The organism is Gordonibacter faecis (assembly GCF_030077735.1).
Lineage (GTDB): Bacteria > Actinomycetota > Coriobacteriia > Coriobacteriales > Eggerthellaceae > Gordonibacter > Gordonibacter faecis.
In genome coordinates this window covers 1-115,343 of record NZ_JASJEU010000019.1, presented here as the reverse complement: position 1 = coordinate 115,343, position 115,343 = coordinate 1, and the positions used below count along the sequence as shown (strand labels likewise).

Here is a 115,343-nt window from a genome sequence, read left to right as displayed (position 1 = left end):
TACTCATCATGACCATGCAGCGAGAGTTCGAAGTAAAACTTGACGGCATACGTGCCGGCTTAGCAGATACAACCGATGACCTAGCCGACCTTGTTTTCACTGCTTTCATGCAGACAGAAGCGGGGGCATCGAGATGAACGAAGAGAACACCTTCCGAGGCAACTCCCTCCGCTTACAGGCGCCATGCATAGACACGCGCTCGTCTATTTCCATAACGCCGCAATGCTTCCTGCAAATCTCACATAAGCCAAGCCGCCACATCATTACTTCGTCGAATGCTTTGATGTATACTTGATGGCTGGAGATGTTGGGGCTCGCGCTTGTGTAATGCCTTTTCAGGCGCGGATCGTGGTCAGTTTCTCCATCGACGTTTGTGCAGATGGTCAGGGGGAATCGATGGATGACAGCAAGGCTGTTTCAAAGCGTCAGATTGGCGCCATGGAGCTGCTTGGCATGGGCGGGTTCGCGTGCTTTTTTGGCTGGATGTTCGTGTCGTTTTACTGGCTGTTCGCCGTTTTCATTCAGGACACTCCCATCGCCGAGCGCGACGGCATTCAGCTGTTCGTGTTTGCTGGCATCACCCTTGGCTATCTTATCTTGCACCTTGTGAGCAAAAACGCGCGGTTTGACCCGTTCAAGCTTCCGGTGCTCATCGGTAGTGCTGTGCTTGCCCTGCTTTTGCCTGGGACAGCGCTGCTGCTGAGTTTTGGTGCGCCGGTACCGCCTGCCCCGGTGCTCTGCATCATAAACCTGTGCGCTGGCTTCAGCGGCGCTTCGCTTACGGTGAGCTGGCTTGACGTGGGCAGCCGTATTCGCGTGCAGAACTACCCGCGTTTCACCAGCCTGTCTCTTGCGGGCGGAGGCGCGCTCTTTGCGCTTGCCGCAGTGGTTCCCGAGGCGCTGCAACCGGTGTTCTGCATCATTTATGCACTGCTCAGCGTGGGGCTTTTGCGCTTTGCTAGCGCACGCGGTGAGGGCAACCCCGACGCGCCACCGGTGGGAGCCTGCAAGAACACGTGGGAGTTCACGCGCGAGATTGAGCCGTCGCTGGTGGCGTTCGGCATCGTGTTCGGTCTCACGTTTGTGTATTTATTCAACTCGGGTTCCGAAGATGTGCTGGTGGGCCTTCTGTTCGTCATTCCCGGCGCGGGGGTTATTACGCTGCTTGCCGTGCTGAACAAGTCGGTGAGTATCACCGTTATCCAGCGCGTGCTATTGTGCATCACCGTGCTGGCATGCCTCTCCATGCCGTTTGCCACCGAGGGCATTCAACTGGCATGCTCGTGCTTGGTGGTGGCTTCATGGGCGGCATTTGTATCGGTGAACTACGCGTTCATCGTGAAGAAAAGCGTCGAGCGTTGGGACACGCCCGTGTTTCGCCAGGCCCCCGTGCGACTCGTATTCAGCGCGCTGGGCTTCCTTGTTGGTTGGGCGATCGCCACCGCTATGACGATGGTTTACGGCGCGCACTCCGACGCGTTCATGATCGTACGCCTGTGCATGGCGTTTGTGCTGGTAGCCGTTGTGATGCTGTTCTTCCCCTCCGCCGAGCACCATACCCCCGAGGGCGGCGCGGTGGAAGAGCGCACGCCGCAGTCAGCCGTGCCTTCAAACCTGAGCGAGAAGGAGTTGTTCGAGCGCCGCTGCACCGCCGTGGCCGACCTCTACCAGCTCTCCCCTCGAGAGACCGACATCCTGAAATTCCTGGCCAAAGGCCGCAACGCCGCCTACATCCAAAACAAACTCACCATCTCGCCCCACACGGTCAAAAGCCACATCTACAGCATCTACCGCAAACTAGACATCCACTCCCAACAAAAACTCATGGACTTCATCGAAGAATTCCCAGTGGAGGACGCGTAAGACAGAAGTGGTTCCCGTGGATGAAGACACCCAGACCGCCATCGAAGAAACTCTTTTCCTCAACGGGATCCCCGGCATGGGCGAGTCGCTGCAAGCGGAAGCAGCAGAAAAACTTGAGGATTGTCTAACTGAGGACCAGCTTGAGTGGTAAACCTTACTTACACCACAAGCGATTAAGTCCAGTCGTCGAAGGAGACTTCTTCTAGTTTCACGCCTTCGAGATCGTTTCCTCGTTCTAGTGAGAGGCAGAGGGTCATGTAGAGGGGGAGGTAATATACGGGCTTACCCTCGCGCACTTCGGTCGAAACGTTGTGTTCGGACAGGACGTAGGCACATTCGATGCCGTATTCTTCCGTTTCTAACAAGTTGTTGAGCGCAACGTGGTGTTTGTAATCCTTGCCCGACTTCACCTCAAGAGGGATAACCGTGCCCTCGCCCGTTTCAAGGAGGAAGTCCATCTCGCCTTTGCGGCTGTTGTGATAGTAGTACAAAGGAAAGCCGGCAGCTTTAATTTCCTGTGCGACCACGTTCTCATAAACCGCGCCGAAGTTGGCATCCCCCTCCCCTGACACCACCTCGATGGCAGCTACCTGCGGATACTGCGCAAGCAGCAAGCCACAATCGGAAGAATACAGCTTGAATTTCTCAGGCACCTTCGTACGCGCAAGAGGGTATTTTGGCTCACTCGCAATGACCGTCGGCAGCGCCACCCCCGCGCTAACAAGCCACGCGAAATCGTCATCCAAACGCTCGTAGGTGGCCCCCTGCTTCACCGACTTCATCATGAAGCGCTTGTTTTCCTTCGACAGCTGAGAAGGAATGTTGTCGAAAATCGTGCGAATCTGTAGCTTGCGACCAGTGGCATACTTGGTAATGTCGAAGCGATACTGCTCTGCTATGTCGGTTGCCACCTCGCGCGCGGCCCCCAGATCGCGATTGCCATCAAGGAAGCGCTGCACAGCCTCCGGCATGCCACCAACCGCGATGTACTGGCGGTACAGTTTCGTAAGCCGCTCATGCAACGTATGCTCAAGCGGCTTTTTGTCGCGGTAGCAGGTCTTCACTTTATCAATAATGCTAACGGGAACTCCTGTCGCCCAGCAAAATTCCTCGAAGTCGAGAGGATACATGCGCTCGGTTCGTGCGTACCCCACTGGAAACGACGTCACCCCTTCAAGCGCCGCCCCTAGAAGCGACCCAGACAAAATCAGATCGAAACGACCATCGTCGAGCAAGAACTTCGAGAGCGTCACAATGTTTGAAGCCGCCCGCTGCACCTCATCGAGAAACACCAGCGTTCCGGGCTCCAGCGCACGACCGGCAATGAGCGAAAGGCGCGAGACAAGTTCGTCAGCACTATCCGCGCCAGCAAGGAACGCCGCATCGTCTTCGTCCTCAAGAAAGTTAACTTCGAGAAAGTTGGGATAGTTGTCGCGCGCAAATTCACGAACGATAAAGGTTTTTCCTGTTTGGCGAGCGCCCAGAAGTATGAGCACTTTTTTCTTCGGAGCGCTCTTCCAAGCGAGAAGCTTGTCATACATTTTACGCTTGAGCATGCGTGCCGCACCTCTTCCCTGTTTCTAAAACAGAAGATTTTAGGGCTAGTATGTTTCTAAAACAGAAAGAATTCAAGCCAAAATGTTTCTAAAACAGAAAGTTGTTTTTGACCGCTTGTCTGTTTCCGGCACTAATCGACACACTACGCGCGCCAGCACGCTGCCCCTCTTTCACTCCCCCAATACTGCGGTCACATCTTTCCTGGTCAGCGTCTCATACTATTGTACTGATTCGTAATCTGCATACTCTTTACGCGATGGGGTCATACCATTTGCGTGTTTAACTCGCGTCAACCCGAGTGGGGGCGGGCCGATTGGGGCAGACACCCGACAGGCCTGCGAAAGCGAGAGGAGTTGCGATGGTTGAGAACGCAGTCGCGGAGAAGGACCGCGACGAAATTGGTACGTCCAAGGAGGAGAACCAGTTCAACTTCGGCGCCGGCAAGAAGCAGGAAGTTGACCCGCGCTGGAAGCATCCGAAGCCGTGGCAGTACGAAGAAGACGGCATGATTGTGACCCGCACGTCGGTGTGGTCGGCCCCGGGCTGCCACGAGGGCTGCGGCGTGCTGGTGTATTCCGACAAGGAAACCGGCAAGTTTATCAAGTGCGAAGGCGACCCGGACGATCCCTACAACCGCGGTGCGCTCTGCCCGCGCTGCTTGGCCTTCAAGCAGGTGGAGTTCCACCCCGACCGCATCCTGTACCCGATGAAGCGCGCTGGCGAGCGCGGCGAGGGCAAGTGGGAGCGCATCACGTGGGACGAGGCGCTGGAGACGTGCTATAAGGAATTCCGCCGCATTTCCATGACCTACGGCGGCGACTCAATCCACGCGCTGCGCGGCACCGCGCGTGACAACCAGTGGCAGGTCGGCCGCATGGTGAACACGTTCGGCAGCCCGAACGAGTACGGCTTCTTGTCCGGCACGGCGTGCTACCTGCCGCGCCTGTCGCTCATGATCATGACCTACGGCGGCATGCTCATCGCCGACTTCTCCCAGTTCTCGGCGCTGCGCTACGACGACCCCGAGTGGGTATGCCCCGAGTGCACCATCGTGTGGGGCTGCAACCCCACCATTTCCAACCCCGACTTCTTCATGGGTCACTGGGTGACCGATGCCATGAAGCTGGGCTGCAAGCTGATCTCCGTCGAGCCGCGCGTCACGTGGCTGGCCGCGCACGCCGACATTCACCTGCAGCTGCGCCCCGGCACCGACACGGGTCTTGCTCTCGGCATGATTAAGGTCATCATCGACGAGGACCTCTACGACCACGACTTCGTCGATCGCTGGACGTATGGCTTCGACCAGCTGGCCGAGCGCGCCCGCGAGCTGTCACTTGACCAGGTTGAGGAAATGACCTGGGTGCCCAAGGAGAAGATCGTCGCCGCCGCGCGCCTGTTCGCAAACTCGCATCCCGCGAACGTGGTGTGGGGCCTCGCCGTGGATATGCAGAGCCAGGGCACGCCGTGTGCTGCTGCCATCGCGGCACTGTGGACCATCACCGGCAACCTCGATGTGCCGGGCGGCATGTGCTACACCGCCTCCCCCATGGGCGTTGACCAGCCCTCCGCCGGCGCGTGGGGCATCTACGACCTCATCGACGAGGAAATGCAGAAGAAGCGCGTGGGCTGGAAAGAATTCCCGATGTATCGCTACGGACTCACGCAAGCCATGCCCGACATGTGCCTTGAGTACATGGAAGCCGGCAAGGTGAAGGGCGTGTGGATTCAGACGTCCAACGGCATTGCCTGCATGAGTTGCGAAGTTGACCGCTGGTACAAGGCCATGAAGAAGCCCGAGTTCATTGCTGCCGTCGACATCTTCATGACTCCCACCATCCAGTCGTGCGCCGACATCGTGATGCCCGTGCAGACCTGGGCCGAGAAGCACTCCGTGCGCGCCCACTACTACTTCCTGTCCGCTATCTCGGGCGCCTGCGCCGCCGAGGGCGAAGCGAAGTCCGACTGCGAAATCAACCGTGAACTGGCTCAGTACTTCGACAACGACGACGAGTTCAACCGCGCCATCAACCGCCCCGAGGGCAAGCAGCACACGTGGCCCTGGGCAACCGAGGACGAGGTGTACGACGAAATTGTCAAGCCCTCCGGCTTCACGTTCCACGAGCTTATGGAGCACGGCCCGGTGTATCAGAAGTATGTGTACAAGAAGTACGAGAAGGGTCTTATGCGCCCCGACGGTCAGCCCGGCTTCAACACGCCCACCGGCCGTATTGAGTTCTACTCCACGCTGTTCGAGAAGTTCGGCTACGACCCGCTGCCCTACATCGAAGAGCCCGGCATCGGCCCGGTGACCACGCCGGATCTGTACGAGGAATACCCGCTCATCATGATTACGGGCGCCCGCACTACCTCGTTCTTCCACTCCGAGCACCGTCAGATTCCCTACCTGCGCCAGCTCACGCCCGACCCGTGGGTGCAGATTCACCCGCGCACGGCCGCCGCGCTCAACATCTCTGAGGGCGACTGGGTGTGGATTGAGAACCACCGCGGGCGTTGCCGCCAGCGTGCGCGCCTGACGTTTGAGGTGCACGAGAAGGAAATTGCCGCCCAGCACGGCTGGTGGTTCCCCGAGCAGGACGGCGCTGAGCCGAACCTGTACGGCTTCCGCCAGTCCAACATCAACCAGCTTCTGGCCAACAAGCCCGGCACCACCGGCTTCGGCGCCGACTTGAAGTGCACGCTGTGCAAGGTCTACCGCTGCAAGGAGGAGGAACTGTAATGGCCCGCAACGGAATACTTGTTGATTATCAATACTGCACGGGATGCTACTCGTGCGAAGTGGCCTGCCAGGCCGAGCACGAACTGCCGCTTGAGCAGTGGGGCGTGCGCGTGATGCAAAACGGCCCGTGGCCGGTGAAGGATGCCGAGGGTGTTGAGACGGACAACTACGTTTACGACTTCATCCCCGCCTTCACGAAGATTTGCGACCTCTGCGCGGATCGCCAGGAAAAGGGTAAACTTCCCTCCTGCGTGTTCCACTGCCAGGCCAAATGCATGAAGTTCGGCCCGGTAGATGAACTGGTGGCCGACCTGGACGCCAAGCCGCAACAGTACCTGTGGGTGCCGCCCTGCGCGTAAAAGGGCTTTGAGAGGAAGGGGCGGCTCGGCTGCCCCTTCCTCAGTTTCATCCGGAATGAGGAGTTTCCCATGGACTATGCCGAATTGAAAACCAGTATTGAGGGGGCGCCGCTGGCTTCGCGGGCGACGTTGGAACGCTTGTTGTTGTATGTGTCGTCAGAGTCAAACGTGTTACCTGAGTACGAGCCGTACTTGGACGGGGCCACGTCCTATCAGGACTTTTTCAACGCGCTGTACGCCGACGAGACGCAGAAGAACACGTCGGTGTGGGCCGCGTGGGCGGTACTTAAGCGCAAGAGTTGGATCTACCGCTTCGAGCCCGACCTCATAATTGAGAACCTGCGCTTAAAGGGTGACGGGCTGCCCATCCAGTTTGGCACGGGCCTCATGCTGGCCCCCACAGGCAGCCGCGATAACATCGCGAACTTCTACGTTTTCCAGCGTGGCGCGTTCAACGTGGAAGCCGCTGAGTTCGTGACCTCCATCGGCGGCACGTTCACCTGCGCCGGCTACGATTTCGCCGGCATCTACGGCGTGTACAAGTACCGCGGCAGCGTGATCTTAGAGCAGTGGGAAGCCGATTGCGCACCCGTGCCGTCGGACGCGCAATAGCCATCTTTATTATGCGCGTTTCACCAGGTAACAGTGGTGGATTTTGGGGTTACGTTCGAAGTCGTGGGGGATGGTTTGTGCGGTGATGTCCTCAAGGGACACGCCGTATTTCGCAAGCGCGTCGACGTCGGGCTTGAAGGTGCGCAGGTTGCAGGAGAACACGGCCTCGCCGCCCTCGGTGAGCAGGCGGGACACGCCTATCAGCAGCTCCACGTGGTCGCGCTGTACATCCCACGTGCGGCTGCCCATGGCTTTGGAGTTGGAGAACGTGGGCGGGTCGACAAAAATTAGGTCGAAGCGGCGCGGCGAGCGACGGCATTCGGTGATCCAGGAGAGCACGTCGGCGCGCTCAAACGCGTGCGCCGGGCCTTCGAAGCCGTTTGCGGCCATGTTGCGGCGCGCCCAGTCGAGGTAGGTCTGCGACAGGTCGACCGTACACGTTTCGAGCGCTCCCCCACCGGCGGCGTGCACCGTGGCTGCGCCGGTATAGGCAAACAGGTTGAGGAAGCGCTTGCCGGCCGCCTTCTGTCCTACGAGCGCGCGCGTGAGGCGATGGTCGAGGAAGAGCCCCGTGTCCAAGTACCCCGACAGATCCACCTCCAACAGGAAGCCGTCCTCCTGCACCTGTGTGACGTAGCTGCGCCGTCCGGCATCGCGGTACTGCGCGCCGCCCTTGTCACGCCGGCGCGTTTTGGCAAACACGTGGTCAGGGCGAACCCCCAGCGCAACGGGCGCGAGTGCCAGCACGTCATCGAAGCGGCGGCGCGCCTTCGCGGGGTCGACGGACGACGGCGGCGCATATTCGGCAATGTGCAGGTAGAGGTTGCCCTCAGCATCACCCGCACCGGTGTAGAGGTCGATGGCAACCGCGTATTCGGGCAGGTCGGCGTCGTACACGCGATAGCACCCCACCCCTTCGCGGCGTGCCCACTTGCGGTGCTCTTTGGCCACCTTGAACAGGCGCGCGGCGAATTGGTCTGAGCCCTGTTCGAGCACCTCCACGCGATGTTCCGCACCACCCGCTGGGTCAGGAACCACCACGACGGCCGCCTGAGCGGGCTGCTTGTCGAACACAAGCGCCTCAACGGCCACGCGATCACGGCCCAGTTCCGTGCGAAGAGCGGGCGCAATGCCAAAGCGATCTTCCACCGCCTGGCCACCCGCCACGGCAAACGCCGAACCAACCGGCGCCGCTTGAGCAGCGGCAACAAAGGCCGCAGCATGAGCTTGCGCGCTGGCTTCCGAAGCCTGTTCGCGCGCACCCAGCACGCTGGCTACCAGACAGAGCGCTGCGGTGTCGGTGCCCGTGACGTTGGCGGCATTGGCGGCGGCCACCGTGCGCTCAACGAGCGCAGAAGCCTCCTGCGCACCTCCGTGCTCGATGCTGACCACCTGACGCAAGCCCATGCGCTTGGCGCGCCCGCGCGCCCGCGCAATAGCTGGCGACGAGGTAGAAAGGCCCGCAATGCGCACGCGTGTAAGGTCGGGTGCCACCGACGAGCTGGCTGCAACCCCTTCGCCCAGCTGCGCCGCTAAACCGCGCTCGAAACGCTCGTCCGCCTCGTCGAGCACGTCCACCCACACGTCCTCATCAAATCCCGCCCAGCCGAAGAAACCCCACGCATCGCGCGCAAGGCCTGGTGCAAGGTCACATGCCACCGCCGCGGCTTCCACCACCACGGCACCGTCGCCGCATGCCGGGTCAACAAGCGCCGCATCGCCGCGCACCTCGCCGCGCCAGCCAGCCACCGCCAGCAGCCCTGCGGCCAGCGCACACTCAAGCGGCGCCTCAGCACCATCATCGGGGGTTAAATAGGTGCGCCGGTAGAGCGACGCACCCACCAAGTCGAGCGACACGGTGGCGCGCCCCTCGCGCACCCGCACATCCACGAGCGCATCCGGCGACGCCGCGTCCACGTCAGGCCGCTGCCCGCGCACCTCACACAGCCTATCGCACACCGCATCCTTCACCTTGAGCGCTGTGAAGCGTGTGTTGCGCAGTTCCGCGTTCATACCATGCGCCTGCACCGCCATACTCGCACCGGGCGCAATAACTTCTTCCCACGGCAGCGCCCGCACGCCGTCATACAGCGCATCGGCACTCGCCGCATCCACACGCCCCACCACCAGCGAAATGCGCGACGCCAACCGCGACCACAAACACGCCGCCAGCGCCCGCCGCGCGTCGCAGAAAAACGCCACGCCCCCGCCAAGCGGACGCACACGGCGCACGCCAAGCCGCTTGAGTTCCTCAGCCAACTCCCCCTCCAACCCCGCAAGGCAACTCGCAAACAATTCAAGGTTATAGGCATCCATGGCGCACATTTCCAATCATCAAGGGAAGTAAGTTTGATTCACTGAGCAAGGATAAAACAGGAGAAGGGTAAGAGGGCGCCAGGTTGGCACAACTCAGTAAAAATCACAGGTGGAATAGGCTACTGCCAATCAGCGGAGTGAGTTTGCCGCAGGTGGAACTTAGCGACGCGCGGGTTAGCATAGTAAGTATCGCTGGTTAAACCAAAGACACGCTGGTTGGCGCAAGTAAGTCAAACTCACAGGTAGAACAAGTTTCTCCCCGGTTGGCGCTAGTCAGTCAGCGAGAAACCCCCTCGTACCGATAATCGCCCCGTTTCGCGGCTGAGCGTACTGAGGTACGCGAAGGTAAGCGAAAAAGGGGCGAGGATCGGTGCGAGGGGGTTTCGCAGCGTCGAGAATTTTCGGCGGCTGGTAAGCCGCCGAAACCTGCTAGTCCTCCAAATAATCCTTCAACTTCGAAGAGCGCGAGGGGTGGCGCAGCTTCGCCAGCGTCTTGCTCTCAATCTGGCGAATGCGTTCACGCGTGACACCAAACTCGCGTCCCACTTCCTCAAGCGTGCGAGGATGCCCGTCTTCCAAACCGAAGCGCAGGCTAATTACCTTGCGCTCGCGCTCGGCAAGGCCATCGAGCACCTTCGACAGCTGCTCTTGCAGCATGCTGAAGCTGGCGGCATCGGGCGGCACCACGGCGGCGTCGTCCTCGATGAAGTCTCCCAGCTGGGAGTCTTCCTCTTCACCGATGGGCGTTTCCAAGCTCACCGGCTCCTGCGAGATCTTCTGAATCTCGCGCACGCGCTCGGCGGGCAGGCCCATCTCCTTGCCAATTTCCTCGGGCGTAGGTTCGCGGCCGAGTTCTTGCAGCAACTGGCGCTGAATGCGCACCAACTTGTTGATGGTTTCCACCATATGCACGGGAATACGGATGGTGCGAGCCTGGTCAGCGATGGCGCGCGTGATGGCCTGGCGAATCCACCAGGTAGCATACGTGGAGAATTTGAAGCCCTTCGTGTAGTCAAACTTCTCTACCGCACGGATGAGACCGAGGTTTCCCTCCTGGATGAGGTCCAAAAACAGCATGCCGCGGCCCACGTAGCGCTTGGCGATGGACACCACGAGACGCAGGTTCGCTTCAATGAGCTGCTGCTTGGCGTCGAGGCCCACCTGTTCAATGCGGCCGAGGCGGCGCTTCTCGCGGCGCTCAAGCTCAATGCCTTCGTCTTCGGCACGCTCAAGTTCCTCGGTGGCGGCGACACCGGCCTCAATTTTCATGGCCAGGTCAATTTCCTCAGCGGCGGTCAGCAGCGGAACCTTGCCGATCTCCTTCAAATACATACGCACCGGGTCGCCCGTGAGCATGGTCACGCCCGCATCGGCGCTGCGCTTGCGTGCAACGCGCGCCTTGCTCTTGCCAACGCGCGGCAGTTGCACCTCAACGGTTGCTTTCAGCTCCTCTTCAGGAATGCCTTCAAGCAGGTCCTCGTCTTCATCGAGGCTCGTTTCAAGCTTGTCTTCGTCGAGGGTATCGGCGGCACTCACGTCGGGTTCGACGTCGAGCGTTTCATCGTCGTCCAGTATCTCTTCGGTATCGATCGGGGCTTTCGCAACGTTCTTGGCGTCTTTTTCAGAGGCTTTGCTTTTAGAGGCTTGGGCCACGTGATCTTCCTTTCCAACAAGATGCGCTCGGACATGCTGCAGCACACGCACCGGGCGCAAAGATACAGCGGAGCAGTATATCACAAACTACCCTTTTTAGGAAAGGGGCGCGCGGAGAACATTACCGCATCAAACGAAGCCGTTCTTCCACCAAATCGATAAGTTCTTGCTGAGCGTGAACTCCCACCTTTTGGTAAATGTGGTACACGTGCGTCTTTACGGTGTGATAAGAAATACTGAGATCTTTGCCAATGCGCTCGGTGCTGTAACCGCGCACCAAGAGCGCCATAACCTCACACTCGCGGGGCGAGAGCCCATAGCGCAGCGCAATGGCATCGTAAACCTGCTCAACGGTTTCCTCTGATACCTGGGAAACTCCCGTCGGCGCATCGCTGAACTTCCATACATAACGTGTAAGCATGCCAACAATCGCCACCACCAGCGCAACGCACACAGCAGGCAGTACTCCTTTAAGCGCGTCGTCAGAAAGCAACATCGCATACCCGATGGTCCAGCCAATAACCAAGCCTGCAAGCTGCGGATAACGACCCGTTGCCCACGATTTTGCACGGGGCAGCCGATTTGCTGCAATAATGCTGCGCAAGCGCACAACATTAAGCACGTCATACGTAGTGAAACACATCACCAGCAAGCTGCAACACAACACGAGCCCGAAGGGATTGCTGAACGGCAAGAGCAGCAAAAAGAACGCTGCAATAGGAAACAAGAAGGTCAGCAGTACGCGCACCGACATACGATTCTTCAAAAACACGCTGTACAAAATGAGGAAGATGCCCGGAATACAAAGGGAGAGCCAAATGAACTCCAAACTTCCCGTCATCGTGCTGAGCGAAATACCCAAGCAGTAAGCCAAGCCAAAGACCACGCTTAACAAAAACAACTCTCCGCGAAAACTGAGAAGTGCACTCACGGCCGCTGCAGCGGGCGCTTGCGGTGACTTTACCCCACCAGCAGACACCTCTCGCTTACCACCTGTCCCGTTTCCAGCACTCACGCCATCATCATTGCCAGACGCCGCGCCAGATCCCGGTGTGCTGAGTGGCGCAAACGCAGTGCAGCACACGACAAAAATTGTGAGCACCAACCGTATACCATCTTGCAAGCCAAGCAACAGCAAATAGAAGAATCCTGAGAGCAGGAGCGCCAGCGAGTTAATCGCACAAAACCGGTCCTGGCCCGCCCCCTGCAAGCCGTCAAACAAACGAAGGAACGCCGCAGCGGTACCCGCTCCCATAAGCAGCCATACCAGGAGAATTACGGGCACCGCTACCACAATCCCCGCCCGCGCAAGCGCCGATACCACCACAATTGATGCAGCCGCACCAAGGGCAAAGAGCGGAAGAAAGGGGGTACGTTCGAAGAATGTCGCCGTGCGCAATCGCGCGACAACAATCATAAACAGGGCTGCCCCTAGAAAGCCAAATCCCTTTTGAAGGATATCGAAGCGCACGATATCTTCGAAAGGGACTACGAACACATCAAGCGAATAGGCTATGTAGAGCCAAATCCAATAACACGACACCGCAAGAACCGGCAACACAGAAAACTCGTGTACAAGTGAATCGGACGACACAGCTTGGCCGCCCGCCAACCGGTGCAGCAATCGAAGCATCCGCTCCTTTGCAGAAAGCTTCTCCACCTGCACCACCCCCTCTTCCGAGCTAGAATCCCCCCAAGCGGGCGCACCGCACAACAGGCGATGCGCCCGAAGAATATGATGTCTCAAATCATCATTTTGCCTGATCGCATGGATAGTTTATCATCTCTGCCGGAGTAATCCCGGGCGGTGGAACACACTCAATTCCTGCCCGCGCAAGCGCTTGGCGACCCGCAGCCTCAAGCTGTGCACAAACAGTCGCGCCCGACACCACATCCGCACTTTCCCCTTCCACGGATCCAGCGATCTCAGTAACGTCACTCGGAGCAGTGGGGGCGGCGGCATTCATTTCACTGCCGCCCTCCCACACTGCTTTATATCGATGTTCTTGCTCCATTAGGCGAGCGCAACCAGTGCCTGCTTGGACTTGCTGCCAATCTTGTGCGCCAAATCGGTGAGTTCACCGTACTCCAAGCATTTCGCCTGGCAATGGTGTACACAGGCCGGAAGCTTACCCACAGCCGTGCGAGCGGCACAAAGGTCGCACTGATCGCTAAACGCCGGCTGATACCCTACTTGCCAGCGGTCATTCGCTGGTCCGTAGCTCCACGGACCTATCTCACACACGACCACGCCGCACTGTCCCACAGGAAACGCATGCTCAACCGCGCATGCCATTTCACAGGAATGGCATCCCGTGCACCACTCGTAGTCGACGAGCAATCCATATTCCGCCATGCTACTCACCATCCTTCACCGGATAAACTTTGCACAGGTTTGTCTTATAGTTACCGCCAAAGCCGCTCTTGCCGTTGCCCCAAGGAATCAAGTTGTTAATGCAGAGTTCCTTGATATCGTAGAGATTCTCGGGGTCACCCTCAGGGTTCCACCAGCCATGGTCTGCCGCCACGATGCGGGGATCAAAGATGGGTGTCTTCTTCACGCGGCGCTTTGCGCGTCCCAGCATGTTTTCCACCCACACCCAGTCACCGTCAGACACACCGAGCTGGGCGCACGTGTCGGGATGAATTTCAATGAGCGGGTCGGGATACATGGCCAGAAGGCGTTCTGCCTGGCGGTGTTCCGAATGGAAGAACGGCCAGCGGCGCGCACCCGTGCAAAGCACGAGTGGGTACTCATCCAAAAGCTCCGGGGTTGCAATCGGGCCAGGTGATGGTTCGTCAAACACAGGCAGCGGATCGAGCCCGGCGTTGCTATAGTACGTCGACCACAGCTCAATACGACCCGTTGCCGTGTAGAAGCCAGGACTTCCGTCAGGACGCAGCAAGCCTTTCTCGTGTCGGCGGTACTCGAAGGGCAAGTACACCGGTGCCACTTCGCGCAACTCGGGGAACGTGATACCAGACGTCTTTATCATCTCGGTAAACATGTCCTGCACGTTATCCCACGGCCACGCCTCGGGTGCGAGCAGTTTACCCAACGCCAGGTTGATTTCCATATCGGACTTGCATTCACCGATCTGGCACACCTTATTGATGGCCTCAGCGCGCTGCGCGCCGTCACCCAGACGCACGCCATCGCGCTCAGGGAACATGGAAGCAGGCAGCACCACGTCATAGAACGCCATAATTGTCGGCGTCATGAACAGATCAGCACCCGCCACGAAGTCGAGGTTGCGGAAGCATTCAGCAACATCCGTGGAGTTCGCCGACATGCACGCGAGGAAGTTCGACGTTTGCACCCAAGCTGCCTTAATGGGATAGGGCTTGCCCGTCTTCATCGCCTCAATTGTGGTGTTGGGATGCGCCGCCTGGAAGCCCAGACGGAACAGAGAGTACTTATCCAGACCCAAGCGTTTCTCGTTCTGCTCATCGCCCAGAAGTTCAAAGCCCCAACCGCCGCCGTAGTTAAGAATCTCAGGCGGCACGATAATACCGCCAGGTATTTCCACGTTTCCGGTAACTTGGAAGAGCGCCATGATAGCCTGACCAGCCGGCAACGCCTCCTTCGTCATGTCAACCGCCACACCCCACTGGAGCGTGGCCGGCTTGCTTGCGGCAAGGATTCGCGCCGCAGTGCGAATACGATCGGCCGGTACCCACGTTGTGGTTTCAGCATATTCGGGCGTGAATGACTGCACATGTTCGCGCAATTCTTCGAATCCGTAGCACCAGCGATCAACAAAATCATGATCATACAGATCTTCGTTGATAATGACGTTCATCATTGAGAGCGCCAGGGCCGCATCAGTACCCGGCCTCACGGGCAGATGTACCTCAGCCTTAGCAGAGAGCCACGTAACCTTCGGGTCGATCATGACAATTTTCATGCCACGTCTCATAAGATCAACCACCCAGTGACCAAAGAAACCATCCGAGTTCGCAATGAGCGGATAATTTCCCCAGATAAACATGGTCTCGGGAAGCTGCCACTCAGGGTTGTCGTAGCGGTCAGGGAACTGCTGGGCGCAGTCGGCAACCCAGAACGCGCCAGTCGTGGCAATGCAGCCAGCCACACGCGGCAGATAGCACGCATTGCCCGAGAAGATGTTCACGAAGTTCGGACTTCCAAACGACCAGCACAAGCGCGTGATATACGGTGCGATATCACGCCCCGTGCCACACGAGAAAATAACCGACTCAGGACCATAGGTCTTCTTCACCTTGTTGAGTTCATCGGCAATAAGATGAAGTGCCTCATCCCAGCTGACGCGCTCCCACTTATCGTGACCGCGATCCTCCTTCGCACGCTTCATGGGATAGGTCAAACGCTTGGGGTTGTTTACCATTTCGGGCAGGTCAAGGCAACGTACGCACAAGCGCCCCTCATTGAACGGATTTTCCGGATCGCCTTCCACCTTAACCAGCTTACCGTCGTCATCGGTGTAGAGCAGCACGCCACAACCCAAGTGGCACCCCGGACCCGACCAAGCACTCCCCCGCGTCACCGTCAGATCACCCTCGCGATAGGTGTAGGGCTTTTCGTGCTTCACGAACTTATAGTCTCGCTCTTCCATTCCATCCTCCTCTCGTCGTGTTGCTTACTTATCGGACGCAGCTGCGCCAGCCTCTGTTTGTGGAGCATCAGTGGCGGCCTCAGCCGGGTCTTCTTTCATGAACTTGAACAGCGCCAGACACGCAACCACACCAATTACGCCGATGCCAACGAGCACCATGATGGCTGCACCCCATCCCGACGTCTCAATGAGCGTACCAATGGAAGCGTTACCAAAACCGCCGATAGAACGGCCGAGAGCGATTACGCCGAACGTGGTGCCAATGTACATGGGGGCCACAGCAGCTACCGGGCCGATAGGCCAGACCACAGCCGGCACAAGTTGGAGCACGATACCCGTAATCAGCATTACAGCCACCGTCATGCTTGGCGGAACGTTGAACGCCAGAATGGCAATGAGCGCCGTGAGAATCATCGAAACCACCAAAAGCCACAAGCGACTCTTCAGCTTGACAACTTTGTTGAGCACTGGACTCATGATGACTACACCCAAAATCATGCCAACAGTGATCAGGCTTGAGTAGAGGTTCGAGTCCTCAATACTGAAGCCGAGTTCTTGCATGCAATACGTCGGCGCAAACGTTGACACGGCATACATAATGAACGCGAACATGGCGAAAATCACAGCCAGCAACCACGTTGCGGGTGACTTCATGCCCTCAATGATTGAAACCTTCGGCGCATCTTCAGGCGCATAACCCTCGGGTGCTTTGACAAAGATGAAGAACAGCACGGCCGCAACCACGAGCAGCGCGGTCGAAAGCCACCACACATTCGTCCACGTACCCGGATCATCAGCGGCAATGAAGAAGTTTGCACCCGTGAAGATGGCAAGCATTCCGATGGGCACCCAACCTGACCAGATAGCCATGGGCATGCCGCTCTTCTCAGGCGAGAACCACATGGAGATAAGCGCCGGCACCGCCACACCAATAAGCGCGAAGCTTAACCCCTCAATGAAGCGGCTCACCAGCAGAAGCTCAATCGTCGGCATGAAGGCACCCATCAGGCTGCCCACAACAGCTGACACAATAGCGAACAAACCCACTTTTTTTGGACCGAACTTGTCGGTGAGGCTGCCTGATGGCAGCGCCAGGATAAGACCGGTAATGGTAGGTACCGTCATAAGCCAGCCACCGAGCGCGGGGCCAATACCCAAATCCTCCATGAGCAGGCCCATGGTGGGTGGCACCTTAAACATGTTGATGGCAATCATCACGGCAGCCAGTATGCCCACCAGCGTGACGACCCATCCGGTCGTTGACGATCTCTTCGCTCCCATAGATTTCCTCCTTGCTTCGATGCGTACTAAGCCGCGGCTGCAAGGAACTATAGGAACGCCACCCAACCCCGTCATCGGGGAAAAGCGCGTATTAGAACACTACGGTCATCGGAAAAAACGTAGTAGGAAGCTTTGACCTGGCTAAAGCCTAAACTACGAGCCTTCTTCGCACGAGCGCACTGTGAGCCATCCATCCACCTATTCAGGCTTCGGAGGTAAGAGTGACTGGAGGGTTTCGTAGAGTTGGCGGGCTTCGAAGGGTTTAGGGACGAAGCCGTTCATGCCGGCGGCTACGGCCTCGTCGCGATCCTCCTGGAACGTGTTAGCAGTCAGCGCCACAATGGGCACCTCGCGCGCATCCGGGCGGTTGAGTACGCGAATCTCGCGGGACGCGCCCAGCCCATCGAGTTCGGGCATCATCACGTCCATCAGTATAAGGTTGTAGTACCCGGGCTCCGAGGCAACGAACAAGTTAACCGCCTCGCGCCCGTCGCAGGCACGTTCCACCTCGACACCCTTCAAATCCAGAAGCGCGGTTGCTATTTCAGCGTTCAAATCGTTGTCCTCGGCCAACAGCACGCGTACGCCGGCGAGCGGCTGCGCTTCCGCCTCACCCGTTTCCACACCCGCACACTCCGCCAGGCAACTGCCCTGGTCTTCTGGCTCGTCGACCAAGGGAAGGTTCAAACGGAAGCTGAACTTCGAACCCTTGCCGAAGACGCTTTCCACCTCAAGCGTGCCACCCATGAGGCGCACAAGGTTGCTGCAAATAGCCAGACCAAGGCCCGTTCCTTGCGCGTTGCGATGGTTTTCAGCCGCCTGCTCAAACGACTTAAAGATGCGCTCCACGTCCTCCGGACGAATGCCGGTGCCATCATCTTCCACAACAAACCGCAAACAGACGGCGTCCTCGGTGCGCGACTCTTCCTCAATGAAAAGGCGCACGGAGCCGCCCGCTTCCGTGAACTTGAAGGCGTTCGACAGTAGGTTCGCCAGCACTTGCTGGAGGCGCACGTCGTCTACAACCACGGTATCGTCAACGGGGCACGACACCTCAAAGCGCAGGTGCTTCTCACTCGCGAGGAAGCTGAACATACTTTCAAGCTGGTCGGCAAGCGACGTGAGGCGCGTGGGAGTGGCGTTGATACTCATCTTTTCGTTTTCGATTTTCGCCATGTCGAGAATATCGTTGACCAACGACAACAGGTATTTCGCCGAGGCGTTGATCTTCTCGAGGTCTGCTTTGACAGACGGAGTCGCCTCTCCAGAGAGCGATGCCACGTTCGACAATCCTATGATGGCGTTCATGGGTGTGCGAATTTCGTGGGACATGCGCGAGAGGAAGTCCGATTTCGCGCGCGAGGTTTCTTCAGCTTTCGTCAATTTGAGTTCCATCATACGCGCGCGCATCTTAGAGGTGGCCACCACGACCGCAACCGCACCCGCCAACAGCGCGAACACCAAAAGCACCCCCACGCCAAAGAGCGGATTTTCGGCCACAAACGACTTGAGAGAGGTGGGGCGACTGACAAGGGGCACGGAGTTGCGCGACGCGAGCGCGGCGCGCTCCTCTTCGGTAAAGCTGTTCACAGCTTTGCTCAGCACCGAATAGAGTTGTGAATTCACCGGCTCGGGAAGGGCTGCCGAAAACGACGTCAGCTGGCGGTTCGCCGTTGCAGGGGCAACGTTTGGAAACGAGCGGTCGGCGAACAGGGCTTCAGCAAAGGCCGACGGCATGCACGTGAAGTCGACACTCCCCTCATTCACCGCTTCCAAACAGGCGACGAAGGTGGGATAGCGCTTGCTTTCAACTTCCTGAGTACCTTCGGTAGCCCCGGCAGGTTCAAGATTCTCGCGACCCGCAACCTGCGCAACCACCACATGACCATCGTCACTCGATGCTCTCTTGCTGCGAAAGACCACGTCATCAAAGGACGCATAGGCTGCCGTAAGCGCAAAGCCTTTCGTGGCAGCGGCGCGCTCATCCTCCATGAAGCTGCCCACAAGATCGGCTTCACCCCGTTTCACCAGTTCAAACGTATCTTCATAGGTGGCAGCATGCACGAAACGAAAGGTGAGCCCCGTCCGTTGAGAAACAAGGTCGAACACGTCCTTCGTCAGCCCACGATAGTCTCCCTCACGCTCGTAATACAGCGGATACTGCCCAACCACTACCGCTACGCGCACTTCGTCTACCTCATTCACGTACGCGCGGTCAGCATCGGAAAAGGCAATGGGACTATCGTATGCGTTGGGAAAATGACGCGCGTAGAGCCGCTCGGCAAAACTAGGGTCGGCCGCGTAAATCTGAGTCATGGCATCATCGAGTGGCGCCAGCAGACCGCTTTCCTTCGCCACACCAACGTAATGGGGCTCACCGGGAAACGAGGCAACCACCTTATACCCCTCAAGAACCTCCACATCGCTACCCAGCATAAGATCGACGGTGCCGTTTTTGAGACAGTCCTGGTAATCCTCTAGTTCCAGCTCAACTACGGTGCAGTCCAGCCCGTTAAAGTCCAAATAATTGTGCAGACGGCGAATTTTCTCGCGAGCGCTCTTGAACACGCCGATGGTTTTACCTTTGAGTGTGCTTACGTCGAAGTTCGCGATGGTTTTGTCATCTTCAGGGCAAATAAGCAGACAGAGATTTGAACCCGTGCTGTAGTGCGAGTAGTCAAAGGCGGTGCGATAACTTTCGCGGATAAACATACCACCCATCATATCCACTTCGCCTGTTGCAACCTGATCCACGAGGTCGTTTATGGAGCCGTCAACGAATTCATAAGTCCAGCCGGTATACTTGGCTATTTCCACAAGCCAGTCGTACAACACCCCTGATCGCTGCCCCGTCGCATCAACCATAGCAAAGCCCTCAGCCTGAGGAAACCCCACACGCACCACCCGCCGCTCCGCTGATGGGCTGCCTTGTTCCGATATATGCGCCTCCCCGGTGCTCTTTTCCGGTGCAGAAACTACCCCCTGAGATGCCGTTTCAGGAGATACCGACCCGTTACCTTCAGCCAACGCCGCGCACGGCATGGTAAGAGCCAGCGCGAAGGCCAGCACGACACCCCCAAGGCGCGCTGCCAACTTCTTCACGATTCTCCCCTTTCCCCAACCGCTCGGGCGAATATTTTCGTAAGCGGTCACGGTACCACGGGGTTTACCCGGAGGCAACGAACCGATACCATTTCGCTAACAGCGGCGAGAGAAAGTGCGGGCGACGGTATGAAACGCCCTTTTTGCGGATCGCCCGCTCACAACCGATGAGTGCTTCGACCGCGCCACCTTGAGAAGGCGCGACGGACGAAGACAAGGAGCGCGTTATGACTCATTTCTGTACCGGCAGTGCCCCGCAGGCCTCACACCCCGGCGCATCGCTCGCGTGCATAAGACGCGCTGGAGTTGTGGTAATCGCGTTGTCTTTGGCCTTCCTTTTGCTGTTTTTTACCGCACCGCTCGCCTGGGGTTACGTTGATGCCGACGATGTTGTGCGAGAGAAAACGGCGGTAGATCGTGGAATGCCTGCGGAGGGACTGCCCAACATCGACGCAGCGCACGCCGCCCTCATCGATGACGAAGGCACGCTGTGGTATGGCCGTGCGGCCGACGAGCCCGTGCAGATTGCCTCGCTTACAAAATTGATGACAGCGCTGGTGGCTGCCGAACACCTGGATGCCACCTCCACCATTGTGGTTACACCCGAGGCGGCTTCTGTGGGAGAGTCGAGCGCGGGGCTTTTGTCCGGAGATGTGATGACCTTCGATACGGCGCTAAAAGCGGTGCTGTGCGCCTCAGGCAACGATGCGGCGAGTGCCGTCGCTCAAGCCGCGGGGGCGGTTCTCCTTGCCGAACAGGGGCGCTCCGGCGATGCGATCACATGCGAGGCAGCGTTCGTCGACGCAATGAACGCCAAGGCGGCCGAACTTGGGTTAACCGCCACACTCTACACCAACCCCCACGGTTTGGACTTTGACCGCTTCGCGCAGGGGCAGTACAGCAGCGCCCGGGACACGGCGCGCGTGCTGCGCGCCGCTATGGGTAGTAACCTTGTGCGTACTAACGTGGCGTATTCACAAGTGGACATCGTGGTTGAGCGCGGGGGTGCCCAGGTGGTCTTGACGCTTCACAACACCGATACCTTGTTGCAATCTTACCCCGGCACGTGTGCGGCAAAAACCGGCTACACCTTGGCCGCAGGGCCGTGCGTTGCCACGGCCGTGAACAGGGGTGACGGACATGAATACTACGCCGTGGTGCTGGGATCGTCCTCGAAGCCGCAGCGCTTCATTGATTCACAAGCGCTCTACGACTGGGTGCTGGCAAACCGCGAGAGTCTTGAGGCAGGCGATACGGTTCCCGAGGAGGAAGCTCCGAAACCCGAGGAAGCAGCCGAACCCGAGAAGATTCGCTATCAGCTGATCACGGCGCCGCATAGCGTCACACAACAGAGCGGCGAGCTACAGACAACCCGTCCCCTGGTGGCAACGGTCGCCCATACCGACTGGGTGGATTGCACGTTTGCCGCCACCGTAGATGATACGAACGCGAGCATAGAGGTGCCGGTCGCTGGTGGCCGTCTTAATCAGGAAGTGGAGTTTTTCGAGGTGAGTGGCGAGGTGCATGCGGGCGACGTAGTTGGACATCTGTCGTTTCACCAGGAAGACACCACCGTGTGGGAGGCAGATCTTGTCGCCGCGGAAGACGTTGCACCACCCACCTGGTGGGAGTCGGCAGGCGTTGCGCTCGACCGCTTCTTCCGCGGACTGTTCGGCCAGCCAACTGTTGCGGAAAGTGAACTGCTCAACCTTGGCGCACAGCGCGTGTCGTAAGGGGCGACAACAAAAGCCCCCACCTGCCCCAGGTTTTCCGTAGGGCAAGGGCTCTGCCCTACGTCCAACCTAGAATGGCACTTAGAGCAAGTCGTCGGGATCCACGTCCACCGCTACGTTCACGTCGCGCTCGGGTTTGCGCGCGCGGAAAAAGGGTAGCAACACGCTTGAAAGATTGCCATTCAAGGGGCACTTCACCACGAAGTGCCAGCGATACGTACCTCGCAGCTTCGCCAACACGCAGGGAGACGCGGGCAGCACGTCCCACTCCTGGCCGCCAAAGTCACGCACCTGAGCGGCCACGCCTTCGCGCAGCGCCTCAGCCGAGTGGCGCACTGCTTCCTCCGATGCGCCCCACACCAGCACGTTTGCCATGCGCACATAGGGCGGATAGCGCAAAAGTTTGCGCTTAGGCAGTTCATCGCGCAAGAAGAGCGCACGATCATAAGCGGCCGCGGCGCGAATGGGAGCCGCATCTGCCTCGTAGGTTTGCACGAGCACACGCCCCGGCAGCTCCGCGCGCCCGGCGCGTCCTGCCACCTGCTCTACCAGCGCGAACGTACGCTCAGCGGCGCGGTAATCCGGCAGCTTCAACATGGTGTCGGCGTTGATGACACCCACCAGCGTCACGTCTTCGAAATCGAGCCCCTTCGCTATCATCTGCGTACCGAGAAGCACCGCCGCATCAGCCGCAGCAAACTCTTCAAGTAGCCGCTGGTGCGCGCCTTTGCCACTGGTGGTGTCGGCATCCATGCGCACGATGGGCACCTGCGGGCCTACGCTGGGCGTCTCATCCAAAAGCACGCGCAAGTCCGCCTCCACGCGCTGGGTGCCGGCGCCAAATTTTTTGAGGTAGGGGCTGCCGCATTCCGGACATACCGCAGGCGCTGAGATGCGATAACCGCAATGATGGCAAATGAGGAAGTTCCCACGCTCATGAAACGTGAGCGAGGTGGAGCACGACGGACATTCAGGCACAAACCCACACTCACGACACAAGAGGAACTTCGCAAACCCGCGCTGATTGAGCAACAGCACCGCCTTGCGTCCCGCCGAGAGTTCCTCGGCAAGGGCGCGCGACAGCGCTCCGGAGAACATCGAGCGTGACCCGCTGGAGAATTCTTTCGCCATGTCAATCACGCGTACCTCGGGCAAGGGTTTGCCGTTCGCGCGCTCGGGGAGCGCCACCTGATGCCAGGTGGGATCCTTCGCGCAGGCATGCAGCGATTCGATGGACGGCGTCGCCGAACCCAGCACCACAGCCGCCCCCGCACGACGCGCCATCCAGACGGCCACGTCGCGCGCATGGTAGCGCGGCGCACTGTCCTGCTTGTAGGAACCTTCGTGTTCCTCGTCGATGACAATGAGACCGAGGTTCGCAAGCGGAGTAAAGAGCGCACTGCGAGCCCCCACCACCACGCGCGCCTGGCCACTGCGAATGAAGTCCCACTGGTCGAAGCGTTCGCCCTGACTCATGCGCGAATGCATGACCGCCACCGTATCGCCAAAGCGACCGCGGAAGCGTCCCACCGTCTGTGGCGTGAGTGATATCTCGGGCACCAGCACGCATGCCGTGCGACCCGCCGCAAGCGTAGCCTCGATGGCCTGCAGGTATACCTCCGTCTTGCCGGAACCCGTCACGCCATCCACCAGCACAACCTCGCCTGCCGCGCGCTCACGCGCCGCATCAATAGCCGCAAGGGCCGCCGCCTGCCCCGCCGTAAGCGGCGGCTTAGCGCTGGGAGTAAAGGAAGCGGGCTGTTCACCTTGCGATTCATCCTGCTGCATGCCACGCATGCGGCGGCGGCGCTCTACGCGCACGACACCCTGTTTCTCCAGCGTCTTCAGAGGGCCCGACACCGCACCAAACTCAGCAGCGAGCTCGGCTACGCGCAGTTCGCCGGCACGCAGCGCCTCCACAATAGAGGCCTGCTTGACGGCGTTTTTGCGGGGCGTGAACTCCGCAAACGCCGGTCCTGGCATCACCCAGCGGTCGTCGACTTCACCGACAGCCGGCTCTTCAAGCCGCCAGAACCCCTCGCGCGAGCGCACCATGCGCGGCACGCCACCGGGCGGCGTAAACAGGCGCACGCACGACGAAAGCGGCGCAAGGTAGCGCTCCGAGAGCCACTGCGCACACGCCGCACCCTCTTCGTCAAAGTAGGGACGACTGACTGCACGCACGATGCCTTTCAACTTTGCGGGATCAAGCCCTTCCGGCCAATTCCCCTCAGCGCGCTCTTCCAGCGCCACAACAAACCCAACCGCGCGCCGTCCACCAAACGGCACGAGCACCGCGCACCCTACCTCAACAGGCTGGTCGCCGTCGCCGCCGTCTGCAGGCACCGCATAAGTATAGGGCGCATCAAGCGCTTGTGTAGGTATGTCTAGAATAACCGATGCAAGTTTCATACCCGTCAGTATATACCACCCACTCAAAGCGACTCAGTCGCCGGAAACCCCCTCGAAGATTTCTCCAACGTCCGCTCGTCACTTGCAACACGACGCTGAAGCTTGCGTACGTCTTCCTCGGGCGGCAATTCTTCAGGCTTGATACCTCGTTGACCCAACAGATCGCGCACGCCAAGGTTATTATCAACGTGCTCCTCGGTAATAGGTTGCTCACCCTGGAGGTCTTTTTCTTGCACATTATGGTTCGTCATCTCCGTGGCGAGTTGCTTGGCAGCAAGCGTGACGGCAGGAAGATGATCAGCGAGTGGCTTTGTCTCACGAACCCCAAGACGTTTCTTCATATCGGCAGTTGTATTGCCACCGAATAGCGCCGCATCACCCTTTGAGCGGATACGTGCGAACCCTCGCTCGTCCACGCCTCTCTCATAAATGTTGCGCGAAAGCTCCTTCTCGGCCTCCGACAACCGCTCACGAATATCAATGCGCGAGAGTGCCGCCATGCGTTCTTCAATAAGTTCTTGCTTCCGCGTTTGCAGGGCAAAGTAGCTTTGAGCGAAGGCAATCTCTTCTTTACGCGGATCACCATTCTGCGCAATAAGATAACAGGCATAGCGTGTGAGCTTGTAATCTTTAACTTTGCGCTGCGAACCACTCCCCAGTTCGACCATTTTACTGACGCCAGCAAAATGGTGTTCACCTGCGGTTTTGCTGCTTTCTGCGGATATCATTGCCTTTTTAACAGCAGCCTCGAAGTTTTGCCACTTCGTATATCCCAGAAACCCCATGATGTCGCGTGCGTACCAGTACTCAACGCCACTTTCCTCGTCGATGCGCGCAAGGTCATCGAGCGTCATTCTACGCTTCTCAATGTCAGTTTTCTCCATAGTGCGCCTCCTCTAACGTCCGCAAGCTACGCCAACGCGAAAGCGCCACAAAGCGCGAGCGGACTGCGTTCCGTTGCTGAGAGGATCTTGCGGACGTGGTACGGGCGGCGCGGAACTCCACCGCCATCTATGGGCATCGGCATGGGCAACTGAAGTCGCAGAAGACCGAAGCATCCGCACTGGCTCTTTTGAATGCTCGTATAATATCATATATTAACGTACATTTGTACCCAATTCAAAGCAAAATTCATACTAATTATTAGCTCGCCAATGATTGACGAATACCGATAAAAAATAGTGCCGCCAAACAAAAACCGGCCCACGTTTTTGTGGACCGGTTCGCTGGGTTGATCTCGCGCTCGTTTATGCCAGATCGCAGGCTTTGCGCAGGTCGTTGGCTTTGTTGGTGCGCTCCCAGGTGAATTCGGGGAGTTCGCGGCCGAAGTGGCCGTAGGCGGCGGTTTTGCGGTAGATGGGGCGACGCAAATTCAGCTCGTCGATGATGGCACCCGGACGCAGGTCGAACACCTCGCTCACCGCGCGCTCGATAATTTCTTCGTCTACTTTATTAGTACCGAAGGTGTCAATCATCACCGACACCGGACGCGCCATGCCAATAGCATAGGCCACTTGCACCTCGCAGCGCTCGGCGAGGCCTGCAGCCACCACGTTTTTCGCCACCCAACGCGCGGCGTAGGCACCGGAGCGGTCAACCTTCGTGCAGTCCTTGCCGGAAAATGCACCGCCGCCGTGGCGACCCATGCCGCCGTACGAGTCCACAATAATCTTGCGGCCGGTGAGGCCCGCATCGCCCATGGGCCCGCCCACCACGAAGCGGCCCGTGGGATTCACGTGAATCTCGGCGTTGTCGGCCAGTTGCACGCCCTCGGCGGCCAGCACCGGCTCCACTACCTGCTCAACAATGGCCACAAGCAACTCATCATGCGACACACTTTCGGCGTGCTGCGTGGACACCACCACTTTCTCCACGTTCACCGGGCGGCCGTCCACGTAGCGCACGGACACCTGCGTCTTGCCGTCGGGGCGCAGATACGGCAGCGTGCCGTCCTTGCGCACCGTTGCCAGGCGCTCGGCCAAACGATGCGCCAGGTAAATAGGCAGGGGCATAAGCGTGGGCGTTTCGTTGCAGGCGTAGCCAAACATCATGCCCTGGTCGCCCGCGCCAATGCGCTCGTAAGGGTCGTCACCAGCCAGGCCGTGCTGAGCCTCCCAGCTTTCGTCAACACCCTGCGCAATGTCCGGCGACTGCTCGTGGATGGCGTTCAGCACGCCACACGTGTCGCAGTCAAAGCCGTACTTGGCACGGTTGTAGCCAATGTCGGAAAGCACCTCGCGCACAATGGCAGGCACGTCCACGTAAGCCTGTGTGCGAATTTCGCCCGTCACCATAACCAATCCCGTGGTGGCCAGCGTCTCACACGCGCACCTCACCTGCGCGGGATCGGCCGGGCAGCCGTTGGGAGCCACGTAGTCGCGCGCGGCCAGTTCCGCCTCTTTCGCCAAAATGGCATCCAGGATGGCATCGGATATTTGGTCGCACACCTTGTCGGGGTGCCCCTCCGTCACAGACTCGGACGTGAACAGGTACGATGTATGCGTTTCAGCCATGGTTCCCCATTCTCTCTCAACCGCGAAACGCCCCGCGCACAAAGCCCGCGGGGCGCCCGCTTCTCTTTGCGTCAAGGGTAGCACATATCGGTTCGCGCAGGCCCCTACCGCCGGCAAATCACGACTATTCTACGTCAAGGCGCATCAAGCGCCCGCGGACGGCTGGCGGCGGGCGGCACCGGCCATCATGACAGCCGCATGGCAGTTGCGTGATGGTCGCGCGTAGGCGCAGGCCGCAGGTGCCAGCGCCGCGCGCCGCCGTGGTACACTACACGCCGAAAACTGTGCACCCCGACGGAAAAGAGCGCCTATGTCGCACAATGCCGACTACACCAGCGAATACTTCGACATCATGACGTCGCTTGAGGGCGATGTCCCCGGCCGCCGCGCGGCGTATACCTACCTGCAAAACTCCACAGCCATCGTGCACCACCAGGTGGTAGCCGCAAGCTTCGTGCCGCGCCTGTTCGACGCGCAAACCTACCAGGTGATGAAGGACACCGCCGAAACGGCCCACCGCATCCTCTGCAAGGTTATCCAGCACTACCTGGACGACCCGGAGTATCGACGCGCCTTCGATTTCGATCCGCGTCTGGAAGAACTCATCTGCCTGCCGCGCGGCTACGATTCGCTGTTGCCGTTCGCGCGCGTGGACACGTTCCTCAACGAGGACGACATGCGCGTGAAGTTCTGCGAATTCAACGCCGACGGCTCGTCAGGCATGAACGAGAACCGCGAGATCACAGCCTCGGTGGAGTTGTCGCCCACCTACCAAGAGTTCGCGCGGCGCCACCGCGTGGAAAGCTGTGAGCTGTTCGAGAGCTGGGTGAGCGCGTTTTTAAACATCTACGCCACCTACGAGCGGCGCGTGGAAAACCCCCGCGTGGCCATTGTTGACTATCTGGAAAACGGCGTGGTGGACGAGTTTCACATTTACGCGGAACTGTTCCGAAAGCGCGGCGTGGAATGCATCGTGGCCGACGTGCGCGACCTCACGTTTGACGGCGAGGTACTGCGTGACCCAGAAGGCGCGCGCGTGGACACCGTATGGCGGCGCTGCGTCACCAACGACGTGATTGACCACTGGAACGAATCGCAGTCGTTCCTCGACGCGGTGCGCGCGGGCGCTGTGGCTCTCATCGGAAGTTTCGCCGGACATATCGTGCATGACAAGCAGATTTTCAAGGTGCTGTTCGACGAGCGCACCACGGCCTTTTTGAACGCGGACGAAATCTCGTTCATTGAAGAGACCGTGCCCCTCACCGCCTTTTTGGACGACGAGCACGTGAACCTGCCTCAGATCCGCGAAAACCGCTGCGAATGGATTATCAAGCCCACCGACCACTACGGCGCCGACGAGGTGTACGCGGGCGCCGCGGTGTCGCAGGAGGAATGGGAAGAGCTGGTTGACCGCTTCGCGAACGGGCGCGCGGGCTACCCCTTTATCGTGCAGCGCTACATTGTGCCGTTCCAGACTGAGACGCTGCCGCCCGACACCGGCATCGACGAGTTGCCCGATGGCGCCGTGCCGTTTGAGCCCACGCTGTACAACAACCTGAACGGCCTGTACCTGTTCGATGGCACATTCACCGGCGTGTTCAGCCGCCTGGGACCCAAGCCCACCATCTCGAAGGACATGCAGGGCATGACGGCGGCCACCCTGTGGGTTGACCGCGACTAACGCAACTAACCAAGGCACATGGGGGACGAGAGCGGGAGAACATGAGGGAAATTGTCAACAAGGCGGCTGCCGTGGTAGCCGCCTTTACCCTGTCCATCACGTTTGTGGCCGCTGGGTTCGCCATGTGTGCGGCCCTGCCACAGACAACCGAGATGCTGGCGAACGCGTTTTCCGGGATGGACAACCCCGCGACGCCGTTTTCGCATGACGATCTTGTGCAGGCGGCCGTTGTCACGCGCGATTACACGGTTGGATCGAATGACCGCGAGGCTGTGTTCGCCCTGCTGCACGATATCAACGCGAGCGCGAACACGCGCTACGCCACCGCCGACGACGCCACCCTTGCCGCCGCGCCCGACGTGTACACGCTTGATGCGGAGGCGCTTTCCCATCTTGATGATGTGTACCGCGTGGTGGTAATTGCGCGGGCGGTGCTTATAGGTGTGGCGGTGCTTGCAGCGGTTGCGTGCGTTTTCGTGGCGCTGCGAACAGGCATGCGCAAGTTCGGCGGCGTGCTGATGGCTGCGGGCGCGGGCGTGCTTATAGTGTTTGCGCTGTTGGCCGCCTGGGTGCTTGTGGACTTCAACGGATTTTTCGCCGCGTTCCACTCGCTGTTCTTTGCCGATGGCACGTGGACGTTCTCGTATGAGTCACTGCTCATTACCATGTACCCTCCTGCATTTTGGATGGGCATGGGGGGCGTCTGGCTTGCGACGACCGCCGGGTTGTCTATACTGGCACTCGTGATTGGGATTATCCTGCGGCGCCGGTGCTCTGCCTGAGGGCATGCCATGCTCAAACAGTCCTGAGCTCGCTCGAACAGCCCACTGGGCTGTTCGGCTCGTGCGGAACTGCGCGTGGCATGCCCTCAGGCAGAGCACCACGTTGGATGAATCAAACGAATGCAAGCTTTGAACGAGAGGTCTTCTTAAGCCATGACTAGTGAGAAGAAAGTACGAGTGCGGTTTGCGCCTTCGCCGACGGGGCGGTTGCATGTGGGCGGGGCGCGCACGGCTATTTATAACTGGGCGTTTGCTCGCGCGACGGGCGGCGACTTCATTTTGCGTATCGAGGACACCGACCCCGAGCGTTCCACTGAGGAAAATGTGCAGGTCATCCTCAACGCCATGAAATGGCTTGGTCTCGATTGGGACGAAGGCCCCGAGGTGAGTGGCACGGCAGGCCCCTACTTCCAGACGCAGCGCACCGATACCTACGCCGCGGCGCTTGAACTCATGAAGGAGCGCGGCAGCGTGTATCCCTGCTTCTGCACGAAGGAGGAACTTGACGCCAAGCGCGCCGAGGCTGAGGCGACCGAGGGCGGCTACTCGGGCTACGACCGGACGTGCCGCGACCTTGACCCTGCGGAGGCAGCCGCGCGCATTGCCGCCGGTGAGCCGCACGTGTGGCGCCTGCGCGTGCCCGAGAATCACGGGCCCATCGAGTTCGACGACGCGGTATATGGCCACGTGAGCTTCCCCGCTGAGGTCATGGACGACATGATTGTGGTGCGCACCGACGGCTCCCCCACCTACAACTTCGCCGTGGTCTGCGACGACGCCAACATGGGCATCACGCACGTCATCCGCGGCGACGACCACCTGTCCAACACCCCGCGCCAGATTCTCATCTACGAAGCACTCGGCTACGACGTGCCCACGTTCGCACACCTGTCGATGATTCTCGGCGCGGACGGCAAGAAGCTTTCGAAGCGCCATGGCGCGGCCAGCGTGGAAGAATTCTGCGAGCGCGGCTATTTGCCCGACGCCATGGTGAACTTCCTCGCGCTTCTGGGCTGGTCGCTTGACGGCGAGACCACCATCATCGACCGCGAAACGCTGTGCGAGAATTTCAGCCTTGAGCGCGTGACCAAGAAAGATGCCGTGTTCGACGAGACAAAGCTCGATTGGATGAACGGCCAGTACATCAAAGAGATGGGGCCGAACGCGTGGGTGCGCTCGTCGCTTCTGTGGCTTGCGCAGGCTAACATCCTCGGCAGCGCCGTGGCGGCGGGCACACCGATTGCGCCCGAAGAGCGCGACGCGGCGTTCAACGGGGCCGCCATTGAGTCCGCACTCGCTGATGTGCAGGAGCGCGCCGTGTGGTACTGCGACTTGTATCCGCTGGTCTCCGAGCGGCTGACCCGCCTTGATGAGGTGGTGGACAAGCTGGCTTTCATGTTCTGGGGCGGCAACGTGGAGTTGGACGAGAAGAGCGTGAACAAGGTACTGAAGAAGGAAGGTGCCCGCGCCGACGAGGCGCTCGCCGCCTGCCGCGGCGTGCTGGCCGACGAGAGCATCGCCTGGGACGCGGAGAAGCTGGAGGAAGCGTGCCGCGCCGAGGGTGAGCGCTTGGAGTTGAAGCCGAAGCTGCTGTTCCAGCCGTTGCGCGTGGCCGTGTGTGGCAACATGGTGTCGCCGCCTTTGTTCGAAAGCATTGAGCTTTTGCCGCGCGAGGACATACTGGCGCGCATCGACTACGTGACACATGAGGTGTTTGGTGGCTGAGTCGATGGCCGACATACCCGAGAACAGCACGCCCGGTGCCGGCGAGGCCGCTAGCCCTGAGCGTCCGCAGCGGATCGTGGTGCTGCGGGATTTCTGCACGCGCACGAAAGGTGCCGATTGTGAGCGGTGTGCGCTCGCCTGCCCGAAGGATGCCATTTCGTTCAGCGAGGACGGCATGCCCCTTATCGATGCCGATGCCTGCACGCGCTGCGGCATCTGCCTGGGAATTTGCGACACGTTCTCGTCCACGCGCGTGACCATGGCCGACCTGCACGGCCGCATGCGCCGTATCGCACTGCGCGGCGAGGACGTGGTGGTCACGTGCAAAGAAAACGTGTTCCCCGGCCTGGAGCCCGCCGCTAACGTGGTGGTGCTGCCGTGTTTGGCCTGCCTCTCGCCCGAGTTTTGGACGCTACTGTTGGCCGAGAATATTCCGGTGAAGGTGGCCGCCGATCTTTCCTACTGCGCCGACTGCGAGCGTGCGGGCGAGATGGGCGAGATGCTGGCAGCCCATGCCATCGAAACAGCCGAGACATGGAGTGGGCGCTCGGTGGGTGCGCTGGATGTCATTCCCGAAAAGGAAAACCTGCTGAAAGACTTGGCCGACCCGGCGGGCGTTGACAGGCGCAGCGCGTTCACGAACCTGGTGGGAGATGTGAGCGATATTGCCAGCGGCAAGCGCCGCCTACGCAACTCCGAAGTGCTGCAGGAATTCTACGAGCGCCGCGAGCGCTCGCGAGCCCTCGCGCGTCTGAACTTGGGCAACGGCATAGAGTTTAACGATTTCGTGCCCGAGGGTCGCACGCGCAAGACCTTGCAGCCGAAGCGCCGCCTTCTTCTGGAGGCGCTTGAGCGCGATCCTTCCCTTGCAAGCCGCATACCCCTTGTCATTTCCGAGACCGATTACGAGCAGTGCACTAACGCCCTTGCCTGCACGCAGGTGTGTCCGACAGGTGCGCGCTTCCCCAACCCGGGCGACGGGTCGCTTGCCTTTGATGCGCGCTACTGCATCGGGTGCGGCCTGTGCGTGGACGTGTGCCCCGAAGGCGCGGTTGAACTGGTGGAAACAACCGCCGAAGCACTGCTTTACGAGGACGAACCCACGCAGGAGTAAGTCTGCACATGACAAGGGGCTGTAACAAAAGTACCCTTTACAGGTCCTCCGTAGGGCAAGGGTTCTACCCTTGCCGCCCAACATGGCAAACTTGCAGGTCAGACGTAGTTGACGGCAAGGGCAGAGCCCTTGCCCTACGACCAACCTGGCCGGTAAGGAATTGTTGCAGCCCCTTGGTCGACGCACCAATAGCGGAGGGGGCCGGTTGCTGGTTTATGGTAAGATGGCCTCGTCCGCACGAGGCAAAGGAGCCTTCCTATGACCGATTCCGAGCGACCGAACCCTATCGCCACCGGCGCAGAAGCACCGGACGGGTCGAGTGGACCCGCAACACCACCGCCTTCACCTTACGAGCGCCCGCCGCTGCCTGGCGAGGCCTCTGACCAGCCGGTTTCTCCCTATCAGACGCCAACCTATCCCCCGCAGCAGCCGCAGACCCCGCCTTACGGCCAGGCTGCCTACTCGCCGCAGCCTCAGCAGCCGTATGGCCAGGCTGCTCCGCCGCAGCCGCAGCAGCCTGCGCAGCCCTATCCGGGTCAGCCGCCGTATCAGGGTGTCGGGCAACCTTACTACGGCATGGGCCAGCAGCCGCCCGTGCCACCCTATCCGCCACAGCCGCCCTACCCCGCTCCCCAGCCGCCTCAGAAGAAGAAAGTGTGGCCCTGGCTGTTGGGCGGATGCCTCGTGCTGCTGTTGTTGGGTATGGGCGGATGCGTGAGCTGCACGGCGTGCGCTGTGATGACTGACGTGGCGCAGAATCGCTACAGCGACAGCTACCGCAACTATGACAACTATTGGAACCCCTACGACAGCTTCGACGAGAACCTCGATAACCTTGACAACTACACCGACTCTTACACCCTTCGCTCGGCCGACGATGTCAGAAATTTCTTGAACTCAAACCTTGACCTTAACCTGTCGCTTGGCAAGGAGAAAGATGGTGCCTTCACGCCCGGCGTGCACGAGGTGGGTGCGAGCAAAGACCTCACTCCCGGTTTGTATTTCGTGGAGGGCAACCAAACCACTCAGAGCAACTTCTACGTGTTCGAGAAGGACAAGGACACGAACACCTTTGAGATGGACGATGCTGTGGTGTATATCGGCAACTACTTTGTCGAACTGGAAGAAGGCGATGTCTTTGCGTTTGACGCGCCTTCTGATCTGCGCGTACGTCCTCTTTCCGGCGCTGAATTTCACCCTGAATCTCCGTACAAAAGTGGGCTTTATCGCGTGGGCACCGACCTGCCGGCCGGAACCTACACCCTGGGCGTGCAGGACGACGCTCAGCCCAATAGCGACTATGAGCGCGCGGCGTACGTAATGAAGGATTTGGATTTCTCCGATGACTCCATCACCGAAACGAAGTACGTCATCCGCGGCGGCACCCAAACCGTCACCGTGAAAGACGGCGACTGGCTAGAGTTGTTCGCCGTCACAGCCACCCCTGCTTCGTAAGGACATCTATGCTTCCTGAAAACCCTACCCTTGATGAGATACAAGCCGTGTTCGCCGACGATCGTTTTGCCACACAGGCCGCGGGATGCCGTGTTGTGTCCGGCGAGCGCGGGCGCGCTGTGGCTGAGATGGAGCTCGCCGACGTGCACCGCAACGCCATGGGCAATGTCATGGGCGGCGCCATCTTCACGCTGGCCGACTTCGCACTGGCCATCTGCTGCAACATCGGCGAGGAACCCACCGTGTCGGTGGACTCGTCCATCAGCTTTCTGCGCACGACGAAGGGGACGAAACTCACCGCCGAGGCCGTATGTGACAAACCAGGCCGCCACCTGGCTTTCTATACAGTTGTAGTGAAGGATGACCTGGGCAAAGATATCGCCCGCATGACCGCCACCTGCTATCGCTAGCGAGCGTAGACTTCTTGCACGTGAGGCACGAACTGCTGGCAGCGCCTAGCAACTTGTCTCGTCAACGAGGTCGATAATTTCTTGCTGCGAATGCGCGTCAAGCTTGGCGTAGATGTGCTTCACGTGCGTCTTCACCGTGTTTTGGGAGATGACCAATTCCTGCGCGATGAAGGGCGCACTGCGGCCACGCGCGAGCATCTTGAGGATTTCGGTTTCGCGCACGGTGAGGCCGCCGGTGTGCGCCAGCGCCTCGCACGCGCACTCGATGGAAGCAGCCGTGTCGGCCGCAAGTGACACCTGCGGGGACGGCACCTCGGGCGATTCAACTGACTGCTGCGTTTCAGACGCTCTGGCAGAACGTGCCAAGTGCGCGTGCGCACGTGCTTCCCCTATCGGCGCCGCGGCATTCGCGAACGACTCTTCAAAGCTGAAGCGCCGCAGGCCCACCAGCGCGTACGCTACCAGCACAAACGCCACTGCCACGGCTACCATGTCGGGCACAAGGGGGTTCACCGCCGCAAACGAACTCGCAACCAGCCCCAGCACGAGCCCCGCCAGCATGCCGCACGCAAGCGCCAAGCGACCACCTGCCACCGTTACCAGCGCATGCGTAGGATAGCGCGCACCGCGCACCGCCAGCACAATCCACACCAGCAGGGCGAAGCATTCGGAACCGGCCGTGAGCAGCGTGTTCGACATATACACAAGCGCCACGCGCTCGCCGCTCGTAGTCTGGGCAATGAAGGGCACCACTAAAAGCCCGGCGAGCACGAGCAGCAGCCCAAAGTGGAACACAGCATCCGTGCGGCTGCGTGCAAAGCGCGACACCACAATTACAATGAGCAGCGCAGCCGCCACCGCCCAGAAGCTCACGCCGGCGCTTTCGCGCGTGCCAAACACCACAAACGCGGTATAGCCACACACCGCGCCCAGCGCAAACAGCACGGCACACACTAGCGGCAGGCGCGGTCGCAGTGAGCCATCCGTTGAAGCAACGTCCTCGCACAAAAAGGAAGCGAGCGCCGCGCGGCCAGCTTTTTGCGCACCAATAAAGGCCACCGCGAAGGTGAACACATAGAACCCGAACAGCGGCAAACGACCGAAGGGGGCCACGGAAAGCGCAGGCACCACCACAGCTGCCACGGCATAGACCAGCGCAAACGCACCCAGTACCAAGGTGAAACCAAGCTTCGGCTCCACCTTCGACAAGGTCAAGCTCACCATGACCACAACCCACGCTGTGCCGCAGGTGGCAAGCAACCACCCGACGAGGGACGCCGGTGTCGACTGCGTCACATATCCCCCGGCGACAAGCAGGGCGCCTACCACGAACAACCCCGCGGCACCTCCGGCCGCCGCAGGCCCACCAAGCGCAGCAGGACGCTTCCGCGACACGATGAGCAGCACCCCATACGCCACGACAGCGGCCAGAGCCGGCGCAAACCCCGCGTAGGAGGGATACGCGCCCGCCGAGGGGCCCACGAACAAATTGAGCGCGAGCGCATTGGACACGATGGCGACAAGCGCTATACCGCAGCGCAGCGGGAACCCGCCTGGCCCCTTCGTTGCCACCCTGCCTCCTTCACTCGCCGAAGTCACCTCAACCGGGCCGCACGCAGCAGCCCCGTCTTCTCCGTTCGACATTATAGGCAAAGCGAGCCGTGTCGCACCGCACGCCGTTTAATCCCTCGGCTTCCCCATATGCGCTGCGCTTCTTGGTGGCGGGTGCGAAAACCCCGCAAACGCCTGACGGTTTTACGCGTAGCCGTAGGGTTTGCGCAGGTAGATGAAGAAAAACGTCGTGAGTATGAGCGCACAGGTCTCGGCTACGATGATGGCGCTCCATACGCCGTCGATACCCCATATGATGGGCAGCAGCATGACGGTGGATGTTTCGAACACAAGCGTGCGCATGAAGCTGATGAGGGCCGACACCTTGCCGTTGTTGAGCGCCGTGAAGAACGCCGAGCCGTAGATATTGAAGCCCACCACCAAAAACGACACCGCATAGATGCGGAACCCGTGCAACGTCATATCGGCAAGCGCCGGGTCGTAGCCCACAAACACGTTCACCAGGGGACCCGCCAGCAACTGCGAGGCCGCAAGCATGGCCGCACCCGTGCCGCCTACTAATATAAGACTCTTGCGGAAAAGCCCCTTGAGTTCGCTTTCGTTTTTCGCGCCGTAGTGGAAACTCACCACCGGACCCGTGCCCATGGCGAAGCCAAAGAACACAGCCGTGAAGATGAAGTTCACGTACATGATGACGCCATACGCCGCCACGCCGTCCGCGCCCGCAATGAGCATGAGCTGGTAGTTATACAGCATGCTTACCACCGACGCCGCCACCTCGGTCATAAGTTCCGACGAGCCGTTTACGCAGGTGGCACCAAGTGCGCGGAAGTCTACAAGGGGACGGGTGAAGCGCAGGCGCGTAGTCTTGCTGCGCGCGAAGAACACGGTCGAGGCAATGGCTGCAAGCGCCTGGCCCGCCGCCGTCGCCAGCGCCGCACCAGCAATGCCCCACCCGAGCAAGGCAATGAACACGTAGTCAAGCACGATGTTCGTCACGCCCGCCGCCACCGTAACCACAAGCCCCATCTGCGGCTTCTCCGCCGCAATAAAGAAGCTGAGGAACACGTTTTGCACGATGAACAGCGGCAGGGCCACCACAAGAATGCGCCCGTACATGAGGCCCTGCTCCATGAGCGAGCCCTGCGCGCCGAGCGCGGCAAGTATTGGTTCGAGTGCGGCCACACCCACCAGGGCCAACACGATGCCAGCAGTTACCGCTGCCAGTGCGATGAAGCTGAACAGGCGGTTCGCCCGCACCTCGTCGCCTTCGCCCATCGTTTTCGCCACGAGGGCCGCACCACCCGTGCCCAGCATGAAGCCGACTGAACCCAGCCCCATGGCCAGCGGAAACACCAGGTTTACGGCCGCGAGCGCTTCCTTGCCGGCGAAGTTTGACACAAAGAGGCCGTCCACCACGCTGTAGATGGAGGTGAAAATCATCATGGCGATGGACGGCAGCGCGAAGCGCACCAGCCGCCCGTAGGTGAAGTGATCTGAGAGTTTGATAGCCATTACGCCTCGCCTCCTTTCGTAGTGGGCAGGGCCTCAAGTTCACTGCGAAACGCGTCCAAGTAGCGCCTTGAGAGGCACAGGAGCGTATCGCACTCCTTGGGCGTCAACGCGCCAAATGCAGCTTCCTCCGCCTTGACCACGGGGTGAATGCAGCGCGCGACCAGGGCATGGCCCGCCTTGGTCAGATGAAGGTGGGTACCACGCCCGCCTTCCGTCCGTAGCTCAAGCGCACCCGAGCGCACGAGCTGATGCACCGACGAGTTCACCGTCTGCTTCGACAGACCCGACGCCACACACACCTCCTTCTGCGAGCACCCATCGCCCAAGTCATCCAAGGCATACAGGATGTCAAACGCACTATCCGACAAGCCCATCCTCACGGCTACGTTGTGATAGAGCTCGTTTGAGAGCCGATACAAGTTGTTATATTCGCGGTTAGCACGCGCATTCCGTGCGTCCATTGAGGTGTCCTCCGCCATACGTCAGTCCGATTTCGTACCCAGCGGAGTATAAGTCTGATTTCGGACTAAGCAACCCCCCTCACGAAACACCCACGAGCCCAAGCGAAGCTGTTGTTTTCCTTCACTCCTTTGGCAAAGAAAGATCTAGACCTCAAGGCGCGCGAAGAAGGTGTGGGCGTTTTGGGAGAAGATTTTGTTGGCTAGGGGTTGTCCGAAGTGGTGAGCGAGAAGGTTGTGCAGGGTGTCCACGTGGTCGCAGGGGTCAAGCCAGGTGGGGACGTCGCAGCCGTCGTAGTCGCTGCCGAGGGCGAGAACGTCTTCGCCAGCTACCTCTAGTATATGATCGACGTGGCGCAGCATGTCGTCGGGCGTTGAATCAGCGTGAACGTCGGAAAGGAAGTCGCGGCAGAAGTTGAGGCCCACGATGCCACCACGGTCGGCAAGTTCACGCAACTGCCAGTCGGCAAGGTTGCGCGGATGGCCGCACACGGCACGCGCGTTTGAGTGCGAGGCGACGAAGGGACGCGTGGCAACGGCACATACATCTTTAAAGCCCTCGTCGTTCAGGTGCGACACGTCTACCGCGATGCCGCGACGTTCCAATTCGCGCACGATCACGCGGCCGAATGCGGTCAGGCCCTCCGTCGTGTCGTGGCCGCTCCCCAGCGCATTCGGGCCGTTCCACGTGAGCGTAACCATGCGCACGCCAGCCTCAGCGAGCGCATCAAGGCGCGCCTCGGCTGCGTCGTCATCTTCCAGAAACGATGCGCCTTCCACCGTGAATATGCCGGCCGTCTTGCCCGCCACCCACGCAGCCTCAACGTCACTCATCGTACGCACACGTGCCAGCCGATCGCCGCAACGCTCCAGCTCACGTTCCCACACGCGCCGCACGCGCTCGAGCAGACTCCACGCCGCATCGCCTCGCACCACATCCGGAATAAACGCCGCGAAACACTGACACCAAGCAAACCCAGCGGTGCGCGCAAGCGAGATATGTGCATCGTTATCGCCAAGCGTCGCCATACGCGCAGCAGGAATCCCCGCATCATGCTCAGCAAACCCACCCGGCACCGACGCATCCCCATAAAACGCCAACCGATCAAGCGTATCGCAATGCAGGTCAAACACACGCAACTTGTTCTCCGACACGTACCCGCCAACCTCCGCAGGCGCAGCCACAACCCCTAGGCGCGCCGCCTCTTCAGCCGCAAGGTCCTCAAGCATCAACAATCCCATTATGCTCGCTCCCCTTCCGTTTCCACTACGGGAGTCACTTTCTGTCCCGGCTTTTCGGCGGTGACGAGGAAGATCATGGCTATCATCAGGATGAAGCCTATCCAGTCGGCGCCGGAGAATGCGGTGCCGAGCCAGAGGGCGGAAAAGGCCGTGGCGCTCACGGGCTCGATGGCGCCAAGCAGGCTTCCCTGTACCGACCCCACGATGGACACGCCATGCAGGTAGAGCGCAAACGCCGCAAACGTACCCACTATAGCAATGATTGCAAGCACGGCGACACCCGCCACATCAAGATGCGGCAGCGCTGCCGGCTGGCCCCACGCCGCTCCTGCGAGCAACACAACCATCGCCGCCACGCCACCAACAAACATCCCCACGCCCGTCACTGCAAAGCTCCCCCAGCGTGCGAACAGGCGCTTCGGATACATAATATAGAACGCCACCGAAAGGCCATTCGCAATACCCCACATAAGGCCCGCAAGCGGCATAGAAAGCGCGCTGGGATCGCCTTGCGTCGCGATAAGCCACGTAGCCGCCAGCGCCGCCACGAGCCCCACCGCTTCGCGCGCTCGCGGCAACTTCCGCGCAAACAGGCAGGTGAACAGCATAACGAAGGCGATGCCCGTGCTCTGCAACACCGTAGCCGTGCCCGCGTTCGTATAACCAATGACCACGGCATAGGTGATCTGGCACAAAAACAACCCCACCGCGCCAAACACCACCAACTGAACTACCGAACTTCGATCCTTCAGCATAGCCGCCAACTGCGCGCGGCTGCGTACAGCCAGCACCAGCAAAAACAACACGCCCGCACCCAACATGCGCACCGCCGTAATGAACGAGGGCGTAATGTCGTAATTCCCCAACAAAAACTGAGCGCACGCCCCCGAGAACCCCCAGAGCCCCGCCCCCACCAGCGCACAAGCGACACCCTTCGCATGGCGCCGACGCAGCAGCGCCGCACCTGCAGCAATACCGTCTCTCATGCCAGCTCCTTCAAAAATGCGAACACGGGGCCCAGCAAGTTGTCTCCCTCGTCCAGTTTGAAGTGCCGCAGCGGCAACTGCAGCTTCCGCTTGTCAGTCAGGTAGCGCCCACCCGAGCGGCGCAGAGACGTCATCTTGTCGCGAGGCACATCGATGGGTTCCACCACCAGCTTGCCCGCCGTGACCGACACGGTTTTGATGTGATGCTCGTTTGCGAACGCTTTGATGCGCGCCTTCTCCAGCAGGTTCTTCGCCGCCTGGGGCATGTCGGGGCGCTTCGCGGCCAGGTCAGAAGCCACGTCTTCCACGGCTTGCTCGGTAGCGGCGGAGGCAATCTTGCGGTACCACAGCACGCGCTCGTCGGCGTCGGGCACGTAATCCTCGGGCAGGTAGGTGTGCCCGGGCACGTTCACCGTTATGTCGGAGAGGGCAGGCGGCAGCGCCTCCATGGCCTTGAGGTCGCCTTCGCGCGTAGCGTTCACCGCCTGCGAGAGCATCTGCGCGAACAGGTCGAAACCCACAGCCGACATGTTGCCGGATTGCTCGGCGCCCATGAGGCTGCCCGCGCCGCGAATCTCCAAGTCGCGCATGGCAATGCGCATGCCGCTGCCGAGGTCGGTGTGTTCGTCGAGCGCGGTCAGGCGCGCCTCGGCTTCCTCGGTCAAACTCACGTGCTCGGGGAACATAAAGTAGGCGTACGCCTGCGTGGATGAGCGGCCCACGCGGCCCTTGAGCTGGTACATCTGCGCCAGGCCGAGGCGCTGCGAGTCTTCGATGATAAGCGTGTTGGTGTGCGGGTTGTCGATGCCGCTTTCGATGATGGTGGTGGCCACCAGCACGTCCAGCTCGCCGGCGCTGAAGTCCTCCATCACGCGCTCAAGTTCCTCGCGCGTCATCTGCCCGTGCGCCACGCCCACGCGCGCCTCACCCGCAGCCGCCGTCACGCGACGCACGGCTTCATCGATGGAACGCACGCGGTTGGACACGTAGTACACCTGGCCCTCGCGCGCCAATTCACGACGAATGGCCGCGCTCACGAGGTCCGGATCCCACTCGCCCACGTGCACTTCCACCGGACGGCGCTCGTCGGGCGGCGTGAGAATAAGGCTCATGTCGCGCACACCCGACAGCGACATCTGCATGGTGCGCGGGATGGGCGTGGCCGACAGCGTGAGCACGTCGATGGACTCGCGCAGGTTCTTCAACTGCTCCTTGTGACCCACGCCGAAACGCTGCTCCTCGTCGATAATGACGAGCCCCAGGTCATGCGGGTTCACGTCGCGCGAAAGCAATCGGTGCGTGCCCACGAGAATGTCCACGTCGCCTTCCTGAAAACCCTTGAGCGCGGCGGCCTGCTGCGCCGGCGTGCGGAAGCGCGAGAGCACCTCCACGCGCACGCCGAAGGGTTCGCAGCGCTCTTTGAAGTTCGTGTAGTGCTGCTGCGCGAGAATGGTGGTGGGGCACAGCACCATCACCTGTTTGGCGTCCTGCGTGGCCTTGAACGCCGCGCGCAGAGCCACCTCGGTCTTACCGAAACCCACGTCTCCGCAGACGAGACGGTCCATCGGCTTGGCGGACTGCATGTCGGCCTTCACGTCGGCGATGGCGGCCAGCTGGTCGGGTGTCTCCTGGTAAGGGAACGCCTCCTCCATCTCACGTTGAGCCGCGGTATCGGGCCCGAAGCGATACCCCTGCACCGTGGCGCGGCGCGTGTATACATCCACCAGGTCAAACGCAAGCTTCTTCGTGGCGGCGCGGGCCTTCTTCAAAGCGCGCGACCAGTCGGCCGTGTTGAGACGCGTGAGGCGCGGCGACGCCCCCTCCGGCCCCACGTAGCGCGTGACGCGGTCGAGCTGTTCCACCGGCACGTACAGCTTGTCGCCCTCGGCGTATTCCAGCAGCAGGTAGTCGCGCGCCGTGCCGTCCACGTCGCGCCGCACCAGCTCCTTGAAGTGCGCCACGCCGTGCGCCGCGTGCACCACGTAATCGCCCGGCTGGTAGGGAAACGTGATCTCGGTGATGTCCACATGCCGGCTCGGCCGCGCCGCAGAGGCGCCTTGCGTATCGGAAATGCTCACCATCGCCAGCTTCGCCTTCGGAATGATCATGCCAAGCGGCACGTCCACGTCCACAATATTCACCACACCGCGCCGCAACCGCCGCTTAGCCGCACCAGGGGTTTCCAAACACGCAGGTCCACCAACGTCAGCTAGGGTTTTCGTGGTGCCCGAGATCGTGGGGATGGCGGAGGCGCCGCGTACTTCGGTACGCAAGCCTTCGGCATCGCCGCGAGATTGGGTGCCACGGAAAGCCACAGCGTCGGCACTTCCGCCGTTCGTTAGAACGGCGGAATCTAAGAATTCTTGTATGGGAAGTCCCTGATCGACGAACGCCAACTTCATGTCCTGGCGGGCGCGGAAGTTCGGGGCGCTGAACACCACCGTGTAGTCGCCGTCCACGAGGCTGCGCAGGCGGCCGTACAGCTTGTCGGGATGCCCCGCCACCTCCACGCGCTTCACCGGCAGTTCGTCATCTACGTGGCCGCCCACGGTCATGATGGACACGTAGGTGGCGCGCTGGCCCTCGCCGAAACTCACCGCGCTCGGCTCGGCGTAGAGCCCCGCCAGCCCCACGCCCGTCCCCTTCGCGCGACCAGCCACATCTTCGTAGGCGTGCGCCATGTCGTCGAAGAGCGAGCGCGGCTCCACCAGCGCCGTCAGCGCACCGGGACGCACGTAGTCGCCGAGCGTGGCCGTCTTGTTGTACAAGTACGGCAGCAGCACGTCGGAGCCGCCGAAACGCAGGCCACCGTCGAGTTTCTCCAGCACGTCGCGCAGAGCCGCGTTCGTCTCGGCCGGCCGCTCAAGCTTTTCGCGGGCACGCGCAAGAGCACTTTTCGAAGCGGCGAATTCTATGACGGGGTACACCTCCGTGCGCGGCAGCGCCTGGATGGTCTGCCCCGTTGTGGGCACGATGCGGCGGATTTCGTCCAGTTCATCGCCGAAAAAGTCCAGCCGCACGGGATACACCAGGTTGCCGGGGAATACGTCGATCGTGCCGCCGCGCACGGCAAAGGTACCGGGCCCGTCCAGCTCGCCCGTATTCGCAAAGCCACGTTCCTCAAGCGCGCGCGCCACGTCGCTGAACTCAGCCACGCCCGCCGCCTGCGCACCCTCCATAGCGGCAAGTTCGCGCCCTGCTTCAAACACAAGCGGCAGGTGCACGTTGGACCCCGCCGGCGGCAGCATGCGCACAAGCGCCCGCGCGCTCGCCACCACCACAACCTCGCGCCCTGAAGCGAGCGCATGCACAGCCTCCATGCGCCGCGCGGCCTGCGCCGGGTCGCTCGCCTTGGGATTGAAGGGATAGTCGGTGCGCTCGGGAAAGCGCATGACGCACTCGTCCCCCAGATACGCCGCTACCTGCCGCGCGAACGCCACGGCTGCGTCTTCGCCCGCCACAACCACCAGCGTCGTTTGCGGCTTGTGCGCGAATCGCGCCGCCACCAGAAACGGTCGTGCCGAGGACGCCACCCCCAGTGCGCCATCTTCGCCTGCATCAAGCTTGCCCCAAAACGTTTCGAGCGCACCTGATTTTTCCAGCGTAAAGGTGAGCGAGTCGATAAGCATAGTGCGTCCTCTTTCGTATCAAAAGCAGCACAAAAAGCCGCATTTCGCGGCTTCCTGCAAGGTTACTTCTCCCCGTCCACGCAAGCGCGAACAAGTGCAGCCGATTCTACTACACGACGCCCACCCCACACGCCGCGAAACCCACCCAAGAGGAAGAAATCACAGACGCTACGGCAGGGGTACGCCAAGCTTACTCAAGCACTTCTCCGGCACGATAGCAGGCAGCAAGGTAATCGCGCGGCTGATAATAGAAATCGGAATTATAGTTCGACAGAGCATCATCCATCCACGAGAAGTAGACGGCCTGCAAGGCCTGAACCACGTCGTCGCTTTCGGCAACATCTTCAACCAAGCGCGCATACACCGCACCAATGGTCCAATAGTCGGGAACCGTATACCTGCACGCCTGTCTTTTCCATTATAGCCGTCAACTGCGATAACCACGAAAGACGTTATACTGATGTACCTGAGAGTATTGAACCTTTTGTCCAAGGAGGCTTCATGGCGCGGGAGACTGTGGGTACTAAGCGGGAGCGGGCGTTGGAAGTGGCTCGGCGCATGAACGAGCACTACCCGGCCGCCGAGTGCGCGCTCATCTACGGCGGCGACCCGTTTCGCCTGACCATTGCCGTGCTGCTGTCCGCGCAGACCACCGACAAGGGCGTGAACAAGGTGACGCCGGCCCTGTGGGAGCGCTACCCCACCGTGGCCGACCTCGCGGCGGCCGACGTGCGCGACGTGGAAGACATCATCCGCACCATCGGCTTCTATCACACGAAGGCTGCAAACGTTATCAAAGCCGCCCAGATGGTGGTGGCCGACTACGGCGGCGAGATCCCACGCGACATCGACGAGCTGCAGAAGCTGCCGGGTGTGGGTCGCAAGACCGCGAACGTCGTGCTGAACGAAGCGTTCGGCATCGTGGAGGGCATCGCGGTGGACACGCACGTGTTCCGCATCGCGCATCGGCTCAAGTTCGCCGGCCCCTCGGCCGACACGCCGGCCAAGACCGAGACGGCGCTGCTCAAACTGTACCCGCGCAAATACTGGGGCCCCATCAACCACCAGTGGGTGCTGTTCGGCCGCGAAACCTGCATAGCCCGCAACCCTAAATGCGCCACCTGCTTCCTCTGCGATATCTGCCCCAGCTGCTGCAAGGTGTAAAGAAATGCTCGCCCGCCTCTTGACTTGGAGTGAGCTTCAGAGTTCACACTGGGTTTGACAGCGGATAGTGAAAGAAAAGAGGTACCTCATGACCGCACCGAATACCACATCACAGAACATCAGTCGCGCCGTCTACGAGAGCACGCTCATGTTCCCCATTGGCGACCCCAACGACGCGTTTGCGCAGTTCTTTGACGGGCAGAGTTACCTGGCTCCCGTCAGCACAGAGCAAATTCCCTTTATGAATGTCACGTTTGAGCCAGGGTGTCGCAATCATTGGCACATCCATCATGCCACATCAGGCGGCGGGCAGATGCTTGTGTGCGTGGGCGGGCGTGGCTGGTATCAGGAGTGGGGAAAGCCCGTCCGCGCGCTCGAACCGGGCGATGTCGTGCATATCCCCGCCGAAGTGAAGCACTGGCACGGCGCCGCGAAGGACAGCTGGTTTTCCCACCTCGCCTTCGAAGTCCCCGGCGAAAACACCTCCAACGAATGGCTCGAACCCGTAGGCGCAGAAGACTACGAGAATCTCGAACATTAAGAGCATCGTTCGCGCGCCAGAGCGAAAACACAAGTCACCAAACACACAGGCGCGCCGGGGATGGGAAGGCGCGCCTGCGGGTTGTGCGACAGGACGGGTGGCCCCTGCCGCGAAATGTTGTGGTGAGCCTACGAAGCGCTTGCGAGTTTTATCACATAGGAAAGGTTGGCTACAGTAACCGGCGTGTTGGGACGATAGTTAAGCTGAGTCTCACTCGGAAGCGACAAGCTAAATGCAACAGCAAACTTGGTCGGTGTGGTGGTGCTTCCAGCAGCAATAGTCCAACCGTTGTTCGGAATGGTGGTACCTGTTGAGGTAAGCGGCACCGTAACAGGCAAGCCACTTGAGGCAGGCTTAAGCTGAATACCAACCCCTATAGCAACATTGTTGGCAAAGAGCGTTGCTGCATCTGCACCCTGCGTACTTGAGACAGCAGTCACCTTAATGTCGGCAGGTGTCGAAGATGAAAACTCAGGGGTAGCGCTTGTAGTGCTCGTACCCGAAGCGTCCACCTCTATATCTACCGAGGTCGGAATAGCGCAGTCAATCTGCAACGTCCAATGAGCATAAAGCGTCACACTCTCAACATCCTTGTCCCATTTATCAACAACGCATTCACTCACATTATTACACCAGAAGACCCCCACCTACCCTTGCTTTATGACGCGGACATATGCAGATAGCATTAACCTTACCTGTTAGGTTACCCTCGTAGGGATGCTCTCCAGAGCATCCGCTCCGCCGCAGGCGGAGAACCCAATCGGTGTCCCCGTTTTCGCGCTTCGCGCGAACGGATGCATCCCTAAAGGGACTAGGCGCGCGCGCCGTCGCTGATATTATCCCTACGAGGGTTGACGTATTCGCGCATTCTATCGCAGGCTGAGTACATTGCTTGACCTGCGTTCTCCGCCGCGGCGGGTAGCGCGTAAGCGCGTCACATTCTTCGCGCGCATGGCCTCATCATCTTTTGGCGCACAAGACAGCACGCAAGCACGTCGCTCTTTTTTCTTCACCTTCCACCGCTTGACTGTGACCCCACTCCAGGGTTGATAATGACCTCAGAAGTAAAGCCAGCACGAGATAAGGGGAACAGCATGCAGTACCGCGAGCTGGGGCGTACGGGCCTCAAAGTGAGTGAGATTGGGTTTGGCGCCGAGTGGATGGAGAAGAAGTCGCCCGAAGAGGTGCGCGCGGTGGTGGCGCGCTGCGAAGAAGCGGGCATCAACATCCTCGACTGTTGGATGGCGGGACCTGAGGTGCGCAGCAACCTCGGCGCGGCGCTTGCGGACACGCGCGATAAGTGGATTATCCAGGGTCACATTGGCTCTACCTGGCAAAACGGCCAGTACACGCGCACGCGCGACATGGATCAGGTGCGGCCCGCGTTCGAGGATTTGCTCGCGCGCCTGGGCACCGACCATGTGGAGCTGGGCATGATCCACTACGTGGATGACGTGGACGAATACGAAAGCATCATGGCCGGCCCCTTCATCGCCTATGTGCGTGAGCTGCGCGACGCGGGTACTATTGGGCACATCGGGCTTTCCACCCACTCGCCCGAGGTGGCGCGGTGCGCGGCGCTCTCCGGCGAGATTGAGGTCATCATGTTCAGCGTGAACCCCGCGTTTGACCTACTGCCGGCCACTACGAGCCTCGATGAGGCGTTCACGTTCAACTATGCCGATGAGTTGGGCGGCATGGACCCCGCCCGCGCCGAGTTGTATGCGCTCTGCGAGCGCGAGGGCGTGGGGCTTACCGTCATGAAGGGTTACGCAGGCGGGCGGCTGTTCAGCGCCGAGGCATCGCCCTTCGGCGTGGCGCTCACGCCGGTGCAGTGCATCCACTACGCGCTCACGCGCCCGGCCGTGGCCAGCATCATGGCAGGCTTCGACACGCCGTCCCACATCGACGATGCCGTGGCCTACGAAACCGCCGGCGACGCCGCGCGCGACTACGCAAGTGTGCTGGCCACCGCCCCCAAGCACGCCTACTTCGGCCAGTGCACGTATTGCGGCCACTGCGCACCGTGCACGGCCGGCATCGACATTGCCACCGTGAACAAGTTCTACGACCTGGCCACCATACAAGACGAAGTGCCCGCCTCGCTGCGCGCCCACTACGACGCGCTCGATGCCACCGCCGCCGACTGCACCGCCTGCGCTGCCTGCGAACCCCGCTGCCCCTTCGGCGTGCCCATAGCCGAGCGCATGACGCAGGCGGCGGCGCTGTTCGCCAACTGACCCTGCTCGTGTTGAAACTGCAAGGTTTGGGAAAATCCTACTCTTTTGGTGTTTAATGACCTCAAACAACAATGCAACGGTGCGGCAACGCACGTGCCGCGCCGTTGCAGCCAACCGAAAGGACGCAACCATGCAACCCGAACCGAACTTCACCGACGCCGCGCGCGAATTCCGCGGCAAACTGTTCCCCGGTTATGCTTCCCCCTTCATTGAAACCGATCCGGAGTTCATTGAGCGCTTCGACAACTTCGTGTTCGGCGAAGTGGCCAACGCCGACGACGCGGGCGGCAGCGACCTCGACGACCGCACGCGCCTTATGGCCATCCTTGCGGCCATCATCGGCTGCCAGGGCGAGTTGGCCTTCCAGGCCATGGTACCCGCCGCGCTTGAGGTGGGTGTCACACCTGTTGAGTTGAAGGAAATCATCTACCAGTCCATGGCGTATCTGGGCATGGGCCGCGCGCTGCCGTTTCTGCGCATCGCCAACGACGTACTCACGGCTCGCGGCGTGAAGCTGCCCCTTCCCGGCCAGGCAACCACCGAGGCCACCGCGCGTCGCGCCGCCGGCAACGACATTCAAGTGGAGCTGTTCGGCGAGCAGATGCGCGAAAGCTGGGAGCGCGCGCCCGAGGAAATAAGCCACATCGACCGCTGGCTCGCCGCGAACTGCTTCGGCGACTGGTACACGCGCACAGGCCTCGACCTCCAGCAACGCGAAATGATCACGCTCTGTTTCCTGGCCGCGCAAGGTGGCTGCGAACCGCAGCTCAAAGCGCACATAGGCGCAAACCTGCGCATTGGCAACGACCGCGTATTCCTCATCAAAATAGTCTCGCAGCTGGTACCCTACCTGGGCTATCCGCGCTGCCTGAACGCCCTGCGCTGCATTGAAGAAGCAGCCGACTGCTAGTCAATCCCATCGGGGCGTGGGCCCACGACGTTCGTCACGTCGATGACCACGCCCTGCATGAACTGCGTGCCTTCGTACTCAAGGTAGCTACTCTGATCGACCACCCAGCGGTAGCCATCCTTCGCTTTCAGGCGATACTTGATGGCTACCGTCCCATCGATGTTGCGCTTCCACGTTTCCACCTGAGCGGCCACAAGTTCCCTATCATCCGGGTGCACCATGTTGGAGAACTTGTCGTCGAACAGCTCCACCAGATCCTCGCGCGTATAGCCAAACATTCGCAGGAACCGCTCGCTCACGTAGAGGAATTCGAACCCGGGCGTGTCGGCGCAACGGTGATAGCCGCCCGGCATGTCCTCGTTCAGATACGCCAGTTCGCGATTCTTCTTGATGAGCAGGTCGTTGCGCTCGGAGAGCTGCTGGTGGGCCTCCATAACCTCGGAAATGTCGGTGCAGGCACTCACAATGGCGAGGCGCCCGTCCTCAGCTTCCACCACTTTGCCCTTGTCAAGCGTCCAAAACCACGTGCCGTCCTTGCGCGGCATGCGGTAGGTGGTGGTGTACTCAAGCCCCGCGTAATAGGTGGTGCCAATGTCCTGCACGACCGAGGCCATGTCGTCGGGGTGGATGGTGTTGCCCACCAGGCCGCCAATGCCTTCAACAAATTCCTCGTAGGAGTCGTAGCCCAACAACTCCACCATGGCCGCATTCGCGAAGTAGAGCGGAAAGCCCTCTTCGCAGTAGCCGCCAATCATGCCGCCCGGAGACATCTGCGCAAAGATGGCTGCCGCCGTGCGCCGGTTTTCCTCAGCCAAACTCATGAACGCGGCATCGCTCGACGACACACCCACTACTGCGGACAGCGCACGCTGCGAAGACTCCAGCTGGCGGGCGCGTCGCACCTGGTCGGTCACGTCAGAAAGCGACGCATAGAATAGCCGATGCCCGTCGCGCTCGCGCAGGAAGAACACGCGGAACGACTCCACCACCGTGCTGCCGTCCTGCCTGATGCGGCGGACTTCCGCCTCCGCCCCGTCCGGTGCGTTTTTCCAAGCGCGCTCAAACGCATCGAAGAAACTTGCGCGATCAGCCTCATACACCAGGTCAAGCACCGCCTCGCGGCGATCCGCCAGATCGAGCGGACTGATGCCCACGAAGCGGCAGTAGCGCTCATTCGCGCTTACCACCTGCACTTTTCCATCGTGCACTTCGTAGAAAGCAAGTGGGCCCAAAATGTCATCCACCATGGTATCACTCAGCACGCCTTCGGCGAGCATCTTGCGAATTTGCAGTTCGTGGATGGGCGCGGGCACGATATAGCGATAGTCGATATTCGCGGGGTCAGCCAGCAGGCGCTCGAAGTCCTCCGGCGGCATGGGGCGATAGAAGCCGAAGCCCTGTGCGTAGGAGCATCCCGCGCGCACGAGGAAATCGCGCTGCTCTTCGGTTTCCACACCTTCGGCCACAATGCGCAGGTCAACGAGGTGCGCCATGTTGATGACGGACTCAAGGATGCCCCGGGTCTTTTGCGAGGAACCCATTCCTTCGCCCAGCAGCTTCATGTCAAGCTTCAGCACGTCCACGTTAAGGTCCTTGAGCGTGTTGAGCGAAGAGTAACCGCTGCCGAAGTCGTCCATGAGCACGGTGAAGCCCGCAGCGCGTAGCCGATCCACCACGTCAGACACCTTACCCGCGTCCTCCACGTAGGCGCTCTCGGTAATTTCCACCGACAGCAGGGACGGCTCCACGTCGTAGGCACGCGCGAGGCGAGTAAGTTCGTCGGCCACGTCAATCGCGTAGATGTCGCGCCGCGACACGTTCACCGACACGGGCACGGGGCGCAAACCCTTATCCATCCACGCCCGTAGGGTTTCGCACGCCTTCTCCCATACCACCAGGTCAAGCGCCGTAATGAGGCCATTGCGCTCCAACATGGGAATGAAGTGCCCGGGCGGAATGAGGCCCCGCTCGGGGTGGTTCCAGCGTGCGAGCGATTCCACACCTACAATTGCGCCTGACGATATGGCGCACAACGGTTGCACGTGGAAGGTGAATTCATCGTGCGCGAGCGCGCGCTGCACCTCCAGCAGAAGTGCGTGATCCTCTTCCATTTCCTGCATCATGCCGGGCTCGAAGCGGCACGACCGTTCGGCGTAGTTGCCTTTGATGAAGGCAAGCGCCATGAGCGCACGATCATACATAGTGCTCACCGGCACCGTTGCGTCGTCGATGCCATACAGGCCGAACGCCGGCATGAACGCCATGCCCTTATTGAAGGAGCGAATCGCGTCGAACAGACGCTTTTGCACCTCGCTCAGAACGAGCGGGTCGTCGGGCAGAAGAAGGCAGAAGTCATCACTCAGAAGGTAGCCCGCAATTGCGTCAAAGTCACGCTCCACCTGGGCAAGTACGACTGCGACTGCTTTCAGCAAACCATCGCCTTCCGCCATGCCGTGCCATTCGTTGTACAGTTTGAAGTGCTCAATGTCTATGGCCATGAGACAGAACGGCTTGGCAGGGCTTAGCGCCAGCTGCTTTTCTACGGCAGCAAAGAACACCACGCGTGTGCGTAGGCCGGTGAGCTGGTCGAAAGGTTCTTCGTCGAAGTGCGCGGACGACATCTGCCGAAGCGCTTCCTTGTGGGAAGTTGCTGCCTTGCCAAACGGTACGTCCACGCCCGCCCCCTTCTGTCTGCGAAATCGCTCGTAGTTTCTGCGCATGCTCAAAAAGCTGAGCGGTTCCATTGTAAGCTTAGCCCCGGCTCAAACGGCACGTGCGGCGTGGCATTCAACGAATAGTACCAGTACCCGAAAGTTTGAGTCGCTTTGTCGACAATGCTGATACGCGCCCTTGCAACCTGGTATAATAGGGGTTGCTGATCTGCGACGTCTTTGCCGACGCGACGGACCGCGAACCGCATCCTTACCCGTCATCGGAGGTCGCCATGCTATCACCTGGAGATACCATTGTCTATCGTCACCACGTGTGCACCGTCACTGCCGTCCGAGAAAACTATTTCGAAGACCGCGACTATTTCGAACTGAACGCCCTTTTTGAGAACTCGCTCAAGCTGTTTGTGGCTGTTGACGAGGCGAAACCGCCCGCGCTCAGGCCCGTTATGAGCAAGCAGGAAGCGCTCGCGCTTATCGATTCTATCGCGGATGTCGAGGGCATTGATGAGGGAACGCTCACCGGCGCCAACACGCCCACGTTGGTCGAGCGCCGCATGCGGGAGGAATACGACAAACGCCTGAAGACGTTTCAGCCCGAAGATTTGGTGCCCATCATGAAGTCGGTCCGCGAGCGCACCGCGCGGCGCACGCATGCCGGTCGCCAGATCACGGCCACCGACAAGCGCTACTTCGATTTGGCCGAAGGGCTGCTGTTCGACGAACTGTCAGTGGCACTGGATATCCCGCGCGAAGAGGTGAAAGACTTCCTGGTAGAACGCGTCAAGAGGATCGAGACGGCCCAACACCGCTAGGCGCGGGCGGGGTTACGCAGGCGTGGCTGCGAGCGCTGGCGATAACGGGCGCAATGGAGGCGCGATCGGTGCCGTCGAAGCCGCCGCGCATGCCAGAGAGCATCTCGGCGGCGCGCGGGTCGGTGGCCGCATTCTTCTCCTGCATCTTGAAGAACAGCTTCATGGCCAGCTTGTTTGGCGTGCTCAGGCGCTCGTAGGCGAACCCGCCGCGCAGGTAGAAGCGCTCCACGTCGTCGAAGTCCGGCGAGGGAAGTTCGCGCGTGAGGGCTTCGTCTACCATGTCGGTCCATTCTGTCGGCGTGGCGCCCACAGCGAACACGACGAAGCGCGTGTTTGGGTGTGCCGCGCGCTGCCGCACGAGCCACTTCTTCCCCATAAGGCCTCCCGCATGAAACCAGCCACCGAGCACCACCACGTCGAAGCCTTCCGCGTCGAAGCGCGGCTCGTCGTTGAGCGAGACAGCTTCGCAGCCCAGTTCCTCGGCGATCCATTCCGCATACTTCTTGGTGAACCCCGTCTGTGACGAGTAAACCACTACCGTGTTCATGCTTGCTCCTTTTTCCTGATGCCGTGCCCGGGTGCTGTGTGCGCCTGAACGAATCGCTCGGCATGCGCGACGAGACGCGGTTCGGCTTCTTCCCAGGTCAGACCCGCATGCATAAGCATGAACGGGACGCTTTGGAATTCTAGCGCCAGTTGTGCCGCGTCGTCGCGCGCGAATTCGCCTGTGACCATGAGGTGCTCGAAGATGGTGCGCTGCAGCGCCATGGGCTGGTCAATGAAGAGAAGGCGGTAGACGCGCCCTGCCTCTTCGCTTTCAAACTGACTAATGACCAGCAGGCGGCGCAGGCGCACCATATACGAGTCTTCGAAGAAGTAGCGCAGCGAAGGCAGCACCAACTCGCGCAGGCGCTCGGGGGTCATGTTCTCGTAGGGCGTGGTGTCGTCAGTCACATTAAACAAGATGCGGCGCTCGCCAAAGACGTGGCGCGTCCGCTCAAACGCCTCGCTCACGATAGCGTCAAATATGGCCTTCTTGCTGGGAAAATGGTTGTAAAGCGAGGCATCCTTAATACCCACCGCTTCCGCAATGTCACGCACCGACACCGCATGAAACCCCCGCTCCGAAAACAGCGCAAACGCCTCCGAAACAATGCGCTCCCGCGTATCCTTCGCCTTCATGTGTTTCTCCTTAACTAGTAACTGCTAGCTACTATACTAGCATTCACTAGTTAAAGCAATCAAAAAGTTGCGCTCCAAAACATCAAGAAAATGTTTCACGTGAAACCGTGCAGGTGTTTCACGTGAAACATTCGTTCGGAGAAAAGAACAACATTGAATCACTCATTATTCGAGCGTTCATTTATTCGTGCGTTCATTCATTCTTGCGTTCATTTTTTGAGCGCTCTTTTATGTATTGCGAAATAACTTTTTCGTTTGCGAAAAATTTGGGAACGAAAAAATGAGCGCAAGAAAGTGTGGGCAAAAAATTGGGCGCGGAAAATAGGGAGGGGCAAAAAATTGGGGCGAAAAATTGATTGAGGTTGGTGGGGGTGCGTTGTTTTGCGCTCATTATTTGATGGCTTCTTCGAGCATTTCTTGGAGGACTTCTACGTGGCTGCGGCGTTGGCGGGTGGCGGTGCCCAGGAGGCAGACGCTTTGGTACTTCCCATAGCGATCGAAGAATTGCGGGATAGCCTCGCGTTCGCGCATGTCTTCGCGGTAGGCGGCGGCGAAATTGTCCCAGTCGATGTTGCCGTGCAGGTAGCGCTCAAGTTTGGTGGGAGCGGGAGCGAACAGCTTATCGTGCACGTAATCGGCATGCAAAAGCCGCGGCACGAAGTACGCGAGGTCGTTTTTCTTCGTGAAGCCCGCCAGCTGGTTCGTGTTCTTTAGACGCGTGTCCAGCAGAAGATCGACATCCCAAGACTCAAGGGCGCCGAAGAATTGGTCGGCGGAAGTTTCATACGCGCTGATGGTGGTTATTCGCATGGCGGAAGGCTCCTTCGTAGCGGGCGGCGGACTCGCCCGTACGCTCATCACGTGAAGCCTCAGGCGAGAACCGCAGGTCGCGGCTTTTCGCCTAGCTTATCTTTCGCGCACCCCTCGCAGAAGCCACACGCTTCTCCTGTGGCGAAATCGCAGACCTCCCGTCACAGAACCGCTACGGCCCCCCGATCGCATGCCTTTACGCCGACACCTCAACACGCGCAGTGAGCGGCGAACCAAGGCGCGCCAACTCGCCCGCCACCGTCTCCACCAGCAGCGGCAAGGCGTCCGCCACCTTCGGCGTGAGACCCACCGTCACCACCGCGGGCGACGGGTTCTCCACCTGCATGCCCAGACACAGGCCCTCGGCCTTATAGCCCAACAGCAGCGCGGCATCGAACAGATCGACCAGCTTCAAGTCGTGCAGCGATGCCGTGGCGCCGGAGTGGCGCGCCATCGCGTCGGGCTGGAAACGGAACACCGTGCCCGGCTCCGCATCCGTGCCATCCACGGCGTCCACGGTAAGTATCATGTCGAAGTCGTCGACGTACGGCAGCAAATCCATGCTGAGGCAGCCCACGTCGAACAACTCCACGTTCTCAGGCACCTCGTAGCGCGCGAGCAACTCCTCGTAGACCGCAGGACCTACGCCATCATCGAGCATGAGCTTGTTGCCCACGCAGAACACCGCAATGCGGCGCAGCGCGCTCTCCTGGCACTCTTCCGTTGCGGGGGTTTCTTCGCTCACGGGCACCTCTTCAACGCGTCCCGACGCTTCAGCCTTCTGCTCCCCCATGACTACGCCCCCACCGTCGGGCGAATGACCAGGTTGTAGTAGGTAGCACCCGCAATCATCGCAAGCCCTGCCACCACGCTCACCACCGTCCAGATGCGCTCACGACGCAGATAGGCCTCCTTGCCCACCCCGCGCGAGGCCGCACGATGGGCAGCAATAGGTTGTCCCACCAGCGAAAACGCCACCGTGCCCGCCGTCAGCGTGAGGAACACCACGGCCGCCACTATAAGCGCAAGTGGCGTGCGCTCCGTCCAGGCTGCGTAGAACGTGTTATCCGCGAACAGCCAGATGGGATAGAACAGAAGCGCCGCCCACATGCCGTGCGCCGGTCCCCAGATGGGCGGCAAAAACAGTGCGCCAATGTTCACGCGCGGGATACCTTTTAAGAATTCTTCTTCGCGAGCAATCTGCTCGTCGGTCAACTCTGCCACAACGTGCTCCTTCGTCCTCGTGATCGACGCCATTATACCGAAGCACGCCGCACGCAGCCGCCTACCCCGCCCGAACGGCATTCCGTGACGGTTCAGCGCCGGTGCGGCAACAGGGGCAACAGCCGTGTTATCATATGGTATCAAAACAATAGCATTACAGAATCGAGGCACTTCATGAACGTTCTTGCCATTGCCGGATCGCTGCGCGCAAACAGTTACAACCGCCAACTTGCCGAAGCCGCGGGAGACATGCTGCGCGCGAGCCATCCTGAGGTGAACTACCACGTGCTTGACTGGAGTGACGTTCCTTTCATGAATCAGGATGACGAATATCCCGCGCCTACCGCCGTTGCGCGCGTGCGTGCTGAAGTGAAGGCCGCCGACGGCCTGTGGCTGTTCAGCCCCGAGTACAACCACGCCATCCCCGGGCCATTGAAGAACCTCATCGACTGGCTATCGCGCCCGGTGAGCGAAACGGAGGGCCAGGTACTCGCTGGCAAACCCGTGGCACTCGCCGGCGCAAGCATCGGTATGAGCGGTGCCGCCCACGCCCAGGATCAACTGGTCACGGTACTCAGCTTCCTGGATGCCAACATCATGAACAAGCCGCGCCTGACCATCCCCCACATCGCCACCCAAGCCGAAGACGGCATGTTAAAGTTGGGGGCGTCCCAACCGTACCTGGAAGCTCAAGCTGAAGCGTTTGTTGCGTTCATCCAGCGAGCGCAAGCATAGAAGATGGTTGGGTTCTCCGCCTTCGGCGGAGCGGATGCTCTGGAGAGCATCCCTACGAAGGTTACCTAACAGGTAATGTTTACTTATGAGGGAATGCCCCCCGTCATGATGACGGGAAAAGCGAATGCCTTTTGGCGTACTAGCTAGCGCGTTAGCGCGTCACACTTTTGAGGAGCGCCCGCCCGCACGACAACAGGGCACTTAGAGGTTAAAACATACCCCACAGGTCCACCAAAGACAGCGAGAAGGGCCCCAGTGCTCCGGATCGCCGTGAAGGTTCGGCGTGGCGTACTTCGTACGCGAGCCGAGCCTGGAGCGGCGAGGCGGAGTGCTGGGGCCCTTCGCAGCGTCGAGCAGTTGCGCCGGCCGGTAGGCCGGCGCAACCAGATTAGTGCTTGAGTTCGTCTTCTCCAACGATGACGTGCTTCTTGGGGTCGTATACCAGGCCGCCGTGCTCTTTCCAGAAGAACATCAACAGCGTGGGCGAAATACCTTCAATGTTCGCCAAGTAAATGTGGATGAACATGAAGCAGATGAAGACGTACATCATGAAGTAGTGAATGATGCGCATCGACATGAGGCCACCCACCAGATCGGTGCCCGCCGCGAAGAACCCAAGGTTCATCGTGGGGTTCCACAGGCACAGGCCCGTGTAGAACATCAGGATGATCAGGATAGGAATAGCCAGGTAGCTGATCTTCTGCGGCACGCCCAGCTTGGCTCCCAGCGGGTGATCCTTCTTCAGGAACAGGTAGTACTTGATCCACGCACCCAGCTGGTGGCGGTTATCGGCCTGCGGCAGCCAGGTCTTGTAGTCCGTAACCTGGTAGCGCGTGCCGCCCGCCGGCGAGGACTTCACGAAGAAGGCCATGATAACGCGGACAATGCAGTTGATGAACAGCACGAAGCCGCAGAACACGTGCACGCCGCGGGCAATGCCCATAAACAGCGGCCAGAACGGGAAGTGGATGCTGAAACCCGTGATGATAAGTAGAATCATCGCCACGAGGTTGATCCAGTGCGTGATAACGAAGGGCAGCGGATGCGCTTCGCGGTAGTGTGCCAAGTGCGCCATGTTACTTCACCCCCCAAGGGCTCGTGACGGTCTCGAAGCTCTTGCCCGTCGCCGGCTCGGTGATGTGGACGGCGCACGCGGTGCAGGGGTCGAAGCTGTGGACCGTGCGCAGCGCGTTGATGGGCTTCTCGATGTCGCCCACCGGGTTGCCGATCAGGGCCTGCTCCATGGGGCCGTGCTCGCCGTTGGCGTTCAGCGGTGCCAGGTTCCAGGTGGTCGGGATGATAATCTGGTAGCCCGTGATCTTGCCGTCCTTGACTTCCTCGGAGTGGTAGAGCGCGCCACGCGGCGCCTCCCAGAAGCCGGTGCCGGAGCCCGTGATGGTCTGAGGCTCGCGGAAGTACTCGCTGTCGCCGCTCTTGATGGCTTCAACCAGTTCAGCCACCCAATCCTTCATGAGGCCAGCGATATAGAGCGTTTCAATCTGGCGAACGGCGGTACGGCCGAGCGTCGACTGCGCGACACCAATCTGGCCGGGAGCGCCGAGGGCCTCCAGCAGGCCATTGACCTGCTCCACGATGAACGGCACGTTGCGCTTGTACGCGGCCAGGACGCGGGACAGTCCACCGGCCTCGTAGGGCTTGCCGTCGTACGCGGGGCACTTGACCCACGTGTAGCGGTCGTTCACGTCGTAGGTGGTGTACTCCGGCTTGGTGACGAAGTACGGGGACTTGTACGTTTCCTCGCCCTCGTACCAGGAGTGACCCATGTACTCGGTGATGAGGTCTTCCTGCACGTCGGACAGGTTCAGCTTGTCGTCGATAACGCCCATGGGCAGGTAGCGATCCTTCAGCTCCATGCTCTCGTTTTCGAAGACGCCCCAGGCCACGTAGCGGCCGCAGCCCTTGCCCCAGTTCAGCGCGTCGATGTAGTACGGCGCGATAGCCAGGGTGTCGGGGATCATGGTAGCCTCAACCCAGTCGTAGATCTCGTCGATGAGACCCTTGAGGTCGTCGAGCTTCTGCTCGGTGGGTACAAATGCCGTGCCACCAGGGATAAGCGTCATCACGTGCGGCATCTTGCCACCCAGGATGGCGGAAATCTGCGAAGCCTTCGCCTGCATCTGGAGGGCCTCAAGATAGTGAGCCGTGCAGATGAGGTCGAGCTCGGGGGGCAGCTGGTAAGCCGTACCCTCTTCGGCGTCAAACCAGTTGCCCGAGAAGATGGACAGCTGGCCGTTGTCGGCGAAGTTCGCCAGACGCTCTTTCAGCGCCACAAAATCGCTGTTCGAAGACGTGCCAGCGGCTTGCGCCAAGTCATAGGCGTCGGCCGGGTCGGCCTTGAGCGCGTTCAGCGGGTTCACGTAATCGAGGGCAGCCAGGTTGTAGAACCACAGGATGTGGCTGTGCAGGAACTGCGCGCCCTCAAGCATGTTGCGGATGATACGCGCGTTGTTCGAAATCTTAATGCCGTAGGCCTTCTCAGCCGCGATAGCGGAAGAGTGCGCGTGGGAGACGGGGCACACACCGCAGATGCGCTGCACGATTTGCGCTGCGTCTTCGGGCGTGCGATTCTCCACGACCATTTCCATGCCGCGGAAGCAGCCGCCGGACACCCAGGCGTCGGACACCTTACCGTTGGTGACCTCCATCTCCACACGGAGATGGCCCTCGATGCGGGTGATCGGATCGATGATTGAACGGGTCATGTAGGCTTACCTCCCTTCTTCTTCGTCGTCGTTCTTCTCGTCGGTCGCGTTGTACTGACCGATGGACTTGTCGGGGTGCTTCGCGTCCCAGCTGCGCACCTTCTCGAAGTCGGCGCCGCCGTCCATACGGCCGGTCACCTTCATGCCGAAGCCGTGCACCACAAGAGCGGCAGCCAGAAGGCCCGTGATACCGAGCGCGATGGTGCCAGGCTGTACCATCCAGTCGCCGATGCGCAGGTCGCGATGGCGCTTGTAGAATGGCGTGTTGACCCCAACCCAGTTTTGACCAGGATCGTTCGGATTGGCCTCGCAGCAGCCGATGCAGGGAGCGCCGGACTGCACGCACCAGCTGCGGCGGTTGTTCCACATAACTACACCGCAGTTGGACTTCGTCTGAGGACCGCGGCACCCGAGCGGGTACAGGCAGTAGCCCAGAGCCTCTTCCTCGGAGCCGAACTGGTACACGAACTCGCCATTCTCGAAGTGACCGCGACGCTCGCAGTTGTCGTGAATGGTCTGGCTGAAGATGCCGACGGGCTTGCCCTCGCCATCCATTACCGGGAAGCGCTCCATCATGACGACGTCAACCAGCACCGACACGAGCCACTCGGGGTTCGCGGGGCAGCCGGGAATGTTCACCACGGGGGTTTTAATGCCGGCCTTCTTGAGGTAGGCCTGCACGCCAAGCGCGCCGGAAGAGTTCGGGTTCGCACCCATCCAACCACCGTTGACTGCGCAGGAGCCCAGCGCGACAACCGCGTTGGCGTTTTCGGCAGCCTCGATCAGATGCTCCGTGCCCGGCTTGTCGGCGACGCGCAGCGCCTGGCCGCCCCAGCCTTCCAGCACAGCACCCTCATAGATGAGGATGTAGTTGCCAGCCTCGATCGTCTGCTCCTTGGCTTCCTCCATCGACCAGCCTGCAGCGGCAGACAGCGTCTCGGAGTAGTTGAGCGAGATCATATCCAGCACGATCGATGCCGCATCCGGGGTCTCGACCTGCGCGAACGACTCAGTACATCCCGTGCACGACGCGCCCTCGATCCAAATGACCGGGTACAGCTTCCCCTTTGTAGCGCCGATCACGGACTTTTCGAGGGCCTGCGCTACCTGCGGCGCGGCGAGCTGGGATAACCCAGCGGCCGCGGCGACGGCGCCGCAGAGTTTCATAAAGCTGCGGCGCGATACGCCGCGCGCGGAAAGCATTTGCTGAAACTCTGAAACCGTGGCCTCTGTTTCCATGTGCACACCTCCTCAGGTGTTCTCGTCTGACACATTTACTGGCTGTATTTTCTCCGAGAACGCACATAATTGGTGCCTCGGCAGCGCGAGCGCAACGATTGGGCCGCAAATGGTCTAAAAATGTTACGGACATCCCCCGGCGTAACATTGTTTATGCAGGTTAGGTCATCGTTTATGCAGTTCCTTGCATACATTGGGCCATCCCCCGGAACCTTTGTGCGTTGCAATACCGTTCATCGAAAAACAGGAGAATTGTAGTATTTCCGCGCACGGCAGATGCGCTTCGGCGGACGGGCGCGCCGGGTTCGCTATCATAGATGGGAAACGCACCGACCCCAGCACAACGATGAACCGAAGGATTGCCATGACCACCACCACTCCCCTGTTCGCCTACCTCGGCCCGGCCGGCACCTACTCCGACGAGGCCACGCGCGCCTTCGCTGCGCGCCTGGGCATTGACGAGCCCGCACTGGTGGAGTGCTCGTCGTTTGACGAGGTGTTCGACAACGTCGACCGCGGCAAGTGCGAATTCGGCGTGGTGGCTACCGAAAACTCGCTGGAGGGGCCGGTTACGGCCACGCTTGACAACTTCGCGTTCAAGAGTTCGGCTTCTATTTTAGGCGAAGAGGTGCTTGACATTCACCACTGCCTGCTGCTGGCACCGGGCGCGAGCATCCACGACGTCACCACCGTGGCCTCGCACGCGCAGGGCCTCGCGCAGTGCCGCCGCTTTTTGGCCGAGAAGCTGCCGGGTCGCGCCACTATTACGACGTCGTCCACGGCCGAAAGCGCGCGCCTTGCGGTGAGCGACCCCCATGTTGCGGGCATCGCGAACGGGTTCGCCGCGAAGCTCTACGGCGCTGAGGTGTACGAGCGCGACATCGAGGATCACTTCGGTAACCAAACGTCGTTTGCCCTCATCGGACGCCAGGGCCACCCGCCGGTGCTCAGGGGTACGCGTATGAAAACCTCGCTGGCGCTGTTTCTACAGGCCGACAAGGCGGGCGCGCTGCTGATGATTCTGTCCGAGTTCGCCTACGCCGGCATCAACCTGACGAAGATCCAGTCCCGCCCCACCAAGCAGGCGCTCGGCGAGTACATGTTCTTCATCGACTTGGAGGGCAGCGTGAACGACCTGCCCGTGCAAACCGCCCTGAACTGCCTGCGCCTGAAGCTGCGCGAGGTGAAGGTGCTGGGGAGCTACCCGATAGCGTAGCGGGTGGCGCGCCGCGGGGCGCGTGCGGGCGCGGACGCGGGGCGTGTGCGTGCGGGCGCGTTACAGCACCAGGATGCCCAGGTGCTCAAGCAGAATTTTCGTACCAATAAGAATGAGGACGATGCCACCCACGATGGCGGCCGTCTTTTCGTAGCGCGCGCCGAAGCGGTGGCCCACCGCCACGCCCACGAGCGACAGTGCAAAAGTTGTCACCCCAATAAGCCCCGCCGACATCACGATATCCACGCGCAAAAACGCGAACGTGATGCCCACCGCCAGCGCATCAATGCTTGTCGCCACCGCCAGCAGAGCTAATTCGCGCAGGTCAAGCTTCCCGTCCGCGGGACATGCAAGCTCTTCCTCTTCGTCATGGAACGCATCCCACAGCATCTTGCCACCAATGAGCGCTAGCAGCACAAAGGCAATCCAGTGATCAACCGGCGTAATATAGCGTTCGAACTGCGTCCCCAGCGCCCAGCCAATCACCGGCATGAGCCCCTGAAAGCCGCCAAAGAAGAGCGCAATCACCACGGCCTGGCGCGCGTCCAGGCGTTTCATGCACAGCCCCTTACACACCGCCACCGCAAAGGCGTCCATAGAAAGCCCCACCGCAATCAGGAACAACTCAAACAGCCCCACGATGCTCCTCCCATCAGGCCTCTCATAAAAATACCGACGCGAACGTCGGCAGAAAAGAACGGTGCGACGCTGCATCGCACCGCAGGTCTTGTCGTTTCAGGACGCACCAGCCTTGAAGGCAGCAAGGCAGCATGTTGACACGTCCGCGCCCGCGGCGCTGACTACTCCCCCACGGAGTCCGCGTATTGTACCACAGCATACCCCCACCCACCCGCACTACCGTACGGTAACAGCGTGTTCTTCCCAAGCGCCCCATTCCCGAACGGAAATAGCTTTCCTTCGTCAGTTGAGTGAGTGCGCTTGTTTTCTGAGTCGCTTATGTGCTCTTCCCTTTTTTGAACCAGGTGATGATCCATTTCCAGTGAACTACTACGTGTATGAGGAGAAGTGCGAGGAGGGCTTTTGCGGCTATTGCGTGGAGGGGGTCCCAGAAGTAGTATCCGTCGGCGTACAGGCCGAACGTGGGCAGCACTGCACCGGAAATGAAAAGGCCCGACACGATTACCACCATAAAGGCAATCAGGATGAAGGCATCGAGCACCAAATTGCCGGTGCGCCCCCAGGAGGGCGACTTGAGCGCCGCCTTTACCGCGTCGAGCACCCAGTCGGCATGCACCAGCACATGCACGAAAAACACTACGAATATACCCAGGCCAAGCCACTCATGCAGCCCAATACCGGTCACGGCCGGATTTGCCACCACCAGATAGCCTATGAGCGCCACGGCGTCTATCGCGAGGTTTCGCTTATCCATGCAAGGCCCCCTAAAGCTTCCGCACCATAAGCACGAGCCCCACCACCAGCACCACCGGCGCGAGCACCCACAGGTTCAGGCTCGCATCGGACGCCTGATAATAGCGCGTCGTGAGCGAGTCCCACGCATGGCACTCCACGCTGGCGCACGAGGCCTCGGGGCACGTCATCTCATGCACGCCATCAGGCACGGGCACGTTATCAAACCCATGACACTGCCCACTTGCACACCCCACCGCCGGACAGGGCGAGGTGGCCTCTATAGGCTGCGGCAGCCCCACGCGCGCATCCGCCGCGGACCCTGCAGCAAACACGCAGGCTCCAACCAGCACAAACGCTGCCAGTGTGAGAATAATCTTCTTGACCATGAGTGTTCCTTATCGCGAAGCGGAAGCACGAGGGAGGGGTGACGCGCTCCCGCTTCAAACGAAGTGATTAGCGCGATGCCTCAACCGGCCCGAGTGGCAGATACTTCAGCCCCACCAGCAACAGAAGAGCGCCCAGCCCAATGACACCAAACGCCACGCCAAACTCGAGCGGCGTCGGGAAGTATACCATGCCCTGATACGCGCCCGTCATGCCGCTGGTCCACTCAGTGACGGTATGGGAAGTCATGGGACCCGGCAACGCCACATTCGGCATCTGGAAGCCGCCGACCAACAGCTGCACGCGCTTGCAGAAGATGCCGACGATAGCCAGAAGGCTTGCCACCACGAGCAGCGGGTTCGTGCGCAGTTTAGGCACGAAGCACACCACGGCAGCCAGTGCGCAGCCAATAACCTCAATCCAGAAGAACGGGGCAAGGGCACCGGTGGTCAGCATGGCTACGATGTCGGCCCCCGATCCTCCCGGAAAAGCGCTGGTAAGCAGGTCGCAGCCGAAGAAGTACAGGTCAACACACACGAACGCTCCCAGCATCTTCGCCATCTTGACGATGTGCTTCTGGTCGAGCTTGAGGTAGCCCACACGCCGAAGTGCAATCACCACCACTAGTACGAGCGCCGTGCCGCACACCAGTGCGCTCGATACAAACCAGGGCGCCAACAGTGCGGTGTGCCAGAATTCATGTGCCTGCTGAAGCCCGAATATCCAGGCCGTCACGCTGTGCACGAGCACCGCGCACACGAGAGCAACCACACTTACCACGCGCAGCGCCGTATTCGACACCTTGCCCGCCTCGGCACGCAGCGTGGCCCAGAGATAGACGATGGACAAAATCAGGTACACCGCCAACACAATGATGTCCCACATAAGCGGCGAGCCTAGGTTCGAGTACGCGAACAGCTCCCACAGGCGGAGAGGCTGGCCCAGGTCAACCACCACAAACCCAATGGCCAGTACCGTGCAGCAGATGGAAGTCCACACGGCCACCTTGCTGATGCCGCCGAAACCTTCCATACCGAAAGCGCGCGGCACACTGGAGATGATGAGGCCGCCAGCCGACAAACCCACCAGGAACATAAACATGGTGATGTAGAGCCCCCACGAATCCAGGTTGCGCATGTTCGTTTGCACGAGGCCGCCCGAAAGCTGCATCACCCACAACGCCAGCCCCGCAATCGTTACTACCGCCGCCACGATAATGCCAATGTTGAGCCCCTTGCCCCCGAATGTGGCAGCAGGAGCTTTGGCAGCTTTCGCCGCCTGAGTATTCTCAGTCATGATTGTCTCCTTTGAAGCCTATACGAGGTAATAAACCGAAGGATGCGTACCCTTCTCCGGAAGCAACTGCATCACTTCCCTCTCACGAACAAGCCGCGAAACCTCCGAGTTAGGGTCGTCCAAGTCACCGAAGTGACGAGCTTCACCAACGCAGGACCTCACACATTTCGGCTCTTCGTTCTTAGCAACCAGGTTCACGCAGAAAGTGCATTTTTCAACAGTATGTTTCTGATGCGGCGCAACACTTGGATCACCTACCTGGAAATCCATTGCATATTTTGGCTCTTCCCAGTTGAACGACCGTACACCGGTATAAGGACAGGCCGCCATACACATGCGACATCCGATACATTTGTCATAATCTTGGCGCACAATGCCATTATCAGCATCTTTGAATGTTGCCCCTACCGGACACACCTTCACGCAAGCAGGATTTTCACAGTGCTGACACGAAACCGGAATATGCTGCATGCTTACTTTAGGATACTCACCACTACCCGTGTCAATAAAGTCCCCTCCTTCAGTAAGCACGCGCGTCCACCAGATATCATCCGGGATATTGTTAGACAACTTGCACGACGTTGAACATGTTTGACAGCCCATGCAGCGCTGCAAATCAATAACCATTCCGTACCTCATATACGGCCCCCTATCCAACCTTCTCGATTTGACATAAACAATCGAAGAAGCAAGTGTTCGAAACAACATTCCCCGATGCGATGGAACTCAAATCAGAATAATGGCCTTCGATAAACGACCATTCTTGCCATCCGTGATCAATCAAAGCCATACCGGGACGCGTAGTGGGAGTTACAACGGCCTTAATCACCACATAACCACGATCGTTATAAGCCTTGATCAAGTCACCTGTTTCAATACCGCGCTCCCGTGCGTCTTCAACACTAATCTTCAAATACGGTTCTGGATCGAGTTCTTGTAGCATGGTCGAAGACCACCCAAACTGCGTGTGAGCCATAAACTTTGAGCGCTCTGACATGAATACGATAGGGTATTTGTCGTGAAGTTCATTTTGATACCAGCCTTCTCGCGGAGGTTCCCAATATGGCAAACTTTCACGCTTAACATCCCAAGGCTGGTCGCTCTGGAAGGCAGGAGCGGGCGCTTCGCGGAAGAATTGAGCTCGACCTGTTGTCGTTTTATATACACCCGTTGAGCCGCATACTGGCACCTCTTCGGGGTATGAGTAGATACGCTTCTCTTTTTTCAATCGATCCCAGGTAACACCCATCTTACGTGCTAAATCGTTGTCGAGCACCGCCTCAAGAAAGTCTTCACGTGTCATTTGGAACTTATCTTCAAGCCCCATTCCGCGCCCGAGCAATGTGGCAATCTCAAAATCTCCTTTTGCTTCAAACTGGGGTTCGACAACCTTCTCCATAAGCCTCAGATAAGGATTGCCTGCTGAGGCGATGGATTCCTCTTCCCACATAAACGTTACTGGAAGCACCACGTCGGCATACTTTGCCGACTCACTCATCCAGATGTCAGCAACCACAACAAGATCCATTGCCTCGAATACTTCTAGCCATGCTTTGCGGTCGGGCAAGTTACCAATAGGATTATGCGTCCAGAAATACATGCTCTTGATGACAGGTTTCTTGGAATCAGCAGGACGGTTAAACACGAGATCATACACTTCAGATACCAGCACATTTGATTTCGGTTTTGCGTCCTTTGGTGCGGTAATTGCCGTTGCGTTCGGCCCTATAGCTTGCGGAACTGAAGAGTCGCCCACCGTAGCTCCTGTACCAGGCTTTCCTAACTGACCGGCAACCATCATCAAGGCGTACATATTCATATATCCGGTATGTCCATTAACCCAATGATCAATTCCAAGAGCTGAAAACACCATGGAAGGGCCGTCAACATACTCCGATGCAAGCCATTCGATTGTATCCACAGGAACGTCAGTCAACTCAGCGATTTGATCGAATGACCATTCGCTTAAACGATCAAGCAACAAACTATAAGCTGTCGTAACCTCAATGCCGTCGATTACGAAGGAGCCTTCAAGTACTGGATCCACAATGTCAGTTGGTGTACCGGGCTTTCCTTGCGCGTCGCATACGAGAATCGCATCTTCTTTGCTTCCGACCTGAGACTGACCTAGGTCACTCTTACGTAAATAGTGGAAATCATCCTTTTTTACAAGGAAGGGTGCCACCGTATCAGACTTCAAAAAATCTTCGTCTTGCTTCCCATCGCGAATGATCGCCTTCATCATACCCATAGCAAGCAAGCCGTCACTCCCGGGCCGGATAGGCACATACGCGTCAGCTTTAGCAGCCGTGGTGGTAAAAAGAGGATCTATGACAATAAGCTTTGCACCATTTTCTCGTGCTTTTGAAATATGATGAAACGAAATAGTGGCAGCTTCGGACGGATTAGCTCCCCATACGATCACCTTTTTTGCATTCACTAGATCACGAGATTCCGATCCCCAATAGGTGTAGGGCATCTCAAGACCGAGGCAATTCGTCCCACAGAAGAAGCCTGCTTGGTCATAAGCAAGTGGCATGTTTGAAGCACCCATATATGCCACAAGGCGGTCAACATAGCCCGTCGTAATATTCGACGACGCTCCGGTTCCTTTACTGAATAAAATGCATGTATCGCCGTATTCACTTTGAAGCGATTTCCATATTGAACAAATATACTCTATTGCCTCATCCCAGCTGATCTGCTCCCACTCGCCCGCCCCGCGCGCAGTCCCTTCGACACGGCGAAGTGGATACTTCACACGTTCAGGAGAATACATGCGTTGCAAATTTGAGTACCCTCGCTGACAAACTCCTTGTAGGTTTTGATCCTTCATCTGGAACTTCTCAATATTGAAAGCTTTGCCATCCTTCGTCCATACGTCGAGCGGGCAGGCCATTCCATGACAGTTGCTGATACATGTTGTGGGATGCACTTCATAGTCTGATGAAGCTGATGAAATATCGCCCTCGACTTGCGACGCACACCCAAGGGTTGCGCCAGAAAAAGCCACCGCGCCGGTCAACACACCAGTTGCCTTAAGAAAGCTACGGCGCGTGAGTCCAGCGTGCGAACTGTTCGTCCCAGACATTTCTCCTCCTTCAAGAACCGCCAGAACACCCCTCATGATCACGACTGAAAGCAACTACTACGACATCTGCCATCGTTGTCGCAAACCCTCTGGGTATCCCCTTAATATGCTTATGCAGAATCGGCCGATTCTTTCTGATTGACATATTATCATATTGTACTAGTTCAATGCAATTAGTGAACGGGTACGCTCAGAGATACCTGTTCAGGGATACGGGATGCTCCCCGCTTTATAGCTGAAAAAGCGAAGGCGCCCGACAAGCGAGCGCCTTCGTATGATGAATGGCTTGTGCCCAGGGGTGGCCCTCAGCGGGAGCCGCACACACCACCCTGCCCCGCCGTTATTCCCCCTTAAAGAGTTTACTCACGTCGAACCCATCAGCCAGGCCGCTGGGGGCCAGCAGAATACCCTTGCCATCCTTGGCACCCTCGTAGGCCAGGTTCATCGCGCGCAGTTGCATGGCGCTGGGGTTCTTCTCGTACACCTCGGCAGCTTCCACGTACATCTCGGAGATATCCTTTTCCACCTCGGCCAGGATGACGCGCGCGTTGCGCTCGCGGGTGGCCTGGGCTTCCTTCGACAGGGCATCCTGCAACTCGCGCGGCACCATGATGTCGCGAATCTCTACGCTGAGCACCGTAATGCCCCACTGCTCGCACTTCGCGCCCATGACCTCCTGCAACTCGCGGTCGATCTGCTTGCGACGCAGCGACAAATCCGCCAAATTCAGCTGGCCGATAGCATCGCGCATGGCCGTCTGCGCCGACCATAGCACCGCCTTCGGATAGTTCTCCACCTCAAGGCACGCCTTCTGCGCATCCCATACCATCCAAAACAAAATGGCGTCCACGTCCACCGGAACCAAGTCCGCCGTGAGCGCCGCCTCAGCCGAAAACGACGAGGTCATGATGCGGTGATCAATATGAATAGCCGTGTACTCCGCAAACGGAATGAGGAAGTAGAGCCCCGGCCCCGCCACGCGGTGAAAGCGGCCGAAGCGCAGCACCGTCACGCGTTCCCACTGCGGAGCCACGCGAATGCATGCCGCGCACAGCACGCCCGCCGCCACGGCACACAGCACCGTAGCCACCGAAAGCCACGCGAATGTAGCCGCGAACACCACGCCAAATCCCACAACAAACATCACCACGGCGAACAGGTACACGCCCGCCCGCGTGGCCTCGTTGGGCTCAAGTTCGGTGGTAGCCACCGAGCGGTTCCTATCCTGCTCGGCCGAAGTTGCCCTCGCCTTTGACGATTCGCTTCTCAAGCTGAATTTCATGCTTGCCTACCCTTCCGCCGCTTTCAGCCGCTTCTCCACCAGGCCCACGATGTCTGCGCGCGGCACGCCGAGTTCCCGACACTGCTGGATGAACACATCCGCCAGCGAGTCGGCGGCGTTGTCGGCCGCATCTGCATGTTTACGGTAGCCGTCGTGGGCAAACGTTCCGCGTCCGCGCTTCGACACGATATAGCCGTCGCGTTCGATATCCTGATACACCTTGCTTACGGTGTTGTAGTTAATGCCCAGATCAACCGCCATTTCGCGCACGGTGGGCAGCTTGTCGCCCGTGGCGTAGTACCCCGACGTAATGAGGTAGATAAGACGGTTGCGCAGCTGCAGCCAAAGAGGGATGCCGCTGTCCTCGTCAATGGTGATCTGTATGGTTTTGCTTTCGGTTGTCACACTATCCCGCAATCACATCGCTTTGTTCATTTCTTGTGCTGTGCGCTCATCATATCGCAGCAAGCGCCAGCGGGGTATAGAGCGCCGCAGCCACAATGCAGTACCGCAGAAAAAGTCCACCGACCAGCACACCCACCGACGACACCAGCGCCGCAATCCGGCGCGGCATCAGGCACCCCACCCCGTGCGCGGCAAGCGGCAAGGCGATACCAACCAGACAAACCCCACCCCAAAACGCCAGCGCAAGCGAGCCTTCGAGCAGCAGCAAGCACGAAGCATGCGCCGTCTCGGTGAAGCCCAGCTGCACCACCATAAACACGGCCAACACCAGCGCTTCGAGGCAGCCAAACAGCACGCCCGCACGCCAGAGGCCCGAAGGCAGCGCACGCGAAGGTGGAGCCACAAGCGCATCCATCCCCACCACCGCCGCCAGACCGCATGACAACGACGAAGCCACGAACAGCACCACCAGCCACGGTGTGTGCCACAAGTCGATGGATACCATGTCGGAGAGCAAAAGTCCCGTATAGGACATGACGCCCGCCGCACAGAACCAGCCCGCAGCGATGCACGTCCACAGAAGTGGCCGAGGCACTTCGCGCAGTACCAGCCCCGCCACCGCCAAGGCACCGGAGAGTACCGCAAGCAGCGCGACCAACCACGCACCCACCGACAACACCGATTGGAACGGCTGCGCCACCACCGCCCACACGCGCTGCACATTGCCCACGTCCAGCAACAAAAACACCCCGGCAAGCACCACGAGACACGGAGCCGCGTAAAAGCCACCCTGCACAGCCAGCACAAGACGCTCGGAGGCCTCGGTTTTGCGCAGCGCATCCCCCATGCAGCAACTCGCCGCAATCAGGAAGGCACCGCTTCCCGCACCCGCCAAGAAGAGGTACGCCACTATGTACCAGCTGAACAGCACCGCGCTCCCCTCGCCGTCTCATTCGCCGACAAGGGTCAGTATAGCACTGTTATCATAGTCTAATAGTTCAAATGAGCGTGCGAGTAGGGCGCACCGCGCGTTTCAAAGAGATTTGCATGGAGCGTTAAGTTGCTGTGGCCCTACGCCACAAAGAGGTCGCCTTCTTGGCGGAAGAAGCCTTCGGCTACGAGGTCGGTAGTGATGCTTTCGAATACTTCTGCGTCCACTGGTGGACGTCCGCCGGCCTGCTCGAAGGCGTCAAGGCGTTGGGCCAGTTCAGCGGCGCTTATGCCTTCGGGGGATGCCAGCACAATGCGCACCAGTTCGGCACGCTTTTGACGGCGGGAGCCCTCGAAGGTGGACTGGCGCGTGTGGTGAGCGCTGCGGCGTGAAGGATTCGCCACGATAGACTTCAGGTGCGCGCCATAATCGAGCAGCGCATAGTACCACGCCCGCGCGTCATCGGCAGGGCACGTGTCGGCCACCAAGGGCGCAATCTCCTTGTCGCTCACGCCTTCGCGACCCGGGAACAACTCGTGCAGAAACACGGTGCGCACGTTCGTTTCCAGGTAGAGCGCAGGGCGGTTGTGGGCAAACGCCACCACGCCGGCCGCCGTCGCCGGGCCAATGCCGGGAAGCGCTACCAGTTCCTCAACGGTTTCCGGCAACAGGCCACCATGCTCGGCGGCACACACGTCCGCCGTCTTCTTCAACGCAAGCGCGCGACGGTTATACCCCAGCCCCTGCCACTGAGCCAGCACGTCAGACGTGTCGGCCGAGGCAAGCGCGTCCAGCGTAGGGAACAGTGCCATGAAGCGCTCCCAGTAGCCCTTCACCCGCGCCACCTGGGTCTGCTGCAACATGATTTCGCTTACGAGCACCGCGTACGGGTTATCAAGGTTGCGCCACGGAAGGTCGCGATATAACGCGCGCCCCTGCTCACGCACGAGCGCAACAAACGCCTCTTTGCTGGGAGCCTCGGGCGGCCACGTAGGCCGCGCGTCGTTCATCAAAGGCATGAACTCGAACACGACGCGGCGCTGGCCGCCCGCGCGCACGAGCACGCACTCGCGCGCAACCCGTCCGCAGCGGCCTCGCCCTCACCCGCCATGGGCGCCTTGCCAGATGCCATAGCCGACGCCACTGCCGGATGATCCGCACCCTGGTTAAACAAATCTTCCAGCGTGATGGACGCAAAGTACCCGTTCAACAGGCGGTCGGCCCCCTGCCACACCTTGTTGTAAGCGCATTCGGGTTGCTTCTCGCAATACTCGGGCTCCAGCGAGCACAACGAGACACTTACCGGCCCCTGAATAGCTTCCAGAACCTCAAGGATGGTCACCTTCACCGGGTCGCAATCGAGCACCAGCCCGCCATGAGCGCCGCGCACCGTCTTAATGAGCCCGGCTTTCACCAGGTCATGCTGGATACTACGCGCAAAAGCATACGGAATGCCCTCGTCTTCAGCGATGTCCGAAACAGACACGTAGGCATCGCCGCTTTTGTAGGCGGCCCTGAGAATGCGGCAGGCGTAATCGCAGCGTCGCGTAATATCCATGTGTTACTCCTCGGTTCCCTTCAGCAAATCGTCGAGATGCTCCAAATCGCGGCGGAAGTCACGCACCACGGCGTCCTCCAACTCGCGGTATTCCTTCGAGTCGAGCGGCTGGTAGGCCGCCAGTTTCTCGAACAGGTTGTCAGATGTCACCGGCAGATAGCGCCGGGCCACCAGGCTGGCCTTGTAGGCGTCCTCAATGGCCTCGCGCGCCGCCATGTAAATGTCGAAGCGCGGCATGCCGGACGAATAGCGCACCAGATCGGCGCGGTTCACGCTGCGCAGCGACGGATGCTCACGCGCAATTTCCATCCAAATGTCAATGCGCTCTTCCGGCGTGGGATAGTCGATATCCACGATGGACAGCGGCTCCAACAAGTCGTAGAAGAACGGGTCAATTTCACTGTCTTCCGCAGCCGTGGCCAGCACAAACACGTCGGGGCTTTCCACCGCCGAGCGGATGAGCCCGATGGCCTCACGCGCCCCGCGCGACAGGCTGGCGAAGACGAAGCCGTAATCGTCACCCATCTCAGCCATCGGCGATGCCCACATGTCCAAATCCTCAATCATCAGCACGCCCGGCCCCTCAAAGGAGTTGCGCGCGGCGTTGAGAAGCGGCTGGCTGTCGGCTTGCGCCATGACGCACAGCACGGGCATGCCCTGGAGGTTTTCCTCCATGCGCATGCGAATGGCAGGCAAGCCCAGCTCACCGAGTGTGGCCGCCATGAAGCGATTCGCGTCCTCGCGCGCGGGCGAGCGGAACAAGATAGCATCGGCCGCCGGCATGCGATCCAGCCCGTGACGCGCGTTCAGCAGCGACACGAGGCTTTGGAACTCCGGGTCATCCTGCATGCCCACGCCAAAGTCGCGCATGAGCGCCACCGTGTCGTTGTAGCCGACAATATCCGCATAGGAAATGCGCTCCATCGAGGAAACTACCGCGTGCGCGTCAGCGTCATCTCCCGCCGCCTCCTGCACGGCGCGCGCCAGTTCAGCGGCGCGTTCGGCCAAGGTATCGATGGGATTCTTCGGTTCCTGAGAGGCATCGGTTGCAGACGCATCGGTGGAAGACTCATCCGACGCGTCGTCCTTTTCCTGTTTCTTCGTTGCCAGAGCGGCGGCAGGCTTTGCGCCCGCGCGCGGCAGCGTCACATGCTCCACCTTCATGAGGCGCGGTGCCTCAATGCCCAAGAAGTCTTGGGAGATCATGTCCGTCATGTCCTCCAGGTCTTCGCGCGTAAGGCCGAACTCTTCCAACTTATCCAGCGCCAGGCGCTGCAACTGCTCGGCGCAAGCTGCTACCTCGTCGGCCGCCAGGAAGGGCTCCAACTTCTCAAATATGTACTCGGCCAGCGAGCGTTCCTTGAGCGTACACGCCAAAGCCCACGCCTGCCGCAACCCGTCAACTGCCTCGTCATCAGGAGCATAGGTGCCATGCGCACCCTTCTCAAACGCGGCCAGGTACAAATGCATCCCCAGCACCGCGTCCCCCGCAGCGCACGCCTGAGAGGCGCGGCGCAAGTACTCAGCAGATGAGTTGTTATCGTGCTCGTCATTCTGGCTTGGTGAGCTGTTCACATCAGCGTTCTCGAACATGAACCCACCTCCTTCTTTCCGTTGCTATTCACATGCCGCGTGTGCAAATGTATATGTTCAAGTCGCATTTTACCGGAGGAACCCAACAACACACACGCAAGCAAGAAAAATACCCAAAACGTCACACCCCCGAAACCCGAAGAGAAGAGCCCGCCAGTGGGCAAAAAACGTAATAGGTAGCGCGAAGCGCGTCACACTTATCCCCCCACAGCGAGACGGTTGCCTTCGCCAATTCAACAAAGGCGAGGGAGAGTATGGGCTGGTGTCCACCAAGCGAGTTCCGCAGCGCAGCGAGGACTGTCTGAGCGACTGGGCACCAGCCCATACTCTCCCGCCCCGCAGGTCAAACGGCGAAGGTCTACCAATTGAGTATCTCCCAGGAACATTCCCGCGCCGTCCGCGCCAACGGCCTATCGGGATTCACCGCAAACGCATGCTCCGCCGCCGCCAGCACCGCGCGATCGGAGTGGTGGTCGCCATACGCGCTGTCCAACACCCAGTTCCCCGCGCCGAAGTGCTCATCGCCAAAGCGGCGCACCGCCGCCAGCTTCTCTTCGCCCTCAACTGGTCGCCCCTCCACCTCACAGGTATAGGTACCCTCCGGCGTGGAACGCATACGCGTGGATATCTGATGCTTGAAGGGATGGTGCTCCATCGCGCGCAGGATGATGGGCTCGAACGTGGCGGAAATCACCACCACCGTGTGACCAGCCGCATCGTGCGCGCGCATGGCCTCGTCGGCCGACGGACGGAACAGAAGCGCAATGCGTTCGTCGTAGAAGTCAGCCAGGAAACGGTCAACCTCGTCAACCGACTTGCCCTCAAACGCCGTGAACACCAGCGAGCGCACCCAACTCTCGTTCTGCGGCAGCCGCAGCTTATAGGCCGCCGCCCACAACAGGATGCGGAAAATCACGCGTTTTTTCAGCATGCCGCGGCGCGCGAGGTGGCGCACCAGCAGCACGGGCGAGTTGCCATCGATGGACGTGCCGTCGAAGTCAAACACGGCGAGCCGCGCCCGGGTGTCGGACGCGGCTCGCGTAAGTTCGCTTGCATGCTCGGCTTCCGTCTGGGACATGCGCCACCTCATCCTGATCGGGCGGAAGGCGGCGCACCCCCTGTGCGCTAGTCTTCCACCTCGTCTATTGTCTCCGCGAACTGAGAATTATACAACTCCGCGTAGAAACCGCCAAGTTCAAGCAGTTGTTCATGCGTGCCCTGCTCCACGATGTCGCCGTCACGAATGACCAGAATCAAATCGGCATTTTTGATGGTGGACAGGCGGTGCGCAATCACAAACGACGTGCGGCCAGCCATGAGGTTGTCCATGGCCTTCTGGATGCGCTCTTCGGTGCGCGTATCCACCGAGCTGGTGGCCTCATCCAGAATAAGCATGCGGCGGTCGGCCAAAATGGCGCGCGCGATGGTGAGCAGCTGGCGCTGACCTTGGCTGATGTTGCTCGCATCCTCGTTGATCTCGCTGTCGTAGCCGCCCGGCAGCGTCTGGATGAAGTGGTGCACGTAGGCCGCCTTCGCCGCCGCTTCCACTTCCTCATCGGTGGCATCCAGCTTGCCGTAGCGAATGTTGTCGCGAATAGTGCCGTGGAACAGCCACGTATCCTGCAGCACCATGCCGAACAGGCTGCGCAAGTCGTCGCGCGCGAAGTCGCGCACGTCATGGCCGCCCACACGAATAGCACCCGACTGCACATCGTAGAAGCGCATGAGCAACTTCACCATGGTGGTTTTGCCGGCACCCGTGGGACCCACCAGCGCAACCGTCTGACCCTCGGTCACCTTCGCCGAGAAGTCCTTGATGACGGGGCGCTCGGGGTCGTAGCCGAAGTGCACGTGGTCGAACTCCACCTTGCACTCCACCTCAGATGTCTTCACAGTCGCGTGATCAGGCTCTTCCTCGGGCTCATCCAAGAACTCGAAGATGCGCTCAGCCGCGGCGGCCATCTGCTGCAGCACGTTCGACACCTGCGTGAGCTGCGTGATGGGCTGCGTGAAGTTCTTCACGTACTGGATGAACGCCTGGATGTCGCCCACGGTGATAACGCCCTGCACGGCCAGGAAGCTGCCGGTGATGGCCACGGCCACGTAGCCCAGGTTACCCACAAAGTTCATGATGGGCTGCATGAGACCGCTGACAAACTGGCTCTTCCACGCCGAGTTGTACAAGCGCGCGTTCGTCTCGTTGAAGTTGTCCACCGTACCGTCTTCGCGGTTGAACGCCTTCACGATGGCGTGGCCCGAGAACGTCTCTTCCACCAGGCCGTTTATCTCGCCGAGCGTGTTTTGCTGTGCGACGAAGAACTTCTGCGAGCGCTTCACCACCACCATAATCAGCACGATGGAGATGGGCAGAATAACCACCGTGACCAGGGTCATCAGCGGGTTGATGGACAGCATCATGATGAGCACACCAATGATGGTGGTCACCGACGTGATGAGCTGCGTGATACCCTGGTTCAGGCTTTGCCCGAGCGTGTCCACATCGTTGGTGATGCGCGAAAGCACGTCACCGGTGGAGTTGCGCTCGAAATAGCCCATGGGCATGCGGTCGATTTTCTCGGCGATGCTCTTGCGCAGCTGGTAGCTCGTGCGCTGCGATACCGACGACATGATCCAGCCCTGCACAAACGAGCAGGCCGCCGACAGGCCATACAGCCCAAGCGTGAACAGCAGGATCTGCGCGATGGCGTCGAAGTTGATGCCGCCCGTGCCGTCAATTTTCGCCACAATGCCGTTGAACAGCTCGGTCGTGGCTGTGGAGAGCACCTTCGGACCCACAATGTTGAAGATAGTCGAGCCGATGGCGAACACAAGCACCACGGCAATAGCCACCTTGAAGCGGCCCATGAAGGCGATCATCTTTTTCAGCGTGCCCTTGAAGTCTTTGGCCTTCTCACCAGGCATCATGCCGTGGCCGGGCCCGTGTCCGTGACCTCCCATAGGGCCGCGGCGCGGCGGGCGGCGGGTTGCAGCCGTAGCGGCTGGTTGATTCTGCGCGCTCATTTCGCCTCACCCCCGTTCAGTTCCTCTTCCGAGAGCTGGGACATCGCAATCTCCCGATATTCCTCGCAGGTGTGCAGCAGTTCCTCGTGCGTGCCCTGGCCCACAATGCGGCCGTCGTCCAGCACCACAATCTTGTCGGCGTGCAGAATGGTGGAAATGCGCTGCGCCACAATGACAACCGTCTTGCCGCCGAGGCGCGTGTGCAAATCCTGGCGCAGGGCCGCGTCGGTCTTGTAGTCGAGCGCCGAGAAACTGTCGTCGAACAGGTAGGCGCGCGCGTCGGTGGCAAGCGCGCGGGCAATGGCGAGGCGCTGGCGCTGGCCACCCGACACGTTCGTGCCGCCCTGCGACACGGGAGAGGCGAAGCCTTCCTCCTTCGAGGCAATAAAGTCGGCTGCCTGGGCAATTTCGGCCGCGGTGCGTACGCGCTCGTCCGGCATGTCTTCGTTTGAGTACGCGATGTTCGACTCAATGGTGCCGCTGAACAGGAAGGCCTTCTGCGGCACGTAACCCAGTTGCGCGCGCAGCGCCTCCTGGGACAGCTCGCGAATATCCACGCCGTCAAGCGTAATGGAGCCGCAGGTCACGTCATAGAAGCGCTCAATCAGCTTGATCACCGTGGATTTGCCGGAACCTGTCGAGCCAATGAGGGCCGTAGTCTGCCCCGGCTCACACGTGAAGTCGAGGTCTTCCAGCACGCACTCCTTCGAGTCGCCGTACTTGAAGCTGACGTTGTTGAACGCGATGGTAGCGCCGCCCGTGCGCGCCTCCAGTTCGGCGTCGCGCGCCGCAGCGGGCGCGGGGTCGCAGATGGTGGGCTCGGTTTCCAGCACCTCGTTCACGCGCTGGGCCGCCACGTCGGCGCGCGGCAGCATGATGGAAATCATGCCAATCATGAGGAAGCTCATGATAATAACCATGGCGTAGGTGATGAACGCAATGAGGTCGCCCGTTTGGATGGCGCCCGTGTCGATGTAGTGGCCACCCACCCACACAATGAGCACGCTCACGCCGTTCATGATAAGCATCATCAGCGGCATCATGAACGTCATCACACGGTTGGTGAACAGCTGCGTTTTCATGAGGTGCGTGGAGGCGTCGTCAAAGCGCTGCTCTTCGTAGGGCTGGCGGTCGAACGCGCGGATGACGGGAAGACCCGTGAGAATTTCGCGCGACACAAGGTTCACCTTGTCGATGAGCTTCTGCATCATCTTGAACTTCGGCATGGCCACGCGCATAAGAATCATAATGAGCACAAAGATGATGACCACAGCCAGCACAATGATCCAGCTCATGGCCAGGTTTGTGCGCGACACCATGATGATGCCGCCGATGGCCAGAATCGGCGAGTACAGCACCATGCGCAGCAGCATGACGGTGACCATCTGAATTTGCTGAATGTCGTTTGTGCCGCGCGTGATGAGCGAGGCGGCCGAGAAGCTTTGCACCTCTGCGTCGGAGAACGACACCACGCGCCGGAATAGCTTGCCGCGCAGCGTGGCGCCCACCTTCGCCGCCGTGCGCGAAGCGAGGAAGCCCACCAGCACGGCTACCACCATACCGAGGGCCGCAAGCCCCAGCATGGTCAGGCCAATGCGCACGAGGTATGACATTTGCAGGTCAGACAGGTTGTAGCCAAGCTGCTCGTACTCGGCCTTGGCAGCGGCGATGGCTTGCTGCTGGATGATGGAGTCACCCATGTCCCCCATCTGCTCTTTCGCCTTGTCCAGCATGTCGAGAATGTCCTGCTTTTGCACCGCGCCCGCCTGGTAGGCCTGCATCACCTGGTCAAGATCGAGGTCGGGAATCTGATGGGAGTAGTGAATGGCCACAAGCGGCATGGCCACCATGCGGTCGAGTTCGTCCTGCTCCTTTTCGCCCTGGGCGTTCAGCTTGTAGGTGCCGTTATCCGTTTCGGTGTAGGCGTCGCGGAAGGTTTGCTCGTCCTGCGCGGGCAGCATCATAGCAATGAGGTCGTGCGTTTTGGCCGTCATCTCTTCGGTGGCGGCGTGTTCGACGCCCGACTGCTGAATGCCCACGTCAACGATCTTCGACGTGTAGTTCGGCAGCGCCAGATCGGTGAACGCCTGCACAATGAGCAGGCACACGATAAGGACCACCGCTATCTTGGAGTTTTTAAGGTAGCGAACTATGCGCACGGCGCCTCACCTCCTTCGGGGTTCGGGGTGGCGTCGGCGGGCGCGGCGTCGCCAGGCGCAGCACTGGCGGCGTTGTCGTGGAAGTCGACAATCTTACGCAGAATGCGAACGAGATGCCGCACATCCTCTTCGCCCACGTAGGCCATGACTTCTTTCATGTGTTCGCTGTGCAGCCGCCGCCCTTCGGCCGCGAAGCGCTCCCCTTCCGGCGTGAGCGTGACCGTGACGCCGCGGCAATCGCCCTCTGAGCGGTGGCGCTCAATGAGGCCCTTTTCTTCCAACGACTTGAACGCCTGCGAGAGCGCGCTCGGTGTCGTATGCGCGAACTCGGCGATACGGCCGGGGCGCGTCTCGCCATGACGACCCATCTCGTCCACGGCAATCATCGTGCGCGCCTCAAGGGGTGTCACGCCCTCGGGCGTGGGTGCCACACGCGAGCGCCGCATGCGCTCCATGAGCAGGTACAACTCGCGCATTAACTCCGCGAAGGAATCCTCCATGCCTCCTCCTTCGGTTGTGTTTTCTCTTCGTTACAATTTAGCTGCTAAACTATAGCACAGCGAATATTTTAGATTCTGAAATGTTTATCTCCTCACAGAACGTGCATGAGCAAGACGGCGCACGGTCAAATGGCCCGCGCGAAAGCACTCCCACCAACCCTGGTGCCGCTCTCGAATGTTTCACGTGAAACATTCGTTCGCTACTTATTGTGAAATACGTTATCGTTTTTCTTAAATTACCTATTGCGCGCGGGGCCGACACCCGGTAGAATAATCCGCGCTGCTGAAGCACGGGGTGTTAGCTCAGTTGGTTAGAGCGCCGGCCTGTCACGTCGGAGGTCGCGAGTTCAAGTCTCGTACATCCCGCCATTTGAACCTACGAAAGCCCGCCACTCGGCGGGCTTTCTGCTTCTTTCCCCTCATCAGGCACACAACGCGCACGTGACGCGCCCTACCCCAGTGACTCGATGCCGCCTTTTACGTAGTGGTCGATGGCGTTTTGTATGCGTTCCCAGCGCTCAAGGTCGAGGGAGGCGGCGCGCTTGGCGGAGGCTAGGCAGCCGGCTAACTGGAAGAATACGACGCCCTCCAGCTGTTCGTCGGTGAGCGTACAGGCACCAGTGAGTTTGCGCCGATAATCCCCGCATGTTGAGGGCACCAACTTCTCCACGATGCGCGCGGCGAGTGCGTCGTCCATGAACAGGCTGCGGTAGCGCTCGTTCTCGCGCACGAAGCTGCAAAACGTCGCCGAGCAGTTCCGGCACCCACCCAGTGGCGCGGCGTCCACCTGCTCAATCACGCTGCGCATCTTCTCCAGCGCTTCGTCGAGCGCCTCATCTAGCACGTCGGAGGTGTTCTTGTAGTGGCGATAGAACGTCTGGCGACCCACGCCCGCCTGCGCGCACAGAGCCGTCACGGTGACCTCGGCGAACGGTCGCTCCCGTGTGACAGCAAGCAAAGCCTCTTTGATAAGCGCCTTCGATCGTGCAGCCCGCGCGTCTTCCTTGGCGCGGCGCGTTTCGTTGTTCACGGCGAGTCCCCTCTTTCCCCTTGTTGCTCGCACTGAGCAAAGTATACGCCCACCCGCGCCCCGAAAGAAGTGGAACACTTTGGACACACCTGTTCCCTATGAGACGAAGAGCTGCGGAACGTCACGCAACGCCGCAGGTCAAACATTCACCCTCACCGTATCATTGCTGCCACAAGTAAACGACCGCGCGCTGGGGAGAGCGCGCGGGATCGCTTTCCACAGACAACACGTTTGCAGGAACTCGCAAGCGAACAAAGGGGCTCACCATGATTTTCGACATCGTACTCAACCAAATGATCGTGTTTTTTCTTGTGCTGCTCACCGGCGCGGCGGCAAGCAAACTGGGCGTCATCCGCAAGGACTACTTGCCCGACTTCGCAAAACTCATTTCGAAGGTGCTGCTGCCCGTCATGTTGTTCTTCCTGACATACAGCCGCTCCACGCGCGAGACGGTGTTTGAGAACCTACCCATGATTGGTCTGGCCGCCGCGTTCTACGTGGTGATCATCGCCGTCACGTGGGTGCTGGCGAAGATCCTGCGCCCGGTGGGCGACAAGGCAAAGGTGTTTCGCTTTGCGTTCATCTTCGGCAACACGGGGTTTGTGGGCATACCTCTGCTTGCGGCGCTGTTTCCAGATTCGGGTCCGCTCTACCTGGCACTGTTCTCCATCATCGACCAGGCGCTCTTTTGGACTTACGGCATCTACCTGGCCACCGCAAGCGGCACCAAGGCGCGCATCAACGCGAAGAGTTTCGTGAACCCGAACCTGATAGCCATGGCGCTTGCATTCGCGTTTGTGCTGATAGGCATACCGCTTCCGGGTGTTGTGTGCGATACGCTGGGGCTCATCGCCAACGGCACGAGCGCCATGTGCATGCTCTACCTGGGTGCCCTCTGCTACTTCTCCAACCTGAAAGACGCGCTGAGGTCAAAGGAGCTCTACGCGGGCATCGCCGTGAAGATGATTGCCCTGCCGGTGGCGGCGGGGTGGCTCTTGAAGGCCACGCCGCTCGACCCCACCATGACCACAAGCCTGGTGCTGCTCATGGCATTGCCCACCATGACGGTGGTGCCCATGATTGCGAAGATGCACGGCACCGAAGGCGACTACGCCGCGGGCCTCACCGTAGGCACCCTGGTGGCAAGCGTGGTCACCATCCCACTGGTGGCGCTACTGGCGCTGTAGCGCTAGGCGCGTTGGTCGATGCGCGTGAGCGACACCACGTGCAGGGCATCGCCGGAAACGCAGGGCTCGCAGTCGGCCGCGGCCGCTTCAGCGAAGTTCACAGGCTCGTACGACGTGTTCGCAATCGGCGTGAAGGAAACGGGTGGCTCTCCGCCGGCATCCAGCACGTTGTAGGCGTCCATGCAGGCGCGCAGCAGCACATCGGGGCGCAACGACCCGGTGGGTTTGGCCTCCAGCGAGAACGTGACCACCGCACCCGCAAGGTCGAAATCGCCCACCACAAAGTCGCTCACGCGCAGCGTTTTCTCCTTCTTCTTGCGCACGACGGTGACCTCGTCAACGAGCGGAAGGTGCTCGGGCGTACAGGACAGAAGCGCGCGATAGGTGCTCACGGGATACGCCACGGACGCGGCCGGCGCGCCGGGTTCGATGTAGTGACACTCCTTCACCATGAGGTCGGGGGCGCTGGCCGCTTGGAGCGCCTCAAGCGCCTGTTCAGGCGACACGTAGCGCGTCAGTTGCAGGTCGAATATCTCGCGCAGGCCACCCACTCCCACGGGAAGCGCCGCGCCGAAGGCTATCTTCATGTGCGGCGAGAAGCCCTGACTGATGGCGAACGGCAAACCAGCGCGACGCACGGCCCGCTCAAGAGCGCGCGCCACCTCCAGATGCGACAGCAGCGCAAGCCGCCCCTGCTTGCAAAAGGTCACACGTAAACGGAAGATGCGAAGATCAGCCACGAGGGGCCTCCTCTCCCGAAGCGGCCACATCCGCAGCCGCGGCCGCCACCGAAGGCGCAGGCGCCATGCGCTCAGCGGCCAGCACGTTGTCGGCATCGAGCCCAGGGCACACACCGCACGCCGAGCACGCACCAAACGTGCAGTCCGGCGTCGTGCGACCCTCGGCGGCAAGACGCCGCTCGCGCGCCAAAAAGCGCTCCGACACACCGGTGGACACATGCGACCACGGCATGACGCGTTCCACCGGATAGCTCGTCTGCGCCACGGCCGCCGGGTCGATGCCCGTTTCAGCAGCAGCCGCCCGCCACGCTTCCTCGCTGAAGCACTCGGTCCATGCGTCGAAGCGCGCACCACGACGCCACGCGGCCTCAACCCACGCCGCCGCCTCGCGCCCACCACGGCTCATGACCGCTTCCACGAAGCTGGTCGACGGGTCGTGCCAGTGCACGTCAACCGCCTTGTACTTCACCGAATGCCGCAACAGGTTCACGCGGCGCTGCGCCTCTTCAGGCGTAATCTGGCCGTCCCACTGAAACGGCGTCTGCGCCTTCGGCACGAACAGCGCCACCGACACGCTCACGCGCACGCTGCCGCGCTGCTCGGGGGCCACGGCCGCCTTTGCGCGATCGTACGCGCGCTGCGCGAGCGAGGCGATGCCCTTGATGTCGTCGTCGGTTTCGGTGGGAAGCCCAATCATGAAATACAACTTGCAGCGCCGCCACCCGGCCGCAAAGGCTGCGTCCAAGGCGCCGAACAGGTCATCTTCGGTCACATTCTTATTGATAACGTCGCGCAGCCGCTGCGTGCCGGCCTCAGGCGCAAACGTGAGGCCGCCCTTCTTCTGCCCGGCCACGAGCCCCGCCATATCCACGCCAAAGGCATCGAGGCGCTGGGAGGGCACCGACACGCGCACGCCCTTGCCGTCGAGCGCGCGGTTCAGGCGCGTGAGGATGTCGGCAATCTGAGAGTGGTCGGTCGATGAAAGCGACGTGAGGCTCACCTCGTCATAGCCCGTTTCCGCCAGACCCGTCAGCACCGACTCCACCACATTGTCGGCCGAGCGCTCGCGCACGGGGCGATACATCATGCCCGCCTGGCAGAAGCGACACCCGCGCGCGCACCCGCGCAGGATCTCCACGTTCAAGCGGTCGTGCACCACCTCGGTGAACGGCACGACACACGGCTCCCACCCCGAACTCTCCGCAAAGCCCGTGAACAGGCGTTTCTCGAAACGCACCGGCAGGCCCTCTTCCACGGGCTCTATCCACGACCCCGCTTCTTGCGCCTCAGCCTCGCTACGCCAGCGATAGAGCGACGGCACGTACCAGCCCGGCTCCTGCGCAAGCGCGCGCAGAATGGCCGCGCGGCTCTCCCCCGCCTCGCGCATCTGGCGAATAAGGCAGAGCGCCTCGGGCACCGCCTCCTCACCTTCACCAATGGACACAGCGTCGAAGAACGGCGCGTACGGCTCCGGGTTGAACGCGCAGGGACCACCACCCAGCACAAACGGGTCGGCCTCGGCGCGCTCATCTGCCTGCAGCGGAATGCCCGCCAGATCGAGCGTTTCCAGAATGTTCGTGGCCGCCAGCTCGTGCGGCAGCGTGATACCCACCACATCGAACTCAGCCAGCGGCGCGCAGCTCTCAATGCTGAAGAGCGGAATGTCCTCCGCGCGCAGCGTGTCGCAAAACGCCGGCGCCGGCAGAAACGCCCGCTCAGCCGCCATGCCTTCCACCGCATTCACCACATTTACCAGAATGCGCACGGCCTGGTTCGCCTGCCCCAATTCATACGTGTCGGGATACACCATGCAGAAGCGGAAATGCGCGTCGGGCTTGTAGACGCAGCCCCATTCGCGGTTGAGGTAGCGCGCAGGGCGCTCGGCGTCAGTGAGCAGCGGCTCGAGGCGCGGCCAGAGGTCCGTCATCGGAATGATCCTTCTTTCCTTATATACAGGGAAGCGTTAGTGGGAGGAACGCGAGTTCTTAAGGCGGGAACGGGCCACGTCAGCCACCGAGCGCGCCGCAGTGCGAGCGACGTCGCTGGCATCCACACCTGCCGCCTGAGCACCTGCCTGCACCACCGACGAAGCCAGCGGCACCGCAGCGCCCGCAGCGGAGCGCGCCGCGCCCTTCACCTTCGCGGCCGCCGTGCGCGCAACTCCGGAAAGGCCCCCGCCCGTCGTCGCACCAGCCACCGCAGGCGCGGTGTCGCCGCAGGCAATCTCGCGAGCATCTTCCGCCAGCTCCACGGCCTTGTCGCGTGCGCGGGCCACCACACCAGCCAGACCCGCAATGTTTCCGCCCTCTTCGAAGTACTCGATGGCGGCACGGCCCATGGCCTGCGTGCCCGTATAACCAATAGCGGCCTTCACGGCCCAGCCGAGTGCCGGCACAAACGCCACCAGCTGGCGCGCCACCGAACGGCAGGCGAACGCGCCACCCACCACGGCGGCCAGTTCCTTCACGCGCTCCATACTCATGGGCTCGCCGTAGGCGGCGGCAATTTGCAATAGCATCTTCGCCTGATTGAGTGTCATGATGGGCATATCGGCACCCGGAATGAATACCACCAGGCCAATGCCCGCGTTTTGTACCGACGTGGCATTCACGGCGTCCACCGACAGGGGCCTGCGCACAAACGGGAAGGCCAGCGCGAAAGCCAGCCGCTTGTCGTGACACGTCTCGATAACCCACTCGCCCATGCGGCGGTCGAGTGAGGCGGCGGCGCGCTCGTCAAGCGCGTAGGGCTCACCCGATCCCGCCGATGCGGGCAGGGCACGCGCATCGCGCGGCACGTCAGGAGCCACAATGTCGGCCTGCGGCAGAGGATGACCCTGCGCATCAGCGATGTCTTTCACTAGCGCGGGCAACGAGGTGGCAATCATCACGGGCACACCCGCAGCGCGCAACTCGTCGGCATGAGCACCCACCTCAGGCGACAGTCCGGCCACGATAACGGCCATGTCGTCGCCCACAAAAGGCGCGAAGGGGCGGCCGTCCAGGTACACCAGCGACACGCGCGCATGAGCACTCTTGCTCGCAAAGGCGGCACGCACGCGAGCCACCACGTCGCCCGGCGCGGTTTCGTCAATGTAGACGCTCACCGACAGCGGCGTTTCGCGCGCCTCGTCGATGTTCGTCGCCTCGTCGATAACAGCCTTCACGTCAACGGGTAGTTGCATAGCTGCCCTTCTTCCCACTCGTATTGTTATGGGCCCACACCGAGCCAATGAGCCCTATCAGCGCGAAGTTCAACAACATGAACGACGAGCCATAGCTCACAAACGGCAAGGGGATGCCGGTGATAGGCATAAGCCCACAGGTCATGCCAATATTCTCAAGTATCTGGAACAACCACATACCTATAGCACACATCACGATAAGCATACCGAATAAATCAGCGGCCGCACCAGCTATGCGCAAGCTTATCAAAACGAGTGAAACATACAGCGCTATCAGCGCCATTACACCGAAAAACCCAAGCTCTTCAGCCAGTACGCAGAAGATAAAGTCGGTCGGTGCTTCAGGCAAAATATGAAGCGCGTGCTGCGAGCCCTGCATGTAGCCCTGTCCAAACAACCCGCCGGAACCAATAGCAATCTGCGCCTGTTTAAGATTGTAACTGGTACCCGTCGGGTCGATGTCGGGATCAAGAAACACTAGCAAACGGTTACGTTGATACTGCTTAAGTAGCTTGTAATCGCCCGTCGCATTCTTGATGACTTCATCCACTGCAAACACGCACGCGATGGCCACCACACCCGCCAGGAGGGTAATCAGCAAGAACTTGAGTCGCGCACCGCCCGCAACCAAGGCCACCGCCCCAATGAACAGATACACCAGGCCGGTTCCCAAGTCGGGCTGTGTCATGATGCACAAAAATGGTATCAGCATAATGCCGAGCGCCTTGCAATACTCGCGCGGGTCGTCGAGCCGCCCACCGTAGCGCGCCACCACACTTGCATCCAACAAAATGACGGTCAGCTTCGCGAACTCGCCAGGCTGCACTTGAATGCCCACGTTAATCCACGAATAGGTACTTGTTCCCGCATCGGTGCCGATGATGGGAATGTGGGGCGAGAGGATAAGCACCACATTCACGACGAGAAGGAAGGTCGTTGCTTCCGACAAGCGACGGTAGTCGAAGCGCCACATAATTATCATGGCCACCACACCCAAAGCCACGCCGACCAACTGCTTTGAGAATTCGAAGCGTTCTTCGCCCTGCACCGCTGAATATAAAATCACCAACCCATAGCCCGACAGAAGGACCACCACCACAAGAAGCGGCAGGTTAAGCGAGGGAAACCTGCGCGTACGCGTGGCATCGGACACAGACCTGTCGGGTGCGCGCACGGTATCTATCTGCGGCGGTTGCGCCATAGCGTATCCCTCCCTTCCTAGTCGGTTCGTCCCGAGGAACCCGACGTGGCCAGCGGTTGCGACTTGCCGGTGGATCCTGCTACCGGTGCCACCTCGGTCAGTTCGCCTGCATCACACTTGAGCGCCGCGGCCAGCACTTCAATGCCGAGCGGTGCACCTACGGCTGAACCGCCACCGCCCTGCTCCACCACGCAGGCTACCACGTACTTGGGGTCGTCGTAGGGGGCATAGCACGCAAACCAGGCGTAATCCTCCTGGCCCGCCTTCTCACCGGTACCGGTCTTGCAAGCTACCGTGGCCGGGTCAAGTCCGAACTGGTTGAACAGTGCCACCAACTCGGCGTTTTCGGTACCTACCCCACGCAACGCGTCGCGTACGATGTTAAGGTTCGCCTGATCAACGTCAGGTTCGCCAACAACTTCTGGTTCCACCGTAGCCGCTACGGCCCCACTTGCGTTGCGCACCTCTTTCAGCACATGCGGCTTCATAAGCTTACCGGTTGCAATAGCACCGTACGCCACGGCCACCTGCAAGGGTGTGACCAACACATCTCCCTGGCCGATAACCATGTTCGTAGAGTCGCCACCCTTCCAGGGAATCTCCGCCGGCACATCACGCCAGCGCTCGGCCTTCCACTCCGGCGTGGGAATACGACCAACCGTTTCACCAGGAAGATCGATGCCCGTCTTTTTACCGAAGCCGTACTTCTCCACCTCGTCCTGCATGGCCGTATCGCTCACGGTGGGGTGTGCATTACCTCCAAGGACACTTGCATCGAAGAAGCTTTTCGCGATGTCGTAGAACACCACGTCGCATGAATTCACAATACCGCCGCGGAAATCAAGTATGCCGTGGCCGGAGTGGTTCCAGCACTTCTGTTCCACGCCGGTATGCCACCCATCCCACGAGCCACCGCAATCCCACGTTCTGCCGCCACCGGCGAAGCCATACTTGAGGGCGGCCAAACCGGTGAATGCCTTAAACGTGGAGGCAGCGGGGTATTCGCCCTGAACGACGCGGTCGAGCAGAGGATGGTACGACTCATCCGAATCGTAGGTATCCCACACCTCGTTAGAAATACTGCCGGTGAGCAAGCCAGGTTCAAACGTGGGATAACTCGCCAGTGCCGCTATACCGCCGTCGCGCACATCCATGACTACCACTGCGCCCGCACAGCCTTTGCCGGTGCCAATGGTACCGTTTTCAGGAGCGATGAGCGCAGCAAGGGCGCGATCACACACGTACTGCACGGGTGCTTTAATGGTGAGCGTCACATCGGAGCCACGCGTGGGCTGCGTTTCGCTTTCCACTTCCACCACGTTGCCGTCAGCATCGGCGATGACGGTACGCTGGCCATGGTCACCCGCCAACAGGTCGTCGTAAACGTATTCCACGCCCGCCTGCCCCACTGAGTCACCGAGCTCAATGGTACGTCCGTTGCTCGCAGACGCCAGGTTCTTCTCATTCACTGCTCCCGTGTAGCCCACCACATGGGCTGCCAGAGCACCGAAGGGATACTCGCGCACCGTGCGCGTTTCAACCGACACACCCTTAAACGCATCGGCGTGTTCGGAAATAAAGGCCACGTCGCGCAGACGCGCATCACTTACCACCACGCGCTGGCTTTGCGCACCTGAGGTGGCATCTTGAATGCGTTGGCGCACCACGTTATAAGGCAGTCCAAGCACCGTGGATAAGCGCTGCACCACATCACGATCGCTCGCCACATCGGCATCAGCCAACACGGTAAGCATCGAGCGGTTCTTCACGAGAGCCACGCCGTCGGCATCGTAGATGCAGCCGCGAGGCGCGGGCGTGGGCACCACGGTGTACTTGTTCTCAGCGGAGAGGCCGGCGTAGTATTCCGACGACATCACCTGCATGCTCCACAGCTTCACGGAAAGCGAACCGAAGATAGCCGCCGCCAGCACACCAATGGCAGCGAAGCGGGACTTGAGCCCATCAGCAGGCTTTTTGGACGCCGGCTGCGACGAAGACACGCGCGGTGCGGACGAACCGCCACCCCCGTGTTTGCCGCCCGCCCCCAGCGACGAGGACACGCCCACGTTACCCACCGAGCGCACATCTTTTTTCTTCTGGCCAGCATAGGGCGTTTTCGTACGGTTACGCACGGCGAATACAACAACGATGACCACGAGGGCCACCACCAACGTGATGGCTGCGGCGATGAGGGCGGCTACCATACGAGACGCCCCTTAGCGGAGGTGCGGCGAGCCGGGCTGGGCAGGAGTGGCCAGAGCGAGCACGCGCGCGGCAAGCGGATAGAGGATGAGGCCGATGGCGCAGTCGTAGAGCGCACACGGCAGCGCGCGGTAGATGAACACGTCAAGCGCTCCGGCATCAAAACCAAACGCCATCAGCAGCGCGCCGTAGAGCGTCTCCACCACCAGCATGCCTACCATGAAAATAACCAGCGGCATGAACAGCGTATCGTTGTCGAGCACCATAAAGGCGCGCGACGCCAAAAACGTGACCAGGACCAGCAGAAACGCCATAGCCCCCACCGGGCCACCCGACACGAGGTCAAACGTCAGTCCCAGCACGAAGGGCAGCACCGGGCCGGACGTGGTCGGACGCACAATAGCCACCAGCAGCGCGTACACCGCCACGAAGTTCGGCATGGCCGCAAACACGGCAATGTTGGGGGCAAGCATCACCTGCAAAAGCACCGCCAGCACCGCGCCCACTATCAGCGCCACGCGATCACGGGTCTCACTCATGAGGTTTCGCCCCCTTCCTGGTCGTCGTTGGTGCCGTCCTGCGTGGCGTCGCCATCGCCATCGGTGGTGCCTGCGTCGCCAGAAGCATTCGCGTTGCCGCCGTTCTGCGCCGTGTTGCCCAGCGCGCCTTCGGAGTTCAGGCTTTTCACCACCAGCACTTCTTCAAGCGAGGCGGCGGTGTCGTTCGGCGACACCACAATGCGCCCCGTGGCGTTGCCCGCAGCCGTGTCCACGCGCACCACGGTGCCAATAATGAGGCCGCGCACGTAGCTGCCGCCGAGGCCCGACGTCACAATGACATCGCCCACCTGCGGCACCTTCGTTTCGTCGATGTTCTCCAAATACAGTAGGCCCTCAAGCGAGCCGCGCACGATACCCTCGGCCCGGCTTGACTGCACGAGCGCCGCCGCGCCCGACTTCGAATCCGTGAGCAGGCGCACATCAGCCGTGCGCTCCGTCGTGCGGAACACCTGCCCAATCACGCCCGAGGAACCCATCACCGTCATGCCGGTATTCACGCCATCAGCCGAGCCCGCATCAATGGTAATGAACTGGTCATACGCCTCGATGCTCTTGCCCACCACGCGCGCGGCCACGCCGTCAATGTCGTAGGAGTTCTTGAGGTTCAGCAAGCCTTCCAGGCGCTCGGCTTCCTGCTTGTACTCGTCGGCCTGGGACAGGAGGTTGCGGAGCTGCTGGTTTTCTTCGCGCAGGCTAGTGAGCGAGGTTTCGTCAGCCGTGAGGTCGGCCAAGCCGTCGCCCATCGACGAGGTGGCATCATCAACCGCCGCACCGGCGAACTTGAACGGCGCCACGGCACCGGCCACCGCGTTTTGCACGGTGTGCAGCGGGCCGTTTTCACCCTCGCGCGCGTAGAGCGTCGCCAGCGCCAGGGAGGCAACAAGCAGCACGACGAGAAGCACCCGTCTCATTGATGCCGAACCGTTCTGTTGGAAGTTAAGGGCCATGCGGGAGGGGCTCAGGCCTTACTTCGATCGCATGAGGGTTTGCTTGAGCGCCGTCGGAGTCTCGAGCACCTTTAGGCAGCCAGTTACCACGTTCGTGAGCGCCGTTTCGCTCACCCACACGGGAATTTCCAGCTTGTCGGTGAGGTACCGGTCGAGGCCCGAAAGCAGGCCACCGCCGCCCGTGAGCAGGATGCCGTTCTGAATGATGTCGGACGCCAAGTCCGGGTTCGTCTTCTTGAACGTTTCCTTGATGTGGACAACCATTTCCTCGCAGGGTGCCACCAGGGCCGCACGCACATCTTCGGACTGAATGGTCACCTCTTTGGGCTGCTCGGTGATAACGTCTTGGCCGGAAATGATCATGTCGCGCTCGCGGCCGTCCTCAAACGGCAGAATGGAGCCAATCTTGATCTTGATGATTTCGGCCGTGCGCTCACCAATTTTGATGCCCAGAAGGTCGCGCAGGTGCATGGCGATGGCTTCGTCCATGCGGTTGCCCGCCAGACGCAGCGACGACGAGGTCACGATGCCGCCAAGCGAGATAACGGCCACTTCCGTGGTGCCGCCGCCGATGTCAACCACCATGGAGCCCGTGGGCTCGGTGACGGGCAAGTCGGCACCCATAGCGGCCGCCATGGGCTCTTCGATGAGGTAGGCCTGACGCGCGCCCGCCTGAATGGCGGCCTCGAACACCGCACGCTTCTCCACCGAAGTGGCACCGCACGGGATGCAGATGACGATGCGCGGCTTCGCCTGCCACGGATACTTGCGCACCGCAGCCTTGTTAATAAACGCCGAAAGCATAGCTTCGGTTACGTCGTAGTCGGCGATAACGCCATCTTTCAGCGGATGCTCTGCCGAAAACGCCTCAGGCGTGTGGTTGATCATGTTCTTCGCCTCGTGACCAACGGCGAGCACGCGATGGGTGCTCTTCTCGATGGCAACGACGGAAGGCTCGTTGATGACGATACCCTCACCCGTAATGGCGACCAGCGTATTGGCAGTTCCGAGGTCGATGGCCATGTCCGTCGACATCTGGCCGGTCAGACCCGAGAACACGTCTAAAAAGGACATAGAGGCAAACCCCTTGAATCTCGATTCCAAGTAAAATCGAATTCTAGCACAGGCGTTGCTCCCCTGTTGAAAATCCACGAGGGGCACACCCGTCGCTTCGGCGAACATGCCCCCCGTGTTAATTCATGGTTGAAGGAACCTAGTGGACGCTGCAACTGAGGCACGGGTCGTACGCGCGCACGAGCTTCTCTATTTCCTGGCGGATGGCGTCCTCTTCGGCCCCTTCGGCCACCAGCTTTTCGGCCAGAAGGCGCATGTCAGCCTCCAGGTTCGCCACGTTTTGCGCCGTAGGCGTCATGATGGAGGCGTGCACTACGTTACCCTCATCGTCCAGTTCCAGGTCGTGGAAGAGCGCGCCACGCGGTGCTTCGGTGAAGCCCACGCCGCGGCCCGCACGCACCTCGAAGGACACCGGCTCGCTGCCTCCCTCAATGGCGCCCGGCTCGGCCAGCGCGCGGCAGATGCCCGCGCAGCGATCGAGCGCGTCCACCAACTCCACGGCCTGCGCCACGTTGTTCATGAAGGGGTTCTTCTCCGGCGGACGCAAGCCCGCCTTCGCGGCGGCCATCTTGGCCTTCTGCCCCAGGTGCTCCCACGAGGCGTTCACGCGCGCGAGTGCACCCGTGAAAAACGGTGTGCCGGTGTCGCGTACGCGCGCGAGCAGCGCCGCCGAATGCGGCACGTCGTACTCTTCCAGGTGTTTCTCCACGTCATTCGCGTCAAACTCGATGCCCGCCTCCAAGAAGCGCGCGGTGTTCGAGCACTCCACCGGATAGTAGTCGGGCTCCACCATGGCCAGCATGTCGCCCGCCGTGGCAATGTCAGGCACCGTAAAGCCGTGGAACAAATCGACGGCCGCCGCGGCAAACGCACCCGCCGCGTCCATCTTCTCGGCCAGCTCAAGGTATTCCTGCGCGCTGATCTCGTGCGTGAAGCCGCCCACCACCGCCGTGATGGGGTGAATGGAGCGCCCGCCCACCTTCGTGCACAACTCATTGCCAAGCGCCTTGAGGCCGAGCGCCTGCTCGAACAGCTCAGGGTTGGTCTCGGCCAGGGGAAACACGCTCACCTGCCCCACGAAGTCGGGCGCGGCCAGCACGAACAGGTGCGTTGCGTGGTTTTGCAGGTAGGACCCGTACACCAACAGCTCGCGCAGGGCGCGCGTGCGCGGCGTCACCTCAACGCCGAAGATGCGCTCGATGGCCTTGAGGTCGGTGACCACGTGGCTCGCCGAGCAGATGCCGCAGATGCGCGACGAAATGTAGGACACCTCGCGATAGCTGCGCCCGCGTACCATGCTTTCGAACAGGCGCGCCGGCTCAACCACGTTCATCTCAACGGTTTTTACCACGCCGTCTTCAATGACCACGTGCACATTGCCGTGACCCTCTACGCGGGCGATGTGGTCTACGTGTATGGCGGTTTTCGTCATGAAAGCTCCCTACTCGCTCGCCTGAAGGGCGGGGTTCACCTGGTTAAACATCTCAAGTGCGCGATCGAAATCGGCCACCGACACGCCGTAGCGCTCGCACGCCTCACGCGCCGAGGGCAAATTCGCATCGGGCGAAAGGCCGCGGCAGCCGTTGCAGGGGCGGCCCAAGTTTACGCAGCGCGCACCGCACCCGGCGCGGGTGACCAGGCCCAAGCACAACTCGCCCTTGCCGAAGAAGCAGCATGTTTCGTTGCGCTTGCAGTCGCCACACATCGTGCGCGTGGGCACCGCTTTGTTCGACCCATAAAGCGCGCGTTGCAGCACGTCCACGAAATCGAGCGTGTCCACCGGGCACGTGCGCACCTCGAAGTCCACATCGATGACCGCCTGCACCGGGCGCGGGGCAATCATTTCGCCGCAGGCCGCAGGCACATGTTCGTATACCTGAGCAGGCCGCTCAATGAATCCCGCGGCGGCCATGCCGGGGATGCCTGCCGTCGTGGCGCACGCACCCACGGTGATAACGGTAGCGGCGCGCTCGCGCACCTGCCGCACGGTGGCCTCGGCTTCCTCGGTGGTAATGGCGCCTTCAATAACGGCTACGTCGAAGTCCTCGGGCATGGGGTCGCTCGAGGTCAGCTGCCAGTAGCGCAGGTCAATTTGGCCAAGCATCTCCATGAGGTGCGCCTCAGCGTTCGTGATTTGTAGTTGGCAGCCAAAGCAACTGGCCAGTCCCACCACCACCACGCGCGGCGTCTTCGGCATGTCCTGACAGGCGATACACTGTCCGCTTGTGTTCGTCATATTACATCGACCCCTGGATGTTCTTGGCTTCCCAGTAGTTGAACACCGGCCCATCAATGCACACGTACTGGTGTCCAATCTGGCAGTGGCCGCACTTGCCCATGCCGCACTTCATGTGGCGCTCGAAACTCACGTAAATGTGGTCGTAGCTGATGCCCTTCTTGCGCATCTCGTCAATGGCGAAACGATACATCACCGGCGGGCCGCAAAGCGCGCCATACGTGTTCGACGCGTCTATCTCCAGGTGCTCAAACGGCTTTGTGACCAGGCCCACTTCGCCATCCCACGTGTCGTCGGGATGATCGACCGTCAGATACAAGTCGAAGTCCTTGCGGTGGCGCCACATCTCGAACTGCTGGCGGAACATCACCTCGGAGGGGTTCTTCGACCCGTAAATAATAGTAACCTTGCCGAATTCACTGCGTTCGTCGTGAATGTTGTTGATGAGCGAACGCAACGGCGCAATGCCAAGGCCGCCCGCCACCAGCAAAATGTCGTGGCCCTTCATTTCCTCGATGGGAAAGCCGCGGCCAAACGGTCCGCGCAGCCCCACAATGTCGCCGCACTGCATGTTGTGCAGCACCGTGGTGAACGTGCCCGCGCGGCGCACACACAGCTCAATAAAGCCGCGCTTCGTGGGAGAGCTGGAAATGGAGATGGGCGCCTCGCCCACGCCGAAGATGCTCACTTCCACAAACTGGCCGGGCTCATGGTGAAATGCGTCGCGAATGCGGTCGTCGATAAGCCGGAATTCGAACAGCTTTTCCGTGGCCGTGAGATCTACGATGGATGTAATACGCGCTGGCCAGGGGCGATACGGATTCGCAGCCATCATTTCGTCGCCCGTCAGCGGGGCGGGCTCGGCAGCCAAGGGCTTCACCTGCACCGTGGAAACCGCACAGCTACTCGGCATCTTGCGCCCCCTTCCTCGCGAAGAATTTCAGCACTTCAATGGGGTTGATGTTTGCCTTGCAGGCCTTCACGCAGCGCCCGCAACCCACGCACAGCATGCGGTCGTGGTTGGCCAAGAAGCCGTTCAGCTTGTGATACATGCGGTGGCGCACGCGATTGCGGCCGTCAGCGCGGAAGTTGTGCCCGCCTGCTACCTCGGCAAACTGCGGCGACGTGCACGAATCCCACGTGCGCTCGCGCCGGCCCGTCTTGCCATCGGGGTCAAGCGTGTCGCGAATGTCGAAGCAGAAGCACGTCGGGCACACGGCCGAGCACGCCGTGCAGGCCAAACAGCGCCCGCCGAGTTCTTCCCAGAACGGGTCTTTGTGGAACGCGTCCATGAGCATGGCCACGTCCTGGATGTCGGGAATGTCCTCGCTGAACGCAGCCTGACGCCGCCGCGCCGCATGACGAAACGCAATACGGTCTTCGTCGGTGGCCACACGGGGGTTGCACGCCGCTTCAAGAATGTTCGCGGCTTCCACACTTGAGATGCTTACCAGGTAGCGGTCGCCAATGTCTTGCAGGAACAGGTCGTAGCCGAAGCGGGCCTCGTCGGCGCCCCACAAATGACAGAAGCACGTCTCGGTGGGCGTGCAGCTGATGCCCACAATGAGCGTGGCTTTGCGTCGGGCCACGTAGTATGGGTCGGGCATGCGCCCGTCGCGGAATACAAGATCAAGCCTGTTCAGCGCATTGATGTCGCACGCATGAGCGCCAAACACAACGCGGGGGGTGATCTCCGCCGCAAACGCGGCAACCTCGTTGTCGCGCGCGTCGAACGGAAACAGCGTTTCCGTCGGCGGTAAGAAGTACTTCTTCGGGGAGGAGATGGTGGTGTCGTATCCCAGCTCAATGTCGTCGAATGAATGGACGGCCTCGAACACGTAGCTCCGGTCACGCTTGACCGGAGCTACCACTTCGTAGGTTTCCATGAACGCCGACACGAGCGAGGGCAACTCGGCTGCATCAATGACGCGGTAGAGCATGCTCTCGTCCTTCTCTCGTCTGGCTTTTTGTGCCTATACGATGATCGGAGCTTTTACGCGAAGAAAATCCCGATCTCACGTTCTGCGGATTCGGGGCTGTCCGATCCATGAATGACATTTTCATCCATGATAAGGCCGAAATCGCCGCGAATCGTGCCGGGGGCGGCTTCTGCCGGATTAGTGGCACCCATGAGCGAGCGGCACTTCGCCACCGCACCCTCGCCGGACACGACCATCTTCACCACGGGACCGCTGGTGATGTAGGAGATGAGGCCCTCGTAGAACGGCTTGCCCTCGTGCTCGGCGTAGTTGGCCTTCGCCTGCTCGTCGGTCACCATGCCCAGCTCCATGCGCTCGATGGTAAGGCCCGCGCGCTCGAAACGATTGACGATCTCACCGATGTGGCCGTTGCGCACGCCATCGGGCTTAATCATGGTGTAGGTCTTCTGCACTGCCATAGGTAGCTCCCTTTCTCGTTCTCTTAACATGAAGAAAGTGCGCGCGGGTGCGCGCACTTTCGGTGAACCTGGTTAATTCTGACTTGCGAAGTAGGGCTCGATATTGGACACCTTCCAGCCTATCATATCGCGCACGAGCGACACCTTGTACTGGATGTCCCCGCCTTGCTCGGTCTTGGCCGTCAGGTAGACGGTCGAGTTACTCATCGACTTATCCACGCCATTCACCACGGCGTTCGGGTCGGCAACCACCGGGTCAATCATAGTTTGCGCCCGCTCGCTGTCCACCTCTTTGGCGAACACGGTGGACACGGCAGCCTCAGGGTTGGCCAGCAACTCCTTCGCCACCGTTTCCTGCGACGGGTAACCCCAGCCCTGCGTGTACAGGAATACCGCCGCGCCGAATGCCACCAACACCAGCAAAATCAGCACCACGAGGAACTTCAGTCCCACGTTGCGACGCTTGCGATCCTGCTTCGCCAGGCCCTTCGACCACTTTTCCAGCTCTTCGTCGCTTGCGTTGAAGAAGCGATCGGAGCCTTCGGAGGCGGGATAGGGCTGATCCCCGTAGGAATCGGCGTAATAGTACGGGTCCTGCTCGCCGTAGGCGTACGGGTCCTGCTCGGCGTACACGGCCGTGCCGTCGGCCGTCACGTCCAAGCCGGACATGTCTGCCGCCACCGAGGGAATGACCTGCGTGATTTCGGACGTTCCCTGGGCCACCGCCGCAATGGCGCGCTGGTAGTCAACGCTTGCGGAGTCGGACAGGTAGTACGTCTTGCTGGCAATGGCCTGCTCGAAGGCGTTGACCGCCTTCTGCATCTGGCCGCATGCCACGTAGGCCTGGCCGAGGTTCGCGTACAGCTTGTTCTTCGTGTCGGGCTGCATGTCGAACTGCAGCGCACTCTCATACGAGGCCACCGCATCGGCCGGACGGTCGAGCGCCATGAAGCACACGCCCAGGTTGAGCAGGGCCTTCGTAGGATCGGGGTTGCCCTCGTCGAGCGCCGCCTCACGGAAGGCCACGCCCGCCTCGGCGGACTTGCCCAGCTTCAACAGCGCGTTGCCCATGCCGGTGTAGGCCTTGTACGGCGTGTCGTACTTCGCATCGGACACGGCAATTTCGAAGTGCTTCACCGCATCTTCGTAGTCATGCAAAGCGGCATACGCCATGCCCAAGTTGTAGTTCACAGCCCCGCAGGCATCGTAGGCTGCATCGGCCGTGGCCTGGGTGTACGCCTGAATTGCCTCATTGCAATCCTTGAGCTTCACCAGGCAGTTGCCTATCTGATGATAAAGCAGCCCCATCTCGCCGGGCGCCAGCGGATGGCTTCCGTCCTGCAAGCACCGGGTAAACGCGGCGAGCGCGCCTTCGTAATCCTTCGCAGCATACGCTGCGCGGGCTTGCTGGAATAGGTCGTTGTTCATCTGCTTCCTTACCTACTTGGTCGAGGATGGCCGGCGACTACGCGGGCGCTTACTCGGCAGCGTTCTCGATTTCCACGTGCTCGATCACATCGCCCACGCGCAGGTTCCCGATGACATCGAGACCCTCCAGCGTGTCGCCGAACACGGTGTAGCCCGAGTCCAGCATGGGCTGCTCGCCCAGGCAGAAGTAGAACTGCGAGCCGGCCGAGTTCGGATCCTGCGAGCGCGCCATAGCCAGCGTGCCATCGTTGTGCTCGTTGTGCGGGTTCGTGGTGTACTCTTCCTTGATGGAGTAGCCCGGACCACCGGTACCCAGACGGGAGCGGCCGCTCTTCGAGACGTTCACCACTTCCTCGGAAGTGAGGTCACGCGTGTTCGGGCAGCCACCCTGGATGACGAAGCCCGGCACATAGCGATGGAACTTCAGGTTGTCGTAAAAGCCCTTGCGCGCCAACTCCACAAAGTTGCCCACGTGAATGGGGGCATCCTTGCCGTGGAGCTGCACACGAATGGTGCCCTTAGACGTGGTGATGACGGCGATCTCATCGCCGGTCGGCTGGTATTCGGGCGTGTACATAGCCATGGGTGGCTCCTTTTCGTTCTTTCGTTCGTCTTTACGTTCGCGCCCACGCGAACATGGGCGGTGTACCGCATACGAAAGCGAATTTTAGCAGGTAACCCAGCCGAAACAAGAAAAATCGTATAACATCCACTGCGCTTTGACCGCCAGGCGCGCGGCACCTTTGACCTAGCTCGGTGCAACGCGCGCTTACCGGCGCGTGAAGATGCTGACCACTTCCACGTGGTAGGTTTGCGGGAACATGTCAACCGGCTGCACCGAGACCAACCGATAGCCGCGCGCCTCGAAGCGCTCCACGTCGCGCGCCCAGGTGGCGGGGTTGCAGCTCACGTAGGCCACCCGCGTCGAAGCGGCGGCCGCGATGTCATCCACCACGCCATCGGCCAAGCCCGCGCGCGGTGGGTCCACCACCAGCGCGTCCAGCTCACCCAACTCAGGGAGTTCACGTGCGGCATCGCCGCCCACCACTTCGATGTCAACCTCATTCATGTCGGCGTTGCGGCGCAAGTCACGCACCGACGAGCCCGCCGCTTCAACGGCAACCACGTCGGCCCCCGCCTGCGCAAGCGGAACCGAAAACGTGCCGCCACCGGCATACAGATCGGCGACGTAGAGCCCCTCAAGGCCTTCAGGGCCTTCTTCGCCCCAGGTGCCGCCGAGGCCCTCCACCACTGTGCGGATAAGTTTTTCAGCCTGTGCGGTGTTCACCTGGAAAAACGATGGCGCACTGGTGAGGAAGCGCGCACCGGCCAACTCTTCTTCCCAGCAGCCTTTGCCGTCAAGCGTTTCCACACCTTTGATCTTGCGCGCTTTGCCCGGGTCAGCCATGACGCGCACAATGCTGGTGGCCTTGATGGCGCTCTTGAGCGTTTTCGCTATGTGTGCGCGCGGGAAGGCGCCGGGCGTCGTCCAGAGCGCCACTTCTAGGTCGCGCGTGCGCAGGCTGTGGCGCACCCCCACGCGGAAGATGCCCAGGTCGGACGACCCTTGGGCAAACTTGAGTGCCCCGCGCAACGCCTTCGGCGCCTTCGCGATGGCGTCGTGTGCCAGCGGGCAAGTGCCCGGCGTGGCGATGTCGTGCGTACCTTCGCGATGAAATCCCAGTTGGAAGGTGCCGTGCTCGTCGGTACGCGCGCCCAGCTCCAGCTTGTTGCGATACCCCCACTGACGTTTGCTCGGCAGGCAGGGCTGCACGAGGGCCTCGGCGCGCTCGGCATCGAAGTGCGCCGTGCGGACAAGCGCCGCCACCACGTTGGCGCGCTTCGCCTCAAGCTGCGCCTCGTAGGACAAGTGCTGCCAGGGGCATCCCCCGCATGCCTCCCCTGCCCCACACGTGGGTGCGATGCGCGCAGGCGAGGGCTCCACCAGGCTCACAATGCGCGCGCGGGCAAAGGTTGGCTTCTCTTCCACCACCTCAACAACAGCCTCGTCACCAGGCACCCCGCCCGCCACAAACACCGTCTTCCCACTCCCCAGATGCCCCACAGCCTCAGCCTCATAACCCATACGTTCAATGAGTATAGTCTCGTCCATGAATTTGAAGATCCTTCGCTTTGAGGGTAGTTTTCATCCATCATAGCGTATAATCGTGCGGCGTGCCCTTGTAGCTCAGGGGATAGAGCGTCTGCCTCCGGAGCAGAAAGCCGCAGGTTCGAATCCTGTCAAGGGCACCAGCTTTCTTCGCCAGCAATTCACTGATCGAATCAATCATCATATATTTCACCTTCCCTCCTCATGTCAAAATCGCTTTCGTGTAAAACCGATGAAAGCGAGAAGATATGACCGACTTGACGAGCGCTGTCGCCGAATACCTTACCTATTGCCAGCAGATTAGAAGACTGAATGCTAAAACGATCAAGGCGTATCGGTGTGATCTCAGGCAGTTTGAAGAGTGGCTCCACAAAAATAAGATGCAGTTTGGGGAGCGAGCCATTTTCGGATACCTCGCTTTCATGAATGCAACATATGCACCGAGCAGCGCTAAACGCAAAATCGCGTCAATAAGAGCTTTTTCGGCGCATCTCTATTCGCGAAATCGCGCGAAGGATCCGTTTAACCTCATTGAAGTAAGAATCAAGGAGCCAAAAAGACTTCCGAGAACCATTCCACTCGTTGATTTGAAACGCATCATCGGAGAACCCTTAGAGGCATCGGATGACCCAAGCAACTACATCCCTGTTCGAAACAAGATGATTGCTGAACTTCTCATCGCAAGCGGAATCCGCATTTCAGAACTCTGTTCACTCGACGAGCACCACTTCGACAGTGGCAGCAGGAGTCTTTTAATCATGGGTAAAGGCTCAAAGGAGCGAATGATTCAGATCGAAAGCGACAAGACGTTATCTGCTTTTGCCGTCTACCTCAAGGCACTTCACGCCTTTCGCGCAGAATTGGGTGTTGAGGAAACTAGCAGTAAGGCGCTCTTTATCAACCGATTTGGCGCTCGACTCACAGAGCAGTCAGCAAGAAATGCACTAAACCGCCTCACTTCCGAAGCGGGGGTGCTGCTACACGTAACGCCACACATGTTCAGGCACACATTCGCAACGATGCTCCTCGAAGGCGACGTAGACATCCGCTACATCCAAGCCCTCCTCGGCCACAGCTCAGTAAAGACCACCGAAATCTACACCCACGTAACCTCAACCAAACTAAGAGAAATCATGAAATGCAAAAACCCAAGAGACTTAGTCGGCGGCCCAATAGGAACAGAGTAGATTTTCCAACTCCTGATAACCACCAATTATCGGGATGTGAGAAGATGTTAGATAGACTCAAGTGTCTCCAAAATATCGCGCTCCAGAGAATCGAAGATTGTCACATCATTCTTGTGGCCAATATCAGGGAAAAAACTGACGGTTTTTGTGATTACATTGGGGGAACGTCCGTAGTATCCGAATTCTTAACTCTAAATCAATATGAATTAATTATCCAAACTCTCAGAAATATAGGTTTCGAAGTTAGCGGATATTTTGACGAGAATACATTTCTTCAAGACTGCATTGAGAAAAATTTCTTTAAATCGTCTGGAAAACAAATTGTAGTTATCAATACCGCGCAAAAAGGTACTGCTATAGGCAGAAAATCTCTTATTCCGGCATTCTGTGATATGAACGGTTTGTGGCATACGAACAGCAATGCATATACAGTCAGCCTAACCAGAAACAAATACCATTGTGATAGCATTTTGGCGGCAAACCATTTCCCAGTTACGGACGAATATCTTTACATTCCCCAACATGGATGGTTTTCCGATCGTAGGCCAAAAGAGGGAGAGAAAATTATTGCAAAGCTAAATGGAGAAACTTCTAGCATAGGCCTTTCAAAAGAAAATATTTTTAATTACAGTAAGAAGAGCGACACGTTCATTAATGAACTGTCAGAACTCTATTGTCAACCTGTGCTTGTTCAAAGATTCATTGAAGGCTATGAAGTTGAAGTTCCAGTTATAAATGTAAATCACCTCATAGAAATCGTTCTTCCTGTTGGTATATCGGTATACGGAGAAAACCATCTACATGAAACTATTCTTGATTATGAAATTAGGAAAAATTTGAAATTTGACTTCTACGACTACTCACAACTAAACGATTCTGTATCGCGAGAACTCGAAAAACATACGATTAACGCTACCCGATTGCTTGGTATAGAAGGATTCGGGCGAGTTGATTTTAGGGTTGATTCAAATGGAACGTGCTTCATCACCGATGTTGCCGCTAATCCCCATTTGACAAAAGGAATGTCTTTTAACTATGCCTTCACTAAAAATAATCTTAATTATGAGTCGATGATTCTATGTCTTGTTGGGTCGGCAATTGCGCGACACTTGCCACAAAAATTATTGGAAGCAGTTTGATTACCAACAGTGTCGGAATCAAAACAAGGAATGACCATGCCTGGACCCATTTGATCATTCGGCCTTGATACAAAGCCGAATCTTTCATAGAACCCTGATTTCCCTAATTTTGACATCAGCCCAACATAAGCTGAGTTGACCGCATTCGTCTGGATGTAAGCTAACAAACTCGCTACTATTACAGTTCCTATACCCTGATTTTGGAAAGAAGGATCAACCATTATGTCTTGAAGATAGAAGCAGATTCGGGAGTCTCCCACAATCCTCCCCATTCCTACTATAGTATCAAAACGATAGATGCCAACGTTGAATACGCTTCCACGTAGTCCGACACGCAATTCCTCAAGATCGTAGATGCACCAACCTAAAAGTTTTCTCAAATAAAGAAACTCTTCTGCTGATACACAATTATTCTTGACACTAAAAAGCTGCTGCATCAATTCTTCATACTCCCCAGTCACACAATGCCGCAAATGCAAACCCTAGGCCGAAGTAATCCCAAGGCTTTCCCTGATAATCATGACAAAAAGAATGGACAATATGTAACCATTCGTGGGGATTGCAGTGTGTTTCATCTTTCATAATTTCGAGAATGACCTGATTTTTCTTTTTGAAGAAAGAGCCATTTATTAGATTATCCAATCCATTCGTAATACGCTTTAAATTTTCGTAGGCAGTTTTATCTCCGAGCAAATATTGAAATATTGCAAGGTTGGTTTCTGTTCGATACTGATATATTCCCTCTTTATCGTTATCAATATCATGTTTTTGTGCTTCATTAAATAATACTCGATAGGCTCGAGTGACCGAACCGCTAATTGCTAGAAATATTGCTAAGTTGGAAGCATAGAATATTCTTTCAGCTAAGTCCTGTGGAATCGAGCCGAGAACTTCTTCAAAGATGAGAACACACTCAGACGCCGTTGCTTTTCCAGACAAAAAGGAGGCGAGCGCGTAGTTATTCCTTAAGATTTGTGGTCGAGGAAAAGGGAAATCGGGATAACACTTTTCAATAGATAGTGCTTTGCGTGTCTGCCTCACTGCCTCCATGAATTCACCATTAATAATAAGCATCGCGGAGTAGTTGATGAGCGAGGTGTAGTATTGTCTTAAGACAAAGCAGTTGTTATCGAAAAACAGTTTTTCAAAATACTCTACTGCTTTTCTTACGTGACAAAGCGACACCTCTGCACCATGTATTGCATTGGCATTTCTCAGAACTGAATAGACTCTCATCTCAGCAGAAGAATCGTATTTCATTCTTCCTTCGAGACTTGAGAGCAACTCTTCTTCCAGATCTCTTGCATATCTAAACTCTCGAAGATGGGCATTTGCCGTGATCAGCGCATGAATAAATCTTTCCCGAACCTCTTTTTCGCCATTAAATTTCTCAGATTTAACGCATGATGTAAAGCGAGCGATCTCTTCAACAATTGGTTCTGATGCTAGCTGCTTGGAAAAGCAGCGAAGTTTTAAGATATTGCGCTCCGCCAAGAGTTCTGTTCGATAATATGACGGTATCATGTCTAATGTTGTCAAGGTTGTGGGATAGTCTTTTTGTGAATACGAATAATATGCAGATTGCATTAACGTTAAATAGCTCGTCAATTTGCTATCTAAATGTAGTTCCGCTTCTAGAATTAATGATTGGGGGATGTTCCCAAAGTTTCTCAATTGTTGAAGAAACTCGAGAATGTAAAGCGTGCCAGCCTCTTCTTCACGGCCAGCAGCAAGCATATATCTTGCTCTTCTTAAGTACTGGCTGGGCTTCATCTCCTTTAGACAAATTGAAAGTCGATAGTAATAATCAATATGATTTGAGTCAACTCGAGACTTAAATATTTCATGAACGATGCTGTGGGCGAATTTAATGTAGCCATTTTTCGATGCATCTTCGGTTAAATTTAATGAATTAGAATCATTTATCAATTCTTCAAGTTTTGATCTAGATGAATCGGTTGCAACTAAAAGCTCGAAGCACGAAAATGTTTTGCCAAGTATGGAGGCATATTCAAGAACGTTAGCTATCTGGTCTCCGGTTGCACCAAATTCTTGAAGCCTTTTTGAAAGTATTGCCTGAAAATACTTAACGCTATTTTGCTGAGTTTCGTCGAAATCAAATGAATTGAATCTAATGTCTCTTGCGACCTCAAACAATATTTTGAGGTGTCCATTAATTAAATTATAGAGCAGTCTTAATTGCTTCTTAGGCAATCTTCTTTGTGCTTTTTCTTGAAAAATAACAGAAAAATCTTCAAGAGACATTGTGGGGAAAGATAGCTTGTGGCTTTTAGGAACATCATTAGTTATTTTTTCTATTAAGTCAACATTTGCTCCTGCTTGATTGGTCGTTACTGACATTACTAATTTCACCTTATATGGGAAAGAGGAGGCTATAGTATTCGCCGAGGTGATGATATGCTTAAGAAGTTGTAGCGATCTGCGATCCCACTGGTGAATATTATCGAATAGGATAACCGTGTTTTTGTTTCGAACAATTCGTTTTAGATAGTTAAGAATCATTCTTTCATCTTCGTTCAGAATGTCCAAATTGTTCTTTTTCCCCAAATTGAATAGGGTGTCGAAGAGAAAACTTATCGTGTTTCCTCCGGGTAAGTCTTTTGCTGCCTCTACAATGCCTCTTGTAACGATCGTTTCGTTGTTGTGTAAATGATCAGAAATTGTATTTTTAAAGGGAGCATACTCACAATCATCATATAAAGCATCGCCGTCAAATAACAACGCCTGGTCAAATCCATACTGAAGGTACTCTTCCAACATATATTCAAATGAGAATGATTTTCCACATCCAGAAGCCCCTTCTATCACAACACAATCGTGCGAGGCCCAGATTCTAGTAAGCAGGCATATAAATCTTTTTTGATGAGGCAGCAATTGTATTTGCGACAAGGCGTTTCTCCTGCTGTTTTAAAGAAAGGCTCTCGATAATTGGTGGTTATCTCTATATTGTCTATTTTACAATGAAAACGTTTATCCTTGGGCGATATGCTTCGATATTCGTAATTATCAAGTATTTTATATCGAAGGAGCACAGACGTAATCTTGAGTATCGTTCTACTCAAGATTCAGGTCGACATTAAAACATTAGTGAAATTTTAAAGTAGGAGCAATGACAACGCATTAAACTATTCAAATCACTCGCGTTAATCTGTCTGTCTTAAAAAAGATAGGAGAAAAACGCTTCTCAACCTCGCTTTAAGCAAAGAAGAAATGCTTGGTCGCTTTAACTCGCAATCTTTTCCTCTGCAATAAAAGATCGCTAGAAGTGCGACAAATCTTTAAAGGTTCACTTCTCCGTCATTCTATGTCGCTCAGAATTTCGCCGGGTTCGTTGCCGGCGTCGAGGAATTTTTTGCGGGTGACGAAGTTCCACACCATGACGATGAACGTGGCGGCAATCTTCACCACCATATAGTGGATGCCGAGCAGTTCCACACCAGCCCACATGCAGCCGTTATTGATGAGCAATCCAATAATAGAAAGCACCACAAAGATGATGAACTCGCGGCGACGACTCATACCTTCTTTGTGCGTAAACACATAGCGCATGGACGCCACGTAGTTGAATACCACGGACGCGGTGAACGAGATAGTGGCGCTCACCAGGTAGTTCACGCCGAACGCCTCGGTGAGCAGAACCATCAGGCCGTAGTCGATAACAAATGCAATGGCGCCCACCACGCCGAACTTCATGATTTGAGCGATAAGCTTCTTCACTGCCCCGCCTTCCGGCTTTCCCCGCCGCGCGCGGCCGCTAGCGCGTCTGTCGGCGCTCCTGTAGAAACCTATCTATTGTGGCATAAACCCGATGAATAGCAAGGGGTTTGCTCAGGTGTCCATCCATGCCGCTGGCCCGGCTGCGCTCTTCATCCTCGGTGAAGGCGTCGGCCGTCATTGCCAGAATAATCACGCGCGTGGCATCGGCGCGGTTCATCGCGCGAATGGTGCGCGCAGCCTCACACCCATCCATCTCGGGCATCTGCAGGTCCATGAGCACCACGTCGTAATACCCCTCCGGTGACTCAGCGAACCGCTCAACCGCCTCGCGCCCCGTGGTTGCCGCGTCCGCCTGCGCGCCGGCCATAGCCATCAGCTCAAGCGCAATCTCGCGGTTGAGTTCGTTGTCTTCGGCCACCAGCACGTGCACGCCCGTCAGGTCACACACCTCTTCTGCATCTATCCCAACCGGGTGCACGCTCGCCATGCCATGCGCAAACGTGCCTCCCACTTCCGACGCACCAGCGCCGCCTTCCCCACCAGGCAGTTCAAAGGGAACGTCAACCACAAACGTAGAACCACTTCCCACCACACTGCGCACGCTGATGCGCCCGCCCATCAACTCCACGAGGCGCTTCGTGATGGCAAGCCCCAGCCCCGTGCCCTTCGAACCGCGCTGCGCGTGCGCATCCCCCTGCTCGAACGACTCGAAAATCCGCTGCATGAACTCCGGCGAGATGCCGCATCCCGTATCACTCACCGAGAAGCGCACCCGCACGCCCGCACGCTCAGGTTCGCCCTCTTCCCGCACGCGTTCAACGTGCAACGTCACGCGCCCGCCCTCCGGCGTGAACTTGAGCGCATTGCCCAGCAAGTTGTAGATCACCTGGTTCAACCTCAGCGGATCGCCCACCAAACACGTGGGCACCTCCGCGTCCACCTCCGTGCGGTAGTCGATGCCATGCTCGGCCGCCTGCGCCGTAAACACCGCGTCGAGCGAGCTCACGAAGCGGCACAGGTCGAATTCCTCGTGCTTAATCTCAATCTTGCCGCTCTCAATTTTGCTCATGTCCAAAATGTCATTGATCAGCGACAACAGATGATCCGACGACAGCGCCACCTTCTCCAGGCAGATGCGCACCTTCTCATCGTCCCCGATGCTTCGCAGCGCGATGGCCGTCATACCCATAATGCCGTTCATAGGCGTGCGAATTTCGTGCGACATGCGCGAAAGGAACTCAGTTTTGGCCATACTCGCCTGACGCGCCTGCTCAAACGCTGCCTCGGCCCGGTTCTTCTCTTCCGCAAGCAGCCGGGTGTTGCGCCGTGTCAGCAAAAAGTACACGAGAAACGACGCGCCCACCACCAGCGCTAACACCGCTCCAATGGCCACCGCGTTGCCCAGCAGTGTGCCGCTCAACGCCTCAATGTCCCCATCAACCACGCCGTCGGGCATGGCCGTACACAAATACCACGCGCCATCCATCATGGGGCGAAAATACATATACTCGCGGCCGCCCTCCGCCGATAGCGGCACCATACTTGCCTCACCCCGCGCCAGATCACCGCGCACCGACGCCATATCCCGCTGCGGCTTATACGCGCTCGAACCCTCAATCGCACCGAGGATATCATCACCCACGGATGGCCCGCCCTCGCATCCCACCAGGCAGATGCCTTCCTTGTTCATCAGCACAGACGAACTTGAACTATTGTCACTCGTCTGCAAATTCAGCCGATTGGCCAGCCCATCCACAGCAAACCCCGCCACCACGCCGGTGAATGTGCGTGACCCGCACGCCACCGGGTCTATCTTCTCCGTCAGCGCAATGGTTTCGCCGCTCAGAGCAACGGCGCGTCCCTTCGCGTCGCGGTAGCCCACCACCGGATCGCCGCCCGCCCACACTTCGCTCGTCACATCGGCAGACTTCTCGCCATCGCAGGTAAACAGTGCGCCGCTCTCATCCATGAGAGCCAAAAACGCATATCCATCGTCCACTTCCAAGGCGGAAAGCACCTCGCGCGCCTGCGCTTCATCGTGGGGAGCGGACAGCGCAAGCACGGCCCCCACGGTTTCTACCTGCACAAACTTGTTCTCCATCCCAGCGTTAAATTCGGACACCATTCGATCGCTTAACTCGCGCAAATACACCTCGCTCACCGACTCGATGGCCGCATCGGTCGCCCGCTGCGACGCCACAATGGTGAAGGCCACCGAAGCAACAAGAACTAAGGCAAGAATGAGTGCAAACAGCGCGACGCGCTTGCGCTCGGAAGGTCGTGTGAGCTGTTCCATGAGCGAAAAAGCCACCTGTCCGATCGGGTACGGGGCTTGGGGAGAAGCCGGCGCCCCGATTCTACCATGAGGGGTTTCAGCCGTTCGTAACCGCGCGGCAACGGCTCAACAACCGCGGTTCATCCGGAAAATGAGTGGTGTGTCTGGCATCGCATGCACCTTTCGGGTACGATATTCGAACCGAACGAACAGGAGCAACACGTGCAACAGGTAACCGAGGCGTCACGCACACGCGCAAACAAGGGCACGGTGGCGGTGCTCATCCCCTGCTACAACGAGGCCATCACCATCGGCAAAGTGGTCGACGACTTCAAGAAAGCCCTGCCCGAAGCCGTTATTTATGTGTACGACAACAACTCCACCGACAACACGGGTGCCATCGCGGCCGAACATGGCGCCGTGGTGCGCGTCGAGCGCCGCCAGGGCAAGGGCAACGTGGTGCGTCAGATGATGCGCGACATCGATGCCGACTACTATATTATGGTAGACGGCGACGACACCTACCCCGCCGAGTCCGCGCCGGCGCTGCTCGCGCCGCTCATGGCCGACGAAGCCGACATGACGGTGGGCGATCGCCTCTCCAACGGCACCTACGGCGAAGAGAACGACCGCGCCTTCCACGGCTTCGGCAACAACCTGGTGCGTCGACTCATCAAGTGGATTTATGGGTTCGAATTCTCCGACGTCATGACGGGCTATCGTGCCTACAACGCCGTGTTCGCGAAAACCATGCCGGTACTCTCGCCCGGCTTTGAGATTGAGACCGAACTTTCCATCCACGCGGTGGACAAGCGCTGGCGCATCGTTGAAGTGCCCATCGATTACCGCGACCGCCCTGAAGGGTCCGAGTCCAAGCTGAACACGTTCTCGGACGGCATGAAAGTGCTCATGATGATTCTGTCGCTGTTCAAGGACTACCGCCCGCTTGCCCTGTTCAGCTGGGTGGCGCTGCTATTCTGCGTGCTGGGCCTCATTGCCGGCATCCCCGTCATCGCCGAGTTTGCGGCCACGGGGCTCGTGCCGAAACTGCCCTCGGCGCTGCTTGCGGTGGCGCTCGTGTTTGTGGGCATTCTGGCTTACTCGTGCGGTCTTATCCTTGACACCGTGGTGAAGGGCTCGCGCAAGCAGTACGAACTCGATGTGCTCCGTGCCTACGAGGCGCTGCGACGCGAGAACCGCTAGGATGCCGCCGATGCAGACAACACGCACCAAAAGCGACTTCAAGCGCAACTGGTTCACCATGACCTCGCTTGTGTCGAAGGACTTCAAGCTTAAGTACCGCCGCAGCGTGCTTGGCGTACTGTGGTCGGTACTGAACCCGCTGCTCATGATGTGCGTGCTGGCCGCCGTGTTCACCAACGTGATCAAATGGGGCAATATACCGAACTTCCCCATGTACCTCATCCTCGGCAACGTGCTGTTCGCGCTCATGGCCGACTCAACCAGCGGCGCGATGACTTCCATCCTCGATTCCGCACCCCTCATCAAAAAGGTTCGCGTGTCGAAGATGATTTTTCCGCTGGAGAAAGTGCTGTTTCAGTTGGTGAACTTCGCCATATCGCTCATTGCGGTAGTCATTGTCATGCTGATTTTCCAGATAGCACCCACGTGGAACCTGCTCGCGTTGCCACTGCTTCTGGTGTTCATGCTGCTGTTTTGCTCGGGGCTGGGCATGCTGCTATCCGCGCTGGCGGTATTCTTCCGCGACGTGTGCCATCTCTGGGGCGTCGTAATCACCGCGTGGACGTACGCCACCCCGCTCTTCTACCCCATCGACATGGTTCCCGAATGGCTGCAGGCAGCCGAGGTGTTCAACCCCATGTACCACTACGTCACATACTTCCGCTCCATCGCCATGTACAACACCATGCCCGGCCTGCAAGAGCAGCTTATCTGCCTGGGCATAGCGCTTGTCACCTTCGTTGTGGGCCTGCTGGTGTTCAAGGCCTCCGAGAAGAAGTTCATCCTTTACGTTTAGGCGGTTTTCATGCCCGAGAATGTCAATACCACGCCCCTCGCTGCCCAGCCGCCCGTTTTCGCTGACGACAACCGCGCCACCATGGTGAAGGTTGACCACGTGTCTATGATCTTCAACATGGCCAGCGAGCAGCTGAACAGCCTCAAGGAATACGCCATCGCACTGGCGCGCCGCGAGTTGCGCTTCAAGGAATTCCGCGCGCTTGACGACGTATCCTTCGAGGTGAAGAAGGGTGACGTATTCGGCATCCTGGGTACGAACGGCTCGGGCAAGTCCACCATGCTGAAAATCATTGCCGGCGTGCTGGAGCCCACCAAGGGCACGTGTTCCATCCACGGCAACATTGCTCCGCTCATCGAGCTGGGCGCGGGCTTCGACTTGGAATTGACGGCGCGCGAGAACATCTACCTGAACGGCGCGCTTCTGGGCTACTCGAAGAAGTTCATCGAGCAGCACTTCGACGAGATTGTGGACTTCGCCGAAATTGAGAAGTTCCTCGACATGCCCATGAAAAACTACTCATCCGGCATGGTGGCGCGTATTGCGTTTGCCATTGCCACGGTTATCGTGCCCGAGATCCTCATTGTGGACGAGGTGCTCTCGGTCGGCGACTTCATGTTCCAGCAGAAGTGCGAGCGACGCATCACGCAACTCATCAAGGAACACGACGTCACCGTGCTCATCGTGTCGCACAACAACGACCAGATAGAGCGCCTGTGCAACAAGGCCATCTGGATTGAGAAGGGCCACACCCGCATGCTGGGTTCGGCGAAGGATGTCTGCCGCGTGTACCGCGTGCTGGGCGGACACGTGGGCAGCGCCGAGGCCGAGGAGCACGTGTTTAACCTGCTGAACGAAGACGTAACCGTGCCTGACGACCTCATTGATGTCATCGGCGGCGAAAGCCGCTACGGCACGGCGACCCGCCTCGTGGAGAAGTGCGGGTTCGCCCCGGGCGGCTCGGTCATCCTGGCACCGGGCGAACTAGCTTCCCCCTGCATGGCGGCCACGGGGCTTTCGGGTGTCATGGACGCGCCGGTGCTGCTCACCAAGCCTGACGGCCTGCCCGACGTGACCGCGCAGGCACTGAGCCAGCTTCAGCCCCACCGCGTTGTCGTGTTGGGCAGCGAAGACATTGCTTCCGAACGCGTCGTGGAAGATGTGCGCGAGGCGTGTGGTCCCACCATTGAAGTGACGCGCGTGGAAGGCCGCACCGCCGCTGAGATTGCGCTTTCCCTCTACCGCTTCGGCCAGCAGCAGGGACACTGGGGCAGCACCGCCATCATCACGTACGACGGCTGCACGGGCGACCTCATCTCGTTTTCGCCCTACCTGTTCCAAAAGAAGGTGCCGGTGTTCTTCGTTGCCTCGAACGGCGTTGTGGGCGACGACACCGCGCAGGCCTTGCAATCGGGCCAGTTCAGCCGCTTGCTTGTGCTGGGCGGCAGCTATCACGTGCCGGATGCTTTCCTGGAAGCGTGCGAAGCGCGCGGCGTGCGCACCCAGCGCGTGTGCGGCAACAGCGCCTACCACGCCAACGAGCTTATCAACAACCTTATGACCTCGGGCGACATCGAGGGCGACGGCATCAGCATCGACCGCCTCATCGTGTCATCGGTGTGGAACCCCTTCGACGCGTTTGCGGGAGGTGCCTACGCTGGCAAGACGAACTCGGCCTTCCTGTTAGCCGACCCGCAGAACCTCGACAGCGTGGCCCACGCCCTCTCCTACATCGAGAAGAAAGAAGGCGCGGTGCGGCACCTCACCTTCCTCGGCGGCGACACGCGCTTCAACAAGCTCGACCGCCAGATGCTGGGCAAAGCCGTCGTGAAAGCCATGCGCGCAAACCAGAAAGATTCCTAGGGCTGCCTTTTCGTGCATAGGGCGCTTTTCGCGCCGCGTAAGTGTTACTGTGCTTTGCGCCTGGTCGGCACCCATACACGGGGTACCCAGCACCGTCGAAATCATGCGGTTTCGGCGTTACCCTCCCGCAAGCCTCCTGAAAACGTGGTATAAAAGAAAGGCGCGAGCACTGCTCTCACCTCGCGTATCCGCTTTGCCGCGTGGACGAACGCCCGCCGGCCGTTCGAAGGAGTTCCTTGTGAGCGCACCAAAATCCCTTACCAGCATTGCCCTTTCAGCTACCCTAGCCTTGGGCCTCGCCCCCACCGCCGCTTTTGCGGCTGAACCAGCTTCCGACGCCCCTTCCGTGAGCGCTGAAGCCACCGATGCACCGGCCCCGCAAAGCGGCCGCCTTGAGAACAGCTGGCGCTTCAGCGATGGCCAGCCCATCGTGCTTGACGAGGGCATCTCCCTTTCCGCCAGCACGCCCGCCTGGACTAAGAACAGCGAAGGCTACTACGTCAGCAGCGACGGAACCCCCATCTACGGCGCCATTCAGCGCGGTATCGACGTGAGCGAGCATGCCAAGGAAATCGACTGGGAAGCCGTCAAAGCCGATGGCGTGGACTTCGCCCTCATCCGCTGCGGATACGGCAATGACTATACCGATCAAGACGACAAATACTGGAAGCGCAATGTTTCCGAGTGCGAGCGCCTGGGCATTCCCTATGGCGTCTACCTCTACTCCTACGCTGAGTCTGTGGAGGATGCCCGCAGCGAAGCTGACCATGTGTTTCGCCTGCTCAAGGGTCACAATCCGGCCTTCCCCGTCTACCTGGACTTGGAAGAAAACCATCTCGGGAACGTCGCAAACCGCAGCCTGCTCGCTTCGATTGCGCAAACGTTCTGCACGCGCATTGAGGCTGCCGGATACGACGCGGGCGTGTACGCGAACCTGTACTGGTGGGACAATTACCTGACCGACCCCGTGTTCAATTCCTGGGAGCGCTGGGTTGCGCAGTACAACGTCACCTGCGACTACGCGGGAACCTACAAGACTTGGCAGGCCACACAGCACGGCACGATTGACGGCATCGAAGGCTCCGTCGATATTGACTTCTTGCTCGCCGACATCCCCGCTGATGTGTCTCGCACCGATTGGTACTACACGAGCGGCATGTTCGACTACGTGACGAAGACCGGCCTCATGGGCACGTACAGCGACTCCGGCCTGTTCGGCCCGAACGACCCCATCACGCGCGGCCAGGTGGCCACCATCCTGCACCGCATGGCGGGCGGCGCCCTGGTTGATGCGCCGTACTTCGACGACGTGGACTACAGCTGGTACTATGGCCCCGCCATCAGTTGGGCGCGCTCGAAGGGTATCATCAATGGCTACCGAGACGATGACGGCGTATACCGCACCTTCGGCCCCGAGGACCCGGTCAGTCGCGAGCAGTTGGCCGTCATGCTGGCGAACTACGCCTCCAAGGTGGGTGGCGTCGACATCAGTTCCACGGGCTCGGCACTGAACGCCATCGCTGGCTCGCAAGAGGTTTCCGACTGGGCCCGCACGCGCCTGGGATGGGCTGTGGATAACAAACTTATCTCCGGCGTAGTGGCGAATGGCACCAGCTACGTACAACCCCAAGGAACCGCCCTGCGCAGCGCCATGTCCAAAATGATAACGATGCTCCACCGCGACGTCCTCGGCGGATAAAGCAAGCCACCCCCCCCCAGAACCACCAAAGGCCTGATCAGCACCACGCCGATCAGGCCTTTTCTTATGGCTGCAATAAAGCCCCCTCCCGCCACACAAAAGTGTGACGCGCTATCGCGCTAGCCAGTACACCACAAGTTTTCTTGCTACTGCACCATCTCTTTGTGGGCGTCTTCGATGGCCCAGATGATGGGGTGGAGGATCGATAGCTGATAGGGAGCATTTGTTAAAATGGCTACCAAATAGGGGCGGTCCCCTGCCCATACGATGCCGGCATCGTTGGTTGCAGCCAGGTCGTAGTCGGCGAGCCACCCTGGCTTCGTCTGCGTGGTGTAATAGGGGCCCAAATCGGCGCTGATCATCGAATTAAGCGGCGATTGATACCACGATCCCACCCACGAGCCGTTCCCGCCGCCGGTGAAAAACTCGTAGTTCTTGGTCCACAGTTTCACCAGATCACGCGCCGAGTAGTGCGGATACCAGGTGTTTGCCATCGAGGTATCCACACCCGCCTCGGCGCACCACGTCCACATACCACCCGCGCCGAAGTTATAACGCAAACTCTCGTACGCCTCATTGCTGGAAATGCGTATCGCCAGCTCCATCGTCCCCGCCCAACGCAGCAGCCTTGAGGGATTAGTTGCCGCCAGGCTTGCAACATACGGCCCCTTGATAGTGCTGGCCGAGAAGAACGCGCGGTCGGGATTGCAGGCAACGCCCTGTCCCGTTTTGACATCAATCATGATAAAGCCCACGTCATAGCCCACGTTGCGCACGCCATCCGCCGCGCGCCACAGCGCATCCAGCACCGGCCCGCTTGGCTCGTAGCCGCCAAATGAGGTCACGCCCCACCATCCATCCGCCGTGCCGATACCCCCGCGCACATCATCCGTGGTGTAGGTATAGGCAGCCGGAATGAAGCGAAACTTCTGTGCCGCCGTCTGATTCGGGGTATATATCTGCACGTTGGCGCCATCCCAGCCGCCCGCTCCTGCCACGTCCACATTCAAGCCGCCACACGCCGATTCCAGGTAATAGAACCCATCGCCCGTGGGAACAGGTCGGAACAGCTGAGCGACATTGCCCGATGCCGAAATCCAAGCATGCACGTTCGTTTCGTCTACCGCTCCCGCGCCCTGCACGTCGAGCGCACGGCGCGTCTTGGCGTTCACCAGCCTCACGTAGCCGTTGCCCGCCGGCTCCACCATCCAACGCTGGGCTCCGGTGCCGTTATCGCTGTACACCTGCACGTTTGCGCCCACATCAAATGAGCCGCCCGCCACATCAAGCATGCGCCCATCTGCCGCACACGAAATCATGTAGGTACCCTCCGACAGCACCTCCACCGCTATCAGGCAGAATGACTGGAAAGAGACACTTCCCGGCTCGGCGGTCCCCATATCAGCGCCTGAGACCATACCAGCAGCACTCAGCGCGTCCCCCGTTTCCGCGTTTACCACCATAAGGCCCCAAGGTCCCATGAGCGCCTCCCAACGCTGAGTGGGAGCAGGGCCTTCTTCGGGCTCTTCTTCCTGCGTCACCGCATCCTCAGTAGCCGTCAGAAGCAGCCCTGAACACAGCGAGCGCAAACAGAACCACGAGGCGTCCGTCGCCTTCTCTAGCTGAAACTTCTGAGCCGGTGAATCGTTGCGCGACCACACCTGAACACGGGCACCTACTGCCTGCGACCCCGACGCGATATCAACCACGCTCGACGTGTCGGACGAAGCTGCCAAGGTATACACGCCCGGCACCACAGTATCGACGGGCTCCAGCGTAAAGCACTGGGCCGGCGACTCGTTCGCCTCCCACATTTGCACGTTCGTGCCATTGTGCGCTTCACCTGCGCACACGTCCAAAACCAGCCCGTTCGTCCGCGATTTGAACGTGACGCTTCCGTCCTCATTCGCCAGGAGGGTCCAACTCTGGTTGAGGTTACCCGCCGTATACGTCCACTGCTGCACGTTTGTTCCCGAGGCTGTACCGCCACCTTCCACGTCGAGCGCCTTCCCCGAAAGCACCGACTGAATGCGGTAGGTGCCATTCTCGTGGCGCGTTACCCAAAACCGCTGCGCCAGCGTGTTGTTGGCATGATAGAGCTGCACATTCGCGCCATCATTCACGGAAGCAAGCGCCACATCAAGCACAAACTGCGGATCAAGAGCGCTTCGAACCACATAAGCACCCTCTTTCACCACCGCTTCCTTATCTGCAGCCGGCTCCTTATCCGCCTGTTCTGTCTCCAGCGTTACCGCCTCGACTTCAGCAGATGCTTTCTCCGCAGCAGGCGCAGTCACTTCACCCGCACCGTCGCCTTCGTTTATCTCAGGATCGGGAACAGGCGTATCGGTGTTGCCTTCACCATCAGGAATGTCAGTATCAGTTTGAGAGTGGTCAGAAGGATCCGTTACGGACCCATCAGAATCATCGGAAGAAGGGGTGGAAGAATCGTTCTCAGACGTTGCAAAATCACCAGTCACGGCACCCTCAGTCGCAAAGACCCGCGCCGGAAATCCCACCGCGCTCATCGCTACCAGCAGAACAGCCAACGCCCCCGACAGAGCCCGCGTCCACCTACCACCCACAGCAATCATCCCTCCCCTAATCACTGTCTCAGTATAGCAAAAACCCAGGTCGTCACTCATCAAGCAACACTAGCAAGCCCCCGGAAGGCCCTTCTTAGCCCCTTTCAGGCCCAACAAGAGTCCCCCCCCCCCAACAAAAAAAGAGGACCCCCAGGTCCCCTCACATCAGCAACAACAGCTACCACTCACCCAGCAGC

General features: G+C 59.4%; 93 protein-coding genes and 2 tRNA genes (1 of these 95 running past the window's edge). 29 read left to right on the top strand and 66 right to left on the bottom strand.

Annotation, left to right across the window (positions count from 1 at the left end):
* From QNJ86_RS09850 to QNJ86_RS09840, 3 genes are all read left to right on the top strand, one after another.
* Window positions 1-137, top strand: the 3' portion of a protein-coding gene (locus QNJ86_RS09850) for a hypothetical protein (RefSeq protein ID WP_283832447.1). The gene continues 301 nt to the left of window position 1, outside the view; only the last 137 of its 438 coding nucleotides appear in the window; its start codon lies beyond the left edge, outside the window; it ends in the stop codon at window positions 135-137.
* Window positions 138-396: 259 nt separating this feature from the next.
* A complete protein-coding gene (locus QNJ86_RS09845) occupies window positions 397-1,863 on the top strand; it encodes a helix-turn-helix transcriptional regulator (protein WP_283832446.1) in 1,467 nt (488 codons plus the stop codon).
* Window positions 1,864-1,879: 16 nt separating this feature from the next.
* Window positions 1,880-2,014, top strand: a complete 135-nt coding sequence (locus tag QNJ86_RS09840; RefSeq protein WP_283832445.1) for a hypothetical protein — start codon at window positions 1,880-1,882, stop codon at window positions 2,012-2,014.
* 22 nt (window positions 2,015-2,036) lie between these two features.
* Here QNJ86_RS09840 and QNJ86_RS09835 read toward each other — a convergent pair whose 3' ends face one another.
* On the bottom strand, window positions 2,037-3,419 hold the full coding sequence (locus QNJ86_RS09835) for an ATP-binding protein (RefSeq protein WP_283832444.1): 1,383 nt from the start codon (window positions 3,417-3,419) through the stop codon (window positions 2,037-2,039).
* Window positions 3,420-3,778: 359 nt separating this feature from the next.
* Between QNJ86_RS09835 and QNJ86_RS09830 the strand changes: the two genes are divergently transcribed.
* From QNJ86_RS09830 to QNJ86_RS09820, 3 genes are all read left to right on the top strand, one after another.
* A complete protein-coding gene (locus tag QNJ86_RS09830) occupies window positions 3,779-6,157 on the top strand; it encodes a molybdopterin-dependent oxidoreductase (RefSeq protein WP_283832443.1) in 2,379 nt (792 codons plus the stop codon).
* Window positions 6,157-6,516, top strand: coding sequence for a 4Fe-4S dicluster domain-containing protein (locus tag QNJ86_RS09825; protein ID WP_283832442.1), 360 nt, complete (start codon window positions 6,157-6,159; stop codon window positions 6,514-6,516). Before QNJ86_RS09830 ends, QNJ86_RS09825 begins: the two co-directional genes overlap by 1 nt.
* A gap of 69 nt (window positions 6,517-6,585) precedes the next feature.
* Complete coding sequence (locus QNJ86_RS09820) at window positions 6,586-7,128, top strand: hypothetical protein (RefSeq protein ID WP_283832441.1); 543 nt, start codon at window positions 6,586-6,588, stop codon at window positions 7,126-7,128.
* A gap of 9 nt (window positions 7,129-7,137) precedes the next feature.
* Here QNJ86_RS09820 and rlmKL read toward each other — a convergent pair whose 3' ends face one another.
* From rlmKL to QNJ86_RS09785, 7 genes are all read right to left on the bottom strand, one after another.
* On the bottom strand, window positions 7,138-9,444 hold the full coding sequence (rlmKL, locus tag QNJ86_RS09815) for a bifunctional 23S rRNA (guanine(2069)-N(7))-methyltransferase RlmK/23S rRNA (guanine(2445)-N(2))-methyltransferase RlmL (protein WP_283832440.1): 2,307 nt from the start codon (window positions 9,442-9,444) through the stop codon (window positions 7,138-7,140).
* 429 nt (window positions 9,445-9,873) lie between these two features.
* Window positions 9,874-11,097: an RNA polymerase sigma factor RpoD gene (gene rpoD / locus QNJ86_RS09810; RefSeq protein ID WP_283832439.1), complete on the bottom strand. Its 1,224-nt coding sequence runs from the start codon at window positions 11,095-11,097 to the stop codon at window positions 9,874-9,876.
* Window positions 11,098-11,218: 121 nt separating this feature from the next.
* Window positions 11,219-12,757: a helix-turn-helix transcriptional regulator gene (locus QNJ86_RS09805; RefSeq protein ID WP_283832438.1), complete on the bottom strand. Its 1,539-nt coding sequence runs from the start codon at window positions 12,755-12,757 to the stop codon at window positions 11,219-11,221.
* Between the two features lie 354 nt (window positions 12,758-13,111).
* Window positions 13,112-13,453: a 4Fe-4S dicluster domain-containing protein gene (locus tag QNJ86_RS09800; protein WP_283832437.1), complete on the bottom strand. Its 342-nt coding sequence runs from the start codon at window positions 13,451-13,453 to the stop codon at window positions 13,112-13,114.
* A gap of 1 nt (window position 13,454) precedes the next feature.
* The gene (locus QNJ86_RS09795; RefSeq protein ID WP_283832436.1) at window positions 13,455-15,692 is read right to left on the bottom strand and encodes a molybdopterin-dependent oxidoreductase; all 2,238 of its coding nucleotides are present in this window, start codon (window positions 15,690-15,692) and stop codon (window positions 13,455-13,457) included.
* Window positions 15,693-15,716: 24 nt separating this feature from the next.
* On the bottom strand, window positions 15,717-16,973 hold the full coding sequence (locus tag QNJ86_RS09790) for an MFS transporter (protein ID WP_283832435.1): 1,257 nt from the start codon (window positions 16,971-16,973) through the stop codon (window positions 15,717-15,719).
* A 198-nt stretch (window positions 16,974-17,171) separates the two neighbouring features.
* The gene (locus QNJ86_RS09785; protein WP_283832434.1) at window positions 17,172-20,075 is read right to left on the bottom strand and encodes an ATP-binding protein; all 2,904 of its coding nucleotides are present in this window, start codon (window positions 20,073-20,075) and stop codon (window positions 17,172-17,174) included.
* Window positions 20,076-20,302: 227 nt separating this feature from the next.
* Here QNJ86_RS09785 and QNJ86_RS09780 point away from each other — a divergent pair, with 227 nt between their 5' ends.
* On the top strand, window positions 20,303-21,808 hold the full coding sequence (locus tag QNJ86_RS09780) for a D-alanyl-D-alanine carboxypeptidase family protein (RefSeq protein WP_283832433.1): 1,506 nt from the start codon (window positions 20,303-20,305) through the stop codon (window positions 21,806-21,808).
* Between the two features lie 81 nt (window positions 21,809-21,889).
* Here QNJ86_RS09780 and priA read toward each other — a convergent pair whose 3' ends face one another.
* The 3 genes from priA to metK all read right to left on the bottom strand — a co-directional run bounded on the left by priA (window position 21,890) and on the right by metK (window position 26,733).
* Window positions 21,890-24,220, bottom strand: a complete 2,331-nt coding sequence (priA, locus tag QNJ86_RS09775; RefSeq protein ID WP_283832432.1) for a replication restart helicase PriA — start codon at window positions 24,218-24,220, stop codon at window positions 21,890-21,892.
* A 23-nt stretch (window positions 24,221-24,243) separates the two neighbouring features.
* Window positions 24,244-25,104, bottom strand: coding sequence for a DNA damage-inducible protein D (dinD, locus tag QNJ86_RS09770; RefSeq protein WP_283832431.1), 861 nt, complete (start codon window positions 25,102-25,104; stop codon window positions 24,244-24,246).
* A 363-nt stretch (window positions 25,105-25,467) separates the two neighbouring features.
* Window positions 25,468-26,733, bottom strand: coding sequence for a methionine adenosyltransferase (metK, locus tag QNJ86_RS09765; protein WP_283832430.1), 1,266 nt, complete (start codon window positions 26,731-26,733; stop codon window positions 25,468-25,470).
* Between the two features lie 310 nt (window positions 26,734-27,043).
* On the opposite strand from metK, the gene QNJ86_RS09760 reads away from it, so the two are divergent.
* From QNJ86_RS09760 to QNJ86_RS09735, 6 genes are all read left to right on the top strand, one after another.
* The gene (locus tag QNJ86_RS09760) at window positions 27,044-28,414 is read left to right on the top strand and encodes an ATP-grasp domain-containing protein (protein WP_283832429.1); all 1,371 of its coding nucleotides are present in this window, start codon (window positions 27,044-27,046) and stop codon (window positions 28,412-28,414) included.
* A 41-nt stretch (window positions 28,415-28,455) separates the two neighbouring features.
* Entirely contained in the window at window positions 28,456-29,196 is a 741-nt protein-coding gene (locus tag QNJ86_RS09755; RefSeq protein WP_283832428.1) for a lipoprotein intramolecular transacylase Lit, read from the top strand.
* Window positions 29,197-29,349: 153 nt separating this feature from the next.
* Window positions 29,350-30,921, top strand: coding sequence for a glutamate--tRNA ligase (gltX, locus tag QNJ86_RS09750; RefSeq protein ID WP_283832427.1), 1,572 nt, complete (start codon window positions 29,350-29,352; stop codon window positions 30,919-30,921).
* Window positions 30,914-32,035 (top strand): 4Fe-4S binding protein, encoded by a 1,122-nt coding sequence (locus QNJ86_RS09745; protein WP_283832426.1) that lies wholly within the window; start codon window positions 30,914-30,916, stop codon window positions 32,033-32,035. Before gltX ends, QNJ86_RS09745 begins: the two co-directional genes overlap by 8 nt.
* Window positions 32,036-32,293: 258 nt before the next feature.
* Window positions 32,294-33,490, top strand: coding sequence for a hypothetical protein (locus QNJ86_RS09740; RefSeq protein WP_283832425.1), 1,197 nt, complete (start codon window positions 32,294-32,296; stop codon window positions 33,488-33,490).
* 8 nt (window positions 33,491-33,498) lie between these two features.
* A complete protein-coding gene (locus tag QNJ86_RS09735; RefSeq protein ID WP_283832424.1) occupies window positions 33,499-33,900 on the top strand; it encodes a PaaI family thioesterase in 402 nt (133 codons plus the stop codon).
* A 45-nt stretch (window positions 33,901-33,945) separates the two neighbouring features.
* Here the strand turns inward: QNJ86_RS09735 and QNJ86_RS09730 are convergent, their stop codons facing one another.
* The 7 genes from QNJ86_RS09730 to QNJ86_RS09700 all read right to left on the bottom strand — a co-directional run bounded on the left by QNJ86_RS09730 (window position 33,946) and on the right by QNJ86_RS09700 (window position 43,654).
* Window positions 33,946-35,472, bottom strand: coding sequence for a helix-turn-helix transcriptional regulator (locus QNJ86_RS09730; RefSeq protein WP_283832423.1), 1,527 nt, complete (start codon window positions 35,470-35,472; stop codon window positions 33,946-33,948).
* 183 nt (window positions 35,473-35,655) lie between these two features.
* On the bottom strand, window positions 35,656-36,987 hold the full coding sequence (locus QNJ86_RS09725; protein WP_283832422.1) for an MATE family efflux transporter: 1,332 nt from the start codon (window positions 36,985-36,987) through the stop codon (window positions 35,656-35,658).
* Window positions 36,987-37,448, bottom strand: a complete 462-nt coding sequence (locus QNJ86_RS09720; RefSeq protein ID WP_283832421.1) for a MarR family winged helix-turn-helix transcriptional regulator — start codon at window positions 37,446-37,448, stop codon at window positions 36,987-36,989. Before QNJ86_RS09720 ends, QNJ86_RS09725 begins: the two co-directional genes overlap by 1 nt.
* A 144-nt stretch (window positions 37,449-37,592) precedes the next feature.
* Window positions 37,593-38,687 (bottom strand): dipeptidase, encoded by a 1,095-nt coding sequence (locus tag QNJ86_RS09715; RefSeq protein WP_283832420.1) that lies wholly within the window; start codon window positions 38,685-38,687, stop codon window positions 37,593-37,595.
* On the bottom strand, window positions 38,687-39,673 hold the full coding sequence (locus QNJ86_RS09710; RefSeq protein ID WP_283832419.1) for a DMT family transporter: 987 nt from the start codon (window positions 39,671-39,673) through the stop codon (window positions 38,687-38,689). Before QNJ86_RS09710 ends, QNJ86_RS09715 begins: the two co-directional genes overlap by 1 nt.
* Window positions 39,670-43,302, bottom strand: coding sequence for a transcription-repair coupling factor (gene mfd, locus QNJ86_RS09705; RefSeq protein ID WP_283832418.1), 3,633 nt, complete (start codon window positions 43,300-43,302; stop codon window positions 39,670-39,672). The genes QNJ86_RS09710 and mfd overlap by 4 nt, the downstream gene beginning before the upstream one ends.
* A gap of 190 nt (window positions 43,303-43,492) precedes the next feature.
* Window positions 43,493-43,654 (bottom strand): hypothetical protein, encoded by a 162-nt coding sequence (locus QNJ86_RS09700; RefSeq protein WP_283832417.1) that lies wholly within the window; start codon window positions 43,652-43,654, stop codon window positions 43,493-43,495.
* Window positions 43,655-43,803: 149 nt separating this feature from the next.
* Between QNJ86_RS09700 and nth the strand changes: the two genes are divergently transcribed.
* Window positions 43,804-44,466 carry an endonuclease III gene (gene nth, locus QNJ86_RS09695; protein WP_283832416.1) on the top strand — a complete coding sequence of 221 codons (663 nt, stop codon included), beginning with the start codon at window positions 43,804-43,806 and terminating at the stop codon, window positions 44,464-44,466.
* An 88-nt stretch (window positions 44,467-44,554) separates the two neighbouring features.
* Window positions 44,555-45,007 (top strand): cupin domain-containing protein, encoded by a 453-nt coding sequence (locus QNJ86_RS09690; protein WP_283832414.1) that lies wholly within the window; start codon window positions 44,555-44,557, stop codon window positions 45,005-45,007.
* 128 nt (window positions 45,008-45,135) lie between these two features.
* On the opposite strand, the gene QNJ86_RS09685 is transcribed toward QNJ86_RS09690, so the two are convergent.
* Window positions 45,136-45,654 carry a hypothetical protein gene (locus tag QNJ86_RS09685; RefSeq protein WP_283832413.1) on the bottom strand — a complete coding sequence of 173 codons (519 nt, stop codon included), beginning with the start codon at window positions 45,652-45,654 and terminating at the stop codon, window positions 45,136-45,138.
* A 447-nt stretch (window positions 45,655-46,101) separates the two neighbouring features.
* On the opposite strand from QNJ86_RS09685, the gene QNJ86_RS09680 reads away from it, so the two are divergent.
* Complete coding sequence (locus QNJ86_RS09680; protein WP_283832412.1) at window positions 46,102-47,247, top strand: aldo/keto reductase; 1,146 nt, start codon at window positions 46,102-46,104, stop codon at window positions 47,245-47,247.
* A gap of 130 nt (window positions 47,248-47,377) precedes the next feature.
* Window positions 47,378-48,157 (top strand): carboxymuconolactone decarboxylase family protein, encoded by a 780-nt coding sequence (locus QNJ86_RS09675; RefSeq protein ID WP_283832411.1) that lies wholly within the window; start codon window positions 47,378-47,380, stop codon window positions 48,155-48,157.
* On the opposite strand, the gene QNJ86_RS09670 is transcribed toward QNJ86_RS09675, so the two are convergent.
* A complete protein-coding gene (locus tag QNJ86_RS09670; RefSeq protein WP_283832410.1) occupies window positions 48,154-50,832 on the bottom strand; it encodes an EAL domain-containing protein in 2,679 nt (892 codons plus the stop codon). The two genes, QNJ86_RS09675 and QNJ86_RS09670, sit on opposite strands and share 4 nt — an antisense overlap.
* Before the next feature lie 269 nt (window positions 50,833-51,101).
* Between QNJ86_RS09670 and QNJ86_RS09665 the strand changes: the two genes are divergently transcribed.
* A complete protein-coding gene (locus QNJ86_RS09665; RefSeq protein WP_283832409.1) occupies window positions 51,102-51,641 on the top strand; it encodes a CarD family transcriptional regulator in 540 nt (179 codons plus the stop codon).
* Here QNJ86_RS09665 and QNJ86_RS09660 read toward each other — a convergent pair.
* The 5 genes from QNJ86_RS09660 to QNJ86_RS09640 all read right to left on the bottom strand — a co-directional run bounded on the left by QNJ86_RS09660 (window position 51,610) and on the right by QNJ86_RS09640 (window position 54,857).
* Complete coding sequence (locus QNJ86_RS09660; RefSeq protein WP_283832408.1) at window positions 51,610-52,188, bottom strand: flavodoxin domain-containing protein; 579 nt, start codon at window positions 52,186-52,188, stop codon at window positions 51,610-51,612. The two genes, QNJ86_RS09665 and QNJ86_RS09660, sit on opposite strands and share 32 nt — an antisense overlap.
* Window positions 52,185-52,823, bottom strand: coding sequence for a TetR/AcrR family transcriptional regulator (locus tag QNJ86_RS09655; RefSeq protein WP_283832407.1), 639 nt, complete (start codon window positions 52,821-52,823; stop codon window positions 52,185-52,187). Before QNJ86_RS09655 ends, QNJ86_RS09660 begins: the two co-directional genes overlap by 4 nt.
* Before the next feature lie 390 nt (window positions 52,824-53,213).
* Window positions 53,214-53,633, bottom strand: coding sequence for a DUF488 domain-containing protein (locus QNJ86_RS09650; protein ID WP_283832406.1), 420 nt, complete (start codon window positions 53,631-53,633; stop codon window positions 53,214-53,216).
* 196 nt (window positions 53,634-53,829) lie between these two features.
* Entirely contained in the window at window positions 53,830-54,426 is a 597-nt protein-coding gene (locus QNJ86_RS09645) for a hydrogenase maturation protease (RefSeq protein WP_283832405.1), read from the bottom strand.
* Between the two features lie 2 nt (window positions 54,427-54,428).
* On the bottom strand, window positions 54,429-54,857 hold the full coding sequence (locus QNJ86_RS09640; protein WP_283832404.1) for a viscotoxin-A3: 429 nt from the start codon (window positions 54,855-54,857) through the stop codon (window positions 54,429-54,431).
* Window positions 54,858-55,031: 174 nt separating this feature from the next.
* Here QNJ86_RS09640 and QNJ86_RS09635 point away from each other — a divergent pair, with 174 nt between their 5' ends.
* Complete coding sequence (locus tag QNJ86_RS09635; protein WP_283832403.1) at window positions 55,032-55,592, top strand: NADPH-dependent FMN reductase; 561 nt, start codon at window positions 55,032-55,034, stop codon at window positions 55,590-55,592.
* Between the two features lie 388 nt (window positions 55,593-55,980).
* On the opposite strand, the gene QNJ86_RS09630 is transcribed toward QNJ86_RS09635, so the two are convergent.
* The 3 genes from QNJ86_RS09630 to QNJ86_RS09620 are packed head-to-tail and all read right to left on the bottom strand — an operon-like array spanning window position 55,981 to window position 59,554.
* Window positions 55,981-56,667 (bottom strand): cytochrome b/b6 domain-containing protein, encoded by a 687-nt coding sequence (locus QNJ86_RS09630; RefSeq protein WP_283832402.1) that lies wholly within the window; start codon window positions 56,665-56,667, stop codon window positions 55,981-55,983.
* Between the two features lies 1 nt (window position 56,668).
* Window positions 56,669-58,315, bottom strand: a complete 1,647-nt coding sequence (locus tag QNJ86_RS09625) for a nickel-dependent hydrogenase large subunit (protein ID WP_283832401.1) — start codon at window positions 58,313-58,315, stop codon at window positions 56,669-56,671.
* Window positions 58,316-58,321: 6 nt separating this feature from the next.
* The gene (locus QNJ86_RS09620) at window positions 58,322-59,554 is read right to left on the bottom strand and encodes a hydrogenase small subunit (RefSeq protein WP_283832400.1); all 1,233 of its coding nucleotides are present in this window, start codon (window positions 59,552-59,554) and stop codon (window positions 58,322-58,324) included.
* Between the two features lie 364 nt (window positions 59,555-59,918).
* On the opposite strand from QNJ86_RS09620, the gene pheA reads away from it, so the two are divergent.
* The gene (pheA, locus tag QNJ86_RS09615) at window positions 59,919-60,770 is read left to right on the top strand and encodes a prephenate dehydratase (protein ID WP_283832399.1); all 852 of its coding nucleotides are present in this window, start codon (window positions 59,919-59,921) and stop codon (window positions 60,768-60,770) included.
* Window positions 60,771-60,830: 60 nt separating this feature from the next.
* Here the strand turns inward: pheA and QNJ86_RS09610 are convergent, their stop codons facing one another.
* The 16 genes from QNJ86_RS09610 to QNJ86_RS09535 all read right to left on the bottom strand — a co-directional run bounded on the left by QNJ86_RS09610 (window position 60,831) and on the right by QNJ86_RS09535 (window position 78,364).
* Window positions 60,831-61,409: a manganese efflux pump MntP gene (locus QNJ86_RS09610; protein ID WP_283832397.1), complete on the bottom strand. Its 579-nt coding sequence runs from the start codon at window positions 61,407-61,409 to the stop codon at window positions 60,831-60,833.
* 316 nt (window positions 61,410-61,725) lie between these two features.
* A complete protein-coding gene (locus tag QNJ86_RS09605) occupies window positions 61,726-62,163 on the bottom strand; it encodes a DUF4405 domain-containing protein (protein WP_283832396.1) in 438 nt (145 codons plus the stop codon).
* A gap of 10 nt (window positions 62,164-62,173) precedes the next feature.
* Complete coding sequence (locus QNJ86_RS09600; RefSeq protein ID WP_283832395.1) at window positions 62,174-62,530, bottom strand: hypothetical protein; 357 nt, start codon at window positions 62,528-62,530, stop codon at window positions 62,174-62,176.
* 67 nt (window positions 62,531-62,597) lie between these two features.
* Complete coding sequence (gene nrfD / locus QNJ86_RS09595; protein WP_283832394.1) at window positions 62,598-63,824, bottom strand: NrfD/PsrC family molybdoenzyme membrane anchor subunit; 1,227 nt, start codon at window positions 63,822-63,824, stop codon at window positions 62,598-62,600.
* A gap of 18 nt (window positions 63,825-63,842) precedes the next feature.
* Window positions 63,843-64,451, bottom strand: coding sequence for a 4Fe-4S dicluster domain-containing protein (locus QNJ86_RS09590; RefSeq protein WP_283832393.1), 609 nt, complete (start codon window positions 64,449-64,451; stop codon window positions 63,843-63,845).
* 22 nt (window positions 64,452-64,473) lie between these two features.
* The gene (locus tag QNJ86_RS09585) at window positions 64,474-66,915 is read right to left on the bottom strand and encodes a molybdopterin-dependent oxidoreductase (RefSeq protein WP_283832392.1); all 2,442 of its coding nucleotides are present in this window, start codon (window positions 66,913-66,915) and stop codon (window positions 64,474-64,476) included.
* Window positions 66,916-67,255: 340 nt separating this feature from the next.
* Window positions 67,256-68,197, bottom strand: coding sequence for an SPFH domain-containing protein (locus QNJ86_RS09580; RefSeq protein ID WP_283832391.1), 942 nt, complete (start codon window positions 68,195-68,197; stop codon window positions 67,256-67,258).
* Between the two features lie 6 nt (window positions 68,198-68,203).
* Window positions 68,204-68,602 (bottom strand): GntR family transcriptional regulator, encoded by a 399-nt coding sequence (locus tag QNJ86_RS09575; protein ID WP_283832390.1) that lies wholly within the window; start codon window positions 68,600-68,602, stop codon window positions 68,204-68,206.
* A gap of 49 nt (window positions 68,603-68,651) precedes the next feature.
* Complete coding sequence (gene nrfD / locus QNJ86_RS09570; protein ID WP_283832389.1) at window positions 68,652-69,533, bottom strand: NrfD/PsrC family molybdoenzyme membrane anchor subunit; 882 nt, start codon at window positions 69,531-69,533, stop codon at window positions 68,652-68,654.
* Between the two features lie 140 nt (window positions 69,534-69,673).
* On the bottom strand, window positions 69,674-70,597 hold the full coding sequence (locus tag QNJ86_RS09565) for an HhH-GPD family protein (RefSeq protein WP_283832388.1): 924 nt from the start codon (window positions 70,595-70,597) through the stop codon (window positions 69,674-69,676).
* Entirely contained in the window at window positions 70,543-71,091 is a 549-nt protein-coding gene (locus tag QNJ86_RS09560) for an RrF2 family transcriptional regulator (RefSeq protein ID WP_283832387.1), read from the bottom strand. The genes QNJ86_RS09565 and QNJ86_RS09560 overlap by 55 nt, the downstream gene beginning before the upstream one ends.
* A 3-nt stretch (window positions 71,092-71,094) precedes the next feature.
* Window positions 71,095-72,684 carry a ribonucleotide reductase subunit alpha gene (locus tag QNJ86_RS09555; RefSeq protein WP_283832386.1) on the bottom strand — a complete coding sequence of 530 codons (1,590 nt, stop codon included), beginning with the start codon at window positions 72,682-72,684 and terminating at the stop codon, window positions 71,095-71,097.
* A 358-nt stretch (window positions 72,685-73,042) separates the two neighbouring features.
* A complete protein-coding gene (locus QNJ86_RS09550; protein WP_283832385.1) occupies window positions 73,043-73,762 on the bottom strand; it encodes an HAD family hydrolase in 720 nt (239 codons plus the stop codon).
* Window positions 73,763-73,809: 47 nt separating this feature from the next.
* Entirely contained in the window at window positions 73,810-75,705 is a 1,896-nt protein-coding gene (locus tag QNJ86_RS09545; protein ID WP_283832384.1) for an ABC transporter ATP-binding protein, read from the bottom strand.
* Entirely contained in the window at window positions 75,702-77,864 is a 2,163-nt protein-coding gene (locus tag QNJ86_RS09540) for an ABC transporter ATP-binding protein (protein ID WP_283832383.1), read from the bottom strand. The genes QNJ86_RS09545 and QNJ86_RS09540 overlap by 4 nt, the downstream gene beginning before the upstream one ends.
* Window positions 77,855-78,364, bottom strand: coding sequence for a MarR family winged helix-turn-helix transcriptional regulator (locus QNJ86_RS09535; RefSeq protein WP_283832382.1), 510 nt, complete (start codon window positions 78,362-78,364; stop codon window positions 77,855-77,857). Before QNJ86_RS09535 ends, QNJ86_RS09540 begins: the two co-directional genes overlap by 10 nt.
* A gap of 292 nt (window positions 78,365-78,656) precedes the next feature.
* Between QNJ86_RS09535 and QNJ86_RS09530 the strand changes: the two genes are divergently transcribed.
* Window positions 78,657-78,733 (top strand) — tRNA-Asp (locus QNJ86_RS09530).
* A gap of 82 nt (window positions 78,734-78,815) precedes the next feature.
* On the opposite strand, the gene QNJ86_RS09525 is transcribed toward QNJ86_RS09530, so the two are convergent.
* Complete coding sequence (locus QNJ86_RS09525) at window positions 78,816-79,394, bottom strand: TetR/AcrR family transcriptional regulator (protein ID WP_283832381.1); 579 nt, start codon at window positions 79,392-79,394, stop codon at window positions 78,816-78,818.
* Between the two features lie 266 nt (window positions 79,395-79,660).
* On the opposite strand from QNJ86_RS09525, the gene QNJ86_RS09520 reads away from it, so the two are divergent.
* Window positions 79,661-80,581, top strand: coding sequence for an AEC family transporter (locus QNJ86_RS09520; RefSeq protein ID WP_283832380.1), 921 nt, complete (start codon window positions 79,661-79,663; stop codon window positions 80,579-80,581).
* 2 nt (window positions 80,582-80,583) lie between these two features.
* Here QNJ86_RS09520 and QNJ86_RS09515 read toward each other — a convergent pair whose 3' ends face one another.
* The 16 genes from QNJ86_RS09515 to rlmD form a co-directional block, all read right to left on the bottom strand.
* On the bottom strand, window positions 80,584-81,321 hold the full coding sequence (locus QNJ86_RS09515) for a TIGR03936 family radical SAM-associated protein (RefSeq protein WP_283832379.1): 738 nt from the start codon (window positions 81,319-81,321) through the stop codon (window positions 80,584-80,586).
* The gene (locus tag QNJ86_RS09510; protein WP_283832378.1) at window positions 81,314-83,248 is read right to left on the bottom strand and encodes a TIGR03960 family B12-binding radical SAM protein; all 1,935 of its coding nucleotides are present in this window, start codon (window positions 83,246-83,248) and stop codon (window positions 81,314-81,316) included. Before QNJ86_RS09510 ends, QNJ86_RS09515 begins: the two co-directional genes overlap by 8 nt.
* A gap of 36 nt (window positions 83,249-83,284) precedes the next feature.
* On the bottom strand, window positions 83,285-84,505 hold the full coding sequence (locus QNJ86_RS09505) for a YcjF family protein (RefSeq protein ID WP_283832377.1): 1,221 nt from the start codon (window positions 84,503-84,505) through the stop codon (window positions 83,285-83,287).
* A complete protein-coding gene (rodA, locus tag QNJ86_RS09500; protein ID WP_283832376.1) occupies window positions 84,489-85,706 on the bottom strand; it encodes a rod shape-determining protein RodA in 1,218 nt (405 codons plus the stop codon). The genes QNJ86_RS09505 and rodA overlap by 17 nt, the downstream gene beginning before the upstream one ends.
* A gap of 17 nt (window positions 85,707-85,723) precedes the next feature.
* Window positions 85,724-87,910 carry a penicillin-binding protein 2 gene (mrdA, locus tag QNJ86_RS09495; RefSeq protein WP_283832375.1) on the bottom strand — a complete coding sequence of 729 codons (2,187 nt, stop codon included), beginning with the start codon at window positions 87,908-87,910 and terminating at the stop codon, window positions 85,724-85,726.
* Between the two features lie 12 nt (window positions 87,911-87,922).
* A complete protein-coding gene (gene mreD / locus QNJ86_RS09490) occupies window positions 87,923-88,447 on the bottom strand; it encodes a rod shape-determining protein MreD (RefSeq protein WP_283832374.1) in 525 nt (174 codons plus the stop codon).
* Window positions 88,444-89,379 (bottom strand): rod shape-determining protein MreC, encoded by a 936-nt coding sequence (gene mreC / locus QNJ86_RS09485; protein WP_283832372.1) that lies wholly within the window; start codon window positions 89,377-89,379, stop codon window positions 88,444-88,446. Before mreC ends, mreD begins: the two co-directional genes overlap by 4 nt.
* 54 nt (window positions 89,380-89,433) lie before the next feature.
* Window positions 89,434-90,489 (bottom strand): rod shape-determining protein, encoded by a 1,056-nt coding sequence (mreB, locus tag QNJ86_RS09480; protein ID WP_283832371.1) that lies wholly within the window; start codon window positions 90,487-90,489, stop codon window positions 89,434-89,436.
* A gap of 139 nt (window positions 90,490-90,628) precedes the next feature.
* On the bottom strand, window positions 90,629-91,921 hold the full coding sequence (locus tag QNJ86_RS09475) for a Ni/Fe hydrogenase subunit alpha (protein ID WP_283832370.1): 1,293 nt from the start codon (window positions 91,919-91,921) through the stop codon (window positions 90,629-90,631).
* Between the two features lie 9 nt (window positions 91,922-91,930).
* A complete protein-coding gene (locus QNJ86_RS09470) occupies window positions 91,931-92,725 on the bottom strand; it encodes an NADH-quinone oxidoreductase subunit B family protein (RefSeq protein ID WP_283832369.1) in 795 nt (264 codons plus the stop codon).
* Window position 92,726: 1 nt separating this feature from the next.
* On the bottom strand, window positions 92,727-93,638 hold the full coding sequence (locus QNJ86_RS09465) for an FAD/NAD(P)-binding protein (RefSeq protein WP_283832368.1): 912 nt from the start codon (window positions 93,636-93,638) through the stop codon (window positions 92,727-92,729).
* Window positions 93,628-94,665 (bottom strand): 4Fe-4S dicluster domain-containing protein, encoded by a 1,038-nt coding sequence (locus tag QNJ86_RS09460; RefSeq protein WP_283832367.1) that lies wholly within the window; start codon window positions 94,663-94,665, stop codon window positions 93,628-93,630. The genes QNJ86_RS09465 and QNJ86_RS09460 overlap by 11 nt, the downstream gene beginning before the upstream one ends.
* 53 nt (window positions 94,666-94,718) lie before the next feature.
* The gene (ndk, locus tag QNJ86_RS09455) at window positions 94,719-95,123 is read right to left on the bottom strand and encodes a nucleoside-diphosphate kinase (protein WP_283832366.1); all 405 of its coding nucleotides are present in this window, start codon (window positions 95,121-95,123) and stop codon (window positions 94,719-94,721) included.
* 72 nt (window positions 95,124-95,195) lie between these two features.
* On the bottom strand, window positions 95,196-96,551 hold the full coding sequence (locus QNJ86_RS09450; protein ID WP_283832365.1) for a tetratricopeptide repeat protein: 1,356 nt from the start codon (window positions 96,549-96,551) through the stop codon (window positions 95,196-95,198).
* Between the two features lie 49 nt (window positions 96,552-96,600).
* Window positions 96,601-97,134, bottom strand: coding sequence for a peptidylprolyl isomerase (locus tag QNJ86_RS09445; RefSeq protein WP_283832364.1), 534 nt, complete (start codon window positions 97,132-97,134; stop codon window positions 96,601-96,603).
* A gap of 186 nt (window positions 97,135-97,320) precedes the next feature.
* On the bottom strand, window positions 97,321-98,664 hold the full coding sequence (gene rlmD / locus QNJ86_RS09440) for a 23S rRNA (uracil(1939)-C(5))-methyltransferase RlmD (RefSeq protein WP_283832363.1): 1,344 nt from the start codon (window positions 98,662-98,664) through the stop codon (window positions 97,321-97,323).
* 64 nt (window positions 98,665-98,728) lie between these two features.
* Here rlmD and QNJ86_RS09435 point away from each other — a divergent pair.
* From QNJ86_RS09435 to QNJ86_RS09425, 3 genes are all read left to right on the top strand, one after another.
* Window positions 98,729-98,804: transfer RNA gene (locus QNJ86_RS09435), tRNA-Arg, on the top strand.
* Between the two features lie 105 nt (window positions 98,805-98,909).
* A complete protein-coding gene (locus tag QNJ86_RS09430) occupies window positions 98,910-99,848 on the top strand; it encodes a tyrosine-type recombinase/integrase (protein ID WP_283832362.1) in 939 nt (312 codons plus the stop codon).
* 44 nt (window positions 99,849-99,892) lie between these two features.
* Window positions 99,893-100,987, top strand: a complete 1,095-nt coding sequence (locus QNJ86_RS09425) for a D-alanine--D-alanine ligase family protein (protein WP_283832361.1) — start codon at window positions 99,893-99,895, stop codon at window positions 100,985-100,987.
* Here QNJ86_RS09425 and QNJ86_RS13920 read toward each other — a convergent pair.
* The 4 genes from QNJ86_RS13920 to QNJ86_RS09410 all read right to left on the bottom strand — a co-directional run bounded on the left by QNJ86_RS13920 (window position 100,909) and on the right by QNJ86_RS09410 (window position 107,021).
* Window positions 100,909-101,424, bottom strand: coding sequence for a GNAT family N-acetyltransferase (locus tag QNJ86_RS13920; RefSeq protein WP_420052769.1), 516 nt, complete (start codon window positions 101,422-101,424; stop codon window positions 100,909-100,911). The two genes, QNJ86_RS09425 and QNJ86_RS13920, sit on opposite strands and share 79 nt — an antisense overlap.
* A gap of 7 nt (window positions 101,425-101,431) precedes the next feature.
* A complete protein-coding gene (locus tag QNJ86_RS09420) occupies window positions 101,432-103,897 on the bottom strand; it encodes a P-loop NTPase family protein (RefSeq protein ID WP_283832360.1) in 2,466 nt (821 codons plus the stop codon).
* Between the two features lie 408 nt (window positions 103,898-104,305).
* Entirely contained in the window at window positions 104,306-104,725 is a 420-nt protein-coding gene (locus tag QNJ86_RS09415) for a GtrA family protein (RefSeq protein WP_283832359.1), read from the bottom strand.
* Window positions 104,726-104,762: 37 nt separating this feature from the next.
* A complete protein-coding gene (locus tag QNJ86_RS09410) occupies window positions 104,763-107,021 on the bottom strand; it encodes an ATP-binding protein (protein ID WP_283832358.1) in 2,259 nt (752 codons plus the stop codon).
* Between the two features lie 201 nt (window positions 107,022-107,222).
* Here QNJ86_RS09410 and QNJ86_RS09405 point away from each other — a divergent pair, with 201 nt between their 5' ends.
* The 4 genes from QNJ86_RS09405 (at window position 107,223) to QNJ86_RS09390 (ending at window position 112,561) form a co-directional block, all read left to right on the top strand.
* A complete protein-coding gene (locus QNJ86_RS09405) occupies window positions 107,223-108,203 on the top strand; it encodes a glycosyltransferase family 2 protein (protein WP_283832357.1) in 981 nt (326 codons plus the stop codon).
* 10 nt (window positions 108,204-108,213) lie between these two features.
* A complete protein-coding gene (locus QNJ86_RS09400; protein ID WP_283832356.1) occupies window positions 108,214-108,999 on the top strand; it encodes an ABC transporter permease in 786 nt (261 codons plus the stop codon).
* Window positions 109,000-109,008: 9 nt separating this feature from the next.
* Window positions 109,009-110,862 carry an ATP-binding cassette domain-containing protein gene (locus QNJ86_RS09395; RefSeq protein ID WP_283832355.1) on the top strand — a complete coding sequence of 618 codons (1,854 nt, stop codon included), beginning with the start codon at window positions 109,009-109,011 and terminating at the stop codon, window positions 110,860-110,862.
* 238 nt (window positions 110,863-111,100) lie between these two features.
* Window positions 111,101-112,561: a GH25 family lysozyme gene (locus tag QNJ86_RS09390; RefSeq protein ID WP_283832354.1), complete on the top strand. Its 1,461-nt coding sequence runs from the start codon at window positions 111,101-111,103 to the stop codon at window positions 112,559-112,561.
* A gap of 146 nt (window positions 112,562-112,707) precedes the next feature.
* Here the strand turns inward: QNJ86_RS09390 and QNJ86_RS09385 are convergent, their stop codons facing one another.
* Window positions 112,708-115,155, bottom strand: a complete 2,448-nt coding sequence (locus QNJ86_RS09385) for an RICIN domain-containing protein (RefSeq protein WP_283832353.1) — start codon at window positions 115,153-115,155, stop codon at window positions 112,708-112,710.
* Window positions 115,156-115,343 lie beyond the last annotated feature (188 nt).

Coding starts and splice junctions, on each gene's coding strand:
- QNJ86_RS09845 (WP_283832446.1), top strand. CDS start 397: ATGGATGACAGCAAGGCTGTTTCAAAGCGTCAGATTGGCGCCATGGAG.
- QNJ86_RS09835 (WP_283832444.1), bottom strand. CDS start 3,419: ATGCTCAAGCGTAAAATGTATGACAAGCTTCTCGCTTGGAAGAGCGCT.
- QNJ86_RS09830 (WP_283832443.1), top strand. CDS start 3,779: ATGGTTGAGAACGCAGTCGCGGAGAAGGACCGCGACGAAATTGGTACG.
- QNJ86_RS09825 (WP_283832442.1), top strand. CDS start 6,157: ATGGCCCGCAACGGAATACTTGTTGATTATCAATACTGCACGGGATGC.
- QNJ86_RS09820 (WP_283832441.1), top strand. CDS start 6,586: ATGGACTATGCCGAATTGAAAACCAGTATTGAGGGGGCGCCGCTGGCT.
- rlmKL (WP_283832440.1), bottom strand. CDS start 9,444: ATGGATGCCTATAACCTTGAATTGTTTGCGAGTTGCCTTGCGGGGTTG.
- QNJ86_RS09800 (WP_283832437.1), bottom strand. CDS start 13,453: ATGGCGGAATATGGATTGCTCGTCGACTACGAGTGGTGCACGGGATGC.
- QNJ86_RS09795 (WP_283832436.1), bottom strand. CDS start 15,692: ATGGAAGAGCGAGACTATAAGTTCGTGAAGCACGAAAAGCCCTACACC.
- QNJ86_RS09790 (WP_283832435.1), bottom strand. CDS start 16,973: ATGGGAGCGAAGAGATCGTCAACGACCGGATGGGTCGTCACGCTGGTG.
- QNJ86_RS09780 (WP_283832433.1), top strand. CDS start 20,303: ATGACTCATTTCTGTACCGGCAGTGCCCCGCAGGCCTCACACCCCGGC.
- priA (WP_283832432.1), bottom strand. CDS start 24,220: ATGAAACTTGCATCGGTTATTCTAGACATACCTACACAAGCGCTTGAT.
- dinD (WP_283832431.1), bottom strand. CDS start 25,104: ATGGAGAAAACTGACATTGAGAAGCGTAGAATGACGCTCGATGACCTT.
- metK (WP_283832430.1), bottom strand. CDS start 26,733: ATGGCTGAAACGCATACATCGTACCTGTTCACGTCCGAGTCTGTGACG.
- QNJ86_RS09760 (WP_283832429.1), top strand. CDS start 27,044: ATGTCGCACAATGCCGACTACACCAGCGAATACTTCGACATCATGACG.
- QNJ86_RS09755 (WP_283832428.1), top strand. CDS start 28,456: ATGAGGGAAATTGTCAACAAGGCGGCTGCCGTGGTAGCCGCCTTTACC.
- gltX (WP_283832427.1), top strand. CDS start 29,350: ATGACTAGTGAGAAGAAAGTACGAGTGCGGTTTGCGCCTTCGCCGACG.
- QNJ86_RS09740 (WP_283832425.1), top strand. CDS start 32,294: ATGACCGATTCCGAGCGACCGAACCCTATCGCCACCGGCGCAGAAGCA.
- QNJ86_RS09735 (WP_283832424.1), top strand. CDS start 33,499: ATGCTTCCTGAAAACCCTACCCTTGATGAGATACAAGCCGTGTTCGCC.
- QNJ86_RS09725 (WP_283832422.1), bottom strand. CDS start 36,987: ATGGCTATCAAACTCTCAGATCACTTCACCTACGGGCGGCTGGTGCGC.
- QNJ86_RS09720 (WP_283832421.1), bottom strand. CDS start 37,448: ATGGACGCACGGAATGCGCGTGCTAACCGCGAATATAACAACTTGTAT.
- QNJ86_RS09715 (WP_283832420.1), bottom strand. CDS start 38,687: ATGGGATTGTTGATGCTTGAGGACCTTGCGGCTGAAGAGGCGGCGCGC.
- QNJ86_RS09710 (WP_283832419.1), bottom strand. CDS start 39,673: ATGAGAGACGGTATTGCTGCAGGTGCGGCGCTGCTGCGTCGGCGCCAT.
- mfd (WP_283832418.1), bottom strand. CDS start 43,302: ATGCTTATCGACTCGCTCACCTTTACGCTGGAAAAATCAGGTGCGCTC.
- nth (WP_283832416.1), top strand. CDS start 43,804: ATGGCGCGGGAGACTGTGGGTACTAAGCGGGAGCGGGCGTTGGAAGTG.
- QNJ86_RS09690 (WP_283832414.1), top strand. CDS start 44,555: ATGACCGCACCGAATACCACATCACAGAACATCAGTCGCGCCGTCTAC.
- QNJ86_RS09680 (WP_283832412.1), top strand. CDS start 46,102: ATGCAGTACCGCGAGCTGGGGCGTACGGGCCTCAAAGTGAGTGAGATT.
- QNJ86_RS09675 (WP_283832411.1), top strand. CDS start 47,378: ATGCAACCCGAACCGAACTTCACCGACGCCGCGCGCGAATTCCGCGGC.
- QNJ86_RS09665 (WP_283832409.1), top strand. CDS start 51,102: ATGCTATCACCTGGAGATACCATTGTCTATCGTCACCACGTGTGCACC.
- QNJ86_RS09660 (WP_283832408.1), bottom strand. CDS start 52,188: ATGAACACGGTAGTGGTTTACTCGTCACAGACGGGGTTCACCAAGAAG.
- QNJ86_RS09655 (WP_283832407.1), bottom strand. CDS start 52,823: ATGAAGGCGAAGGATACGCGGGAGCGCATTGTTTCGGAGGCGTTTGCG.
- QNJ86_RS09650 (WP_283832406.1), bottom strand. CDS start 53,633: ATGCGAATAACCACCATCAGCGCGTATGAAACTTCCGCCGACCAATTC.
- QNJ86_RS09645 (WP_283832405.1), bottom strand. CDS start 54,426: ATGGGGGAGCAGAAGGCTGAAGCGTCGGGACGCGTTGAAGAGGTGCCC.
- QNJ86_RS09635 (WP_283832403.1), top strand. CDS start 55,032: ATGAACGTTCTTGCCATTGCCGGATCGCTGCGCGCAAACAGTTACAAC.
- QNJ86_RS09630 (WP_283832402.1), bottom strand. CDS start 56,667: ATGGCGCACTTGGCACACTACCGCGAAGCGCATCCGCTGCCCTTCGTT.
- QNJ86_RS09625 (WP_283832401.1), bottom strand. CDS start 58,315: ATGACCCGTTCAATCATCGATCCGATCACCCGCATCGAGGGCCATCTC.
- QNJ86_RS09620 (WP_283832400.1), bottom strand. CDS start 59,554: ATGGAAACAGAGGCCACGGTTTCAGAGTTTCAGCAAATGCTTTCCGCG.
- pheA (WP_283832399.1), top strand. CDS start 59,919: ATGACCACCACCACTCCCCTGTTCGCCTACCTCGGCCCGGCCGGCACC.
- QNJ86_RS09605 (WP_283832396.1), bottom strand. CDS start 62,163: ATGGATAAGCGAAACCTCGCGATAGACGCCGTGGCGCTCATAGGCTAT.
- QNJ86_RS09600 (WP_283832395.1), bottom strand. CDS start 62,530: ATGGTCAAGAAGATTATTCTCACACTGGCAGCGTTTGTGCTGGTTGGA.
- nrfD (WP_283832394.1), bottom strand. CDS start 63,824: ATGACTGAGAATACTCAGGCGGCGAAAGCTGCCAAAGCTCCTGCTGCC.
- QNJ86_RS09590 (WP_283832393.1), bottom strand. CDS start 64,451: ATGGTTATTGATTTGCAGCGCTGCATGGGCTGTCAAACATGTTCAACG.
- QNJ86_RS09585 (WP_283832392.1), bottom strand. CDS start 66,915: ATGTCTGGGACGAACAGTTCGCACGCTGGACTCACGCGCCGTAGCTTT.
- QNJ86_RS09580 (WP_283832391.1), bottom strand. CDS start 68,197: ATGAAATTCAGCTTGAGAAGCGAATCGTCAAAGGCGAGGGCAACTTCG.
- QNJ86_RS09560 (WP_283832387.1), bottom strand. CDS start 71,091: ATGGATATTACGCGACGCTGCGATTACGCCTGCCGCATTCTCAGGGCC.
- QNJ86_RS09555 (WP_283832386.1), bottom strand. CDS start 72,684: ATGTTCGAGAACGCTGATGTGAACAGCTCACCAAGCCAGAATGACGAG.
- QNJ86_RS09550 (WP_283832385.1), bottom strand. CDS start 73,762: ATGTCCCAGACGGAAGCCGAGCATGCAAGCGAACTTACGCGAGCCGCG.
- QNJ86_RS09545 (WP_283832384.1), bottom strand. CDS start 75,705: ATGAGCGCGCAGAATCAACCAGCCGCTACGGCTGCAACCCGCCGCCCG.
- QNJ86_RS09535 (WP_283832382.1), bottom strand. CDS start 78,364: ATGGAGGATTCCTTCGCGGAGTTAATGCGCGAGTTGTACCTGCTCATG.
- QNJ86_RS09520 (WP_283832380.1), top strand. CDS start 79,661: ATGATTTTCGACATCGTACTCAACCAAATGATCGTGTTTTTTCTTGTG.
- QNJ86_RS09510 (WP_283832378.1), bottom strand. CDS start 83,248: ATGACGGACCTCTGGCCGCGCCTCGAGCCGCTGCTCACTGACGCCGAG.
- QNJ86_RS09505 (WP_283832377.1), bottom strand. CDS start 84,505: ATGCAACTACCCGTTGACGTGAAGGCTGTTATCGACGAGGCGACGAAC.
- rodA (WP_283832376.1), bottom strand. CDS start 85,706: ATGGCGCAACCGCCGCAGATAGATACCGTGCGCGCACCCGACAGGTCT.
- mrdA (WP_283832375.1), bottom strand. CDS start 87,910: ATGGTAGCCGCCCTCATCGCCGCAGCCATCACGTTGGTGGTGGCCCTC.
- mreD (WP_283832374.1), bottom strand. CDS start 88,447: ATGAGTGAGACCCGTGATCGCGTGGCGCTGATAGTGGGCGCGGTGCTG.
- mreC (WP_283832372.1), bottom strand. CDS start 89,379: ATGAGACGGGTGCTTCTCGTCGTGCTGCTTGTTGCCTCCCTGGCGCTG.
- mreB (WP_283832371.1), bottom strand. CDS start 90,489: ATGTCCTTTTTAGACGTGTTCTCGGGTCTGACCGGCCAGATGTCGACG.
- QNJ86_RS09475 (WP_283832370.1), bottom strand. CDS start 91,921: ATGACGAAAACCGCCATACACGTAGACCACATCGCCCGCGTAGAGGGT.
- QNJ86_RS09470 (WP_283832369.1), bottom strand. CDS start 92,725: ATGACGAACACAAGCGGACAGTGTATCGCCTGTCAGGACATGCCGAAG.
- QNJ86_RS09465 (WP_283832368.1), bottom strand. CDS start 93,638: ATGCCGAGTAGCTGTGCGGTTTCCACGGTGCAGGTGAAGCCCTTGGCT.
- QNJ86_RS09460 (WP_283832367.1), bottom strand. CDS start 94,665: ATGCTCTACCGCGTCATTGATGCAGCCGAGTTGCCCTCGCTCGTGTCG.
- ndk (WP_283832366.1), bottom strand. CDS start 95,123: ATGGCAGTGCAGAAGACCTACACCATGATTAAGCCCGATGGCGTGCGC.
- QNJ86_RS09450 (WP_283832365.1), bottom strand. CDS start 96,551: ATGAACAACGACCTATTCCAGCAAGCCCGCGCAGCGTATGCTGCGAAG.
- QNJ86_RS09445 (WP_283832364.1), bottom strand. CDS start 97,134: ATGGCTATGTACACGCCCGAATACCAGCCGACCGGCGATGAGATCGCC.
- rlmD (WP_283832363.1), bottom strand. CDS start 98,664: ATGGACGAGACTATACTCATTGAACGTATGGGTTATGAGGCTGAGGCT.
- QNJ86_RS09430 (WP_283832362.1), top strand. CDS start 98,910: ATGACCGACTTGACGAGCGCTGTCGCCGAATACCTTACCTATTGCCAG.
- QNJ86_RS09425 (WP_283832361.1), top strand. CDS start 99,893: ATGTTAGATAGACTCAAGTGTCTCCAAAATATCGCGCTCCAGAGAATC.
- QNJ86_RS13920 (WP_420052769.1), bottom strand. CDS start 101,424: ATGCAGCAGCTTTTTAGTGTCAAGAATAATTGTGTATCAGCAGAAGAG.
- QNJ86_RS09410 (WP_283832358.1), bottom strand. CDS start 107,021: ATGGAACAGCTCACACGACCTTCCGAGCGCAAGCGCGTCGCGCTGTTT.
- QNJ86_RS09400 (WP_283832356.1), top strand. CDS start 108,214: ATGCAGACAACACGCACCAAAAGCGACTTCAAGCGCAACTGGTTCACC.
- QNJ86_RS09395 (WP_283832355.1), top strand. CDS start 109,009: ATGCCCGAGAATGTCAATACCACGCCCCTCGCTGCCCAGCCGCCCGTT.
- QNJ86_RS09385 (WP_283832353.1), bottom strand. CDS start 115,155: ATGATTGCTGTGGGTGGTAGGTGGACGCGGGCTCTGTCGGGGGCGTTG.